89 protein-coding genes, 1 riboswitch and 1 other annotated feature (2 of these 91 running past the window's edge) are annotated in these 115,343 nt (G+C 48.9%); of the genes, 80 read left to right on the top strand and 9 right to left on the bottom strand.

The genetic code is table 11. From position 1 onward, the window contains the following. The 20 genes from clpB to MUB35_RS15765 all read left to right on the top strand — a co-directional run. Positions 1 to 1,053: the end of an ATP-dependent chaperone ClpB gene (clpB, locus tag MUB35_RS15860; protein ID WP_033141394.1), read on the top strand. 1,530 nt of this gene lie to the left of the window's left edge; the window shows 1,053 of its 2,583 coding nt (coding positions 1,531-2,583); the start codon falls outside the window, past its left edge; the stop codon is at positions 1,051 to 1,053. Between the two features lie 15 nt (positions 1,054 to 1,068). Next, positions 1,069 to 1,242: a DUF4250 domain-containing protein gene (locus MUB35_RS15855; protein WP_081960325.1), complete on the top strand. Its 174-nt coding sequence runs from the start codon at positions 1,069 to 1,071 to the stop codon at positions 1,240 to 1,242. A gap of 366 nt (positions 1,243 to 1,608) precedes the next feature. After that, positions 1,609 to 3,114 (top strand): ABC transporter substrate-binding protein, encoded by a 1,506-nt coding sequence (locus MUB35_RS15850; RefSeq protein ID WP_103732423.1) that lies wholly within the window; start codon positions 1,609 to 1,611, stop codon positions 3,112 to 3,114. 144 nt (positions 3,115 to 3,258) lie between these two features. Then, the gene (locus MUB35_RS15845) at positions 3,259 to 4,182 is read left to right on the top strand and encodes an ABC transporter permease (protein ID WP_033139190.1); all 924 of its coding nucleotides are present in this window, start codon (positions 3,259 to 3,261) and stop codon (positions 4,180 to 4,182) included. A 10-nt stretch (positions 4,183 to 4,192) separates the two neighbouring features. Beyond that, the gene (locus tag MUB35_RS15840) at positions 4,193 to 5,095 is read left to right on the top strand and encodes a carbohydrate ABC transporter permease (protein WP_033139191.1); all 903 of its coding nucleotides are present in this window, start codon (positions 4,193 to 4,195) and stop codon (positions 5,093 to 5,095) included. Between the two features lie 7 nt (positions 5,096 to 5,102). After that, complete coding sequence (locus MUB35_RS15835; protein ID WP_103732422.1) at positions 5,103 to 6,890, top strand: sensor histidine kinase; 1,788 nt, start codon at positions 5,103 to 5,105, stop codon at positions 6,888 to 6,890. Further along, complete coding sequence (locus MUB35_RS15830) at positions 6,865 to 8,463, top strand: response regulator transcription factor (RefSeq protein WP_158587224.1); 1,599 nt, start codon at positions 6,865 to 6,867, stop codon at positions 8,461 to 8,463. The genes MUB35_RS15835 and MUB35_RS15830 overlap by 26 nt, the downstream gene beginning before the upstream one ends. 17 nt (positions 8,464 to 8,480) lie before the next feature. Further along, entirely contained in the window at positions 8,481 to 10,688 is a 2,208-nt protein-coding gene (bglX, locus tag MUB35_RS15825; protein WP_244806478.1) for a beta-glucosidase BglX, read from the top strand. A gap of 397 nt (positions 10,689 to 11,085) precedes the next feature. After that, positions 11,086 to 11,847: a class I SAM-dependent DNA methyltransferase gene (locus MUB35_RS15820; protein WP_244806477.1), complete on the top strand. Its 762-nt coding sequence runs from the start codon at positions 11,086 to 11,088 to the stop codon at positions 11,845 to 11,847. A gap of 66 nt (positions 11,848 to 11,913) precedes the next feature. Continuing rightward, positions 11,914 to 12,798 (top strand): Hsp33 family molecular chaperone HslO, encoded by an 885-nt coding sequence (hslO, locus tag MUB35_RS15815; protein ID WP_244806476.1) that lies wholly within the window; start codon positions 11,914 to 11,916, stop codon positions 12,796 to 12,798. 18 nt (positions 12,799 to 12,816) lie between these two features. After that, positions 12,817 to 14,730 carry an NAD(+) synthase gene (locus MUB35_RS15810; protein WP_244806475.1) on the top strand — a complete coding sequence of 638 codons (1,914 nt, stop codon included), beginning with the start codon at positions 12,817 to 12,819 and terminating at the stop codon, positions 14,728 to 14,730. A gap of 52 nt (positions 14,731 to 14,782) precedes the next feature. Further along, entirely contained in the window at positions 14,783 to 15,877 is a 1,095-nt protein-coding gene (locus MUB35_RS15805; RefSeq protein ID WP_033139198.1) for an alcohol dehydrogenase, read from the top strand. Between the two features lie 37 nt (positions 15,878 to 15,914). Then, positions 15,915 to 16,895, top strand: a complete 981-nt coding sequence (locus tag MUB35_RS15800; RefSeq protein WP_148392846.1) for a Gfo/Idh/MocA family protein — start codon at positions 15,915 to 15,917, stop codon at positions 16,893 to 16,895. Between the two features lie 83 nt (positions 16,896 to 16,978). Beyond that, complete coding sequence (locus MUB35_RS15795) at positions 16,979 to 18,058, top strand: hypothetical protein (protein WP_033139200.1); 1,080 nt, start codon at positions 16,979 to 16,981, stop codon at positions 18,056 to 18,058. Between the two features lie 283 nt (positions 18,059 to 18,341). Further along, complete coding sequence (locus MUB35_RS15790) at positions 18,342 to 20,405, top strand: glycoside hydrolase family 31 protein (RefSeq protein ID WP_244806474.1); 2,064 nt, start codon at positions 18,342 to 18,344, stop codon at positions 20,403 to 20,405. Between the two features lie 19 nt (positions 20,406 to 20,424). After that, complete coding sequence (locus MUB35_RS15785; RefSeq protein WP_033139255.1) at positions 20,425 to 21,441, top strand: LacI family DNA-binding transcriptional regulator; 1,017 nt, start codon at positions 20,425 to 20,427, stop codon at positions 21,439 to 21,441. Between the two features lie 525 nt (positions 21,442 to 21,966). Continuing rightward, on the top strand, positions 21,967 to 23,301 hold the full coding sequence (locus MUB35_RS15780) for an ABC transporter substrate-binding protein (RefSeq protein WP_033139203.1): 1,335 nt from the start codon (positions 21,967 to 21,969) through the stop codon (positions 23,299 to 23,301). Positions 23,302 to 23,365: 64 nt separating this feature from the next. Beyond that, positions 23,366 to 24,406 carry a carbohydrate ABC transporter permease gene (locus MUB35_RS15775; RefSeq protein ID WP_033139204.1) on the top strand — a complete coding sequence of 347 codons (1,041 nt, stop codon included), beginning with the start codon at positions 23,366 to 23,368 and terminating at the stop codon, positions 24,404 to 24,406. After that, complete coding sequence (locus MUB35_RS15770; RefSeq protein WP_033139205.1) at positions 24,406 to 25,263, top strand: carbohydrate ABC transporter permease; 858 nt, start codon at positions 24,406 to 24,408, stop codon at positions 25,261 to 25,263. Before MUB35_RS15775 ends, MUB35_RS15770 begins: the two co-directional genes overlap by 1 nt. A 324-nt stretch (positions 25,264 to 25,587) precedes the next feature. Next, positions 25,588 to 26,679 (top strand): LysM peptidoglycan-binding domain-containing protein, encoded by a 1,092-nt coding sequence (locus MUB35_RS15765; protein WP_244806502.1) that lies wholly within the window; start codon positions 25,588 to 25,590, stop codon positions 26,677 to 26,679. 125 nt (positions 26,680 to 26,804) lie between these two features. Here MUB35_RS15765 and MUB35_RS15760 read toward each other — a convergent pair whose 3' ends face one another. Continuing rightward, the gene (locus tag MUB35_RS15760; protein WP_018597792.1) at positions 26,805 to 27,242 is read right to left on the bottom strand and encodes a hypothetical protein; all 438 of its coding nucleotides are present in this window, start codon (positions 27,240 to 27,242) and stop codon (positions 26,805 to 26,807) included. A gap of 80 nt (positions 27,243 to 27,322) precedes the next feature. Further along, on the bottom strand, positions 27,323 to 27,865 hold the full coding sequence (locus MUB35_RS15755) for a type III toxin-antitoxin system ToxN/AbiQ family toxin (protein WP_244806473.1): 543 nt from the start codon (positions 27,863 to 27,865) through the stop codon (positions 27,323 to 27,325). 323 nt (positions 27,866 to 28,188) lie between these two features. On the opposite strand from MUB35_RS15755, the gene MUB35_RS15750 reads away from it, so the two are divergent. The 17 genes from MUB35_RS15750 (at position 28,189) to MUB35_RS15670 (ending at position 52,812) form a co-directional block, all read left to right on the top strand. Next, positions 28,189 to 29,004, top strand: coding sequence for a Cof-type HAD-IIB family hydrolase (locus tag MUB35_RS15750; RefSeq protein WP_033139207.1), 816 nt, complete (start codon positions 28,189 to 28,191; stop codon positions 29,002 to 29,004). Between the two features lie 14 nt (positions 29,005 to 29,018). Then, the gene (gene addB, locus MUB35_RS15745; RefSeq protein ID WP_244806472.1) at positions 29,019 to 32,450 is read left to right on the top strand and encodes a helicase-exonuclease AddAB subunit AddB; all 3,432 of its coding nucleotides are present in this window, start codon (positions 29,019 to 29,021) and stop codon (positions 32,448 to 32,450) included. A gap of 3 nt (positions 32,451 to 32,453) precedes the next feature. Next, the gene (gene addA, locus MUB35_RS15740; protein WP_244806471.1) at positions 32,454 to 36,236 is read left to right on the top strand and encodes a helicase-exonuclease AddAB subunit AddA; all 3,783 of its coding nucleotides are present in this window, start codon (positions 32,454 to 32,456) and stop codon (positions 36,234 to 36,236) included. Between the two features lie 140 nt (positions 36,237 to 36,376). Then, positions 36,377 to 37,768, top strand: coding sequence for an alanine/glycine:cation symporter family protein (locus MUB35_RS15735; RefSeq protein WP_244806470.1), 1,392 nt, complete (start codon positions 36,377 to 36,379; stop codon positions 37,766 to 37,768). 258 nt (positions 37,769 to 38,026) lie between these two features. Then, positions 38,027 to 38,566 (top strand): response regulator, encoded by a 540-nt coding sequence (locus MUB35_RS15730; RefSeq protein WP_244806469.1) that lies wholly within the window; start codon positions 38,027 to 38,029, stop codon positions 38,564 to 38,566. A 9-nt stretch (positions 38,567 to 38,575) separates the two neighbouring features. Further along, entirely contained in the window at positions 38,576 to 39,535 is a 960-nt protein-coding gene (locus MUB35_RS15725; RefSeq protein ID WP_244806468.1) for a helix-turn-helix transcriptional regulator, read from the top strand. Between the two features lie 163 nt (positions 39,536 to 39,698). After that, positions 39,699 to 41,633, top strand: a complete 1,935-nt coding sequence (locus MUB35_RS15720) for an ABC transporter substrate-binding protein (RefSeq protein ID WP_244806467.1) — start codon at positions 39,699 to 39,701, stop codon at positions 41,631 to 41,633. Positions 41,634 to 41,666: 33 nt separating this feature from the next. Continuing rightward, positions 41,667 to 42,665, top strand: a complete 999-nt coding sequence (locus tag MUB35_RS15715; RefSeq protein WP_103733112.1) for an ABC transporter permease — start codon at positions 41,667 to 41,669, stop codon at positions 42,663 to 42,665. Between the two features lie 11 nt (positions 42,666 to 42,676). Then, complete coding sequence (locus tag MUB35_RS15710) at positions 42,677 to 43,531, top strand: ABC transporter permease (RefSeq protein ID WP_118593788.1); 855 nt, start codon at positions 42,677 to 42,679, stop codon at positions 43,529 to 43,531. Beyond that, a complete protein-coding gene (locus tag MUB35_RS15705) occupies positions 43,524 to 44,489 on the top strand; it encodes an ABC transporter ATP-binding protein (protein WP_244806466.1) in 966 nt (321 codons plus the stop codon). The genes MUB35_RS15710 and MUB35_RS15705 overlap by 8 nt, the downstream gene beginning before the upstream one ends. Positions 44,490 to 44,491: 2 nt before the next feature. Beyond that, a complete protein-coding gene (locus MUB35_RS15700; RefSeq protein ID WP_103732321.1) occupies positions 44,492 to 45,457 on the top strand; it encodes an ABC transporter ATP-binding protein in 966 nt (321 codons plus the stop codon). Next, a complete protein-coding gene (locus tag MUB35_RS15695) occupies positions 45,447 to 45,644 on the top strand; it encodes a hypothetical protein (protein ID WP_054352021.1) in 198 nt (65 codons plus the stop codon). The genes MUB35_RS15700 and MUB35_RS15695 overlap by 11 nt, the downstream gene beginning before the upstream one ends. Next, positions 45,616 to 46,680 (top strand): glycoside hydrolase family 172 protein, encoded by a 1,065-nt coding sequence (locus tag MUB35_RS15690; protein ID WP_244806465.1) that lies wholly within the window; start codon positions 45,616 to 45,618, stop codon positions 46,678 to 46,680. Before MUB35_RS15695 ends, MUB35_RS15690 begins: the two co-directional genes overlap by 29 nt. Before the next feature lie 17 nt (positions 46,681 to 46,697). Continuing rightward, positions 46,698 to 47,492: a glutaredoxin family protein gene (locus MUB35_RS15685; protein WP_244806464.1), complete on the top strand. Its 795-nt coding sequence runs from the start codon at positions 46,698 to 46,700 to the stop codon at positions 47,490 to 47,492. Then, positions 47,485 to 49,179 (top strand): sensor histidine kinase, encoded by a 1,695-nt coding sequence (locus MUB35_RS15680; protein ID WP_187370613.1) that lies wholly within the window; start codon positions 47,485 to 47,487, stop codon positions 49,177 to 49,179. Before MUB35_RS15685 ends, MUB35_RS15680 begins: the two co-directional genes overlap by 8 nt. A gap of 92 nt (positions 49,180 to 49,271) precedes the next feature. Next, a complete protein-coding gene (locus MUB35_RS15675; RefSeq protein WP_244806463.1) occupies positions 49,272 to 51,008 on the top strand; it encodes an ABC transporter ATP-binding protein in 1,737 nt (578 codons plus the stop codon). A gap of 1 nt (position 51,009) precedes the next feature. After that, positions 51,010 to 52,812 (top strand): ABC transporter ATP-binding protein, encoded by a 1,803-nt coding sequence (locus MUB35_RS15670; protein ID WP_244806462.1) that lies wholly within the window; start codon positions 51,010 to 51,012, stop codon positions 52,810 to 52,812. Positions 52,813 to 52,986: 174 nt separating this feature from the next. Here MUB35_RS15670 and MUB35_RS15665 read toward each other — a convergent pair whose 3' ends face one another. After that, positions 52,987 to 53,586 carry a DUF4230 domain-containing protein gene (locus tag MUB35_RS15665; protein ID WP_103732717.1) on the bottom strand — a complete coding sequence of 200 codons (600 nt, stop codon included), beginning with the start codon at positions 53,584 to 53,586 and terminating at the stop codon, positions 52,987 to 52,989. A gap of 1,004 nt (positions 53,587 to 54,590) precedes the next feature. Between MUB35_RS15665 and MUB35_RS15660 the strand changes: the two genes are divergently transcribed. The 4 genes from MUB35_RS15660 (at position 54,591) to MUB35_RS15645 (ending at position 56,806) form a co-directional block, all read left to right on the top strand. Further along, positions 54,591 to 54,914 carry a PadR family transcriptional regulator gene (locus MUB35_RS15660; RefSeq protein WP_033139211.1) on the top strand — a complete coding sequence of 108 codons (324 nt, stop codon included), beginning with the start codon at positions 54,591 to 54,593 and terminating at the stop codon, positions 54,912 to 54,914. Further along, the gene (locus MUB35_RS15655) at positions 54,911 to 55,687 is read left to right on the top strand and encodes a DUF1700 domain-containing protein (protein ID WP_244806461.1); all 777 of its coding nucleotides are present in this window, start codon (positions 54,911 to 54,913) and stop codon (positions 55,685 to 55,687) included. Before MUB35_RS15660 ends, MUB35_RS15655 begins: the two co-directional genes overlap by 4 nt. Then, positions 55,684 to 56,553: a DUF4097 family beta strand repeat-containing protein gene (locus MUB35_RS15650; protein ID WP_227212252.1), complete on the top strand. Its 870-nt coding sequence runs from the start codon at positions 55,684 to 55,686 to the stop codon at positions 56,551 to 56,553. The genes MUB35_RS15655 and MUB35_RS15650 overlap by 4 nt, the downstream gene beginning before the upstream one ends. 64 nt (positions 56,554 to 56,617) lie before the next feature. Then, on the top strand, positions 56,618 to 56,806 hold the full coding sequence (locus tag MUB35_RS15645) for a PspC domain-containing protein (RefSeq protein WP_033139214.1): 189 nt from the start codon (positions 56,618 to 56,620) through the stop codon (positions 56,804 to 56,806). Positions 56,807 to 56,910: 104 nt separating this feature from the next. Here the strand turns inward: MUB35_RS15645 and MUB35_RS15640 are convergent, their stop codons facing one another. Beyond that, positions 56,911 to 57,738, bottom strand: a complete 828-nt coding sequence (locus tag MUB35_RS15640; RefSeq protein ID WP_244806460.1) for a CAP domain-containing protein — start codon at positions 57,736 to 57,738, stop codon at positions 56,911 to 56,913. A gap of 199 nt (positions 57,739 to 57,937) precedes the next feature. On the opposite strand from MUB35_RS15640, the gene MUB35_RS15635 reads away from it, so the two are divergent. From MUB35_RS15635 to MUB35_RS15505, 27 genes are all read left to right on the top strand, one after another. Next, a complete protein-coding gene (locus MUB35_RS15635; RefSeq protein WP_033139216.1) occupies positions 57,938 to 58,165 on the top strand; it encodes a small, acid-soluble spore protein, alpha/beta type in 228 nt (75 codons plus the stop codon). A gap of 217 nt (positions 58,166 to 58,382) precedes the next feature. Next, entirely contained in the window at positions 58,383 to 59,402 is a 1,020-nt protein-coding gene (locus tag MUB35_RS15630; protein ID WP_033139217.1) for a LacI family DNA-binding transcriptional regulator, read from the top strand. Positions 59,403 to 59,546: 144 nt separating this feature from the next. Then, positions 59,547 to 61,052 carry a carboxylesterase/lipase family protein gene (locus MUB35_RS15625; protein ID WP_244806459.1) on the top strand — a complete coding sequence of 502 codons (1,506 nt, stop codon included), beginning with the start codon at positions 59,547 to 59,549 and terminating at the stop codon, positions 61,050 to 61,052. 20 nt (positions 61,053 to 61,072) lie between these two features. Beyond that, positions 61,073 to 62,017, top strand: a complete 945-nt coding sequence (locus MUB35_RS15620) for an ABC transporter permease (protein WP_033139219.1) — start codon at positions 61,073 to 61,075, stop codon at positions 62,015 to 62,017. A gap of 9 nt (positions 62,018 to 62,026) precedes the next feature. Continuing rightward, positions 62,027 to 62,878 (top strand): ABC transporter permease, encoded by an 852-nt coding sequence (locus MUB35_RS15615; protein WP_033139220.1) that lies wholly within the window; start codon positions 62,027 to 62,029, stop codon positions 62,876 to 62,878. Between the two features lie 9 nt (positions 62,879 to 62,887). Continuing rightward, positions 62,888 to 64,924: an ABC transporter ATP-binding protein gene (locus MUB35_RS15610; protein ID WP_054352038.1), complete on the top strand. Its 2,037-nt coding sequence runs from the start codon at positions 62,888 to 62,890 to the stop codon at positions 64,922 to 64,924. A 1-nt stretch (position 64,925) separates the two neighbouring features. After that, positions 64,926 to 66,500 (top strand): ABC transporter substrate-binding protein, encoded by a 1,575-nt coding sequence (locus MUB35_RS15605; protein ID WP_103731919.1) that lies wholly within the window; start codon positions 64,926 to 64,928, stop codon positions 66,498 to 66,500. 22 nt (positions 66,501 to 66,522) lie between these two features. Continuing rightward, positions 66,523 to 67,899 carry an alpha/beta hydrolase family esterase gene (locus tag MUB35_RS15600; RefSeq protein ID WP_244806458.1) on the top strand — a complete coding sequence of 459 codons (1,377 nt, stop codon included), beginning with the start codon at positions 66,523 to 66,525 and terminating at the stop codon, positions 67,897 to 67,899. 57 nt (positions 67,900 to 67,956) lie between these two features. Continuing rightward, entirely contained in the window at positions 67,957 to 69,339 is a 1,383-nt protein-coding gene (locus MUB35_RS15595) for an MATE family efflux transporter (RefSeq protein WP_225305188.1), read from the top strand. 35 nt (positions 69,340 to 69,374) lie between these two features. Continuing rightward, positions 69,375 to 69,566: riboswitch (cobalamin riboswitch) on the top strand. A gap of 315 nt (positions 69,567 to 69,881) precedes the next feature. Further along, positions 69,882 to 70,106: a binding site (T-box leader), on the top strand. A gap of 120 nt (positions 70,107 to 70,226) precedes the next feature. Beyond that, the gene (locus tag MUB35_RS15590; protein ID WP_227211630.1) at positions 70,227 to 72,875 is read left to right on the top strand and encodes a valine--tRNA ligase; all 2,649 of its coding nucleotides are present in this window, start codon (positions 70,227 to 70,229) and stop codon (positions 72,873 to 72,875) included. A gap of 28 nt (positions 72,876 to 72,903) precedes the next feature. Beyond that, on the top strand, positions 72,904 to 75,075 hold the full coding sequence (locus tag MUB35_RS15585; protein WP_033139225.1) for an LTA synthase family protein: 2,172 nt from the start codon (positions 72,904 to 72,906) through the stop codon (positions 75,073 to 75,075). 186 nt (positions 75,076 to 75,261) lie between these two features. After that, the gene (locus MUB35_RS15580) at positions 75,262 to 76,563 is read left to right on the top strand and encodes a bifunctional folylpolyglutamate synthase/dihydrofolate synthase (protein WP_148392864.1); all 1,302 of its coding nucleotides are present in this window, start codon (positions 75,262 to 75,264) and stop codon (positions 76,561 to 76,563) included. Further along, the gene (locus tag MUB35_RS15575) at positions 76,556 to 76,705 is read left to right on the top strand and encodes a hypothetical protein (RefSeq protein ID WP_244806457.1); all 150 of its coding nucleotides are present in this window, start codon (positions 76,556 to 76,558) and stop codon (positions 76,703 to 76,705) included. The genes MUB35_RS15580 and MUB35_RS15575 overlap by 8 nt, the downstream gene beginning before the upstream one ends. Positions 76,706 to 76,716: 11 nt before the next feature. Beyond that, positions 76,717 to 78,360, top strand: a complete 1,644-nt coding sequence (locus tag MUB35_RS15570; RefSeq protein WP_033139227.1) for a tetratricopeptide repeat protein — start codon at positions 76,717 to 76,719, stop codon at positions 78,358 to 78,360. 133 nt (positions 78,361 to 78,493) lie between these two features. Next, positions 78,494 to 78,829, top strand: coding sequence for an STAS domain-containing protein (locus tag MUB35_RS15565; RefSeq protein WP_033139228.1), 336 nt, complete (start codon positions 78,494 to 78,496; stop codon positions 78,827 to 78,829). Positions 78,830 to 78,843: 14 nt separating this feature from the next. Further along, entirely contained in the window at positions 78,844 to 79,287 is a 444-nt protein-coding gene (gene spoIIAB / locus MUB35_RS15560) for an anti-sigma F factor (protein ID WP_033139229.1), read from the top strand. 11 nt (positions 79,288 to 79,298) lie between these two features. Then, positions 79,299 to 80,012, top strand: a complete 714-nt coding sequence (locus MUB35_RS15555) for a SigF/SigG family RNA polymerase sporulation sigma factor (protein ID WP_033139230.1) — start codon at positions 79,299 to 79,301, stop codon at positions 80,010 to 80,012. A gap of 126 nt (positions 80,013 to 80,138) precedes the next feature. Continuing rightward, positions 80,139 to 80,753 carry a stage V sporulation protein AA gene (locus MUB35_RS15550; protein ID WP_033139261.1) on the top strand — a complete coding sequence of 205 codons (615 nt, stop codon included), beginning with the start codon at positions 80,139 to 80,141 and terminating at the stop codon, positions 80,751 to 80,753. A 1-nt stretch (position 80,754) separates the two neighbouring features. After that, positions 80,755 to 81,171, top strand: a complete 417-nt coding sequence (locus tag MUB35_RS15545) for a stage V sporulation protein AB (protein ID WP_033139231.1) — start codon at positions 80,755 to 80,757, stop codon at positions 81,169 to 81,171. 167 nt (positions 81,172 to 81,338) lie between these two features. Further along, the gene (locus tag MUB35_RS15540; protein WP_148392865.1) at positions 81,339 to 82,244 is read left to right on the top strand and encodes a helix-turn-helix transcriptional regulator; all 906 of its coding nucleotides are present in this window, start codon (positions 81,339 to 81,341) and stop codon (positions 82,242 to 82,244) included. Between the two features lie 56 nt (positions 82,245 to 82,300). Beyond that, on the top strand, positions 82,301 to 82,570 hold the full coding sequence (locus MUB35_RS15535) for a zinc ribbon domain-containing protein (RefSeq protein WP_244806456.1): 270 nt from the start codon (positions 82,301 to 82,303) through the stop codon (positions 82,568 to 82,570). 86 nt (positions 82,571 to 82,656) lie between these two features. Continuing rightward, complete coding sequence (locus MUB35_RS15530; RefSeq protein WP_103731952.1) at positions 82,657 to 83,481, top strand: DNA-formamidopyrimidine glycosylase family protein; 825 nt, start codon at positions 82,657 to 82,659, stop codon at positions 83,479 to 83,481. A gap of 157 nt (positions 83,482 to 83,638) precedes the next feature. Continuing rightward, entirely contained in the window at positions 83,639 to 84,922 is a 1,284-nt protein-coding gene (locus tag MUB35_RS15525) for a glycoside hydrolase family 125 protein (RefSeq protein ID WP_227245457.1), read from the top strand. Between the two features lie 159 nt (positions 84,923 to 85,081). Next, positions 85,082 to 88,204 (top strand): alpha-mannosidase, encoded by a 3,123-nt coding sequence (locus MUB35_RS15520; RefSeq protein ID WP_033139236.1) that lies wholly within the window; start codon positions 85,082 to 85,084, stop codon positions 88,202 to 88,204. Between the two features lie 96 nt (positions 88,205 to 88,300). Beyond that, on the top strand, positions 88,301 to 88,969 hold the full coding sequence (locus MUB35_RS15515; RefSeq protein WP_244806455.1) for a DUF624 domain-containing protein: 669 nt from the start codon (positions 88,301 to 88,303) through the stop codon (positions 88,967 to 88,969). Between the two features lie 240 nt (positions 88,970 to 89,209). Next, positions 89,210 to 90,943, top strand: coding sequence for a sensor histidine kinase (locus MUB35_RS15510; protein ID WP_148392868.1), 1,734 nt, complete (start codon positions 89,210 to 89,212; stop codon positions 90,941 to 90,943). Then, positions 90,915 to 92,465 carry a response regulator transcription factor gene (locus MUB35_RS15505; RefSeq protein WP_033139238.1) on the top strand — a complete coding sequence of 517 codons (1,551 nt, stop codon included), beginning with the start codon at positions 90,915 to 90,917 and terminating at the stop codon, positions 92,463 to 92,465. The genes MUB35_RS15510 and MUB35_RS15505 overlap by 29 nt, the downstream gene beginning before the upstream one ends. Here the strand turns inward: MUB35_RS15505 and MUB35_RS15500 are convergent. From MUB35_RS15500 to MUB35_RS15480, 5 genes are all read right to left on the bottom strand, one after another. Beyond that, a complete protein-coding gene (locus tag MUB35_RS15500; RefSeq protein ID WP_244806454.1) occupies positions 92,462 to 93,724 on the bottom strand; it encodes an MFS transporter in 1,263 nt (420 codons plus the stop codon). The genes MUB35_RS15505 and MUB35_RS15500 overlap by 4 nt on opposite strands. Positions 93,725 to 93,817: 93 nt before the next feature. Beyond that, the gene (locus MUB35_RS15495; protein WP_227211624.1) at positions 93,818 to 95,440 is read right to left on the bottom strand and encodes a helix-turn-helix domain-containing protein; all 1,623 of its coding nucleotides are present in this window, start codon (positions 95,438 to 95,440) and stop codon (positions 93,818 to 93,820) included. Beyond that, positions 95,412 to 97,190 carry a sensor histidine kinase gene (locus tag MUB35_RS15490; protein WP_244806453.1) on the bottom strand — a complete coding sequence of 593 codons (1,779 nt, stop codon included), beginning with the start codon at positions 97,188 to 97,190 and terminating at the stop codon, positions 95,412 to 95,414. Before MUB35_RS15490 ends, MUB35_RS15495 begins: the two co-directional genes overlap by 29 nt. 4 nt (positions 97,191 to 97,194) lie before the next feature. Next, on the bottom strand, positions 97,195 to 98,136 hold the full coding sequence (locus tag MUB35_RS15485; protein WP_158587221.1) for a CehA/McbA family metallohydrolase: 942 nt from the start codon (positions 98,134 to 98,136) through the stop codon (positions 97,195 to 97,197). A gap of 10 nt (positions 98,137 to 98,146) precedes the next feature. After that, positions 98,147 to 98,608, bottom strand: a complete 462-nt coding sequence (locus MUB35_RS15480) for a DUF6669 family protein (protein ID WP_244806452.1) — start codon at positions 98,606 to 98,608, stop codon at positions 98,147 to 98,149. 204 nt (positions 98,609 to 98,812) lie between these two features. On the opposite strand from MUB35_RS15480, the gene MUB35_RS15475 reads away from it, so the two are divergent. From MUB35_RS15475 to MUB35_RS15420, 12 genes are all read left to right on the top strand, one after another. Beyond that, positions 98,813 to 99,727: a CehA/McbA family metallohydrolase gene (locus MUB35_RS15475; protein ID WP_054352061.1), complete on the top strand. Its 915-nt coding sequence runs from the start codon at positions 98,813 to 98,815 to the stop codon at positions 99,725 to 99,727. 16 nt (positions 99,728 to 99,743) lie between these two features. Continuing rightward, entirely contained in the window at positions 99,744 to 100,523 is a 780-nt protein-coding gene (locus MUB35_RS15470) for an endonuclease/exonuclease/phosphatase family protein (protein ID WP_244806451.1), read from the top strand. Positions 100,524 to 100,611: 88 nt separating this feature from the next. After that, the gene (locus tag MUB35_RS15465) at positions 100,612 to 101,577 is read left to right on the top strand and encodes an ABC transporter permease (protein ID WP_033139244.1); all 966 of its coding nucleotides are present in this window, start codon (positions 100,612 to 100,614) and stop codon (positions 101,575 to 101,577) included. A 32-nt stretch (positions 101,578 to 101,609) separates the two neighbouring features. After that, positions 101,610 to 103,346: an extracellular solute-binding protein gene (locus tag MUB35_RS15460; RefSeq protein WP_103731822.1), complete on the top strand. Its 1,737-nt coding sequence runs from the start codon at positions 101,610 to 101,612 to the stop codon at positions 103,344 to 103,346. Between the two features lie 22 nt (positions 103,347 to 103,368). Then, positions 103,369 to 104,280: a carbohydrate ABC transporter permease gene (locus tag MUB35_RS15455; protein WP_033139246.1), complete on the top strand. Its 912-nt coding sequence runs from the start codon at positions 103,369 to 103,371 to the stop codon at positions 104,278 to 104,280. Between the two features lie 91 nt (positions 104,281 to 104,371). Further along, positions 104,372 to 105,313, top strand: coding sequence for a carbohydrate kinase family protein (locus MUB35_RS15450; RefSeq protein ID WP_054352066.1), 942 nt, complete (start codon positions 104,372 to 104,374; stop codon positions 105,311 to 105,313). 16 nt (positions 105,314 to 105,329) lie between these two features. Beyond that, a complete protein-coding gene (locus tag MUB35_RS15445) occupies positions 105,330 to 106,694 on the top strand; it encodes a family 4 glycosyl hydrolase (RefSeq protein ID WP_148392877.1) in 1,365 nt (454 codons plus the stop codon). A 3-nt stretch (positions 106,695 to 106,697) separates the two neighbouring features. Continuing rightward, positions 106,698 to 109,979 carry an alpha-mannosidase gene (locus MUB35_RS15440; RefSeq protein WP_244806450.1) on the top strand — a complete coding sequence of 1,094 codons (3,282 nt, stop codon included), beginning with the start codon at positions 106,698 to 106,700 and terminating at the stop codon, positions 109,977 to 109,979. Continuing rightward, positions 109,976 to 111,367 (top strand): M17 family metallopeptidase, encoded by a 1,392-nt coding sequence (locus MUB35_RS15435; protein ID WP_244806449.1) that lies wholly within the window; start codon positions 109,976 to 109,978, stop codon positions 111,365 to 111,367. Before MUB35_RS15440 ends, MUB35_RS15435 begins: the two co-directional genes overlap by 4 nt. Beyond that, entirely contained in the window at positions 111,348 to 112,928 is a 1,581-nt protein-coding gene (locus tag MUB35_RS15430) for a hypothetical protein (protein WP_244806448.1), read from the top strand. Before MUB35_RS15435 ends, MUB35_RS15430 begins: the two co-directional genes overlap by 20 nt. 223 nt (positions 112,929 to 113,151) lie before the next feature. Next, positions 113,152 to 114,870 (top strand): DUF4091 domain-containing protein, encoded by a 1,719-nt coding sequence (locus MUB35_RS15425; protein ID WP_227245431.1) that lies wholly within the window; start codon positions 113,152 to 113,154, stop codon positions 114,868 to 114,870. A gap of 105 nt (positions 114,871 to 114,975) precedes the next feature. Further along, positions 114,976 to 115,343: the beginning of an Rpn family recombination-promoting nuclease/putative transposase gene (locus MUB35_RS15420; protein WP_244806447.1), read on the top strand. It continues 424 nt past the right edge of the window; the window shows 368 of its 792 coding nt (coding positions 1-368); its start codon is at positions 114,976 to 114,978; its stop codon lies beyond the right edge, outside the window.

The following is a 115,343-nucleotide window of genomic DNA, read 5'->3' as shown; positions in this document are numbered from 1 at the left end:
CAATTAGAGGTGGAAGAGGAAAAAGTAAAGAGTCAGGATCTATCCCTGGTACACGAGAGTGTCACAGATGAGGAGATCGCCAGAATCATCTCCCGCTGGACAGGAATCCCTGTTGCCAAGCTGACAGAAGGGGAAAAGACAAAGATTCTGGGCCTGGAGGATGAACTGCACAAGCGTGTCATCGGTCAGGATGAGGGTGTCCAGAAAGTAACAGATGCCATTATCCGCTCCAAAGCCGGCATCAAGGACCCCACAAAACCAATCGGTTCCTTCCTCTTCCTGGGGCCAACAGGTGTCGGTAAGACAGAGCTTGCCAAGACACTGGCAGCTACCCTGTTTGATGACGAGCAGAATATGGTGCGTATTGATATGAGTGAGTACATGGAGAAATATTCCGTGTCACGTCTGATTGGAGCGCCTCCGGGATATGTGGGATACGAGGAGGGCGGACAGCTCACAGAGGCTGTCAGAAGGAAACCTTACTCCGTAGTTCTGTTTGATGAAATTGAAAAGGCACACCCGGATGTCTTCAACGTCCTGCTTCAGGTGCTGGATGACGGCCGTATCACAGATTCCCAGGGACGTACCGTTGACTTTAAGAATACCATCCTGATCATGACATCCAATCTGGGCTCCACCTATCTGCTGGACGGCATTGAGCCAAACGGGGAGATCAGCCAGGAAGCCAGAGATATGGTTGACAGGGATCTGCGGGCACACTTCCGTCCGGAATTCCTAAACCGTCTGGATGAGATCATCATGTTCAAGCCGCTTACCAAGGAGAACATCGGCGGTATTGTGGACCTGCTTGTGGAGGATCTGAACCGCAGGCTGAAAGACCAGGAGCTGTCTTTACGCTTGACAGATGCCGCAAAAGATTATATTATTGAGGGCGGATACGACCCCATCTATGGTGCGCGTCCTCTGAAACGTTACCTGCAGAAATACGTGGAGACACTGACTGCAAAACTCATTCTCTCCGGCAATGTGGGAACAGAGGACACCATTGTCATTGATGTGGAAAATGGTGAACTTACAGCCCGCAGGGCATAAGAGGTGAGAGAGATTATGATACCAAAAGATCCGGTGATGCTTTTAAGCTTTGCAAACATGAAGCTGAGGGATTTCTATTCCTCTCTGGATGACATGTGCGAAGATCTGCAGCTTGACAGAAAAGAACTGGAGAAAAAGCTGGGCGCCATTGATTACGCCTATGATGAAAATGTAAATCAGTTTATTTAGCAATATGTAACGATTCAGCCAGCTGAATCGTTACGGGTATTCGCCCATTAAAAATCGCTTCGCGATGGGGCGAATACCTGCCGCCACTACTCTTTTGCACGGTCAGCGCAGTAAATGCGCAGACCTGACTGAACAGTTACAGCAATATAAGCTATGCCGCACTCCGTGAAAGTACGGGTGTGGACTGAAACAGGAAAAAGCCTGTATACCATGTGACACAAATGGGGTATACAGGCTTTTTTATGTCCTCGGACGCGCGGAGGAGTCAAATGAGTGATATTTTTAAGTCAGACCAGTTATAGAAAAGAAACAGGGAAAAGAATAAGATAGACGTATCAAAGGAACAGAAATGAAGGAGGAAATCACATGAAGAAAAAGATAGCAGCTGCCATACTCACAGCAGCCATGGTATTGTCACTGGCAGCCTGCGGCGGAAGCGGCAGTGAGGGCAAGGAGACAGCATCAGGGGAAGGCGGAAAGGAACCTTATACCGTGACCATGGTACTGCAGGGAAGCCAGCCCGCCGACGAAGAGCGGATCGAGGAAAAGATCAATGAGATTCTGGAAAAGGAAGTGAATGCCAATCTGGACATCGTGGTGCTTCCCTGGGCCAGCGCCGCGCAGCAGCTCCAGCTCATGCTGGCAGGAGATGAAAAAATCGACTGCTTTTATACAAATGCCACAAATGCTATCCAGTACATGCACAGCGGACAGATCATGGATATGTCAGAACTGGTGGACAAATACGGTAAGAACCTGAAGGAAATTTACGGCGAAGATGTACTGAACAGCAATACAGTGGATGGTTTTCTGTACGGCGTACCAAACCAGATTGAAAGAGGAAGTATCCCTGCTGTCTTCATGAGAAAAGACCTGGTGGAGAAGTACGGTATAGATACATCTGCCATCAAAGAACCAAAAGATATGGAATCTGTTTTTGAGACAGTCAAAGCAGGGGAGCCGGACATGACCATGCTGTTTTCCATCAATGAGGGGGATACGCCGCTGACAAGGCTGTTCGGAGGGGACCCCTTGTCAGATGCCAATTTCCTGGGCGTACTCATGGATCAGGAAAATGACACCACCATCACCAATTTCTTCGCCAGTGATTGGTATAAGGATACCACCACGATGCTCTATGACTGGTATCAGAAGGGATATATCAGCAAGGACGCCGGAACAGATACAGAAAACTGGCGTACCGTCTGCAAGGCAGGCAATCTGTTTTCTCTGTTTTTTGCCTATCATCCGGGAACTCCTGTGGAATTCAAAAGCTCAACCGGATATGATTTTGAGATCGTTCCGTTCAGGGACTATCCGATCAAAAACTGCCAGACCTACAACGGTATTATCTATTCCATTGCACAGAACTCAGAGAATCCGGAAAAGACCATGGAAACTCTGGATTACATCTATGGAAGCCCTGAGATCATGAATCTGCTGAACTGGGGTGAGGAAGGTGTGGATTATGTCATAGAGGATGAGGAGAACGGCATCATCAACTACCCGGAGGGCATCACCGCTGACAATGTGGGATACAGCCTGAATCTGGGCTGGGAGCTGCCGAACCAGTTCATCGCACATAAGTGGACAGGCTCTGACCCGCAGCTTTGGGAGAAGATGGAGGAATTCAACGATTCCGCAAAAGAGTCAAAGGCAGTCGGCTTCTGCTTTGACAACACCCAGTATGAGAGTCAGGTAGCGGCGCTGGCCAATGTTGTAAAACAGTATACCGGTTCACTGAACAGCGGTTCTGCTGACCCTGAAACGTATCTGCCGGAGTTTTTGGATGCTCTTCAGGCAGCCGGAATTGACGAGATCATCCAGGCAAAACAGGAACAGTTTGACAAATGGCTGGAAGAGAATAAATAGTTACTGTTTATTCTCTGCCCGTCAACAATAAATAGACAGGATCATTTTTGACAGCAGGCTGTCGCTCTAGGAAACAGAAAAAGCTCTTAGCGCGGCAGCCTTTTTGCCGGAAAGAAACCATTCATAAGACAGAGGAGGAGAAATATGAAGAAAAAATCCAGGCTCAGTGTCTACAAGCAACACTGGCCCCTATACCTGATGATGCTGCCGGGACTTTTGTACCTGCTGATCAACAACTATATTCCCATGGGTGGAATTGTGATTGCCTTTAAAAAGCTGAATTTTGCAAAAGGCATATTTGCAAGTCCCTGGTGCGGACTGGATAACTTCAAGTTTTTATTCCAGTCAAAGGATGCCTGGATCATTACCAGAAATACACTGCTTTATAATGTGGCCTTCATTGCCGTAAATATGATAGTAGGTATTGCGGTAGCCATATTGATCTGTGAAGTGCGGAACAATAAAATGAAAAAGCTCTACCAGAGCGCCATTTTGCTGCCTTTCCTCATGTCCATGGTAATACTGAGCTACATTGTTTATGCACTGCTCAGTTCCGAGAACGGCTTGATAAACAACACCATTTTAAGCGCCCTGGGAAAAGAACCGGTGCAGTGGTATCAGCAGCCTAAATACTGGCCGTTTATCCTGGTATTTGCTAACTGCTGGAAGGGCGTTGGGTACGGATGCCTGATCTATATTGCCTCTATTATCGGCATTGACCCGTCCTACTATGAGGCAGCCAGCCTGGACGGCGCAACAAAATGGCAGCAGATCACAAAAATCACCCTGCCAAGTCTGGTACCCACCATTATCACTCTGCTTCTGTTAAATATCGGACGTATTTTCTATTCAGATTTCGGCCTGTTTTATCAGGTGCCTATGAATTCCGGGGTTCTCTTTCCGACGACCAATGTGATCGACACCTATGTGTACAGAGCGCTCATTGAGCGGGGAAATATCAGTATGTCATCCGCGGCAGGCGTGTACCAGTCCATTGTGGGATTTGCCATTGTTATGCTGAGCAATTGGGTCGTGAGAAAAGTAGATAAAGAACAGGCATTGTTTTAGGAGGAGAGAAATGAAAAATTCAGCAAAAGAAAAACGGTATCAGTTTTTCATCAATATAATTCTGATTCTTATGACATTGGTCATTATACTGCCTTTTGTACTGGTGTTCATTTCTTCCGTCACAGATGAAAATACACTGATTCGCAACGGCTACTCATTTTTTCCTGAGAAATTAAGTCTTTACGCTTACCAGTATATTATCAAGCAGGGAGAAAAAATACTGCGCGCGTATGGGATCACCATATTTGTGACGGTCGTGGGCACTATACTGAATATCAGTCTGTCAGCGCTGATGGCTTACCCGCTGACCATTAAGACCCTTCCCCACAGAAGGGCACTGACCTTTTTCGTATTTTTTACCATGCTTTTCAATGGCGGCCTGGTACCTACATATCTGATGTATGTGAATTACCTGCATATTAAAAATACGATTTTTGCGCTTCTTCTTCCCAACCTTCTTCTGAGCGCCAACAATGTGCTGATGATACGGAGTTATTTCATTACAAGCATACCGGATGCCCTGTTTGAAGCTGCCAAGATAGACGGGGCAGGGCATATGAAGATATTTACCAGTGTGGTGCTGCCTCTGGGCAAGCCGATCCTTGTGACCATGGGACTCTTTTCCGGACTTGCCTATTGGAACGACTGGACCAATGGTTTATACTATTTATCAGGAAACCAGGGACAGAAGCTGTTCGGCATACAGAACCTTCTGAACCAGATGATCACGGATATCCAATACCTGGCAAGCGGCAAAGTTGTGGGGAATATCGGCGCGGAGGTCGCCAAGCTTCCCACCACATCCATCCGAATGGCCATTGCGTTCATAGCCATGCTGCCGCTGTTTATTGTGTATCCATTCCTTCAAAAATATTTCTCGGAGGGAATCACTCTGGGGGCAGTGAAAGGGTAAAAAACGCATGAGGAAAGTTCCGAAATACAGAAAACAAAAAAATATGGCCCAGCAGATGAAGGCCATCCTTATTATTCTCATGGTGGTGCTGGCTGTGTACGCGGGCGTCAGCGCCATGCTGCTTGAAAGAACCAGAAAGCAGGCCATACAGGAGATGGACGAAATGTCAAAGCTCTATACCGATGAATTGGACAACCGTTTCCTGCGGATCAGCCGGAGCCTGTTTTCCAATATTATGGAGAAGAATCAGGGGTATTCTGTATTGGGGGACTATATTGAGACCATGGAGCATTCCGGAGACCCCGTAAAAATAAATAATGCAGTCAGTAACCTGCGGAGAATCTGTCTCTCCTATGCGTGGGAGTATGGCACAGAATACCACTTTTTCCTGTATTTGAAGAAAAATGATATGTTTACCATGCTCACCATGACAGGGGTGGGATATGATATTGATAAAGACCTGGAAGACGCAGTGAGAAACCAGCTGGGACTCATTGCAGACACTTCCTACTCGGTCAAGAAAAAGTGGAACCAAATGGACTGCGGCGAGGAAAACTATATCTGTAAAATAGCCCAGAACCAGGATGTTTACATGGGCTGTTTTGTGAATGTAAAAAGTATTCTGGAGCCTTTCACTGACACCATCGTAGGCGATGACGGATATGTGCGCCTGGTGGATGCCAGGAACCGGGTGGCGGGTCAGATCACCAGCAAAGGCATAGAACAGGAGCTGGATTTTAGGGAGGCAAACAGCGGATACTCACTCAGCAAAAATCTGAAACAGGCACCCTTTACCATTCAGATGAAGATATCAGGGGACAAGATACTGGGCGTCATGATGGGCAGTCTGGGATTCCTTTTAGTCCTGGCAGCAGCACTGGTCCTGGCCGGAGCCGCGATCCTTTTATACCTGAAAAAGTATCTGCTGGAGCCGGTGAGGGAATTTACGGATAATCTGACAAAATACGATGACGATGATTATACCTTCCACATCACGGAAAACAACCTGATGGAGCTGGAGCAGATTGACGGCAAGTTTAAAAGAATGATACATCAGATCCGACGCCTGAAGATCACCCTGTATGAGCAGGAATTAGAGAAGCAGAAGATAGAGATGGATTATCTGAAGCTGCAGATACGCCCTCATTTTTATCTGAACTGTCTGAATTTTATATACAGCATGATTGATTTCAAGCAGTACGGCAATGCGCAGAAGATGACAAAGACTACCTCAGATTATCTCCAGTATGTATTTCGCAGCACCAGTGGTCTGGTGCCTGTCAAGGCAGAGACAGCGCACTGCGAAGACTATCTGAAAATACTGCTTCTGCGCTATCCGGACAGCTTTGAATACTATATTGAGATCGATAAGGAGGTCGAAAACGGGGAGATATTTCCCTTCATGCTGCAGGTCTTTGTGGAGAACGCGGCGAAGCATGCACTGACACTGGAAGAGAAGATATTGATCTCAGTTACAGCATTTCCGGAGGACAGGGAAGATGGGAAATATATCAATCTGTATATCTCTGACACCGGAAAGGGATTTCCAAAGCATGTTTTGGAAAGGCTTAGGCAGGGGAAGGGAATCAGCGAGAACGGCAGACATGTGGGGATTGAAAACTGCCTGAAGCGTTTTCATTACTACTACGGCGGACAGGGGGAGATCAATTTTGACAACAGTCCCCTGCAGGGTGCCATAGTGGATATCCATATCCCGTTCCGGGAGCATGGGAAGAAGGAGGCAGACAAAACCGTTCAGGGAGGTACTTATGAATCTGTTATTGGTGGACGATGAGGAATATGTGATAGAGAGTATCAAGAAAAATGTAGATTGGGAACTGCTGGATATAGGGCAGATTTATACGGCATCCTCCATGCAGCAGGCACAGACGGTCATGGGACTTATGCCTATCCATGTGATCGTGAGTGATATTGTCATGCCGAAAGGCAGCGGCTTTGATTTTATGGAATGGGTGCGCAAAGAAGCGTATGAGGTACAGGCTATATTTCTTACCAGCTATGCAGAGTTTGATTTTGCGCGCCGTGCCATTGCCCTGGACAGTGTGGATTATCTGCTGAAGCCCATAGACTTTGAAAAACTCACCGCTGCCATTCAGAAAGCGTCTGACAGGGTAAAGGCTGCGCTAAATTACGAGGCTTATCGTCAGGAGAGCAGAATCTGGGAGCAGAACAGGGAAATCCTTCTGAAAAACTTCTGGTCTGAACTGCTCACCGGCAGGATAAAACAATCCGCCATAGAGGAGGAAATCAGCAAAAGACATCTGGATCATAAACCGGAGGACAGATTTCTGGCTGTGCTCCTGCACCTGTCCGGCAGAGGGGGAAGAGAAAAAAGAGAGCACTGGGATGAAAATATTCTTTTATTTATCATAAAAAATATTCTGGGGGAATTGGCTGAGGAATATCAGGTGGCTGTGGAAACTGTCCTGCCCTGCCGGAAAGACAGCTATACGGTCATATGCCGGGGCACTGCAGGGAACCTGGAGCGGCTCAGTGAGGAAGGTGTATTTTCCTCCTTCCGGAATCTGCTGAGGGAGCGCATGCAGATGGATATCTGGTGCGGAGCCGGCAGCAGCGCCGGGATCGGTGATCTGGCGGACTGCCTTGCCCAACTGCAGGAGATGCGGGACAACAGTCTGACCGTGTGGGATAAAGTCCTGTATCTGTCCGATTTCCGACAGCCCTGCATTGCCTATCAGAATAAACAGCGCACGGTGTGGGAGACCCTTCTCGGCGAGCAGAAACCGGAAGCTCTGATCAACAGCATGCGGCAGTATCTCACAGAGCTTGCGGAGCGTGAACTGATCACGCGTGACATTTTGAAAAGCTTCCGCATGGACATTACCCAGATAACGTATTCCTGGCTTGCCGCAAGGGAGATCAAGGCCCATCTGCTGTTTGCCGGAAGTGAGAACGAACAGTATTACCAGGAGGCCCTGGAGAGTGTGGATGGCGCCATGCAGTTTGCCTCCCATCTGGTGACTGCTGCCGTGGAATATACGAAATATATCAACAAAAGTGAATCTGTGGCAGACCAGCTAAAAGAATACATCGACACACATTACCAGCAGGACATCAGAAGGGAGACTCTGGCAGAGCTTGTATATCTGAATGTAGATTATATGTCCAGAATCTTCAAAAAAGAGGCCGGTATTTCCATCAGTGCCTATCTGATGCAGAAACGGGTGGAGGAGGCAAAAAATATGCTGACCCGGAGCAGTCTGCCCATCAATACCGTATCCATTTATGTGGGTTACAGCAATTTCTCCTATTTCACAAAAATGTTCCGGGAGAACACAGGATTCTCGCCCCTGGAATACCGCAGAAAATTCAAAATAAACCAGTAAAACAGAGAGGAAAGATCATGACAAAACAACAGTTAACAGAACTTTTAAAAGACATGTCCCTGCAGGAAAAGGTTAACCAGATGCTCCAGGTGGCCGGCAATTTTTACATGGACGACACAGTTATCACAGGCCCTATGAAGGAAAACGGCTTCACAGAGGAGAATATATCCCAGGCCGGTTCTGTTTTAGGTGCCCTTGGCGCGTCAAAAATAAAAGAGATCCAGAAAAACTATATGGAAAAACATCCTCACAAGATTCCGCTGCTCTTTATGCTTGACATCATCAACGGCTTCCGCACCATATTCCCCATTCCCCTGGGGCAGGGCGCCACTTTTGAGCCGGAGCTGTCTGAAAAGTTAGCTGCCGCAGCAGCCAAAGAAGCTGCTGTCAGCGGCCTTCACGTGACATTTGCGCCTATGGTGGACCTGGTCCGTGATGCCCGCTGGGGCAGAGTCATGGAATCCACCGGGGAGGATACCTATCTGAACTGCCTCTTCTCCGAGGCCATGGTCCGGGGCTTTCAGGGGGAGGACCTGAAAGAGCCTTACAACATAGCTGCCTGTGTAAAACATTTTGCGGGATACGGCGCCCCCACAGCAGGCCGTGACTATAATACCGTGGAGCTTTCAGAACATACCCTGCGCGAATTTTACCTTCCCTCCTACAAAGCCGGCATTGACGCGGGTGCAGCCCTGGTCATGACCTCCTTCAACACCATAAACGGAGTTCCTGCAACCGGCAATAAATGGCTCATGCGCCATATCCTGAGAGAGGAGATGGGTTTTGACGGAGTCCTCATATCCGACTGGGCCGCTATCGAGGAGATCATCTACCACGGATACTGTGAAGACAGAAAAGAAGCAGCCGTCAGAGCCGCCGAAGCCGGTGTTGACATTGATATGATGACCGGCATCTACTCCGAACATCTGACAGCACTCATAGAGGAGGGTATCCTCGATGAACAACTGGTGGATGAAGCAGTTCTCCGCATTCTGGAGCTGAAAAACAAACTGGGCCTCTTTGAGAACCCATACAAAGACGCGGACGAGTCCAAAGAAAAAGAAATCATCCTGTGTAAGGAACACAAAGCTCTTGCCAGAGAGGCCGCCTGCAAGTCCTTCGTCCTCCTGAAAAACGAGTCTGTCCTTCCCCTGAAAAAAGGACAGCACATTGCATTCATAGGCCCCTACACAGATAACCGCAGCATGTCAGGCTCCTGGTCCTTCATCGGCCGCCCGGAAGACACCCTGACCCTCCGGGAAGCCGCCCTGGAATCCCTTGACAGCACAGAAGTATCCTTCCATCCCGGCAGTCCGCTCCTTGGAAATGACATCCGTCTGGAAGGCTTCACAGAGCAGACGGAGGAATCCATTTCCCCGGAGCAGCAGCAGAAAATGCTCGCAGAAGCCATAGAAGCCGCAAAAAAAGCAGACCTGGTCATCATGCCTTTAGGCGAGCACTACGTCCAGTCCGGCGAGGCCACCAGCAATGCAAACATACAGATCCCCGAGATCCAGCAGACCCTCTTCAACAAAATTTACGAGGTCAACCAGAACATTGCCGTCATCCTCTTCTCCGGAAGACCCCTGGACATCCGAGAACTTTCCGGTAAAGCCAAGGCCATCCTTCAGGTATGGATGCCGGGCACAGAAGGTGCCCACGCGGTCATGGATGTTCTCACAGGCGCCTTTAACCCCAGCGGCAAACTCCCCATGAGTTTCCCCTACAGCGTCGGCCAGGTCCCGGTCCATTACAACGAATACTCCACCGGCCGCCCCTATACCGGAGCAGACAAAGACCGCTTCCGCTCCAAATACCTGGACATCCCCAATGCCCCCTTATATCCTTTCGGCTACGGCCTGAGCTACACCACCTTCTCCATCTCCCCCATAGAGCTGGACAAGCCCGCAATGACCAAAACCGAAACCATCCAGGCATCCGTAACCATTAAAAACGAAGGTCCCCTTTCCGGAACCGAGGTCATCCAGCTCTACATCCACGACAGAGCCGCCACCGTCGTCCGCCCAGTCAAAGAGCTGAAACACTTCCGCAAGATCCACCTCCACCCCGGTGAATCCCAAAAAGTAACCTTCCATATCACCGACCGGGACCTCCGCTTCCTCACCGAACACTCCCTCCTGGAAAGCGAACCCGGCACCTTCGACCTCTACATAGGCACCGACAGCACCACCACCAACCAAACCCAATTCACCCTCTTACCATAACAAAAAACTAAATACAAATACAAACCCTCTCCCGCTTATCCCTATAACAAGCAGGAGAGGGATTTTTTCTTTTCCTTTCCACAACCCTGCGGCCATCCAATACCCAGGGGAATCCGGTGCGGCGTCGGCGAGGGAGGGCTGTATCCCGGGGGCGATGTCTTAGTGGAGCGTTCGGAAGATCCACCTGCCCCAGACACTTAATGAGGAGGCCATTGCCGACGAATTTAGTGACTGGGAGCAGGTTAGCTTCCGGACAGCGGAACGCTTCGCCCCCGGGATACAGCCCTCCCTCGCCGACGCCGCACCGGATTCCCCGTCCCCATTGCATCCCACCCCCCTCTTGCACCACCCCCCTTTTCGTGATAGTATAAAAAAGAAAAACCCCACGGAGGCCCCCATGAGTTCCTACGAAAACTTCGCCCGCGTATACGACCTCTTCATGGACAACATCCCCTATGAAGAATGGTGCGCATATCTCACCGGGCTTTTGAAAGAATATAACATAGAAGACGGCCTGATCCTGGAATTAGGCTGCGGCACCGGCAATGCCACCAGGATCCTGTCATCTTCCGGCTACGACATGATAGCCATTGACAACTCCCCGGACATGCTGGAGATCGCCATGGAGAAAAAAACGGAGGACGGCCAGGACATCCTCTACCTTCTGCAGGACATGCGCGAATTCGAGCTCTACGGCACTGTGCGGGCAGTAGTCTCCATCTGCGACAGCATGAACTACATCACAGAAAAGGAAGACCTCCTGGAGGTATTCCGTCTGGTCAACAACTACCTGGACCCTAAGGGCATTTTCATATTTGACCTGAACACTTTCTACAAATACAGAGAGATACTGGGCGAACAGACCATAGCGGAGGACCGGGAGGACGCCAGTTTTATCTGGGACAACTATTTTGACGAGGAGGAGAACATCAACGAATACGACCTCTCTCTCTTCATTCCGGAAGAACACGGCGGGGAGATCCTCTACCGCAAATACGAGGAAGTCCACTACCAGAAAGCCTACATCCTGGAGGAGATCAGACAGCTCATAGAGGCATCCGGCATGAAATTCCTCGCCGCTTACGACGCATTCACCCATGACCCGGTAAAGGAAGACAGTGAGCGCGTCTACATCCTTGCACAGGAAAACGGAAAATAAAAGCGATTACTACAGGCAGTACCGGCAAAGATTCGCCTGAGTTATTATAATAAAAGGAGAAAAAACATGGCAGACTATATAGTAAGAGCAACCGCAGCAAACAGCCAGATCCGCGCTTTTGCTGCAACCACAAGAGATTTGACAGAGCACGCCCGGGCAGCGCACAATACAAGCCCGGTGGCAACAGCAGCCCTGGGACGCCTCCTCACCGCAGGAAGCATGATGGGCGTCATGATGAAGGGCGAAAAAGATTTACTGACCCTGCAGGTCAAGGCAGGAGGTCCTCTGGAGGGCATCACCGTGACCGCAGATTCCAAAGGCAATGTGAAAGGCTATGTGGGCAATCCAAATGTCATCCTCCATGCAAATGACAAGGGAAAGCTGGACGTGGCAGGAGCCGTAGGTGTGGGCTTCATGAATGTGATCAAAGATATGGGTCTGAAGGAGCCGTATGTAGGCCAGACCGTGCTGCAGACCAGTGAGATCGCCGAGGATCTGACCTATTATTTCGCTACCAGCGAACAGGTTCCCTCATCCGTAGGCCTTGGTGTCCTCATGGAAAAGGATAATACGGTAAAACAGGCCGGGGGCTTTATCATCCAGCTTATGCCCTTTACAGAGGAAAAGGTTATCAGTCAGCTGGAAGAAAATCTGAAAGATGTAACCTCTGTCACAACCATGCTGGAGGAAGGCCATACACCGGAATCCCTGCTGAATACCCTGCTGAAAGGCTTTGATATAGAGATCAATGAGACGATTCCCACACAATTTTACTGCAACTGCGATAAAGACCGGGTGGAAAAAGCATTGATCAGCGTAGGCAGAAAAGAGCTGCAGGAAATGATCGATGAGGGGAAAGAGATAGAGATGAACTGTCACTTCTGCAACAGAAATTACACATTCTCTGTGGAAGAGCTGAAAAATATATTAAAACGCTGCAAAAGAGGGTAAAGAAAGGTCAGGTACAATATGAGAGATGGTTTTATCAAAGTGGCGGCCGCAACACCGGATATACTGGTAGCAGACTGTGCACACAACAGACAGGAAATTGTGGAGAAGGCCAGGGAAATGGCCGGGAACGGGGCAAAGATCCTGGTGTTCCCGGAGCTTTGTCTGACAGGATATACCTGCCAGGACCTGTTTTGGCAGGGAGCTCTTTTACACAGGGCAGAGGAGGAGCTGAAGACAATCCAGAGAGAGCTTCAGGATGTGGACGGTCTTATCTTCATCGGACTTCCCCTGAGGCATAAAGGCAAGCTCTACAATGCGGCGGCAGTGCTGAACCAGGGCAGGATACTGGGATTTGTCCCCAAGCACCATCTGCCCAATTACGGTGAATTTTACGAGGCCAGATACTTTGTTCCTGGCCAGGCATTTGACGGATATGTGGACTGGCAGGGGGAGAAAGTTCCCTTTGGACAGAATCTGCTGTTCCACTGTGCGGAAGTACCGGGACTCTGTGTGGCAGCAGAAATCTGTGAAGACCTGTGGGCACCGAATCCGCCCAGTATTTTCCATGCCATGGCAGGAGCCACTTTGATCGTCAATCTCTCAGCCAGCGACGAGACCACAGGAAAGGATGCCTACCGAAGAGAACTGGTAGGCGGACAGTCCGCCCGCCTCATCTGCGGATATGTATATGCAACCGCAGGCAACGGGGAGTCCACCCAGGATCTGGTATTCGGAGGACAGAATCTGATCGCGGAGAACGGAACCATTCTGCGGGAGGCAAAACGCTTTGCCAATGAGATCATTTACGGTGAAATTGATGTGGAGCGCCTGGAAAGCGAGAGAAGAAGGATCTCTACCTGGCAGCCGGAATCCAAGGAGGAATATACACAGATTTCCTTCCATGTGAAACAGGAGCAGACAGCCCTGTCCCGTTTCTTTGACCCCAGCCCCTTTGTGCCGGATGATAAAAAAGACAGAGAGAGAAGATGTGATGAGATCCTCACCATGCAGGCCATGGGGCTTAAAAAACGTCTGGACCATACAGGATGCAAAGCTGCAGTTCTGGGCATTTCCGGCGGTCTGGATTCCACCCTTGCCCTTCTGGTGACTGCAAGAGCCTTTGATCTGTGCGGTCTTGCCAGAAGCCAGATCACAGCGGTGACCATGCCCTGCTTCGGCACCACGGACAGGACATATACCAATGCCTGTGAACTCACAAGAAGACTGGGAGCCACGCTTCGTGAGGTTGACATAAAAAAGGCAGTGCTGCAGCATTTTGAGGACATCGGTCATGACTATCAGGACCACAGTGTGACCTTTGAAAACGCACAGGCCAGGGAGAGGACCCAGGTTATTATGGACATTGCCAACAGCTGCGGCGGCCTTGTGATCGGAACAGGGGATTTGTCGGAGCTGGCTCTCGGATGGGCAACTTACAACGGGGACCATATGTCCATGTACGGGGTAAACGGCTCTGTGCCGAAGACTCTCGTCCGCCATCTGGTGCGCTATTACGCGGATACCTGCGGGGAACCGGAACTGGCAGCCATTCTGGAGGATGTGCTGGATACACCGGTGAGCCCTGAGTTGCTTCCGCCCACGGACGGTGTCATTTCCCAGAAGACAGAGGATCTGGTGGGCCCCTACGAGCTGCATGATTTCTTCCTGTATTATATGATGCGTTTCCAGTTCGGTCCTGCTAAGATCTACCGCATAGCCAGAATCGCCTTCGCGGGCATGTATCATGACGAAGTGATACTGAAATGGCTGAAGAAATTTTACTGGAGATTTTTCTCCCAGCAGTTTAAGCGTTCCTGCCTGCCGGACGGACCAAAAGTGGGCAGTGTGGCAGTGTCACCCAGAGGAGATCTGCGGATGCCCAGTGACGCATCTGTGAGAATCTGGATGGATGAGTTGGAGACTCTGGGATAAGCGGATAAGGGCAGAGGATAGAAAGGGGGCGCAGGATTTGCGGACGAATAAAATGCGTGCTGTAGTATATCAGGGGAAAGGCGCGGTATCTCTGGAGGAGCGTGATATCCCTGTGATCCGGGACCCGGGGGATGCTATTGTGAAAGTGACACTTACCACCATATGCTCCAGCGATATTCATATAAAACACGGTGCAGTGCCGAAAGCCATACCGGGAACCATCCTGGGGCACGAGTTTGTCGGACAGGTGGTGGAAACAGGAAGCGCGGTGAAGAAGGTGAAGCCCGGAGACAGAGTGGCTGTCAATGTGGAGACTTTCTGCGGGGAGTGCTTTTTCTGCAGGCGCGGGTTTGTGAACAACTGTGAGCATGAAAACGGAGGCTGGGCTCTCGGATGCCGCATAGACGGAGGACAGGCGGAATACTGCCGCATTCCCTGTGCGGACAATGGACTGACTAAGATACCGGACCATGTGACCGACGAGGAGGCCCTCTTTACCGGGGATATACTCTCCACCGGCTACTGGGCTGCCAGACTGGGTGAGGTAAAGCCGGCAGATACAGTTGTGGTTATAGGAGCCGGTCCCACCGGACTCTGTACCATGATGTGTGCCCGGCTGTACAGTCCTGCCAAGATCATCGCCATAGACGTGGATGAAAGCAGACTGGAACTGGCGAAAAGACAGGGGCTTGCCGATGTGACGGTATGTCCCGCGGAAGAGCCCTGCCGCTATGGGGCAGAGGATTATGCCGATGTTGCGGGGAAGGTACAGGAGACTGTTGTGCAGCGTGTCCTTGCAGAGAGCCACGGAAGAGGGGCAGATGTGGTATTTGAGGCCGCAGGCGGAACGGATACCTTTGAGCTGGCCTGGAAGACAGCCAGGCCCAACGCGGTTGTGGTGATCGCTGCCATGTATGAAAGAGATCAGACTCTGCCCCTGCCGCAGATGTACGGCAGGAATCTGACTTTTAAAACAGGCGGAGTGGACGGCTGCTATTGTGAGGAGATCATGGAGCTTCTGGCGGCAAAGAAGCTGGATACAGGATGCCTGATCACCCACAGGACCCGTCTGGAAGATATTATGAAGGCATATGAGATATTTGAACAGAAAAAGGACGGCGTGATAAAATACGCGGTAAAACCATAAGAATGCGGACAAAATAAGACCGCAGAAGGAGAACGATATGGAAAAATTAAGAGTGGGTGTATTGAGCACAGGAAATATTGCAGCCACTATGGCGGAGACACTCCGCTGTATGGAGGATGTGGAGCTGTATGCAGTGGCATCCAGATGTCAGGAGAAGGCAGACGCGTTTGCAGAAAAATACGGATTTGAAAAGGCATTCAGTACATATGAAGAGATGGCAGCAGATGAGAAGGTAGACCTGGTCTATGTGGCAACCCCAATCTCAGAACACTGTTCCCATGTGAAAATGCTGCTTGAAAACGGCAGGAACGTCCTGTGCGAGAAGGCATTTGCCGTAAATGCCCGGGAGGCCGAAGAGATGACTGCGCTCTCAAAAGAAAAGGGACTGCTTCTGGCAGAGGCCATGTGGGTCAGATATATGCCCATGGCAAGGACACTGCAGGAGGTACTTGCCTCCGGTGCCATCGGCACACCGTATACCCTGACCGCTAACCTGGGATATCTGCTGGAGTCAGTACCCAGGATGATGAAGCCTGAACTGGCAGGCGGCGCCCTTTTGGATGTAGGTGTCTACACTCTGACATTTGCATCTATTGCGTTCGGGGATGACATCTCCTCCATTGACACTTCCGTCATTATGACAGACACGGGAGTGGACGCACAGAGCAGCATAACCATTAGCTATCCGGATGGGAAGATGTCGGTGCTGAACAGTTCCCTCCGCGCCCTTTCCGACAGACAGGGAATCATTTACGGGACAAAGGGCTTTCTGGTTGTGGAAAACATCAATAATTTCGAGTCCATCACAGTCTATAATGAAAAACGGGAAGTGACAGCCAGATATGACCAGCCAAAACAGATCAGCGGCTATGAATACGAGGTAAGGGCCTGCAAAAAGGCCATAGAAGAGGGGATGTGCGAATGCCCGGATATGCCCCACAGCGAAACGATCCGCATTATGGAGCAGATGGATGCTGTCCGTGAGAAATGGGGCTTTCGTTATCCAATGGAAAAATAAGAAAATACCGGTTGACTTTTCCTTACTGCAAATGTAGTATATAGATAGATACTACATTTGTAGAAAAAGGGAGGAGTACAAGAATGATTAAAAAAAGAGGGATTGTCCTTGCTGCATCCATGGCTGTGCTTCTGTTTGCAGTCACCGGTCTTATGGGATGTTCTTCAAAAGAGAACGACAAGTCTGACAAGAAAACAGAGACCCGGGAGGAAACCGGAAAAGAAGAAAAAACAGATGCAAAAGGGGATACCGCGGAGAAGGCAGCCATAGAGACCGGGAAGCTGGAGAAAATGCTGCCGATCTTTGACTCCGTGATACGCTTTCAGGCACAAAGCCGGGAGCCGCTTGAATACAGCGCTTCTGACAGTAAATATGTATGGGGAGTCCTGAACCGCATTATCACAGATTACGCCAGAGTCGGCGATAACGGAGTGGATTACACAGAGGATTCCTCCATGAAACGTGTCCCGTCCGGAGTGGTAAAAGAATATGCCCAGGGACTGTTTGCAGGTATTGAAACACTGCCTGAACTTACGGCGGACTTAGAGCAGGAGATGGGTATAGAATCCGTGGAAAATGAATATCTCTTTGCGCTTGGTGACCAGGTAGAAATGACTGTCTCCATACAGGACTATAAAGAAGGCACAGACGGGGGCTGGATCGTAAATGTGAGTTCACATTATCCATATCCGGCATCCTCCGATACACCGTCAGCCGTGAGTTCCTTTCGCATTGTGGAGAACCCTTACGGCGGACTGTTTCCCTATGCGGTGAAGGAGGTCATATCTGCAGCGGTGCCCGAAAATGCTGTTTCTGGTGAGGAGCAGGGAGAAGTTTCCGGGGAACAGGAGAATCCTTCCGATACACCGGAAACACCGGACTCTGAGAATCAGGAATCCAACAGCGGAGAACAGGAACAGCCGGAACAAAACGGGCAGGATTCAGACCCTGCGGATACCGATTCTGACGATGATATGTCCATTGATGAGTATGTGGAAAAATACGGGGAAGAGAAAGCTCTGGAAAAGTACGGGGAAGTTCCGTTTAATAAGTATTATTTAAGACCAAAGGAAGCCAGAGAGAAGATGGAAGAAGAGGAAAGGGAAAAAGGGACAGAGGAGGATTCAGGATCTGCAGAACAGAATACAGATGAAACACAGTGAGTGCCGGAACTGAGATTTAAAGCAGGCAGCGGGGAACGTATATGGGTACGTTCCCCTTTTTGCTGTATAAAAAAATCCGGGATTTTCATTATGTTATTTTGACTGAATTTATCAAATGTGTTTTGTGCATAAAAACGAAGAAAAAGAAATAAACAAGTGAAATATGCAATGATACATTCGATATATATTGTGCGTTGTATCAATTATGCGCAAAAGGTATTGCGGCTAAAATACGCATATGCTATGATGTCAAAATAAATATGGAGAACCAGGAGGAACAGACATGATACGGAAATATACATACGGAAATCCTTTTTGTACGGACGCGGTTGTAAAGGATATGGCAGCAGAGACCCAGACTCTTCCATATCTGCAAAAGGCAGAGCAGGACGGCAGGCTTATATTTTCCTGCAGCCTTGGGGAAAAGGACCTGGTGTACGGACTGGGTGAAAATGTAAGAGGGATCAACAAGCGGGGATGGCTTTACCGAAGCTGCTGTGCAGATGAGCCAAACCATCTGGAGGACAGGCATTCTCTGTACGCATCCCACAACTTTTTAGTGATTGCCGGTGAGACGACCTTTGGCGTCTTTTTTGATTATCCGGGCATTATCAGCTTTGACGTGGGCTATACCCACATGGATGAGCTGGTGGTCACACTGGAGGAACCGGATGCGGATGTCTATATTCTGGAGGGCAGCGATATCCGGCAGATCGTAAAGGAGTTCAGGGGTCTGATCGGCAGAAGTTATATTCCGCCCAGATGGGCATTCGGATACCAGCAGAGCCGCTGGGGTTATAAATGTGAGGCGGACATCAGGGAGGTGGCAGAGGGCCACAGGAAGAATCATCTGCCTCTTGACAGCATTTACCTTGATATTGATTACATGGAGCGGTATAAGGACTTCACCATTGACGAGGAGCGTTTTCCGGATTTTGAAGGTCTGGTGAGGGATATGAAGGCGCAGAATATCCGTCTGGTGCCTATCATTGATGCCGGTGTGAAAGTGGAAAAAGGCTATTCCGTCTATGAGGAAGGTTTGGAGAAGGGATATTTCTGCAAAGACGAAGACGGAAAAGAATTTATCGCCGGTGTGTGGCCGGGACAAGTGCATTTTCCGGATGTGCTGAACAAAGACGCCAGGGAGTGGTTTGGAAACCAATATAAGTTTTTGCTGGATAAGGGGATTGAAGGCTTCTGGAATGATATGAACGAGCCCAGCATCTTCTTTGCCCAGGACCGCATGGATGACACCATTGACGCCATTGTAGAGCTGAAAGGAAAGAATCTGGACCTGGATACCTTCCAGAAATTTACCGGTCTGGTAGATGGACTGGCAAATAATACAGAGGACTTTAAAAAGTTCTATCACAAGACGGATGCAGGACAGATGCGCCACGACAAGGTTCATAACCTGTTCGGCTATAATATGACCAGAGCGGCAGGGGAAGCCTTTGAGCGTCTGTGCCCTGACAAGAGGATACTCATGTTCTCCCGCTCCTCTTACGTGGGAATGCACCGCTACGGCGGTATCTGGACAGGGGACAACAAGTCCTGGTGGCAGCACCTGCTTCTCAACCTGAAGATGATGCCGAGCCTTAACATGGTGGGGATTCTCTACACAGGCGCCGATATCGGAGGATTCGGTTCTGACACCACGGAAGACCTGGTAATGCGCTGGATCCAGCTTGCCATGTTCTCACCGCTTATGAGAAATCACACGGCACTGGGAACCAGAATGCAGGAGGTCTATCAGTTTGACCATATGGACCGGTTCAGGGATATTCTGGGACTGCGCTACGGCATGCTGCCCTATATTTACAGCGAATACATGAAGGCGGCCCTGCGCGGTGAGATGTATTTTACACCGCTGTCCTTTGTCTACACGGAAGATGAATTTGCACCCCAGGTGGAGGACCAGCTTCTTGTGGGAGACAGCCTTATGATAGCTCCTGTGTACAGCCAGAACGCGGAGGGAAGATATGTGTATCTGCCGGAGGAGATGGCGCTTCTGCGTTTCCGGAGCCTGACGGACTTTGACAAGGAAATCCTGCCGGCAGGCCACCATTATGTGAAAGCAGGTCTGTATGAGATGCTGGTATTTGTGCGCCCGGATAAGATTCTTCTGCTGTCTGAAGGCGGAGAATCCACGGAAGATGTGGATACGGATTCCGTAAAAGCCCTGGCATTCGTAAAAGAGAAGGCTGTTTACGAGTGGTATGAGGATGACGGAAAAGGGAAAGACTTTGAAAACCCGGCGAATTATGGTATGATTGAAATCGACAAGGCAGGAACCTGTGTGTATACAGGCTGCCGGAAGAAAGAGATTCAAGCTGAAATACTGTAAACAGATTGGGGATTTAAGAATGATTACAATAAAAGAGATAGCCAATATGCTGAATGTGAGCACCACCACGGTGTCAAATGTTATCCACGGCAAGACAAAAGAGGTATCACCTGCCAATGTGGAGCGTATCCGGAAGGTTCTGGATGAGTATGACTATATGCCCAACATCAATGCCCGCAACCTGGCAAGCAACCGTTCTAAGATCATCGGTATGGTGGTAAAGGTCAATGGAAAGGAAAATCCGTTTAAAGACCAGTTTTTTGGGGAGCTGCTGGGTGCAGTGGAGGACCGTGTGAGAAGCAGAGGCTATAATCTGATGGTCTATGCACTGAATGATGTCCGGCAGGTCCAGAAATTTATCCTGTCATGGAATATGGATGGACTGGTGACCTGCGGTTTTGTGGAAGGGGAAATCTCATACCTGCAGGAACGTTACAAAAAGCCGATTGTGATCATTGACGATTATGATACAAATGACCTGGAGCGCTGCATCAATATCCGGCTGGAGGATAAAAAAGCCGCCTATGAGATGACAAAATATGTCATCGGATGCGGTCATAAAAAAGTCGCGTTTCTTGCCGATAATAATGTGAACCTGGATCATCAGCGGTTCCTGGGATACTGCCAGGCCATGGATGAGGCCGGACTTTTTGGCAGCGAGGAAAATTTTCTGAAAATATGTCCCGGAAACAGGGGAGAGAAGAACAATCTGGATGAGCTGTATGAGAAATCCTTTGCCTATACGGCGATCATATGTTCTTCGGATTACTATGCCGCAATGCTCCTCAATACTTTTCAAGACAGAGGGAGAAAGATTCCGGATGACATATCCATCACCGGCTTTGATGACGTGGAGTACGCCTCCCTGGTAAGGCCGGCACTCACCACTGTGCGCCAGGATATCCAGGAAAAAGGACTGGTGGCGGTTGATATGCTTGTAAAAATGTTGGAGGAAAACCCCAAGGACATGGAGACACTGGTTGTCCTTCCCACACAGATGGTCATTCGTGATTCTGTAAAAAGGATCAACGGGTAAGAAAGTAAAATAATAGTAACTGTTCTGTCAGGTCTGCGCATTTACTGCGCTGACCGTGCAAAAGAGTAGTGGCGGCAAGTATTCGCCCCATCGCGAAGCGATTTTTAATGGGCGAATACCCGTAACGATTCAGCTGGCTGAATCGTTACAAATAATATACCGTATGGCTGCAGAGATACTGCCGCCATACGGTATTTTTTTGCTTTTTTTATGGATTGTGTACAATGTGAATGACATAAGAAAAGGGCAGCAGCAGAGAATACAGAATATAAGCTTATGCGCAAAAGTGTTAAAGCATCGAATGAACAGAAAAAGGTTTTGCGAAAAACCTTTTGTAAAAATTATACAAAAATATAGGCTGAATACCAGGAAAATGGGAAGTGTTTCTGTGAAAAATAGAGAAATGAATATAAGAGGTTATAAAAAACATTGATTTTACGCGGAAGTGGTGGTAAGATACAAAGCATCAAAACCTTATGCGCAAAAGGTATAAAAAGATAATCCTCAGAAAGGTTGGTAAGAGAGATGAAAAAGAAGGTTTTAGCGGCACTGCTTGCCGGAGCAATGACAGTTACACTGGGAGCATGCGGAGGAAATACAGGCAGTGGAAATGACACCAGCAAGGCAGACGACAACACACAGGGGACAACGGACACAGCGGATGTGAGCAAGGATGCCATTCGCTTTATGAACACAAAGATCGAGATTGACGGAGCTTTGAAAGAGTTTGCAAAGCAGTACCAGGAAGAGACAGGACAGGAAGTTGTGATCGAATCCCTGGGCGGCGGCGTGGATGTAAACGGACAGCTCAAAAATTATTATGCAGCAGGCAACATGCCGGACATCTTTGCATTTGCTGCAGACTCTTACAAATCTTCTTTTAAAGACTGGCTGGAACCACTGGACGGAGAGTCCTGGATCGACGATACGGATTATGCGTTTAAGGGAGAGGACGGAAAAGTATACGGAATGCCTTTTGCACTGGAAGGAATCGGTCTGGCATACAACAAAGATATTCTGGATAAAGCGGGGGTTGACCCGTCAGCGCTGACAAATATCAATGCTTACAAAGAGGCATTTGAGAAGATAGATTCCATGAAGGACGAGCTGGGAATTACATCTGTGTGTGCTGTAGCGGCAGAGTCAGGACAGATGTACTGGTCAACGGGCAACCATATGATGGCAGCTTACATTTCTCAGGGAAAAGACAGAACGGACAAAGATATTATTGATAAGCTGAACAAAGGGGAGATTGATAAAGACAGAATGGGACAGTTCGGTGACTGGCTTCAGTTATTGTTTGATTATTCAGATCAGAACGTATTGATCTCCGGTACATATGATGACCAGCTTGCACTGTGGGCTACAGGAAAAGCAGCATTCATCACCCAGGGTAACTGGATCGACCCGTCACTTCCCACCTATGAAGCAGAGTTTGCATGCGGACTGGCACCGGCGGCATTTATGGAAGAAGATACAGACGGCATCATAGTGGACGCACCGGCTGTATGGGGTATCTATAATGAGAGTGATAAGATTGACGCCTGCAAGGAATTTTTAAAGGCACTGGCAGAGAGCGAAGAGGGACAGAAAGCCCTGGTTGAGGACTGCGGAATGGTTTCTCCGTATAAATCCTGCACACTGGAGCCGAGCACACCGCTGGCAAAAAGCATGCTTCCTTACATCAAAGACGGAAAAACCTATGCATGGGATTGGCTGACACAGCCGGAAGGTATTGCACAGAATGCCACAGGAGCTGTATTTGAGCTGTACGCAAAAGGACAGCTGGATAAACAGGGATTTGTAGACACCATGGAATCAGTAATCAAAGATTATGTAGCATCTAACGGAAGCAATTAACCAGTTTACCGGCGGTTTTCCCCGAGGGGAGGACAGCCGGTAAATTTTCAAAAGGGGAAAAGGCATGAATGTTCAATTGAAAAAAACGATATCAATCGCTGCCATGGCTGCGGGCATTATAGGTATGGCAGCAGCACTCTATATGGATTTTTCGGGCAGCGCCTCCACGATCAGGGGACCGCTTCTTATTGCAGGGGCTTTGCTTGTGATAGCCGGCGTCTACTTGCTTCCGACCAGAAAGCACCGCTCCATTATCAATGTGCTGTTTCTGTTTCCGCTGATCTTTGCGTTTGCGGTGACAGTATTGATTCCGTTTGCCTGCGGTATCTTTTACTCCATGACAGACTGGAATGGAATCAAATTTGAGAAGTTTGTGGGACTTGGCAACTACATCAGTATGTTCAAATCAAATGATTATATTTATTCATTTGTGGTAACCTTTATCTTCACGGTGATCAATATGCTGGCTGTGAACCTGGTGGCTTTCGGACTGGCTCTTCTTTGTACATCAAAAGTTAAGGGAAGAAACTTCTACCGTGCGGCTTACTTTATCCCGAACCTGATCGGCGGTATTGTACTTGGTTATGTATGGCAGTTTATTTTCAACAAGGTAATGACAACTGTGATCGAAGGCAGCACGTCCATGCTGACAGATCCCAATCTGGCAATCGCCGCTATTTTGATCGTAAGTACCTGGCAGTACGCGGGGTATATTATGATGATCTATGTGACAGGTCTGCAGAGTGTGCCAAAGGATATTCTGGAGGCATCCAATGTGGATGGGGCTAACCAGATCACAACCCTGCTGAAGATCAAGGTTCCCATGATCGCAAATACATTTACTGTATGTATTTTCCTGACACTGGTCAACTCATTCAAACAGTTTGACCTGAACCTGGCTATCACCAATGGTGCGCCCAGCCGTATTCTGGCGGGTAAACCGGTGCAGGCAACCGAGTTTTTGGCATTGAATATTTATAACACGGCTATCAGTAAAAACCAGTACGCATTGGGACAGACAAAGGCAGTGGTATTCTTTATCATCCTGGCGATCGTGTCTTTGACACAGGTATCCATCAGTAAGAAGAAGGAGGTTGAAATGTAATGAAGGCACAGAAAATAAGAACCGGAATCGCAGAAATTATTGGTGTGATTCTTACCATTATCATCCTGGCTCCTTTCCTGCTGGTGGTTGTGAACTCCGCAAAGAGCAGCGCGGATATTATCACAAGCCCTATTTCCCTGCCGGAGCATTGGGGACAGATTTTTACAAATCTGAGCAATGTAATACATAACCAGAACTTTAACTACTGGAATTCTTTCTTCAGCTCTCTGCTGATCACAGCGGTTTCCCTTTTGCTGCTGACCGTATTTTCCAGTATGGCTGCATGGGTTCTGGTGAGAAACAAAACAAAATGGTCCAGTTTCATTTTTATGCTGTTTGTGTCAGCTATGGTTATTCCTTTCCAGGTCGTTATGCTGCCGCTGCTTTCCACATTCCGGGAAACCTCCAACTTCTTCGGGATTCAGATGCTGCAGAGTTATAAGGGGATTATCTTTGCTTATCTGGGATTCGGCGGGTCTATGTCCGTGTTTATTCTGCATGGGTTTGTGAAAGGGATTCCTTATGAGCTGGAGGAGGCTGCCTGGATTGATGGGTGCAGTCCGGAAGGGACATTCTTCCGTATTATTTTCCCGCTTTTGAAACCTGTACAGGTGACGGTTCTGATACTGAACGGTATCTGGATCTGGAATGATTACCTGCTTCCCTCTCTGATGCTGGGGCTGAATGGGAAGATCAAGACGCTGCCTGTGGCGGTCAGCAGTTTTGTGGGGTCTTATGTGAAGCAGTGGGATTTGATCTTGTCGGCGGCGCTGCTGGCTATGATTCCTATTATTATTTTGTTCCTGTTTGCGCAGAAGCAGATCATTCAGGGTATGGTGGATGGAGCGATTAAGTAAGAAGTGAAAAAGGTTTTGAAGTTGAGCACCGGATATGGGGAGAATGTATCCGGTGCTTTTTTGGTACATGGACGTGGAAAGCAAAGGGTCCGGATGCCTTTGCCTCCCGGCCCCGGGCCCTTTGCTTTCCCCTGGTAGTGGAGGGCGGCAGGTGACCGATTGGAAACGAGGGTCATATGATAGAAAAAAAGGATTTTTATGAATATGATCAGGAGAGTATCTTCATATATATTATTTTTTTGTGTTTTCATGCTGTTGGGGTGTACATCGGTTTTCGCGCTGCCGCCTGAAGATGGGAATCAGCGGCAGGGGATTGACGTGAGTATGTGGCAGGGGGATATTGATTTTGAGGAGGTGGCAGGTACCGGAGTGGATACAGTCTATATCCGGTCCAGTCTGGGAAGTGATTATACAGACCCATATTTTGAACAGAATTATGAGAGAGCCAGGGCAGCAGGGCTGAATGTGGGATTTTATCATTATGTGACCGCCAGGACAGTTTCCCAGGCGGTGTATGAGGCACATTTTTATGTGAACGTGATTCAGGGCAAGGAGTTTCAGTGCCGGCTGGCTATGGATTTTGAGGATTTGACCCGTCTGAGTGCCGGGGAGGCGAATGAGATTGGGCTGGCGTTTATCAGGACCGTGGAAAACCTGAGCGGTAAAGGGACAGTGGTGTATAGTGATGCCTACAATGCCGGGAACGTATTTGGGGGAGAGCTGACAGAATACCCCCTTTGGATCGCGGAATATGATGTGTCAGAGCCTTCGTCACAGGTGAACTGGGACTCATGGGCAGGATGGCAGTATTCGGATACGGGGAATGTGGCCGGGATTTCCGGGTATGTGGATTTGGACCGTTATACAGATGCTATGTTTTTAGAGGAAGCGGGAAGCGTGCCGGGGCCTGTGCCTATGCCTGAGCCGTCTTCGTCTACGGTGGAGTATACGGTTAAGAGCGGGGATACGCTGTGGGGGATTGCCCGGATGTACAGAACCAGTGTATCTGCTATTGTTTCTGAAAATGGGATAGCAAATCCCAACCTGATTTACCCCGGGGAAGTGCTGAGGATCACACTTGCGGATCAGGTATCGTCTTCTCAGGTGGATAACACGTATATGGTGCGAAGAGGAGATACCCTCTGGGGGATAGCGCGGATGTACAGGATTTCTGTGGCAAGGCTTGCGGCTATAAATCATATCTCTGATCCGAACCTGATCTATCCCGGGGAGGTTCTGCAGATTTCAGTCTCCGGAAGTACGGGGGATGTGGGAAGGACCTATATTGTGCGTTACGGGGATACGCTGTCAGGGATCGCGGCCAGGTTTGGGACTACGGTTTCACAGCTTGCGGCAGTTAACGGGATAGCGGACCCGAATCTGATCTACGCCGGGGAAGTTCTTACAGTCAGTTGAGCAGGCAGGAAGAGAGGATATGAAATGCAGACAAAAGAACAGATAGAAGAACAGACAGAAAAAACGGGGATGTTCCGGAGCATCCCCGTTTTTGTATGAGCCGGCCATGATAAGAGCCGCAGCGTTCAGTCAGCTTTTGCTTTGTCAAGTGCCTCATTGATGGCGTCCAGCAGAAGCATTGAGGTGTATTTGTTTTCGTCTGTATAGGTGATGTTTTCCGTGGTCTGCGATGCGTATATCTGGCTGGAGAGCGCATCCAGTGCGGGCTCCATCAGCGGATACATGGCAGTGGTGGTCTCGCTTAAATTTACCAGAGATATGGCATTTATGTGGTTTTCGTCCACGGTAACCTCAACGTCAAATGTGTTGCCATTTAGTGTGATGGGGCTTTTATACACGCCAGCGTGGTAGACAGCGGCTGAAGTGGCGGCTGAGTCGGCTTTCCGGTCTTTTCCGAACATCATAAAGAGAAGAACCGCCAGAAGAATGGCAAGTACCACGAAAATAATGGTATAAATGACTTCTTTCATATGTAATACGACAATCTTGGTCTTTGAGCTCATGGCTGCACCTCCTGCATTCCTTTTTATAACTTATTATGGAAGTGGAGAAAATATGCAAGGATTCTTTTGGGGAGGACAAATTACCTGCGAATGAACTCGTCATGTTTTTGTTCGAGAAGTCGGAAATCGACTGTGCTTTTCAGGTAGCCGATGGAAGAATTGTTTTCGGATTTTTGCTTATATAGAAGTTTGGCATTCTGTTTTATTTTCTTTTGATTCTTACGGATAAAGATTAATTCTTTATGTATCAATGCTTTATAACGACGGTCTGACTCATTGTCGATATCGTACAAAGTAAGTTCAGATGCTGGAACTGGTATCATGTTGCTCAGTTTTAAGGTTCCTTTCAACTCCGGCTCTCCTTTTGAGGAAACCGCAGTAATTCTTATGATTGGGATAATACTTTTTCGTATTCGCCGCTCACCGTTTATTATTTGGTAATCTGTGTTTTTGGGAGAGGAAAGAGGAATATAGTAATGATAATTATTAATAATATATACAATACCCAGATATTTTCTGGTATGTTTTCGGTCAATTTCTTTTGCTGAGAATACATTTCTATCAGCGGCTCTTAGAAAAGCGATGTATTCTTCTGAAATTTCATATAATCGTAGAGTATCCATATCTGTCTCCTTTGATGAAAAGAGGCAGTCCTAAGACTGCCCCTTAATATTAAAGTTTCCCACTGTCCGGCAGGGAATCTCCTGATGTTAAAGTTTTCCACTATCTGGCAGGAACTCTCCTGATGTTAAAGTTTTCCACTTCTGGTAGGAACTCACCTGATGATGATTGCTCATCTATATCATTATTATACGTTTCGACTAAAAATATGTCAAGAAAATTAGAGCTCAGAATATTCCCCAACAGAAAAACAAGGTTGGTTCCGCCCCCGTTTTGTGATACACTGTTTGCAGACAATTTTTGTCGCTAAGGAGGCAGGAGAAATATGAAGTACCGATTGCTTGTGCTGGACATTGACGGCACAGTTACCAATACAGAGAAAAAAGTGACGCCGAGGACAAAAGCAGCTATAAAGAAACTGCAGGAGCAGGGTACCCTGGTAGCCATTGCTTCCGGGCGGCCCACAAGGGGGATCGCGCCGGTGGCAGATGAACTGGAGTTTGATAAATACGGCAGTTATGTGCTGGCCTTTAACGGCGCCAGGATCGTGAACTGGAAGACAAAGGAGTGCATTTATTCCAAGACCCTTCCCCTGGGAATGCCCAGAAAGCTCTACCGCAGCGCCGTACGCCATGAGGTGGGGATCATCACATATGAGGAGGAGCAGATCATTGCCGGGACAACGCCGGATATTTATATGGAGACAGAGTCAAGAATCACAGGACTGCCCATCTGTTACAGACAGGATTTCCCTAATTATGTAAACTTCCCGGTGAATAAATGTCTTCTCACAGGAGAGCCGGATGAGTTGGAGAGAATTGAGCCGCTTCTGGCTGAGGAGTATCTCCATGAGGCCCAGATATTCCGTTCAGAGCCGTTTTTCCTGGAGGCAACGCCTAAAAATGTGGACAAGGCCTATTGTCTGGAAAAGCTGCTGAAGCTTCTGGGCATATCCAGGGAGGAGATGGTGTGCTGCGGGGACGGATATAACGACATTTCCATGATACAGTTTGCAGGCCTTGGGGCAGCTATGGCAAATGCCCAGGAAAAGGTAAAAGATGTGGCTGACTATATCACAGTCCGCAGCAATGATGAGGACGGAGTCGAAGAAGTGATAGAGAAATTTTTCTTGAAAGAATAATAAGGAGGGAATCCATGCCGCTGCATTTTATATTCGGCGCTTCAGGGGCCGGGAAATCGCACTATATTTATCAGAAGATCATACAGGAATCCATGGAGCATCCCGGACGGCAGTATCTGGTGCTGGTTCCGGAGCAGTTTACCATGCAGACGCAGAAAGAGCTTGTAATGATGCACCCCAAAAAGGGGATTCTGAATATAGATGTCCTGAGTTTTGAGCGCCTTGCCTACCGCGTTCTGGAGGAGACAGGGGAATCCTGCGCGCAGGTCCTGGAAGAGACGGGTAAAAGCCTGGTGCTTCGCAAGGTGTCCCAGGAGAAGAAAAAGGAACTGAAGATCCTGGGAGAGAAAATGAAAAAGCAGGGCTATATTTCCCAGATGAAATCCATGGTGTCAGAGCTGAAGCAGTATGAGGTCACAAAAGAGGATATGGACCTTATGCTGGACTATGCGAAAGACAAGCCGGAGCTGTATTATAAGCTGAAAGATATCTCTGTGCTGTACCGGGGATTTTTTGATTACCTGGAAGGGAATTTTATCACCCAGGAGGAAGTGCTGGAGGTGCTGGGAAGGGTGGCAGGGAAGTCCGGAAAGCTGGCCGGGAGTGTGATGGTCCTGGACGGCTATACGGGTTTTACCCCTATTCAGTTACAGCTTTTGGAGCGGATTCTCCCTCTGTGTGAGACCATGTACGTGACCGTCACCATGGATGACCGTCTGGACCCCTATCGCCCGGGCAGCCCCCACCATCTCTTTCATCTGAGCAGGGAAACCGTGTCTAAGTTATGTAAACTTGCGGGGGCGGCGGGCAGTCAGATTGAGGAGACATGGGTAAAAGAAAACGGAAGATTTTCCGATAATAAGCCCATGGCATTTCTGGAACGGAATCTGTTCCGGTTCAGAAAGGAAGTCTATACAGAAGAACAGCAGGCAGTCCATATTCGGGAGAGCAGAAACCCGGCCCGGGAGATGGAGGAGACAGCTCTTATGATACGCCGCCTGATGCGGGAGGAAGGATACAGATGCCGGGATTTCGCAGTGATCACAGGAGATATGGAGACCTATGCGGACCATGCGGCAAGGGCCTTTGATAAGTTTGATATCCCCTGTTTCATAGACCAGAAAAAGTCTGTATTCATGAATCCTTTTGTGGAATTTCTCCGCTCGGCTGTGGATATGCTTCTGGAAAATTACAGTTATGAGAGTGTTTTTCGGCTGCTGCGCTGCGGACTGCTGGATCTGCCCTGCAGGGATATGGACCGGCTGGAAAATTATGTGCTTGGCATGGGAATCCGTGGGTTCCGCAAATGGCAGGAGGAGTGGGTGCTCCACTACCGCGGGGAAAAGCCGGAGGAGGTTCCTGAGATTGACAGGATACGGCAGCAACTCATGGACACCCTGGCCCCGTTCACGGAACAGATGAAGACCAGAAAAGGGACTGTTCGGGAACGCGTCCTGGCCTTCTATGAATTTATCACTGCCTGTGGTATCCAGGAAAAATTGGACAGAAGCAGAAAAGAGTTCGCAAAAGAAAACGCCATGGACAGGGCAAAAGAATATGAGCAGATCTACCCCATGGTCATGGACCTTTTTGACAAGATGACAGAGGTTCTGGGGGAGGAGAAAGTAAGCCTCCGGGAGTTCAAGGAGCTTTTGGAGGCAGGCCTTTCCGAAGTGAAGATTGGCATCATTCCGCCCAGTTCCGACCAGGTGCTTGTGGGCGATATGGAGAGGACCAGGCTTAAGGATATCCGGGTGCTTTTCTTTGTGGGTGTAAATGACGGGAAAATTCCAAGAGAGGACGCTGCAGGCAAGATCCTGTCAGATTTGAATCGGGAGGATTTAAAGGCTTCCTCTGTTGCCCTGGCGCCCACCTACCGGGAGAATCTGTACACTCAGAGGTTCTATCTGTACCTGAATATGACAAAGCCATCCGATAAACTGTATCTCTCCTACAGCAGAGCCGACGACGGAGGGGAACCCATGACCCAGTCCTTTTTGATCGGTGCAGTCAGGAAGCTGTTTCCGGCGCTTGTTTTGGAGCGGCCGTCCGAGGATGCTGTCTGGGAAGTGGAAAATCCCAAAAGCGCACTTGCGTATCTGGCATGGGGATTTAAGGAAATTCTGGAACGTGAGCCTTCTTTGCTCTGGAAGGAGCTTTTTACCTGGTACCAGAAGCAGGATGCCTGGAAACAGACCATGGAGAATATGGTGGAAGGAGCTTTCCGCATCAATCCTGAGGATGAGATCGGAAGAAGTGTGGCAAGAGCGCTCTATGGCACCACCCTGGAGAACAGCGCCACCCGTCTGGAATTGTTTGCCCAGTGTGCCTGTGCCCATTTTATGGCGTACGGCCTGGAATTAAAAGAGCGGGCCAGATATGAATTCAGCCCCATGGATATGGGAAATGTACTGCACAGCGGCCTTGAGAGTTTTGCAAAAAAAATGCACCAGCGCGGTCTTTCGTGGACTGCTCTTGATGAGGTTCAGATGGATGAGATGGCAGAAGACTGTGTGGAGGAGGTAGTTTCTTACTACGGAAATACCGTGCTGAAAAGCAGTGCCAGAAATGAATACATGGTCAGCCGGGTAAAAAGGATGATGAAGCGCACCATCTGGGCTTTGACAAAGCAGATGGAGCAGGGAGCGTTCACGCCCAGCCGTTTCGAGGTCTCTTTTGCCATGGCAGATTCTCTGGAGAGTATCAACATTGCCCTGTCAAAGGAGGAGAAAATGAAACTCCTGGGTAGGATTGACCGGGTGGATACCTGCGAGGAGGAGGACAAGGTTCTGGTGAAGGTCATTGACTATAAGTCAGGAAACACCTCCTTTGACCTGCTGGCTCTGTATCACGGCCTGCAGCTTCAGCTTGTGCTGTATATGAACGCAGCTATGGAGCTGGAGCAGAGGAATCATCCGGATAAGCAGGTGGTGCCTGCAGGTATTTTTTACTATAATATCAAAGACCCTGTGGTTGAGAAAGTGGAGGAGGAGGATCCGGAGGCGCTGAACCGCCGCATTTTGAAGGAGCTGCGCATGAACGGCCTGGCCTCCTCAGACAGAGGTGTGCTGGAAAAGCTGGATGAAAACCTGAGCGCAAACGGTACCTCATCCCTCTGTGTTCCGGTGACCATCAACAAGGACGGAAGCCTGTCACGGAATTCCAGTGCGGTCAGCCCGGAGCAGTTCCGTCTGATATCGAATTATGTAAATCAGAAGATGAAGGAGATCGGCCGCAGGATTTTAGCAGGGGAGGCTGAGACTCAGCCTTATGAGATGGGAAAACGAAATGCGTGTCAGTATTGTCCTTATAAAGGTGCCTGCGGGTTTGACGAAAAAACCGCGGGATACCACTACCGCAGACTGAATCCTCTGAAGCCGGAGGAGATATGGGGCAGAATGAAAGACGGGGAAAAGTCTGAGGACCCTGTGGATAAGGAGGTGTAAAAAATGGGAGTGATGTGGACAACAGAGCAGCAGAAGGTGATCGATTCCAGAGACTGCAACATACTGGTCAGTGCAGCGGCGGGAAGCGGCAAGACGGCTGTGCTCGTGGAGCGTATTATTTCCATGGTCACAGATCCGGTGCATCCGGTGGATATTGACAGGCTGCTGATCGTGACTTTTACCCGGGCGGCTGCGGGGGAGATGCGGGAACGTATCCGGCTGGCGATTGAAAAAAAGCTTGCGGAGGATGAGGACAATGAGCATCTGCAGAGGCAGAGCACACTGCTTCATCACGCGCAGATCACCACCATTGACAGCTTCTGTTCCTATGTGGTGAAAAATTATTTTCATCTCATTGATCTGGACCCTTCTTATCGTATGGCGGAGGAGGGGGAGCTTCGCCTGATGCAGGGTGATGTAGCTGCCCAGGTGCTTGATGATGCATACAGCAGGAAAGAGCCGGAATTTCTGCAGTTTGTGGAGTGTTTTTCCACCGGGAAGACGGATGAGGGGATCGAGGATATGATAAAGCGCCTCTATGCCTTTTCGGTCAGCTATCCGTATCCTGAGGAATGGCTTTTGTCCTGTAAGGAGGCATACAGCATTTCTTCCGCGGAGGAACTGGAACAGGCCGGATGGATGCAGATGATCAAAGAGGATATCAGAAAAAGCCTGCAGGAGGCCATGAATCTGGCAGACGCGGCGCTGGAGACAGCCAGAGGAGAGGGCGGACCTTATTATTATGAAAATGCCCTGGAATCTGACAGGACGTTTGTGCAGAAACTGCTGCAGACGGATTCCTTTGAGGAATGGCAGAGACTTTTTTCCGGTCTTTCCTTTGCCAGGCTTGCGGCAAAAAAGGATTCCCAGGTCTCAGAGGAGGCAAAGGAGCTAACAAAGAATCTGCGGCAGCAGGTAAAAGACCTGTTGGGTGAACTGAAGGAACAGTATTTTGCCCTCTCTCTGGAGGACGCGGCGGAGTATGTGCGTATGGCGGGAGGTCCGGTTGGGGTGCTTATTGATCTGACGCTTGCGTTTGCCCGGGCGTTTGCAGAGAAGAAGAGGGAGAAAAATATACTGGACTTTTCGGATCTGGAACATTTTGCCCTGAAGATCCTGGTGGACCATTCCGGGGAGAAGGATAAGCGGACTCAGGCGGCAAAGGAACTGGCGGACAGATTTGCTGAGGTCATGATAGATGAATACCAGGACAGCAACTTTGTACAGGAAAAGCTTTTAAACGCTGTGTCTAAGATGGAGGAAGGAAACAACAATATTTTCATGGTAGGGGACGTGAAACAGAGTATCTACCGTTTCCGTCTTGCAAGACCGGATCTGTTTATGGAAAAATTCAAAACTTATTCCACAGCCGGAGGGAAATGCCTTAGAATCGACCTGCACAAAAATTTCCGAAGCCGGAAGGAAGTGCTGGACGGGGTGAATTTCCTTTTCTATCAGATCATGGGAGAAGCGCTTGGAAAAGTGGAGTACGATGATGCAGCGGCGCTGTATCCGGGTGCATCTTTTCCACCGTATCCGTCGGGACAGGATGGGGAACCGGATGCGTCAGAGAACCAGCAGGATGGTGGATCGGATGCGGCAGAGAAGCGACAGAACTCCGCGGCGGATACGGAACTGATCCTGGTGGAGACAGATGAGGAAGAGTGGAAGGTCATGGAGTCTGGTGAAAATGTACAGGAGCTGGAGGCCAGAGCCGCTGCCGCAAGGATTCAGGAGCTGGTGGGTTCCTATCCTGTTCTTGACAAAACCACGGGACAGTACCGCCCGGCCAGGTTTGGAGACTGTGTGGTACTGCTCAGAACCCTTTCCGGCTGGTCGGAGACTTTTAAACGCGTTTTGAATGCCCAGGGGATTCCGGCCAGTGTGACGACAAAGACGGGATATTTTTCCGCCTCAGAGGTTATGACCGTTTTGAATTATCTGCGCATTCTGGACAATCCGCTGCAGGATATTCCTTTTGCCGGGGCGCTTCACAACCTGCCGGGCGGATTTTCCATGGAGGAGCTGGCCCGTGTAAAATGCGTGGGCAGGGAGATGGAGAAATCCGGCATTTATCAGTCACTTCTGGCGGCGGAAAGTCTGTGTGAATCGGATAATGCCCAGGACAGGCAGACCGGGGAGAAGGCAGGCCGTTTCCTGGAGCTGTATGAGAGTATCCGGAAGAAAGTTCCCTACACACCCATGCATGAACTGCTGTGGGAGATCTATGACAGGACAGGACTCTTTGACTATATACAGGCAGGAGCTTCCGGGGAACAACAGAAGGCCAACCTGCTGATGCTTCTTCAGAAGGCCAGGGATTATGAGAGCACCAGCTACCGGGGTCTCTTTAACTTTGTCAGGTATATAGAGAATCTGCAGAAATACCAGGTGGATTTCGGGGAGGCGAACATTCTTTCCGAAAATGAAGATACAGTGAAGATTATGAGTATCCACAAGAGCAAGGGTCTGGAATTTCCGGTGGTCTTTGTCTCCGGCATGGGAAAACAGTTCAACCAGCAGGATGCCAGGGCATCCCTTGCCATGCACCCTGATCTGGGAGTGGGCGCCGACTGGGTGGATGCAGAGCTGCGCACCAAAACGCCGACTCTTCTGAAAAAAGCAGTACAGCGCCAGATACAGATTGAGAATCTGGGAGAGGAACTGCGTATTCTCTATGTGGCACTGACCCGCGCCAAGGAAAAACTGATCCTCACCGGAAGTACCTCCAGGCTGGAAAAGCGGCTGACTGCCTTAGAACCCCTGAAAAAACAGGAGGAGCGCAGGATATCCTACGGCAGGCTGGCAAAAGCCCGCTGTTATCTGGACTGGATTTTCCCTGCCCTTGCAAGGCACCGCTGTATGGATGAGGTGTACCTCTCCTATGAGAAACGCCCCTATGTTTTAAATCCGCTCCACGATGACGAGGCCGGTTTCCATATACAGGTGATCTCACCCACAAAGCTTACACTGGAGGAAGCGGAGACCAGAATGATACAGAAGATGAAAAAGCAGGAAATTCTGGAATTTGATACAGCCGCAGTCTGGGATGAAAAGGTCAGGGAACAGATCGAGGAGCGTTTTACCTATTCTTATCCTTATCCGGACCGGGACAAGATTCCTGCAAAGGTCACGGTATCCGAGGTGAAGCGGCTGCACATGGAAGACGAGGAGAGTACTTCCTGGTATGAAGAGGAGGAGGAGATGATACCCTATATCCCGTCCTTTATTGAAAAACGCGAGGAAGGACTGACAGGAGCCGGAAGAGGTACCGCATACCACAGGGTATTCGAGTGCCTTGACTTTTCAAAAGCCGGGTCTGCAGAAGAGGCGGAGGAGCAGCTTTTGGCTCTGGAGTCTGAACACAGGATTGACAGTGAGATCCGCCGCACGGTTTCTCCCCGTGATGTGTATCAGTTTGCCGCTTCCTCCATTGGCAGACGCATGGCAGAAGCCCAGACCCGTGGATCGCTGTATCGGGAACAGCCCTTTGTCATGGAGATCGCAGCGGACAGGCTGAAGGAGGAATACCCGGAGGAGGAGCGTGTTCTGGTACAGGGAATCATTGATGCCTTCTTCTACGAGGGGGACAGCATTGTACTTGTGGATTACAAAACAGACAGGGTGCGCCGCAGAGACGGAAGTGATCTGATCGAGAAGTACAGGGTCCAGCTTGATTACTATGCGGAGGCCTTGGAACGGGTGACGGGAAGGAAAGTGACGGAGAAGTATATTTACTCCGTGGAATTACAGAAGGGATTGGCTGTGCAGCAGGCTGCCTCGTAATTTCAGATTTACAAACCCCTTCCCCCATGTTATGATAGGAAGAAAGAATAAAACGTTGATGTAATAACGCGATGGAGCAAAGGGGCAGACGGTCGGTAGTCTGTCCCTTTCTGCGTTGTCGCATGTGAGGGAGGTAACGTATGGATTTTGCAGTAATACTGAAAGCAGTGAATGATTTTGTGTGGGGCCCTTTTATGCTGGTACTGCTGGTGGGTACAGGAGTTTTTCTTACCATTCGGCTGAATTTTCTGCCATGGCGCAATCTGGGATTTGCGCTGAAGTCTATTTTTAAAGATCCCGACAAGGAAGGCATGGGCAGCAGGGAAGGTGATATCACACCGTTCCAGTCTCTGATGACCGCTCTTGCGGCAACCATAGGTACCGGCAATATTGTGGGTGTTGCCACTGCCATGGTCATGGGCGGTCCCGGCGCGATTGTCTGGATGTGGATCTCTGCTCTCTTCGGGCTTTCCACCAAATACGCGGAGAGCGTTCTCGCTGTAAAATACAGGGAAATGAACGCAGACGGCGAGATGGTTGGCGGCCCTATGTATGCCATGAAAAACGGTTTTAAATACAAAAAACTGGGTACAGTGATGGCAACGCTTTTTGCTGTCTTCGCGGTCCTGGCATCTTTCGGAATCGGCAACATGACACAGGCCAATTCTATTGCGGACGCTTTGAACAGCACCTTCAAGATTCCGAACATTGTGACAGGCGTAGTGATCACAACACTGGCACTGGTGGTCTTGGTAGGTGGAATTAAAAGCATCGGTAAGGTCTGTGAGAAGGTGGTTCCTTTTATGGCAGTTCTGTATTTTGCATGCGGAATAGGCGTTATTATTATAAATGCAAAGCATATCCCCGATGGGCTTGCCCAGATATTCGGCATGGCATTTTCCGTAAAGGCGGTAGCCGGCGGTGTGGGCGGCAATATTATTGCCACAATGTTATCGGCTATGCGCTGGGGTGTTGCCAGAGGCGTCTTCTCCAATGAGGCAGGTCTCGGCTCCGCTCCCATTGCAGCGGCTGCAGCCAAGACGGATTATCCGTCCAGACAGGGATATATCAATATGACAGGAACCTTTTTTGACACACTGGTAGTCTGTTCCGTCACAGGTCTTGTCATTGCGTCCTCCGGTGTCCTCGGTATGAAGGATGCCTCCGGTGAACTGATCACGGGTGTGAACCTGACTATAAAAGCTTTTGAGAGTGCACTGGGTCCTATGGGAAGCTATCTGGTATCCATTGGCATCATGCTTTTTGCCTTTTCCACGATTCTGGGATGGGAATACTACGGGGAGAAATCCCTGGAATTCTTAGTCCGCTCTACAAAGATGAATAGGATATACAGGGTGCTGTTTTCCTTTATCACATTTGTGGGCGCTACAAGAACGCTGCAGATCGTATGGGATTTTTCAGATACAATGAACGGTCTTATGGCGATACCAAACCTGATCTGTCTTCTGATGCTCAGTAATGTGGTGGCGGAAGAATGTTTTGATTTCCAGAAAGAAGTAAAGAAAAAATAAACCTGCTGTAAGAGGTATAGAGAGAACCTGCGCTGACTGCCGCAGGTTCTTTTGCGTCTGCCTGATGTGAAATAGAGGAAATAAAGTGATTACCCATTGTCTATAATTCGACAATATATTATAATAATCTACATATTCTGTATATCTGCAGTTTGCAGAGGATTTTTAGCTGCGGCATATGGGGGACAGATACAGAAAAGGAACTGTGTTAAAAAGAGCTGTCAACAGAAAATTGATCAGAATTGCGGGTGGAAAACTATGCTGAAGATTGTATTGATTGATGATGAACAAGTAGTGCTGCAGGGGATGAGCCACTTGCTGGCGGAGGAGTTTCCGGATCACGAGATAACGGGAAGCTTTACAGATCCGGAGCCTGCCATCCGTTTTATTGAGGAAAATCCGGGTCAGGTGGACGTGGTGGTGACAGATATTAAAATGCCCCACATATCAGGGGTCACTCTGATAGAGAAGATCCGGGACATACGTCCTGAGATCGTCATGATTGCCATGAGTGCCTATACGGACTATGAATATATCCGTCAGGCCATGAAAAACGGAGCGGTGGATTATCTTCTGAAACCCTGCAGACGCAAGGAAATCCTGGGAATATTCGAGAAAGTGGAGAGGCAGAAAAAAGAGCGGGCTCAGGAGACGGAGGAAAAACAGAGGGAGCGTCGTTTTTTAAAACTGCTGAAAGGGAATGAAGACTGGCAGAATAAGGATTTCCGTATATTTCCGGAGGGGAAAGCGTGTGTGTGCACTATGTGGTCAGACAGGGACAGAGGCCGTGAGGAGTGAGAGGCAGTTATGTACCGGTCAAGGGAAGAGCTGAGAAAGAGAAACGCTGTAGGGACCGCGGAAGAACACAGACTGTGGATCGTAACGCCTATATCAGGAACGGAGGGGGAAGGCTTTCCGGAAATCTGTGCGAATGACGGGGATCTTGTTGTTCATCTGAAGAAAAATTTTAAGTGGGGACAGCGGGAACTGCAGGAGACGGTACATACACTTTTGGAGCGGGAATTTTATATGGATTTTAACGGCAGGCTGTACGCCTGGGATGAGGAAATATGGCAGAAGAAAACCAGTCAGGCAGAGGAAATCAAAATGGAGGAGTTTCTTCCGTTTTCAAAAATTGAGATGATCCTCATGCGGGGCAGAGAAGATCAGCTCCAGCTGACACTGCGCGAAGGCAGACGGCGGCTGATTGGCAGAACAGATGGTTTTGAACCGGTGCAGTTAAAAAAGGGTATGATCCATTTCTGTTACTTGCTGGAGGAGCGGATAAAGACTGAGGAGGCGGGTAAAATTCCGGAGAGTCTTTCTGAACAGGAGAAGATTCTTTCAGACCTGAGAAACAGCCGAACTTTAATGCAGGCATGGGCCAATCTGGAAGCATATCTGCAGCAGATCCTCAGCTTTTTTCAGGAAAAGGCCAAGGTGCCCTCTTATATCCGGCTGGCATCTGCATATATAGAAGCGAATTATATGCAGGAGTTGTCTCTGCAGAAGGTTGCGGAGTATGTTTCACTGAACCCCTGGTATTTCAGCTCTCAATTTAAAAAATATATGGGAATTTCCATGGGGGAATATCTGAACCAGATTAGGATAAAGGCAGCGGTCAGCCTGATGGAGGAGAGAGATTTAAAGATAGGAGAGATAGCGGAACTGGTGGGATTTAAAGATTCCGCCTATTTCGGAAGTGTGTTCAAGAAGTTTAAGAAAATGTCTCCCAAAGAGTATCGAATGAAAATAATGAATAAATAAACATGATGTATAAGAGGCAGGAATCGTCAAAATACTGATGATTTCTGTTTTTTTCTGTGAAACATAAAATATATTTACAAGAAATCTAATGAAATCAACAGTTTTTTTTACAGAAAAAGATATACTTGAAACCATCAAAACAAGAAACAAAGGAGGAAAAAAGATGCGTAGAAAAGGGAAACAAATTTTAGCGGCTGCCACAGCAGCAGCCCTGTTGTTATCCGGCTGCGGAGGCGGTGCAGGTGAATCCAAAGAGGGAACATCAGAACAGACTGCAACGTCGGGGGATAAGATGACGGATGTGGGAACACCCAGAAAGGATACACTGATCGTAGACATGCTGAGCGGTACACAGACAGACCCGGATAACTTCAACCCCTATATGACAGGCTGTGTAGCTATGGACTGCGGCCTTCACCAGCTCCTGTATCCGTGCCTGTGGGAAGCGGACACCATGAATGGGGAACAGACCTGTGACCTGGCAGCGGATTTTCCGGAAGCCATGGATGACACCAACACAAAATACCGGTTCCACCTGCGGGAGGGTATCACCTGGTCGGACGGCGTGGAGTTCACTGCAGAGGATGTGGAGTTTACATCCGATATACTCAGCAGCACAGAGGAATTCAGTTGGGGAAGCTGGTACAAGTCCTTTGTAAAGAGCATGAAGGCTGTGGACAAATACACAGTGGAGATGGAGCTTGTGGAGCCAAATGTGAAGCCCCAGCAGAAACTTGGCGTTATTGTGTTTGGCAACAACTTTAAAGTGCTTCCGAAACACATCTGGGAAAAAGAGGACCCGGCCACTTTTAAATACACAGACCCTCTGTCCCTCGGGCCATATACTTTGTCAAAACGTGATGCTCAGGGAAACTGGTTCCTGTATGAAAAGAGAGAGGACTGGGATAAATCAGACGTAGGCGTCATTGACGGCGAGCCGAAACCACAGTATGTACTGTTCAAATATTTCGGGAGTGAAGAGAAACGTGTCATGGCAGCCGTGAACAATGAGATTGACATTCTGCAGGATATTTCCCCGGAGAGCTGGGATATCCTGAAAGAGAAAAATCCCAATGCAAAATGCTGGACCGAGGAATTTCCGTATGCAATCCCGGATGACCCCTGCGAGCGCGGTATTTCTTTCAACTGCTCCAACGAATATTACAGCAACAGGGATGTGCGCTGGGCGCTGACACTGAGTATGGATATCAAGCAGGTGAGCATGGCGACCTTCGGCGGAAAACTGAAGTTTTCCCCTCTGGCTGTGCCGCCCACAACAGCACTCACAGATGTATATCAGAAACCAATGGCAGAATGGCTGAAAACGTATGCCTTTGAGGACGGATACAAACCCTTCAATGAGAATACAGCAAAAGAGATGGTAGAACTTCTTAAGACGGAAGGCGTGGAAAATCTTCCGACCACAGATGAGGAGATTACGGATATCTTCGGTATCGGCTGGTGGAAATATGATACAGACAAGGCAGCAGAACTGCTCCAGAAAAACGGCTTTACACAAAAAGACGGTCAGTGGATGACACCGGAGGGAGAACCCTGGGAGATCATTATTCTGGCACCGGCGGATTTTGAGATCGAATCCATGCGGCTTGCATTTGCCGTTGCGGATGCCTGGAGTAAATTCGGAGTGAAGGCCGAGGTAAAACAGCAGGATTCCTCCACATTCTGGACATCCTATGCCACAGGAAATTACGATACAGGCGCATACTGGCCGTTCTGCGGACTGATTCCCGACCTGACAGAAAATATCCAGACCTGGCACGAAAAATATATTCTTCCCAATGGGGAAAACGCAGCAGGCAACAAAGAGCGTTACGCCAACGAAGAGCTGAGCGCTGCCATTGATAAACTGCAGACACTGGAGCCGGATGATCCGGAGGTAAACAAAACGGTGGAAGAGATGCTGAAGATCTTCGTGGACGAAATGCCTGCGATCCCCATGTTCGGAACAGCAAAATTTGTTCCCGTTGTGGAGACATACTGGACCGGTTTCCAGGATTCAGAGAATCCCTTTGAGGGACCCTGGTGGTGGTGGTCACAATTCAGATTCTATACTACGAAAATCGAAGCTGCAAAATAATTTGTCACAACACCAAACATAAGGAGGCAACGAATGAAATTTGGAAAATTTCTTCTCTCCAGGATCGCGACATTTCTACTCGTGATTTTTATTGGTGTGACAACCGTCTTCTTTGTTCCGAGGCTCATGCCGAATGACCCGGTGGAAGCAATGATTGGACAGATGACGTCCAATGCCGGTTCCATGAGCCCGGAGGCAGTCGAGCAGATGAGGGAATCCATGAATTCCCTCTTCGGCCTGGACGGTTCTGTCATGCACCAATATCTGGATTTTTTTAAACGTGTGGTTATTTCTCATGACTTTGGCCCGTCCCTGTCCGCATATCCCACACCGGTTATGCAGATGATCGCCAGGGCGCTGCCGTGGACACTGGGGCTGATGCTGACCACCACGGTCCTGTCCTGGCTGATCGGAAACCTGATCGGACTTCTGGCAGGTTTCCGTAAGGACAAGCCCCTGTCAAAGTTTTTGGAAGGGATCGCGATCCTCATGTATCCTATTCCATATTACATTTTCGCACTGCTGCTGATCATGTTCTTCTGTTATCTGCTTCCCGTATTTCCGCTGTCTTTTGTTGTGCAGGGGGAAGGATTTAACTGGGTACATATCAAAAGTATACTTTGGAACTGCTTTCTGCCGGCACTGTCTCTGATACTGGTAGGTTTCGGATGGTGGGTCATCAGCATGAAGACCATGGTAAGCAATGCCAATGAAGAGGAATATGTTAAATTTGCAAGGCTGAAAGGTCTGCACGAGGGACGTATCATGAGGCGTTATGTGATGCCGAATGTCATGCTGCCCCAGGTCACCAATCTGGCGCTGCAGATTGGCGGTATCTTCAACGGCGCGCTGGTGACAGAGATTCTGTTTGGATTTCCGGGGCTGGGCAGTTTGATCTATCAGGGAATCCTGCAGAGTGACTACAATCTGATCATGGGTACGATCACCATTTCAGTCATCAGTGTTGCCCTGACAACCTTTGTCATAGACCTGCTGTATCCATTCCTGGACCCGCGAATCCGCTATAGTTAGGGGGAGAGAAAATGGCAGGAAAAAAGAACAAAACAAATAAATACTGGAATTTCCGGCTGAAGATGGGAGCAGTGCTGCTCTGTGTCTTCCTCGTCATCGGATTTATCATGCCGGTTTTCTGTAAAGTCAGTCCTGTGGAGTGGCAGTCTTATTCCAGAAATATGGATCCCACAGCAGAGCACTGGCTGGGAACCACAGGCCTTGGCCAGGATGTCTTCTGGCTGCTGGCCTATTCTGTCAGAAACTCATTTCTGGTAGGCATCGGTGTTGCATTCTTTGCTACGGCTATCGGTGTTTTCATGGGATTGCTGGCAGGTTTCAAGGGCGGATGGGCAGACCGCATCATTACCCTTCTGACAGATTCCTTTATTGTGATCCCATCGCTTCCCATACTGATCCTCATATCCAGTATGATGAAGGGGACCGCGCCGCTTTTTTACGTGGCAGTGGTTCTGGTGATCTTCAACTGGCCCTGGCCGGCCAGACAGGTGCGTTCCATGGCGCTGACTCTGAAGGAACGTGATTTTATCAACACGGCCCTGTTTTCCGGGGAGAGCACCGGAAAGATTATATTAAAAGAGATTTTTCCGTTTGTCATGAACTGGTCTCTGGCAAACTTTATTAATACAATCCTGGTGGCCATCGCTGCGGAATCCAGTCTTGCCGTAATCGGAATGTCCAGCAATACCACGGCCACACTGGGGACCATGATCTACTGGGCCAATGAACATCAGGCCATGCTGGCAGGCCGCTGGGTATGGATCGGAGCACCGGTGGTATCCACGGCACTTATCTTCATCGGTCTGTTCCTCACCATGACAGGAGCACAGCAGATGTGGGCGAAAAGGAGGGGGACCAATGCTTAAAATGGAACAGGTGAGTGCCCGCTATGAGACAGTCAGCGGATACGTGAATTCTGTGGATAATGTAAGTTTTGAGGTTCGGAAAAATGAGATCATGGGTATTGCAGGGGAGTCAGGCTGCGGCAAATCCACACTTCTGAAAACCATGTATGACCTGGTGGGTTTTCCGCTGGAGATCTGCGGGGGAAAGGTATCTCTGGTCACAGAATCCTCAAAAGAAAAGAGAGTGCTGACAACAGGAGAGATCAGAGATGAGTGGTGGAAGGAAATCTCTTATGTGCCGCAGGGGGCCATGCACGTTATGAACCCGGTAAAAAGGGTCAGGGAGCAGTTCTTTGATGTGATTCCGAAAGAGAAGAGACAGAAAAAAGCAGAACAGGAAAAGAGCATCACAGCGTATCTGAAAGAACTGGAGCTGCCGCCCGAAGTCCTGGATGCCTATCCCCATCAGCTGAGCGGCGGCATGCGGCAGAGGGTCATCATTGCCCTTGCCACCTTTCTGGGGCCGGATCTGGTGCTTGCAGATGAACCCACTACTGCTCTGGATGTGGTGGTACAGCGGGGAATTCTGACCATGTTGTCAAGGGTTCAGAAGAAACTGCAGAATTCCATGGTCATAGTGTCTCACGACATGGGCGTCCATTATCAAATCACGGACAGACTGGGAATCATGTATGCAGGGCAGATGATCGAGGACGGACCCACAGAGGAAATATTCGGAAATCCAAAGCATCCCTATACACAGATGCTGATCAAAGCCCTGCCAAGGCTGGGGGATGATACACAGAAGGAAGGGATACCGGGTCTGCCTCCGAGTCTCAGAAATCCGCCAAAGGGATGCAGGTTCGCCGCCCGCTGTCCATATGCGGCGGACAGGTGCCGCAGAGAACAGCCTGCATCCGTATCGGTAGGGGAACGGCATCAGGCAAGCTGTCATCTGCTGGCAGACAAAAGGAGGTAGCCATGGAAAACTATAATTTATCCATTCAGGATCTGACGAAATCTTTTAAAATAGGCGGAATGATTTTCGGCACCAACATTGTTGCTGTGGACCATGTGAACCTGGATATCCATTCAGACAAACCCTGGATCATGGCTATTGTGGGGGAATCGGGAAGCGGGAAAAGTACCCTGGCAAAAATGGTTTTAAAGCTTTTGGAGGCAGGGAGCGGGAATATTTCCCTGGGAGGTGAAAATCTTTCTGTATACGACAAGAGAAAAAAGGAATTCAGAAGGATGGTGCAGCCTATTTTCCAGAATCCGTTTACCGCTTTCAGCGCCAGGAGAACCGTGGACAGCTATTTGTACGAGACAGCCTGTAATCTGGGAGGAATCAGGTCAAAAGAAGAGGCTGCCAAAAAAATCCGGGAAACCCTTGCAGAGGTGGGGCTTAATATGGAACATGTCCAGGGGAAATTCCCAAATCAGTTTTCAGGGGGAGAGCTGCAGCGTATTTCCATTGCCAGGGCATTGATCACGAGGCCGAAGCTGATTGTGGCGGATGAGCCGGTGGCTATGATCGATGCCTCCCTGAGAATGAACATTGTAAACCTTTTTAAGAAGCTGAAAAATGACTACCATGTAAATTTTATTTACATTACACACGACCTTTCCACAGCTTACTATGTGAGTGACTATATAGCCACCATGTACAGGGGGAATCTTATTGAATTCGGAAAAGCAAAATCTATTTTAGAGAATCCGGGCCATCCCTACACAGAGCTTCTGCAGGAGTCTATTCCTGTTGTGGGAAGAAAGTGGGATCAGGATATGGTGCTGCCTGACCTGGAAACGAAGGAGTTTGCTGCCACTGCCTGTAAATTTGCTTCCCGGTGCAGATATGCCACAGAGAAATGCAGGCAGAAAAGTCCGTCTATGTATCCCATGGAAGACGGGCATACGGTTTTATGTTACCGCTATGAAAAATAAGAAAGGAAGTAACGATTCAGCAGGTCTGCACATTTACTGCGATGACCGTAAGAAAACGTTCCGCAGTCAGGCAAAAATCCCATCGCCACAGGCGATTCTGCATGGATTTTTGCTCGTGATTGTGAGGGCACTGAACAGTTACGAAGGAAGAGAAAAACATGATTGGAGATATGAGCAGTTTAAGTAAAATGCGAAATATCAGGACACGTTCTGTCAGTCCTGAAAACTTTACGGGAGAGAAGGGGGCCGGAGGGCAGGCAGTGGAAGGGACCGGCGCTTCCTGCGCAAGGGATTTGGGCAGGGGGTGGAAAGTTTCGCCGTCTGTTCAGATTGAGCCGGGAAAGACATTTACCCTGGCAGATATCAGCGGGCAGGGGATGGTAAAGCACATCTGGGTGACCACCAGCAGTATGCGGAACAGGACTCTGGTTCTGAGAATCTACTGGGATAAGCAGGAGTTCCCGTCTGTGGAGGCTCCGCTTGGGGATTTTTTTGCAAGCGCGGATGAACAGCAGTATGAGCAGCTCACCTCCCTTGCGGTTTGTGTAAATCCGCGCAGAGGCCTGAACTGCTATTGGGACATGCCGTTTTACGAAGGCTGCCGCATGACATTGGAAAATCTGGCAGAGGAACCTGTGATCGTGTATTACCAGATCGATTACCAGCTTCGGGAACTGGAAGAAGGATACGGCTATTTTCATGCACAGTACCGCCGTACCAATCCTCTTCCGTATAAAGAAGACTACACCATCCTGGATGGAGTGAAGGGAAAAGGACAATATGTGGGAACATATATGTTCTGGGGTGTCAATAACAACGGATGGTGGGGAGAGGGCGAGATCAAGTTCTTCATGGACGGCGACCGGGAATATCCGACCATCTGCGGAACAGGGACAGAAGATTATTTCTGCGGAGCTTATGACTTTGAGGTGGACGGGGTTTACCGGCCGTACTGTACCCCGTATGCAGGGCTGTCCAAAATAACCAATACGGACGGTGCTTACAAAACACAGCAGAGGTTCAGTATGTACCGCTGGCATATTACAGATCCGGTATATTTTGATACGGATCTGAAGGTTACAATTCAGGCACTGGGCTGGCGTTCGGGCGGCAGGTATCTGCCGCTGCAGGATGATATCTCATCTGTGGCCTACTGGTATCAGGACAAACCGGTGTCCAGTGGTTCCGTGCTTGGGAACAGGGACGATCTGGAGATCATTTAAGACAGGAGGAACCGGTATTGAAGAGAAAAATGGTTTTTGGAGCTGTACTTTTGCTGCTGCTTGCAGGAGGGGCATGTGCTGTGAGGAAAATAAGCAGGATACCGGTTCCTGTATCGTGCTACATATATGACCAGTGCGGGGGATGTTCTGTGACGGACCATCCCTGCAATGCGTGTACCGGTGAACGGCAGTACAGGATCAAGATGGAATCTGTGCTGGAGGAAGGTGGAGTGAGAGATCAGGTTGAGCTGAAGATTTATAATGTTCTCTATTCGTTTTACAGGAGTAACCTTACAAAAGCCATGCAGACTGCCAGTGAACCCTCTGAGATGACCTACCCCGTGGTTTTTGTGGGCAGCACCATGCTGCTGGGGGAAGATGAGGTGGAGGCTAAGCTGTTATCCGCCATTGCGGAGGAAGGGGCCTGGCAGAAGAAACTGGGATACCTGCTGGGAATCCACAGGGAAACGCATATGGGAAGCCGTGAGATCCCCCGGATCGTATTCTTTACCATGGACGGATGCCCGGACTGCCAGGAGGCAAAAGAATGGCTGGACGGCAGAAATGAGGAGCTGGACAAAAAGCTGTATGAAAAATTCGATTTTTACCCTGTGGGCAGTGGGGAACCGGGAAGCTGGGAGATGCTGAAAAAGTTTTATATTCTCTACGGCAGGGAACAGGAATCTCTGTGGGTGCCCACCATTGTGGTAAATGGTGAATGTCTCATCGGCATGGAAGAGATCAGGAACTATTTTGAGCATTATGACACAGACGGGGAGATCAGGACAGAGGTGCCGAAAGACTATGAGTAAATTAAAGCTGAACAGACCCAGAACCTTGTGGATCAAGACAATTTTGATCTTCCTGACAGGCGGTATCTTTATCTGCATTCTTTTCAGCATCCTGTATTACCGGACAGTGAAGATCATGACAGAGAAGACGAACCTGCTCTTTGAAAATACCGTGTACCAGGTCTCTGAGAGATGCAGCCAGGAGGCCGGACAGATGGAGGATCTGATACTGGGAATCTCAGAGAACCAGTGGGTGAAAAATTATCTGTCCGGGCTTATGTCCGGCAGAGATAATTTTTCCATGACAGAGGTGCGTATTGTGCGGGAGGCTCTGCGGGAGAGAAATCTCAATATGGCGGAAAATGTCTATGTCTATACAGAGGATTATGAGCCGATCAACTGTTTTTACAGAAACGCGGTATTTGAGACAGAAGAGCCATACAGGACATATCTGGAAAAATACCAGGAGTTTCCCCACGGAAATATCCTGTGGCGGTATCCCCAGGGGGAGCCGCGTATGATGGAGGCCGTAAGCTATATTCATGACGGGGATGTGGTTTACGGGCTTTTAGTCGTCCAGTTTACGCAGGAGAGTTTCGAGACACTTTTTACAGCTAAAAATAAAAGCCGCCAGGAGAAAATGCTGCTGACAGATGCTGACGGACGCATTCTGTTTACAGAGGACAAAAGCCTGATCGGTAAATATGTGAAGGCACCAGCGCAGGAGGCAGAGGAACATCATGTAGCCTACCCTCTGGGAAGCTTTGGATGGAACCTGTGCGGGATTCTGGAAAGTACAGCCGTCACACAGGAACTGAATAAGATCATCCCGATACTGATCATTGTCTTTGTGTGTATAGCTCTTCTGGTTGGAATCATAGCCCTCACCATTTTCAAGTCTTTTCTAAGGCCGGTAAAACAGCTCCTGTACGGCATGGAGCGGATACAGAACGGAGAGCTGGATTTTACTATGGAGCGCAAGAAGCAGGATGAATTCGGCATGATCATCGACAGTTTCAATTATATGCTTGTGCGCATCAAGGAACTGCTCCATACGGTGCAGAGACAGCGCAACAACTACTATAAGCTGGAAATGCTGGCACTCAAATCAAAACTGAATCCTCATTTTCTCTATAACGCCTTTGATATGATCTACTGGAAGATGGTTCTGAAAAATGAGTATGAGATTGCCGATGTGGTGGCAACCCTTGCGGACATTCTGCGGTATTGTGTCAACCACAAAAAGGAATTTGTTACAGTGCAGGAGGATATGAGATACCTGTCTTCCTATTTGTCATTCCAGAGGCTGCTTCTTAACGAAAAGCTGCAGTATGAGATCGACATTCCCAAGGAGCTTTCAGAATGTGAGATGCCCAAACTGCTGATTCAGCCACTGGTGGAAAATGCTATTAAGTACGGTATGGATGAACAGGAAGGGCAGCTTCGTGTGAGCCTCAGACAGGAGGGGGATTACCTGGTTTTTGAAGTCTGGGACAATGGAAAAGGGATGCCGCAGGAGACCACCCGCCGCCTGCTTCAGGACGATACAGGAGATAACGGCGGATTTGGGGTACGTCTTGTGAAGGCTATGGTAAAGAGCACCTACGGGGAGGACTGCGGTGTTTCCATCTACAGCAGAGAAGGGTGGGGAACAAAAGTCACTGTCAGAATACTCAAGGATGTGCCTGTGCCGGAATATATCAGATAGCAGCAGGTTATTTTTATTGGAGGAAAGGTTTGTCATTCCACGAAAGAGGTGATAAGATAAGAAAGAAAATAAATTACCGGTAGGAGAACATCATGAGAAAACTGCTGATTTATATGAAAGACTATAAAAAAGAGTCTGTCCTGGCACCCCTGTTCAAACTTCTGGAAGCATCCTTTGAACTGCTGGTGCCTCTTGTTATGGCCAGGATCATTGACCGGGGCATCGGAAACGGAGACAAGTATTATGTGACCATCATGTGCCTGCTCATGGTAAGCCTGGGTATTATCGGACTTGTGTGCTCCGCCACGGCACAGTATTTTGCCGCAAAGGCGGCAGTGGGATTTTCCACAAAGCTGCGGCACGCGTTATTTTCCCATATCCAGGGGCTTTCTTTTACAGAAATGGATACCATGGGTACCTCCACTCTGATCACCAGGATGACAAGTGATATCAACCAGGTGCAGAATGGAGTCAATATGGTTCTGCGTCTGTTCCTCCGCTCGCCGTGCATTGTGTTCGGCGCTATGATCATGGCGTTTACCATTGACGTAAAGGCGGCGCTTATCTTTGTGGTGACGATTCCCCTGCTCTCTGTGGTAGTATTTGGTATCATGCTGATCACCATTCCTCTGTATAAGAAGACACAGGCCGCCCTGGACCGGGTACTGGGAATTACCAGGGAGAATCTGACCGGCGTAAGGGTTATCCGTGCATTTAATAAGGAAGAGGAAGAGAAGGAACGCTTTGAAGCCAGCAATGATACACTCACTGCAATGCAGAAGCACGTGGGGAAAATATCAGGTCTGATGAATCCCATGACATACGTGATCATCAACGGTGCCCTGGTGGTTCTGCTGTGGACAGGCGCCATCCGCGTGGATACAGGGTATATCACTCAGGGCCAGCTTATCGCCCTGGTAAATTATATGTCCCAGATCCTGGTGGAGCTGATCAAGCTGGCAAACCTGATCATTACCATCACCAAAGCACTTGCCTGTGCAAACCGCGTGGAGAGTGTCCTGGAAATACAGTCCAGTATGCAGGACGCAGACAGAAAATCCCCGGAAAGGGAAGAGACGGGAAGCCCGTCTGTAGAATTTCGCCATGTGGGACTTACGTATAAGAATGCCGGGGAGGAATCCCTGACAGACATTGATTTTAAGGCAGAAAAGGGGCAGACTATCGGTATCATTGGCGGTACCGGTTCCGGAAAATCATCTCTCGTACACCTGATCCCCAGGTTCTATGACGTCACGGCAGGTGAAGTACGGGTAAACGGCGTGGATGTGAGGAACTATCCCATCCATGAGCTCAGACAGAAGGTGGGGATGGTCCTGCAGAAGGCAACCCTTTTTAAAGGGACTATCCGGGAAAATCTCCTCTGGGGAAACCGGGGGGCATCCGACGAAGAGCTGTGGCGCGCGCTGGAAATCTCCCAGGCAAAGGAATTTGTGGATAAGAAGGAGGACGGCCTGGACACAGAGGTGGTGCAGGGTGGTAAGAATCTCTCCGGCGGACAGAAACAGCGCCTCACCATTGCCAGAGCCCTGGTCAAAAATCCGGAGATCCTGATTCTGGATGACAGTGCCTCAGCCCTTGACTTTGCCACAGACGCCAGGCTGCGTCAGGCCATAGGAAATCTGAAGGACAGGATGACAGTATTCATTGTATCCCAGAGGGCTTCCTCTGTCATGTATGCGGATTTGATCCTTGTTATGGAGGACGGCCGTCTGGCAGGGGCCGGCAGTCACGGAGAACTTCTGGAGACCTGCAGCGTGTACAGGGAAATCTATGAATCACAGTTTGAGAGCAGACAGGAGGAGGCATAATATGGACAAGAAAAAATCAGCGCAGAAGGAAACACTTCTGAAGGTATTAAAATATGTCCGCCATTACTGGCCGTTTCTGATTCTGTCCATCGCGGCAGCAGCGGTGACTGTGGTTCTGACTCTGTATGTGCCTATTCTCACAGGAGAGGCCATTGACTACATTATCGACAAGGGAAAAGTTGACTTTGTCCATGTGTTCGGCACTCTGCAGAAAATCGGGATCGTCATTCTGCTCACAGCCCTGGCGCAGTGGATCATGAATGTGAGCAACAATAAAATCGCCTACCACACAGTACAGGATGTGAGGAACCGGGCATTTCAGAAAATACAGATCCTGCCGCTTAAATACATGGATGACCACTCCTACGGTGAGGTGGTAAGCCGTGTCATAGCGGATGTGGACCAGTTCTCAGACGGACTTTTAATGGGATTTACCCAGCTATTTACCGGTGTGATCACGATTCTGGGTACCCTGCTTTTTATGCTCACCAGAGATATGGGCATTACATTGGTGGTGGTTCTGATCACACCGCTGTCCCTTTTTGTGGCAAATTTCATTGCAAAGAGGACTTTCGTTATGTTCAAGCAGCAGTCAGAGGCCCGCGGAGAGCAGACTGCGCTTGTGGAGGAAATGATAGGCGGACAGAAGGTGGTGCAGGCATTCAATTATGAGGAGGAAGCTCTGGAACATTTTGATGAGATCAATGAAAAGCTGGCAGACTGTTCCTTGAAAGCTATTTTCTTTTCGTCTTTGACAAATCCCTGTACACGGTTTGTTAACAGTCTTGTTTATGCCGGAGTCGGGCTGGTAGGGGCACTGTCGGTTATAAACGGCGGGATAACTGTGGGGCAGCTTTCCTGTTTTTTAAGCTATGCCAACCAGTATACAAAACCTTTCAACGAGATTTCAGGCGTGGTGACAGAGCTTCAGAATGCGCTGGCATGTGCTTCCCGCATATTTGCGCTCATAGAGGAGGAGCCTCAGACACCGGAACCGGATCATGCTGAGAATCTGGAACATACAGATGGGAAGGTGGATCTGGAGCATGTATATTTTTCCTATTCACCGGAAATAAAGCTGGTGCAGGATTTTAATCTCCATGTGCAGCCGGGGCAGAGAGTGGCAATTGTGGGACCCACCGGCTGCGGAAAGACTACTATCATCAATCTGCTGATGCGTTTTTATGATGTGGACAGCGGCAGTATCCGTGTCAGCAGCCGGGATATCCGCAGTATTACCAGAAAAAGCCTGCGGGGGTCCTATGGAATGGTGCTCCAGGATACCTGGCTCAGAACAGGCACCATCCGGGATAATATCACAATGGGCAAACCGGACGCCACGGAGGAAGAGATCAAAGCCGCAGCCAAAGCCTCCCATGCGCACAGTTTTATCAAACGTCTTCCCAAGGGCTATGACACAGAGATCACAGAGGACGGCGGCGGGCTGTCCCAGGGGCAGAAGCAGCTTCTGTGTATTACCAGGGTTATGCTCTGCCTGCCGCCCATGCTGATTCTGGATGAGGCTACATCCTCCATTGATACCAGAACAGAGATGCACATTCAGGAGGCATTTGCAAAGATGATGCAGGGCAGGACCAGCTTTATTGTGGCACACCGCCTGTCCACCATCCGGGAGGCGGATGTGATCCTGGTAATGAATAACGGAAATATTGTGGAGCAGGGAGATCACAGATCACTGCTTGAGAAAAACGGTTTCTATGCCAGACTGTATAACAGCCAGTTTCTGTCCGGACAGGACATGGCGGATAACGGTTCAGGCAGGTCTGCACATTCACAGTGCTGAACCGGTGCCGGCAGCCATCCGGCCCAGTGCGAAGCGGTTTTTAATGGGCAGGCACGCAGCCGTTCGTCTTCCGGGAACTACAGCGGCTGCAGGCATAGAATACAAAGGCGGGCCGGGAGAATTGTCAGATTCTCCCGGCCCGTTTTTACATTTTTATGTATTTTTGATATTAGCTCAGTTCTCGGACGGTTCGTTGAATACAATGGTGTATTCCTTTTCACTGTCCTTTGTTACAGGTGCGAGCAATTCCTGGATCAGACGCTGGGCCTGTTCATTTGCCGTTGTCAGCAGTTCGCTGTCAGCGGCATTTTTTTCTGCGTCCTCCTTGGCTGCCTGCAGTGCGGTTACGGTGTCTTCCTTGTTCTGAGGATTGAATAGCGCTATTTTCTCATCGTAGAACTCCAGGCTGTCAGGGTCAATGGTGATATCCTGAATCTCTGCCTTTGGAAGTGTCACAGTGATGGTTTCGCCGGATACGTCCACCTTTGCTTTGGAGAGGTCAATGCCTGCCTTGATATGGGCATTGTAGATCATGGTGAAGCCTTTCTGGGTGATAAAACGGATTTCTCCGGCTTCATAGCGGATAAGTCCCCTGTATTCCAGGCGCGCTGTGGCTAAGTCGCTGGCCTGGGTCAAACGGGCAGTGATAGCGGAAACAGAGATATCTGCCTTTTGATATTTGCGCCCCTCCCAGTATCGTCCCAGGAAAATACCGAAGATTACCAGTATCAGGACACAGATTACGCCGATTACCCTTGCTATTTTATTTTTCATTCTTACCTCCGTATTTTTTGATATTCAGTATTGCTGTTGAGCAGCTTGTATACAGTGCTGTTTTCTACATTATACGTCTTTTTCCGACGTTTGAAAAGGAAAAGTAACAGGTTCGGGTAAATGATGTTCTGGGAAAGTCGCTGCTCACGCTCACTGTTTGACGAGCTGTTTTCAGGCCGAAGGCATGAAAATCCCGGGACAGCCAGTATGGTATGGAGCAGAATGTTCCATACCTTTGCATTGCGAAGTATGTTGCTGGGTGCGGAGTGAAATGTAACCTGAGAAATGATTGCCGGTTGGAAAACGTGAGTATGGAAAAAGCAATGGTAAAATCAGGAGATGTTTGAATTAGGACATTAGGAATATATATAAGAGTGATTATTTTATGAGAATATTTCCTGAACAGGAGAGGAGCCAGGAGAATTTGCAGGAATGCAGATTGCATGTGACATGATGTAGGGATTTATAGGTAAAATGGAAGAAAAGTGTGTTTGGACCTTTAGGAATACAGATAGAGTGTAACATGGTGTGGGGATTTATAGGTAAAAAAGGAAGAAAAGCAGGATTGGGCCTTTAGGAATACAGATAGAGTGTAACGAAGTGTGGGGATTTATAGGTAAAAAAGGAAGAAAAGCGGACTTATGCCTTTAGGATTACAGATAGAATAGAACGTAGTGAGAGAAATTAGTGGTAAATTGAGAAAAAAACCAATTTTCATATGTCCATAATACATATAAGGCCGAAATATCGAATGAGAATTACAGGTAAAATCATTGCTGCGATACAATCTTCCATATCCCAACAGCTGGAATAAATATTTTTCATATAATACTATTGACAAAACTATATTATATAGCGTATAGTATTAAATATAAAATAGTATTGTAAAAAATATAATATTATACAAATCCTAAATATCCCGAAGCATTACAGTATCATATCGGGAGTCGGCCGTCGGCCGTTGGCAGTGCAGACGGCTTATATATAGAAAAGGAAGTGAGCATATGGTTTTTAATACAGGCGCCGCGCTGCTGGATGCAATTGTACTGGCGGTTGTCTCCAAGGAGGCGGACGGCACATACGGGTATAAGATCACCCAGGATGTACGGCAGGTTTTGGAGGTATCCGAATCCACACTGTATCCGGTACTCAGAAGGCTTCAGAAGGATGAATGCCTGGAGACTTACGATCAGGAGTACGGGGGCAGGAACCGAAGATACTATAAGCTGACAGAGAGAGGTATGGCACAGCTGAATCTTTATAAGACAGAGTGGAAAAACTATTCCACAAAAATTTCCAGATTGTTCGAGGGAGGGATACCAAAATGAGTCGAAGGGAATTTTTAGCGCAGCTGGAACGGCTGCTTTGGGATATTCCGGTGCAGGAGAGAGAGGAAGCACTGGAATTCTACAATAATTATTTTGATGATGCAGGGGCTGAAAACGAATCCTCTGTCATTCAGGAATTGGGAAGTCCCGGCAAGGTGGCTGCCATTATCAAGGCCGACCTGGGAGGGAGCCGCAAGGAGTATGGAGAATACACGGAGACCGGATACAGCGACGGGATATTTGATGACAGGGATATGCCGGAACGCACAGGTGCAGATACGAAAAAGGAAAACACAGACAAAGAGGAACAGAGACAGCAGGAGGGGAACGGATATAACGGCCCCTACAGCAGACACGGCTACGGTTCGGCAAAGCACCAGAGAAACAGAAGCGGGCTTATGTGGGGCATCATTATCATATGTGTCATCATTGCTGTCCCGGTGGTGGGAGGAATCGGTATTGGAATTCTCGGCGTACCTTTCGGACTGCTGCTTGGTTTGCTCGGAATCTTTGCAGGAATCCTGGGATGCGGCGTAGGGCTGCTGGGCGGCGGTATTGCCATGGTGGTTTATGCACTGATTCATATGTTGGGGAATCCTGCGGCGGCATTGGCTTTTTCCGGTGCGGGAATTATGTTGTCAGCCATTGGGATTCTGCTGATATTGGTATTTGTCCTGGTTGTGGTTAAGGTGGTACCGGCTGTGTTCCGCTGGGTCATAGATTTGATCCAGAGGATTGTGCACAGAGGAATAAGGGGAGGTGACCATTCATGAAAAAGTTTACGAAATTCTGTCTGATCACAGCATTAGTGCTGGCGGTTGTGGGAGGTGCCCTGTTTTTATCGGGCCTCGTTATGGGGGCTACCTGGGAAGGGGTGGCAACGGCTGCAGAGAATGGAATTAACTGGATTCCTTTTAAAAGCTGGATGCGTTATGACAATGATTATGAATTTACAGAATCTCTCGACAATATTAAAGATACGCTGAAAGGAAAAGCGGATAAGGAGTTTGAATTTGACGCAGACCAGGTAAGGGAACTGGATGTGGATACAAAATATGCTTATGTTTCCGTGATCCGTTCTTCAGACAAGAATAAGATACGCGTCAGAGTCTATTCCAATAAGGATAAGGTGAATTTTGACGAAGATGACGGCCGGCTCTCCGTAGAAAGATCCTACCGCAGACGTTCTATAGAAAAATATCCGATTCAGATTGAGATTCCGAAAGACAAAAAGTTTGAGGAAGCAGAACTCCATATCGGGGCAGGAGCGTTGGAGGTTCAGGATTTAGAGGCAGAAAAGCTTACTATGTATGTAGGGGCAGGCAGTGCGGAGACTACCGGAATCATCAGGGCCGATGAAGCAGAACTGGGAGCAGGTATGGGAACAATGGATATTGCCTTTATAGAATTCAATACAGGTTCCCTGGACTGCGGAATGGGCACGGTAAACGCCAGATTAGCGGGAAAACGCCAGGATTACAGCACAGATATAGACTGTGGCTTAGGGTCCGTCAATGTGGGCAGCGAATCTCACAGCGGCGTCAGTTCCCTGAGGACTGGTGACAGCAATGCTCCGAAATATTTGGAGATAGAGTGCGGAATGGGCAGTGTGGATATACTATTTGAAAACGGGGACTGATTTGCGGGAACCGGTGACAGGAATAGATAAATAGAAAATGTTTTCAGATGAAAGGAGAATGGTTATGTCTGATAAGAGATTGTATAGGTCATCTACAAATTATATGCTGACAGGAGTATGCGGAGGGATTGCGGAGTATTTCAATATTGATCCTACGCTGGTGAGGCTTGCATGGGTAATCCTTTCCTGCTTTGGAATGGTATGGACCGGAATTGTGGCGTACATTATTGCCTCAATTATAATTCCAAAATAAAGAAAAGCGATAAGAGACAAATATAAAGATACAGAGGCTGCAGTGGGGGAACACTGCAGCCTCTGTATTTTTATGTGTGGTGTGTACTTATGATTGTGTGTGTTTTAGTAAGTGAATAACTGGGTCCAGTAATTGGTACCGGAGGCGTTCTGGTGGTAGCCTACGCCTATTTTTGTGAAGTTTTTGTTGAGGATGTTGGCTCTGTGGCCATCGCTGTTCATCCAGCCGTTCATAACCTGTTCCGGGGTTTTCTGACCCCATGCAATGTTTTCGCCTGAGCCGCGGTAAGTGACACCCTGCTGGGTCAGAGCAGTGCTGAAGGAACTTCCGTCAGGACGGGTGTGTGAGAAGGACTTCTCAATCTCTTTTGCTCTGACCTGAGCGGCAGCCTGGATGGAAGTGTCAGCTGTTACAGGTGACAGGCCAGCTTTGGCACGCTCCTGGTTGACAAGATTTACTACCTGCCGGACAAAACTGGCGTTTTCTGTGTCAGTATCCGGGACACTTGGATTTTCTGGCTGGTTGTTGTCCGGAGTACCCGGATTTTCCGGTTGGCTGCCGTCCGGAGTGCTCGGGTTTTCTGGCTGGTTATTGTCCGGAGTGCCCGGATTTTCTGGCTGGTTGTCATCCGGGACACTTGGATTTTCTGGCTGGTTGTTGTCCGGAGTATCCGGGTCTCCCGGCTGTCCGATTCCCGGGAGTTCCGGGCAGAGGGATTCCAGCCAGCCGGGGATAGAACAGTCAATTCCCATGCTTTCCAACTTTTGCTTTAATTCGTCCAGATTGGAGACATTTCCGGCTACAATGATACCCTTGCCCTGCAGATTTTGCTTTACATCTTCAATGCCGGCAGCCTGCACAGTGGCCGGAGCCATTCCCATGGCGCTGACAACAGCCAGCGCAAGAAAACCTGGTAATATTTTATGTTTCATAGAGACCTCCTTAATTGTTACGGAAATGTTATGTAATTGTTACGAAAAGAATGGTAACACGTTTTCACCGGGAAAGAAACAGGGAACATCTGGAATATCACGGAGCAGATAAACATTTTTGGTCAAATTTGTTTAAAAAGAAAAGAACAGGTCATACTTGAAAGAGACTTTAATTATTTATAAAGGAGTGTGACTTTTCATGAATAAGAAAAATGATGAGAAGATTGATCTGAATAAGATTCCCCGTGATGAGATGCTGAAATATGAAATAGCAGAGGAGCTGGGCCTTCTTGACCAGGTTTTGGAGTCAGGATGGAAGAGTCTTTCTGCCAAAGAGACAGGCCGGATCGGCGGCATTATGACAAGAAGAAAACGTGAGAGCAAAAATGCAGAGGATACATCAAATGGGGGTATCAAGCATTTTTAAAATGCCCCCAAATAAGTGAAACATTAGCCCAAGCGGTTAGCTGGGGCTTTTTGAACTTTCAGGCACCACTCTGGTCAGGCAGGGAAAGAAGCAAGCCTCCTTCCTGACCAATAAGATAGTGGCCCCTTATTATGATTATATGCTGGAGATACTTGTTATTATTTCCAATTTCCCTTATACTTTATGAGTAGGCAGAAAAATGAATGGAGGGAATGCGATGGTCAAAATAAAAGATGTGGCAGCTAAGGCCGGAGTATCGGTGAGTACGGTTTCCTATGTGATAAACGGTAAAGCAGAGCAGATCAGAATCTCAGAAGTGACTCAGAAAAAAGTATGGGAAGCAGTTGAAGAGCTTAATTACAGGCCAAACATGCAGGCGAAGAAACTGAAGACTGGTCAGGCATTCAGTCCGACGTATGCGGTGCTGTGGAATGAGAGAGCAAATTCTAATCTGTTGGAACGCTTTATGAGCGGGGTTCAGGAGGCCAGAGAGAAAGAAAAATTATCCTTTGAGATTGTCATTTATCCTTATAATCATCATACGTTGGCAGATGCGTGCAATTATCTGAAAAAATCTTATTGCAGCGGAGCCATTTGGCTTGGCGTCAATATGAAGGATGTGGAATATGCGGAAAAGCAGGATTTTAGTATTCCTATGGTTGTTTTTGTAAAATCGGAGAAGTTTAACTCTGTGATTATTGATGATGAAAAAATCGGAATAATAGCTGCAGAACATATGGCTGACTGTGGATGTAAAGAAATAGTTGTCATTCAGCGGGTTAAGTTCATGGATGATGCGGAAGGGAGAGTTACTAACTTTCAGCAGCGGTGTATGGATTTGGGGGTGAATGTTTACATTCAGGATAAAGAATATGAGTATTCCATAGAGGGCGGAATGAAGGCTGCCATGGAGGCTGTCCGGGATTATCCGAAGGTGGATGGTCTGTATTATCTTATGGATATTATGGCGGCAGGCGGTGTTAATTGGCTGAGCTTTCACAGAGGTGAAATCGGACGGCAGGTGAAGGTGATGTCTCATGGAAATGCCATATTTTCCAAATGCACTTATCCGCAAATCACTGTAACAAATATGCCTATTGAAGAGATGGCAGCGGAGGGGATACGAATATTGTCCGGAAAGAATAATAGCAATGTATTGGAACAGACATGTGTAAAGTTACCGACAACACTAATTGAAAGGGAAAGTTGCACAAAAAAGAGATGGGAAAAATATTAATTTTGGCGAAAATGCAAAGGCTCATTGACAACTCAGGTAAAAGTATGGTATTTTTTATTTAGTAGCTGAAACGTTTCAGTAAGGCTTTTTTATTTTTTTAATTTTGCTGAAACGTTTGTGCTGAAAGGAGTAGGTGAAAAAAACATGTATGATACCAGGGTAGTGAAGTCAGCGGACGGCACATGGGAAGGAAGAGCAGATGAAAAAGGGATTATTAGTTTTTTGGGGATTCCTTTTGCAAAACCTCCGGTTGGACATCTCCGCTGGAGAGCGCCGCAAAAGCCAGATAAAATGAAAGGTGTCTATAAAGCCTATCAAAACGGCCCGATACCGATCCAGATTATTTCCACAGAGAACAGCAAAACAGCGCCGCTTGCTATGAGTGAAGACTGTCTGTATTTGAATATTTGGCTAAGCAATAAAGAAACAGGGAAAAAAGCAGTGTTATTCTGGATATATGGCGGTTCTTATGTTGCCGGGCATAATCACATAAGTGAGTATTCACCAGAAGAACTGGTCAGGAAAAATCCGGACATTCTGGTGGTAGTGCCAAATTATCGATTGGGTATTTTGGCTTCGCTAAATCTGTCATCCGTTGATTCTTTAGGAGAATATGGTGAAAGCTGTAATCTTGCCTTGTTAGATCAGAGAATGGCAATGAAATGGGTACATGATAATATCGAGTCTTTTGGCGGAGATCCGGAAAATGTAACATTGTTCGGCCATTCAGCAGGTTCAAATGCCATAACGCATCATTTGCTTTTGGATGAATCCAGAAAATATTTTAATAAAGCCATATGTGAAAGTTCTTTTTTTCCTGATTTGGGATTTACAACCAGAGAAAGAAGTCTTGCAGCAGCAGAAACTTTTTTTCAGATCAGTCAAACAAAACAATTGAAACAATTGTTGGAACTATCACCGCAGGAGATTTTAGAGGCCCAGAAACAACTGTATATGGCGAAATTGCCTGGAAAAGAAGGAAAATTGTTTTCGCCGGTGGCGGATGGTATGGTAGTCAGTGAAGATCCGTTTGCAGATGCAATAAAAAGGAAATTTCCTGAAATACCTGTCATGCTGGGGACAAGCCAGGGCGAGTATGACCAGATGTTTATTGGGCTGAGCAGTGATGAGACAAGGCAGAAGGTTACCTTGCTGAATCAGGGAAAACTTATGGGGCATCCTGAAATAATCGAAAAATATTTAAATCTGGCAGTTAACATGCCCGAAAAAGAAGTTTATATGGATTTGCAGTCAGACTTATATCTCAGAGTCCCTGGTCTGATATTAGCGGAGGCATTTTGCGTACATACAGATGTATATGTATTTTACTTCAGCAAATATGATCACAAAAAGCATTGTCGGGCTGGTCATGGCGCCATGAATCCATATATATTTGGAAATATTGAAGAGGATGAAGAAGAGATTTCTTTGTCGGAGAAGTTAATGGGGGCCTGGGCAGCCTTTATCAGAAATGGGAATCCATGGCATGAGAGAATACCAAAATGGCCGGCATACGACAGAAGATGCAGGAAAATCATGGTCATTGACAGGGAATGGGAAATAAGACAGGATTATCTTTGGGAACAGTATGAATTGCTTGCGCCTTTTTTGGAAGAAGGCAGGCGTCTCATGGAACTGGAGAATGAATAAAGAAAAGAGAGGAAGGGAAAATGGGGAAATATTTTTTAAAGCGTTTTGGACAGATGCTGGTTGTCCTTTTTCTGGTGACATTTTTTGTTTATCTTCTTCTGGATCTGATTCCGGGGGACCCGGTTTACGCTATACTCGGAAATAAGATCAGACCGGAACAGTATGAACGGGTATATAAGGAATTGGGACTGGATAAGCCTTTTCTGGTGCGGTATGGTGAATGGCTTTCAGGATTGGTTCAGGGGGATTTTGGCAGGTCTATTTATTATAAAGTACCTGTGGTAGAATTGCTGGCAAAACGACTGCCGATTACTTTTTTTATAAATGTAATCGTGATGACGATCAGCACTTCTCTGGGAATCTGGATGGGAATCATTTCAGCTGTGCGAAGAGGAAGCAAAGTGGACAATTTTATTACTGTTTTTTCTAATATTTTTGCCTGTGTTCCTGGATTCTGGATTGGCATTATTCTGGTTTATTTTCTGGCAGTTAAGCTGCAGATACTGCCGACTATGGGATTTACATGGCCGTGGGAAGACTTTGCGCTCAGTATCAGACAGTTGATCATGCCGATTTTAGTAGGAGTGCTGACTTCGCTCAGTGTCATGACAAGACAGACCAGGTCCTCTATGCTGGAGGTTGTGAACCAGGATTATATCAGAACAGCCAGAGCGAAAGGGATGAAAGAAAAAGATATTATAAGAAAACACGCAATCAGAAATGCCTTGATACCTGTTATCACATTGATGGGAATTGGTATTGGATTTATCTTCGGCGGTTCTCCAATTATCGAAACAGTGTTTTCCATACCGGGGATGGGAAATTTGCTGGTATCCGCCATTGGCAACAGGGATATTCCGGTAGTGCAGGCCTGCGTATTCATTATGGCGGCAGTCATCTGTATGGCAAATATGGCTGTTGATATTGTTTATGGATTGGTTGACCCGAGAATTCGCGTGAAATGAGGTGGTGGTGTGAGAAAGAGTAAGTTTAGAAGATTTATGGATACCCTGTTTTCCAGAAAGATAGTGATGGTCAGTTTTGTGGTAGTTCTTGTATTTCTTGTGATGGCAGTTTTGGCTCCGCTGCTGGCACCTTATGACCCTTATGAACAGGATCTGATGCATACCTTACAGGGAATCAGCAGTGAACATCTATTCGGCACAGATAAATATGGCCGGGATATCTTATCCCGTATCATATATGGTTCCAGAATTTCTTTAATAGTTGGAGTGGGGTCAGTTCTGATCGCATTTGTGATTGGAAGTACAATCGGGATGATAATAGGTTATTTTGGCGGCTGGCTGGATACGGTAGTGATGAGGATAACAGATATGATGTTTGCCATTCCTCAGGTGGTATTGGCGTTGGCGCTGGCAGCCGTTTTAGGCAATGGTTTATGGAATCTGACTTTTCTGATGTCAGTAGGAGCGATACCGGGTTATATACGAATGCTGAGAGGTCAGGTAATGGCTATTAAAGAACAGGACTTTATTACAGCAGGCAGAGTAATAGGGGCCTCTCCGGGAAGACTGATGTTTTTTCATATGCTTCCCAATGGCTTTTCACCTATTCTGGTGTTTATGACACAAAGTGTTGGCGGCACGATCTTGGGAGAAGCGGGACTCAGCTTCCTGGGATTGGGAATTGACCCGCCAACAGCAACCTGGGGCGGACTGATAAATGAGGGAAGACAATATTTGCTGACAAATCCAGTATATTCCATTGCACCGGGAATTTTCATTGTTTTACTGGTAATGGCGTTAAATATTCTGGGGGATGGTATCCGGGACGCTATGGACCCGCGTTTGCGGGGACAGCATTAGGAGGCGAAAATGGAAGAGAGAATTTTAGAAGTAAAAAATCTCTGTACAGGTTTTGAGGTTGACGGACAGACTGTACGGGCCGTGGATGGGGTTTCCTTTCATGTAGACAGAGGTGAGATTATCAGTATCGTCGGTGAAAGCGGGAGCGGTAAATCTGTTACACAGATGAGTATCTTACAGCTGATTAGAAAACCTGGCAGAATCATGGCCGGAGAAGTCCTTTTAGATGGACAGGACATTCTCAAATACCCCGCAGACAGTGAAGAGATGCGAAAAATCAGAGGCGGACGTATCAGCATGATTTTTCAGGAACCCATGACCAGTCTCAATCCTGTGCTCCGGGTGGGAGAGCAGATAAAGGAATGTATTCTGTTACATCATAAAATGACGAATCAGGAGGCAGAAGAGAGGACACTTCAATTGCTGCGGGATGTAGGGATTAAAAATGAGAAGATTAGAAAAGATGAATACCCGCATCAGTTCAGCGGAGGAATGAGACAAAGGATTATGATTGCAATTGCTCTTGCTGCAGGAGCGGATATCCTGATTGCAGATGAAGCGACTACAGCCCTGGACGTAACCACTCAGGCTCAGCTCTTAGAGATGATGAAAGAGCTGGTGAAGCGTTATCACTCTTCGCTTATAATAGTGACTCATAACCTGGGAATCGTAGCAAGGTATGCACAGCGAATTTATGTAATGTATGCCGGTGAGATACTGGAATCGGGGGATACACAGCAGATATTTGCTCACCCGTCTCACCCTTATACCCGGGGACTGCTAAAAGCTATTCCGCGCCTTGACGACGATAAAGAGCGGGTGTTAGAGCCTATTGACGGGCTTCCTCCGGATCTGGCTGATAAATCGGCATATTGCGCATTTGAGCCGCGGTGCAAATATGCAGGGAGAGACTGCAGAGAGAAAAACAAACCGGTATTACATGAGACAGACAAAGGACATTTTGCGGCATGTCACCTGGAAGCAGAGGAACTTGATGAGGCTGAGAAAAATTTTGAAAAGCGTACTTTGAAAAGACATCACCACGGCATCATAAAGGAAGAAAAGCTGTTGGAATTACAGCATGTCACAAAATCTTTTAAAAAATCCGGAGGTTTTTTAAAAGGGGGCGGTGAGGTATTTAAGGCTGTGGATGATGTTTCACTTACTATAAAAAAAGGTGAGATTCTTGGGCTGGTAGGAGAAAGCGGATGCGGAAAGTCTACTCTGGCCAAGTGTATACTTAAGATTTATCAGGCAAATGAGGGTAAAATCTTATTTCGGGGAAAAGATATCATTCCTCTGAAGGAGAGGGAGATGAAGGGGCTCCGCGCTCAGATCTCCTGCATTTTTCAGGATCCTTTCAGTTCACTTGACCCCAGGCAGACAGCCGGAAGCATTGTGGGGGAGCCCCTGAAAATACATAAGCTTGTATCTACTCCGGAGGCGTATGCAAATCGGGTGGATGAGCTTTTTCGGATGGTGAATTTAGATCCGGCATTAAAAGACCGTGTGGCACATGAGTTTTCCGGGGGACAGAGACAGCGGCTGGGTATTGCCAGGGCTTTGGCTTCCAACCCTGAGTTTATTCTCTGTGATGAACCTATATCAGCTTTGGATGTTTCCATTCAGGCACAGATCATTAATCTGTTGGAGGAACTGGCTGATAAATTGCAGTTGACCTACATATTTATTGCTCACGACCTCTCTGTGGTAAAGCATATCAGTGACAGGATCGCAGTTATGTATCTGGGAAAAATCGTGGAAATTGCGCCATGTGAAGAGTTATATAGAAACCCGCTGCACCCATACACGCAGGCCCTTCTTTCAGCAATTCCCATCCCTGATCCAGTTGTGGAAAAAGAGCGGAAAACAATCAGGATACAAGGCGAGGTATCAGACGGAGCATTAGAAATACGGGGATGCGGTTTCAGGCCACGGTGTCCGAAAGCCACAAAGGAATGTGAACACAGTATGCAGATGAAAGAGTATACGGAAGGTCATTTCGTGCTGTGTAATCAGATAAAAAAATTAAAGGAGGAAATATGAGATGAGGAAAGGCAAAAAAGGTATTACATGGTTAACAGTAATTGCTTTGGCGGCATCACTGATGGCAGGATGCGGAGCAAAGGAAAAGGTGCCGGAAGAAACCCAAGATAAAAGCAGTGCGGGCGATGAAAGCACTGTGAAGGAAGAGGAAACAGGCGGTATTCTGAGAATGTCTATGAGTATGGAGCCAACAGGATTCTTGTCTACGGACATATCCTTCCTGGATAGTTATATTTTGGCGTCTTTTGTTATGGAGCGCTTGGGACGTCTGGATAAAGCAGGACAAATGGAACCGTTTCTGGCTGAAGAATTTATAGAAAATCCGGAAGATATGACGCTGACGGTCCGTTTGAAAGATGGTATTAAGTACAGCGACGGTTCCACCTTAGATGCGGAGAATGTGAAGTGGAATATTGAATATGTTCAGGAGGTTAAGGCAAGTCTTGGGGCAATAGAATCAGTGGAAGCGGTTGATCCCAAGACAGTGGTGATTACTTATTCTGAATGGAACAGCAGCGGTGTCAACCAGATTGGCGGTTTGTTTATGATGTCATCTCAGGCGTTTGAAGAATTGGGAGAGGACGGATTCCAGAAAAAACCAGTAGGTACAGGTCCGTTTTTGTTTGACAGTTGGGATGCCGGAGAGAAGATCAGTCTGGTAAGACAGGACAATTATTGGGGCGAAGGGCCTTATATCGATGGTGTGGAGTTTAAGTTGATCGAAGATGCACAGGCGCGTCTGTCAGCCTTTATGGCAGGTGAGCTTGATGTGATATCACCGGGTATAAATGAAGCAGAGACTCTTGACGCGGCCGGTTATCCGTGTGTTTCGGAAAATCCTGTTGTAGGAGGAATGCTGCGGGGATTAATATTCAATACATTGGATGAAGGTCCGCTTCAGGATGTAAAGGTCAGAGAAGCCGTTTGCCATGCAGTAAACAGGGAAGAAGTTATACAGGCAGTATCGGGAGGAAAATATCCCATGGCTGACCAGTTTAGCGCCAAGGGTTTTTGGTCCTATAATGATAATTTGGAGACCTATCAGTATGATATTGAGAAATGTAAAGAATTACTGGCAGAAGCAGGATATGAGGATGGAATCACATTGCCGCTTACCTATCCGGCATCAGATGTGGAACTGGCAACAATTATGCAGGGAGTTCTGGAAAAAGCCGGATTTACTATTGAGATGAACAGTGTGGAACAATCTGTATTTGACCAGGCTGTTGTCGGCGGCGGAGGCTGGGACGGAATTGCTATGTGGACATCTGGTTCAGGACAGGAGATCAATGGATTTAATGATACATTTGGAGAGCATCCATTTTTCTTCTGCAGCTCATTGGAGCCGGTTCCGGAAATAGTTGAATTAATAAATGAAGGAAAAGCGGCTACCAGTCAGGAAGACATTAAAGTCTGCACAGACAAACTGCAGGAGTTGATTTGTGTGAAGCATTGTCTGGTATGTCCGGTCTTTATGCCGTCTACATTTTTCTATACACAAAAAAATATATCGGATATGAATATCGGAATAGAATCGGTAAATCAATTGACACCGCAGTTAATTAAGATTAAATAACAGTTGAGGAAGAGGGTATATTATGATATTTAAAGAAATGATTCCGGAGCCGGCACGAAGCAGAGTGATGGAAAGTGAGATAAGAATACCAGGACCGGATAATCTGATAGAATGCAAAGAATCGTTGATAGAAGGCATGATGAATTGCTGGTATGAATATATACCTTCTTCCTACAATGGTTCCAAAAAGCTGCCGTTGGTAATCGAAATACACGGCGGTTTGCTTGACGGGAGAAGAACAGCAGCTAAGACGGGATGGCATTTCGTCGCGGAAAAAGAAGAGTTTATAGTTGTTTACCCCAATTCCCTGCTGTTTGAACACTGGCTTTGTGATGAGAGAGACATATTGTATCTCGAGAGATTAATTTACCGGATATGCGAAAAGTACGCCATTGACACAGAAAGAATATATATGCAGGGGTTTAGTAATGGTGATGTGATGACGCAGGCCTTTGCACAGAGTAAAGGTGAACTGCTTGCAGCGGCAGGTTTTATATCGGGTCCGTCGGGAAAAGAATTTTTAAAGGATACATCTGTTGTACTGCCTGTTATTCAGATGCGCGGAGAAAAGGATGTTTTAAACGGCGGAGAAAACTGGGAAGAAAATCCTTATGAAGTGAGAGATGAATTAAATGAACTGAACCGTTCTTTTTGGCTAAAGGCTAACCGGACATGTACAATTCCGGAAGTATATATCTGGGGAAAGCATAACATGGCAAGATATACAGGCTGTGCGGATGTGATATTTTATGAGGTAAAGGACGTTCCTCATAAGGAGACAGTGGAATTGCCACAGATATTCTGGGATTACTGTTATTCACGTTATTGCCGGAAAGAGAAAGAAATTGTAGAGCTTAAACCATTTTCTGAACCAATGTGCCATAAGGCGTTTGTTCTGGCGGTGGGCTCAGAAAAAGTATGGTGCCAGGAAGGATGTATTTCAATGGCAGAAGAGAGTAATGCCCGGGTAATGTATATACAGCCCCAGACAAACTCTCCGGTCCATATGGCCCTTGAAAGTGACTGTAATCATCAGCGGGCAGTGTATGCTCCGATTACTCTGTTAGATAAAGTATTTCCAGTGGAGGTGCAGATATCAGGGGGCGGTGAAAGGGCAGAAGTCATCTGGAAAGATGGAAATAAGTTGATATTCGGAAATGGTATGGAAGCTGTCTTTAAAAATAACAATCTGGAGGGAATGAATAAACCAGCCCTATATTACTGTGGCATCTTTTATATTCCCATTGAGGAGGTTCTGGAGACATGGTTTTCTATGCGCATTTCAAAGTTGGATGATGTTCTGTACTGCAGCAGTAATTATGCCAGACTGGCTCATGGAACTGCAGAAATATTGAGGAAACAGCTTGGAGGAGTCAGATTATGTCAACCGGAAAAGTAAACATCAGCGTCTGTCGAAGTTTGTTTGAAAGGCTGTGTTGATGTTAGGAGGTTATCGTTGAAACTGTTTGTGAACGATAAAACATTTTATCGAAAAGTAGTAAATTTGGCTGTGCCTGTGGTATTACAGGGAATGCTGACTATAGGCGTAAACATGATCGATACCATTATGCTGGGAGCATATGGTGAGTATCAACTGGCTGGCTCATCCCTGGCCAATGAGTTTATTAATATCTTTCAGATTATGTCTATGGGAATGGGATATGGGGCAGCAGTTCTGACAGCACAATATTGGGGCGGACAGAATATTGAGAAACTGAAAAAAACAGTCACGGTTATGCTGCGTCTATGCCTGGCGGTTTCTGCCATATTCAGTATGATCACTTTCCTGTTCCCGGCACAGCTTATGGAAATATTTACAGACGATTATCAGATAGTGGATAAAGGAATTTTGTATTTCCGTGTCAGTGCATTTGCTTACATACCTACAGGTATTTCTTTGACATTGACTGCCGTTTTGCGTTCGGTACAGGAAGTAAGGCTGCCGTTTATAACCTCTGTCATAGTGTTTTTTGTTAATATATTCCTGAACTGGGTATTTATATTCGGTAACCTCGGAGCGCCGGAACTTCAGATCACAGGGGCTGCTTTAGGAACTCTGCTTTCCAGAATAGTTGAGGTTGGAATTATCGGCGGTTTCTTCTTCTTTAAGGATTCAAAGATCGGTTATCGTATGCGCGACCTGAAGATGAGATGTCAGGATATATTACATCTCTATATTTCATACTGTGTGCCTGTTCTTATTTCAGATACTTTGTTGGGACTAGGAAATAGTGTTGTTTCAATTGTAATGGGGCATATCGGTGCATCATTCGTGGCAGCCAATGCAATCGTATCTCAGGTTACCAGAATGTCCACAATCCTAACTCAGGGAGTATCCAGTTCTTCCGGCGTGATTACAGGAAATTCATTGGGTGCAGGAGAAAAAAAGAAAGCCTATGAACAGGGAAAAACCTTCTGGGCTCTCAGTATCGGATTAGGAATATTTGCGGGCATTACGATTATATTGTTATGTCCGGTTATAATCAATAGTTTTCAGTTGGAAGAGGAGACTGTAAAGATCGCCAGAGAATTGATGTATGCTGTTGCAATCATGGTAGTATTCCAGTCAGTACAGTCAGTATTAACAAAAGGAGTATTGCGCGGCGGCGGCGATACCAGATTCCTGATGTACGCAGACATTCTGTTTTTATGGCTGGTCTCGATACCTTTGGGAATCCTTCTGGGACTTGTTTGGCATGCACCGGCATTTTTGATTTATGTTGCCCTGAAAGCAGACTGGATGATCAAATCAGTCTGGTGCTCCCTGCGAATGATAAAAGGTAAATGGATTGATCACTGCGTGTACGCGGACGGGGCGGTTAAATCAAATGGGGGTTGACTGAACCTTTGCAGAATGGTAACATAAATATGTATAATTCCATAAAACGATCAAGTGCATCCGCACTGGCCGCACAGTGCTGGTGAAAAGGGAATCAGGTGCAAATCCTGAGCGATGCGGTCACTGTAAATGGGAAGCGAAGCCAAAATGCCATTGCATGAAAGTGTGAGAAGGCGGCTGAGCGATGAACCATGAGCCAGGAAACCTGCTTGATGGCAGTAGGGTGAGAACTTCCGTGCAAAGTTTAGAACCTGAATCTTCCATGTGAGATTCTTATTATGGAATGCCGAAAGGCCGAAACCTGAATTTATAGAATTATGCAGCAGATTAAACGGCTGGGATTCCTCTGATTTTTATTCCCGGTGTAACCGCACCCTTTTATATAGAAGGAACCGGGATGAAATCAGAGGGATAATATCCCGCATAGGATAGCGTGTATTACGAACAAATGAGGAATAAGTCCGCAGATACGGGCTTATTTTTATTTCTTCACAATTTATTCACTTGACAAAAGAGAACAATGTGATTATGATGGGACGTATGAAAAGGTGATGAGAAAGAGGAGTACATCCCGGAAACTGGCAGAGAGAACGACCCACCGGCTGCAAGGTCGTTTCAGAAGAACGGATGGAAGGTAGCTTTTGAACCGGAGGGCTGAACAGAGTGGTTTGTAAAGGATGAATCAGGAGTAGGCCTTCACGCGTAGTCTGCGTTAACGGACATGAGTGAGAAAAAAAGGTGGTACCGCGGAAGATTTCGCCCTTTACAGTTTATTCTGTAGAGGGCTTTTTTATTGTAACACAAAACGTCTGCCGGGCAGGATACTCTATGCATACAAAAGGAAGATGGCTGCACGCGGGATTCCATTTCATTTTAAGGAGGAGATTATGAGCAAGGAACTTGCCAAAACTTATGACCCCAAGGGACTGGAAGACAGAATTTACCAGAAATGGCTGGACAACAAATATTTCCACGCCGAAGTAAACAGAGATAAAAAACCATTTACCATTGTGATGCCCCCGCCCAATGTAACAGGACAGCTTCATATGGGACACGCACTGGATGAGACCATGCAGGATATCCTCATCCGATTCAAGAGAATGCAGGGATACGAAGCACTGTGGCAGCCGGGCACGGACCATGCAGCCATTGCCACAGAGGTCAAAGTTATTGAGAAGCTGAAAGAACAGGGCATTGACAAGAACGAGATTGGAAGGGAAGCATTCCTGAAACACGCCTGGGAGTGGAAAGAGGAATACGGCGGCAAGATCATCAACCAGTTGAAAAAGCTGGGCGCCTCCGCTGACTGGGACAGAGAACGTTTCACCATGGATGAGGGCTGTTCCGAGGCTGTACAGGAAGTTTTCATTAAATTATACGAAAAAGGTTATATCTACAAAGGATCCCGTATTATCAACTGGTGTCCGGTATGCCAGACATCCATCTCCGACGCAGAGGTAGAGCATGAGGACCAGGACGGATTTTTCTGGCACATCAATTACCCCATCGCAGGCGAAGAGGGCCGTTATGTGGAAATTGCGACTACACGTCCTGAGACGCTCCTGGGTGATACGGCTGTTGCTGTCAATCCGGAGGATGAGAGATACAAAGACCTGGTTGGAAAAATGCTGAAGCTGCCGCTCACTGACAGGGAAATTCCGGTTGTGGCAGATGAATATGTAGACAAGGAGTTTGGTACCGGATGCGTGAAGATCACACCGGCACACGACCCCAATGACTTTGAAGTGGGAAAACGCCATAACCTGCCGGAAATCAATATCATGAACGACGATGCCACCATCAATGAGCTGGGCGGCAAATATGCAGGAATGGACCGCTATGAGGCCAGAAAAGCCATGGTCAGAGACCTGGAGGAGCAGGGGCTGCTGGTAAAGGTAGTGCCTCATTCCCACAGTGTGGGAACCCATGACCGCTGCGGCACTACAGTGGAGCCAATGATCAAGCCCCAGTGGTTTGTCAGAATGAAAGAGATGGGAGAGGCTGCCATCAAGACACTGGAAGACGGAAGTCTGCAGTTCGTACCGGACCGTTTTGATAAAATCTATATGCACTGGCTGGAGAATATCCGTGACTGGTGTATTTCCCGCCAGCTCTGGTGGGGACACAGGATCCCTGCTTATTACTGCGACAAATGCGGTGAGGTAGTGGTAACCCGTGACATGCCGGAAGTTTGTCCAAAATGCGGATGTGAGCATCTGACACAGGATGAGGATACCTTAGATACCTGGTTCTCCTCCGCCCTCTGGCCCTTCTCCACACTGGGATGGCCGAAGAAAACGGAAGAGATGGAGTATTTCTATCCCACAGATGTGCTGGTAACAGGCTATGATATTATTTTCTTCTGGGTTATCCGTATGGTATTCTCAGGTCTGGAGCAGACAGGCAGGACACCGTTCCACCATGTTCTCATCCACGGTCTGGTGCGTGATTCCCAGGGCCGCAAGATGAGCAAATCCCTGGGGAACGGCATTGATCCCCTGGAGGTTATTGATAAATATGGCGCTGATGCCCTGCGCCTCACCCTCATGACAGGAAACGCGCCGGGCAATGATATGCGTTTCTACTGGGAGAGAGTGGAAGCCAGCCGCAACTTTGCCAACAAGGTATGGAACGCGTCACGTTTCATAATGATGAACCTGGAAAAAGCGGAGGTTCCCGCTGAGATTGACCTGAATACCCTGACCGGAGCGGATAAGTGGATCCTCTCCAAAGTGAATACACTGGCAGAGGAAGTTACAGAGAATCTGGACAAATACGAGCTGGGCATTGCGGTTCAGAAGGTATACGATTTTATCTGGGAAGAATTCTGTGATTGGTATATTGAGATGGTAAAACCAAGGCTGTATAATGACGAGGACAACACCAAGGCAGCAGCCCTCTGGACGCTGAAGACCGTTCTGGGCAATGCGCTGAAGCTTCTGCATCCTTACATGCCCTTTATCACAGAGGAGATCTTCTGCACCCTTCACCCTGAGGAAGAGTCCATCATGATCGCTTCCTGGCCTGTGAAGACAGAAGCATGGAACTTCACAGAGGATGAGCGCGCGGTTGAGATCATCAAGGAAGCTGTAAGAAGCATCCGGAATGTTCGTACCGATATGAATGTACCACCAAGTAAAAAGGCGAAAGTATACGTGGTATCAGAGGAGGAGGAGATCCGTCAGGTCTTTGAGAACGGAAAAGTCTTCTTCGCAGCTCTGGGATATGCCAGCGAAGTGACCATCCAGGCCGACAAGACGGGAATTGCGGATGACGCTGTCTCTGCGGTAACTTCAAAGGCAGTCATCTACATGCCTTTTGCGGAGCTGGTGGATATCGAGAAGGAAATTGAGCGTCTGAACAAAGAGGCCGAACGCCTGAACAAAGAGCTTGCCCGTGTAAACGGAATGCTGAGCAATGAACGGTTCCTGAGCAAAGCTCCCGAGAGCAAGGTGGCTGAGGAGAAGGCCAAACTTGAAAAATACACAAATATGATGGAACAGGTAAAGGAAAGGCTTGCACAGCTTGGCAGATAACTGCGCAGGCTATAGGAGAGTTAAATATATGAATGAGAAGTGGTTAAAATATCTGAACCGGCTTTCTCTGCCGATTCAGATGGTAGTGGTTATGATGGGGTATTTTGTGATAGAAGCAATCTCCAGACATTCCGTCCGCGAAGCATACACGTATATGACGGAAAGGCCTCTGGTGTTTCTCTACAATTCCTTTCTGATTTTCACTACCACACTGTTAGTTTATCTGGTGCGCCGGAGGGTTTTTATGAGAACCCTTCTGGCTATCTTCTGGCTGGTACTGGGAATTATCAACGGCGTGCTTCTGGCAAACCGTGTCACTCCCTTCACCGGGCCGGATCTGCACCTGATCACAGATGCGTTTAAGATCGCCAATAAGTATCTGTCACCTGTCTTTTTTGTGATCGTGATCATATTGGCAGCAGCGGCGCTCATTGGACTGGTATTTCTGTTTTTGAAGGGACCGAAGTATCAGGGAAAAATGACATACAAACTCAATATCCCTCTGGTGCTGGCCGGGGTGCTGGCATTTGCCGGAACAACCAAGCTGGCACTGGAGAAGAGGGTATTGTCCAACTATTTCGGAAATATTGCGTTTGCCTATGAAGACTATGGATATCCTTACTGTCTGGCAACCACCATATTTAACACAGGCATCAGTTGTCCCAGGGATTACTCTGAGGCATCCATCAAAAGAATCGAGAAGAGCGAGAGCGGCCTTGCCGAGACGGGAGAAAAACGTCCCAATATTATTTTCCTGCAGCTTGAGTCCTTCTTTGATCCTACGCTGGTGAACTTCCTGAAGATTTCTGAGGACCCGATTCCAACCTTCAGGAAACTGATGAAGGAATATTCCTCAGGCTACTACAAGGTGCCCAGTGTAGGCGCGGGAACAGCCAATACGGAGTTTGAATCCATCACGGGCATGAGCCTGCGCTATTTCGGACCAGGGGAATACCCCTACAAGAGTATCTTAAAAGAGACCACCTGTGAGAGCGCGCCCTATGTGTTAAAGAATCTGGGATACAGCACCCATGCCATACACAACAATGAGGCAAACTTTTACGGCAGAAGGAATGTATTCGCCAATCTGGGATTTGACAGTTTTACCTCAGAGGAATACATGTCAGAGCAGGATGACACTAATCCAAATGACTGGATGCGCGACAGGAACCTGACAAAATATATTATGGAAGCACTGGAATCATCCGACGATCCGGATTACATTTACACCATATCCGTACAGGGCCATGGGGATTATCCGGAGGAGCCTATGATCGATGACCCCAAGATTACCGTCACCGGCGGAGAGTCCGACGCTGTCAATAATAAATGGGAGTATTACTGCAACCAGATTTATGAGATGGACCAGTTTGTCAAGCAGCTTACGGAAACCCTGGCCGAATATGATGAGGACGTTGTGCTTGTCATGTACGGTGACCACCTTCCGACCATGGGTCTGAAGGTCAAGGATGTGAAGAACCGCTATCTGTTCCAGACAGAGTATGTGATCTGGGACAATATGGGGCTTGAGAAGAAGGATGCCAATGTGGCAGCCTACCAGATGGCAGCAGAGGTGATGGACCGTGTGGGAATCCATGAGGGAAATATTTTCCGCTTCCATCAGGCCAGAAGGCAGACGAAAAATTACCAAGTGGATCTGGAAACCCTCCAGTATGATATCCTGTATGGAAAACAGTATGTCTACGACGGTGAGAATCCTTTTGAACGGACAGAGATGCATCTGGGAGTAAAAGACGCTGTGCTTGATAAGATTGAGAAGATCTCAGACGGCAGGTATTATATCACCGGTGAGAACTTCACCCAGTCCGCGTATGTGGAGGTGAACGGTGAACTTTTGGAAACCACCTATATCAGCCCAACCACACTTCTGCTGAATGATGTGGAGTTAAAAGACGGGGATGAGGTGGATGTAGCGATCCGAAGCAACAGTTCCACCCGCAAGGTACTCACCAGAACCGACAGTATTATCTACAAAGTGCCTGTGGAGCCGCTGACTCCGGAGGTACCGCCTCTGGACGATGAGAACAAAGAAGGCGGGGCGGACACCATTGACCCGAATGCGGCGAACAAAGAAGGCGGCGCCGCCGGGAATCCCATAGGGGAAGAAAATAACACCGGGACAGCCGCCGGAGAAGGGCCGATAGAGGTACCTGATGTGGAAAACCCGGTCCAGAATTAAAAACTTTTAAAAGAACCGACATAATTTGCTTGCATATTGTCACCACTTCATTATAATGATAAGTGACCTGTTACAATCCGGCGGCTACTGTCCGGACTGCAGCAGACGGTCTTGTCCTTATAAGGGGAAGTGGTGACTTTCCTATATAGATAAGGCTTACCAAAGACGGAAAGAAGGAAAACGCTTTTGTTTACTTATGAAAAAGCAGCAGCATACATTGAAGAAATTCCAAAATTTACAACGAAAAATAAACTGGAACACACCAGGAAATGCCTGGACATGCTGGGCAGTCCCGATAAAAATAGAAAGATAATCCATGTGGCAGGAACCAACGGAAAGGGAAGCGTCTGCGCTTTTCTGTCCACCATGCTGGAGGAAGGCGGTTACAGATGCGGACTTTTTACATCCCCGCACCTGATGAAGATCAATGAGAGATTCCAGATCAATGAACAGATGGTTTCAGATGAAAAATTTCTGGAGGCTTTTCTGAAGGTGAAGGAGCTTTCCGACCGCCTTGTGGAGCAGGGGGATTACCATCCCACATATTTTGAGTTCCTGTTTCTCATGGGAATGCTGATTTTTGAAGATGAGGATGTGGATATTGTTGTACTTGAGACAGGCCTTGGGGGAAGACTTGACGCTACCAACTCCATTTTGAATCCATTAGCCTGTGTCATCACATCCATCAGTCTGGACCATGTGGAATATCTGGGAGATACCATCGACAAGATAGCCGGGGAGAAGGCTGGCATAATCAAGAAGGGTGTGCCGGTCATCTTTGACGCGAACAACGAGACAGCAGCCGCTGTGATCCGCAGCCGGGCGGAGGAGCTTGGATGTCCCGCCCATGAGGTGAGGGCAGAAAGCCAGAAGCTTTTATCCTACACGCCAAAAGGAATCGGTTTTACTTTTGATTCCGCTGTTTACGGGACGACAGAGCTGTTTGTTCCGTTTATTGCAAAATACCAGATGATGAATGCCTCACTGGCAGTGGAGACAATGGGTGTCCTCAGGGAAAACCACGGGATAGGAAAGGAAACTTTGAAAAAGGGCCTTGAACATACCAAATGGCAGGGCAGAATGGAGACCATACTTCCGGGAGTGATCGTGGACGGTGCCCACAATGAGGACGGGGTTGCCCAGTTTGTGGAGACAGTCCGGCATTTTCAGGAGGAGTTTTCCATAACGCTTTTGTTTGCCACTGTTTCGGATAAGGACTATGAGGATATGATTCGCAGAGTCTGCAGCGGACTCAGATTTGCCAATGTGGTGACAACAGAGATATGGGGCAGCAGGAAGCAGTCATCAGAAGAGCTGGCAGAGCTGTTCCGGGCAAACGGATGCAGCAGTGTAATGGCAGTGCCGGATTCGGGAGAGGCATTTGAGAAGGCATACGCCCTGAAGGGGGACGGCCTGATGTTCGTTGTGGGTTCCTTGTATCTTGCCGGGGAGATAAAGGATTACGTTAGGAGGAGAATGAATGATTAATTACGAGGAAGAACTGAAGAAATTCCAGCCGTGCCTGGATGTGGATGAGGCGGAAGGCAACATCTACAAACAGGATCTGACGGATGTGATCGATATTTTGAAGGAAATGCTGAAAGAAACCAATGGAACGGCTAAGAATTAGGGAGAAGACAGATGAATTGTATGATATGCCAAGCACAGCTCAACACTTCACCTTACTGCCCAAAGTGCGGGTGTAATGTGACCGCCCAGAAAAAGGCAGTGGCACTGTCCAATCTCTACTACAATCAGGGGCTGGAGAAGGCACAGATCCGTGACCTGTCCGGAGCCATCACCTGCCTGAAACGAAGCCTGAAGATGAACAAATGCAATATCCAGGCCAGAAACCTTCTGGGTCTGGTGTATTTTGAGACCGGAGAGGTAGTGGCAGCTCTAAGTGAATGGGTCATCAGCAAGAACATTATGCCGGACGGCAATGTGGCTTCAGATTACATCAACAAGCTGCAGAGCAATGCCAACCGGCTGGACACCATCAATACCAGCATCAAGAAATATAACCAGTGTCTCGCATACTGCCGTACCGGAAATCTGGATATGGCTAAGATGCAGCTTAAGAAGGTGCTGACCAGCAATCCAAAGCTGATCAAGGGTTATCATCTGCTCTCTCTGATCTATATAAAGGAAGAAGCATATGAGAAGGCCAGAAAACAGCTTAAAATTGCGGCGAAGATAGACAAGACCAACACCACCACTCTGCGTTTTCTGCGGGAGGTGGATGACCAGACCGGTAGAATGACCAGTCTGGAGCCAAGATTCAGGGCAAAGGAAAAGAATCGTGAGGAAAAAGACGGGCGTGTGATCTACAACTCAGGCAATGACACCATCATTCAGCCCCCGGAATACAGGGAGAGGACCGTGACCAATACGCTGATCAATCTGATCATCGGCCTGCTGGTGGGGGCCTCTGCGCTCTGGTTCCTCATCGTTCCGGCCAAGACGCAGAAGATCAACAATGAGGCCAACAAGAAGATCGTGGAATACAGTGACAAGGTAGCCACCCAGGCAGCGGAGATAGACAGGATGCAGCAGGAGATTGACGCTTCCTCCCAGTCGGTGAACACGGCCAATGAGCAGATCGCCCAGGCCAACACCAAATCGGAGAGCTATGATAACCTGATCAAAGCCTGGCAGGCATACAACAGCGGTAACTACCAGAATGCAGCCAACGCTCTGGAGAGTGTGGATGCATCCCAGTTGTCTGTGGATGCCAAGGCCATGTATGATACCATCATGAACGAGATTGGTGAAACCGTTAAAGCGGGATATAAGAGCACAGGCATCACGGCGTATGAAGGACAGGATTATGCCGCTGCCATTGACAATCTGCTGAAGGCACAGGAGATAGGAGATCCGGATTATGACTCCATGTTCTATCTGGCCCAGTCTTACCAGAAGAGCGGGGACAACGCCAATGCCATTGTCTGGTATCAGAAGATCATAGACGCATTTCCGGGTACCAGCTATGCCAGCGACGCAAAGGATTATATGACTGCCATCGGCGGAACACCCACAGGGCAGGACGGCGGCGGGGATGGTTCCCAGGCACCGGCTGACCAGGGGGAGCCTCAGGATGACACCGGAGGAGAGACAGATGAGGGCCAGGATAACGGCGGCGGTGAGGACGGATTGGATTCCGGAAATACAGATGGAAACCAGGACGACAATAATGGTGACAACAATGGCGATGACAACAGCGGCGATGACAACAACGGTGAAGGTGACGGCCAGGATAACTTGGATGACACCGGAGAAGAATAACCTAAGAGAAACCTTGAAGGAAAGGGTGTGCATAAGCGTATGCACATCCTTTTGTTGTCCGCAGAAAAATATGGGATTTCTGCAGGCAGCAGCAGCCGAATGGGATGCATTGGAATAGTAAGGGGAAATGAGTATGGAAGATGTGTTAAAAAAGAGGGGCAACTGCCTGATGGTATATGTACCACAGGAGCTGGACCATCATTTTGCCAGCCAGATCACCGATGAAGTGGACAGGGAGCTGAAGAAGGGGAATGTCCGTCAGCTTGTCTTTGATTTTTCCGGCACTACATTTATGGACAGTTCCGGAATCGGTATGCTTATGGGAAGATACCGCCTTCTGCATTACAGCGGAGGCAGGGTCTCGGCAATCCATGTAAATGACAGGGTAAACCGGATCATGCGCCTGTCAGGAATCTACAAATATATTGAAATCAGCCAGGAAGCTGTCTGGCACCAGAAAAGAAGGTAAGGGGGAAGGTAGATATGGAGAATACCAATGAAATGACATTGGAGATGGACAGCCGTTCCTGCAACGAAGGGCTGGCACGGATCACGGTGGCAGCATTTGCCACCCAGTTAAATCCCACACTTGAGGAGGTGGCGGATATTAAGACTGCTGTCTCCGAGGCGATCACAAACTGTATTGTACATGCTTACGAGAAGGAGACAGAGAAGATCAGAATAGACTGTACCATCTGCGGCAGAGAGCTGACCGTGGCGGTAACAGACCACGGGCGGGGGATTGAGAATGTGGAGAAAGCCATGGAACCCATGTTCACCACAAAGCCGGAACAGGACCGCTCAGGTATGGGTTTTGCCTTTATGGAGGCTTTCATGGATATGCTGGAAGTGGAATCTGAGCCGGGAAAGGGCACTGTCGTCCGGATGAAGAAAAAAATCGGAACCGGAAGTCAGGTATTTGAGTAAAAGGAGGCTGTATGGAGGATATCCTTGCCCTTATCGGGCGTGCGCACCAGGGAGATAAGGAAGCAAGAGATACGTTGGTAGAGAAAAATATTGGTCTGGTACACAGCATTGTCAGGCGCTTTTTAAACCGCGGCGTGGAGGCAGAGGATCTGTTCCAGATAGGGAGCATTGGCCTGTTGAAAGCCATTGACAAATTCGATACTTCCTATGATGTGAAATTCTCCACCTATGCGGTCCCCATGATCACAGGGGAGATCAAACGCTTTTTAAGGGATGACGGCATGATGAAGGTGAGTCGTTCCTTAAAGGAGATATGCTGCAGAGCCTACACAGCCAGAGAGGAACTGATGATGGAGAACGGGAAAGAGCCGGAGATGGATGAGATTGCGGAGCGTATTGCAGTGACCAGAGAGGAACTGGTGCTGGCAATGGAGTCCGGGGCACAAATCGAGTCCCTGCAGAAGACCATATACCAGGGCGACGGCACGGATATTTCTCTAGAAGACAAGATTGAGGAGCAGCGCAATGACCAGGAACATCTGTTAAACCGTATGATGCTGGAGCAGATGCTGGGAACGCTGGACCCTGAGGAGAGAAAACTGATCTACATGCGTTTCTTCCAGGAGAAGACCCAGACCCAGATTGCGGGAGAGCTGGGAATATCCCAGGTACAGGTGTCCAGGCTGGAGAAAAAAATATTGAGCCGCCTGCGGGAAAAGCTTTGATTTATGGCACGGCAAGTGTGCTGTTTTAAGAATAGTTTGCACAGGAAAATGTCATACTATCCCTGTAATCGTAATTGCAGTCAGGAGGATTTCGTCCGGCTGTCTATGTTCAAAGGAGATATTTACATGAGTGATGTTTTATATGTGCAGACAGAGAAAAATGTGGAGGTACATCAGCCGGAGGTCTACCTGCAGGATGTGGCAAAGCTTTCCTCCAGCAGTACCAGTGTACTGAACAGGAACCGGGTGAGAAAGGTATTCACCGTTCCGGACGGTAAGCCGGGGCGCTATGTGGTATCTGCCCTGGAGCTGGTGGAGGCGATCCAGGATAAGGAACAGAGTGTGGATGTGACGCATATCGGTGAGGCGAATTTTGTCATTACCTATGAGACGCAGAAGCATGGGCATGTGCTGTGGAGCTGGATGAAGACGGCTCTGGTGTGCTTTCTTACATTTTTCGGAGGGGCTTTTTCCATTATGACGTTTAATATGGATGTGGATACATCCGGACTGTTTTTTCAGCTTTACAAGCAGCTCACAGGCAATATTTCCACGGGGCACACCATTTTGGAATTTACCTATTCCCTGGGAATCGGCCTTGGCGTTATATTTTTCTTCAATCATTTCGGACATGGAAAGATCACGCAGGACCCTACTCCTATGGAAGTACAGATGCGTGTCTATGAGGATGATGTAGATAAGACTCTGATCGAGAAGAAGAACAGGAAGGAGAAGAGTTAAGATGTGGGTGAATGAAGTGATCGCTGCCATTGTAGGCTTAAGCGGCGGTATGGTTGTAGCCACCGCGCTGGCTGCTTTTATCATCGGGCTGGGTATCATTCCCCGGTATGCGGGTGTTACCCATACGGGCCATAATCTGCTCCTCTATGAGGACGCTCTGATCCTGGGGACCTTTCTGGGAAATATTTTATACCTGTATCAGTTCCATGTGCCTTTCGGACACTGGGGACTGGCTGTCATCGGCATATTCTTCGGCATGTTCCTGGGAAGCTGGATCATTGCTTTGGGTGAAGTGGTGAATGTATTCGCTATTATGGCAAGGCGGATCGGCCTTACAAAGGGTGTGGGGCTTGTGGTGCTGTCCATTGCCATCGGTAAGACACTGGGAAGCCTGATCCAGTTTTTCCTTATGACGTGACAAGTGCTCCTTGTGGGCAGAATCAGGGCTGTGTTATACTGTTAACATGAAAACAGACAGCCTTTGGGCAGGTTACACAGCCCGGGGATATTTTCTTCCCGGGCAGGCTGTATTCCTTTTGCGGGAAGAGGCAGCAGGACGGCTGTAGTGACAGACGGGATGGGAAGATGAAGAACAGCAGATTATTTGAGATATTATACATACTGATGGAGCACCGCGGGATCACTGCCGGGGAATTGTCTGCAAGGCTTGAAGTATCGGTACGCACCATATACCGGGACCTGGACACGCTCTCCGCAGCGGGAATACCGGTTTATACAGAGAGAGGGCACGGCGGGGGAATCCGGCTGATGGAGCATTTCCAGCTTGACAGGACGCTGCTGGGTGAGGAGGAGCAGGAGCACATTATGACGGCTCTTCAAAGTCTGGATGCTGTGGGAGCGGCGGACTCGGGAAGTCTGCTCTCCCAGCTTGCCGGACTGTTCGGAAGACAGACGGTGGACTGGCTGGAGGTGGATTTTGAGACATGGGGCGCGGGAAAGCTGGAGAAGAAGTATTTTGAACTCTGTAAATATGCAATTCTGCACCGCCGCCTTCTGACCTTCCGGTATTATAATTCCTCCGGTATTAAGAGCAGAAGAACGGTGGAGCCGCTGCGCCTATGCTTTAAGGGCGGCCACTGGTATCTGTCCGGTTACTGCAGGAATAAGCAGGCATTCCGCCTGTTCCGCCTGAACCGGATCCGGGAGCTGGAGATGGAGGAGGAACAGTTCCAGGCAAGACAGGCGCCCGGGGAAAAGGATGCGGGCGGGGACATGTCAGAGGATATGACAGCAGTCAGACTCAGGTTTACGGAGGCAGCGGGCTATCAGGTGCTGGACTTTTTCGCTGAGGAGGATATTGTCCGCCAAAAGGACGGTGGCTTTGAGGTGAAGACTGCTTTTTCACCTGGCAGGTGGCTGACCGGCTTTATTTTATCCTTCGGCGCGGATGCCAGGGTCCTGGAGCCGGAATGGCTGAGAGTGCAGATCGAAAAGGAGGCGGAAAAGATTCGGGAACTTTACCGTATATGACATAAGGTGTCATATTAGATATCGTATCCTGTAAGAAAAACAGGAGGACAGATATCATGGAAGATAAAAAATTCTGCCAGAGCTGCGGAATGCCTATGGAGAAGGAAGAAGATTTCGGAACGGAAAGGGACGGCAGCAGAAATGAGGATTATTGCTGTTACTGCTATAAGGACAGCAGCTTTACCGGTGATATGACAATGGAGGATATGATTCGGTTTAACCTGAAGTTTAATGAGGAAAACGGAAATCCTTTCGGTACGCAGGAGGAAGCAGAAAAAATGATGAAATCCTGGTTCCCCACACTGAAGAGGTGGAAACAGTCTTAGAAGATGCCTGAAAGTTCATTTCGGCAAACTGTGACGCACAGCCTGCCGAATGCAGTTTGAAACACATGCCGGAGGAGGAATATGATATGCTGGAACTGCCGGAGAGCCGAACCATAGCAAAGCAGATAACAGATAACCTGAAAGGAAAGACTATTGACTATGTCACAGCAGGCCATACGCCCCATAAGTTTGCGTTCTTTCACGGAGACAAAGAAAATTATGATGAGATGCTCCAGGGGCAGTCCATTGTAAAGGCTGTGAACCGGGGCGGCATGATTGAGATTGATACGGAAGACTGTATGATCCTGCTTTTCGACGGCGCCTATCCGAAATACTGTGAAAAGAAGGCAGAGTTCCCGAAAAGGCATCAGTTTTTTGCGGCCTTTGACGACGATACGGCCCTGTCCGTGTCGGTGCAGATGTATGCGTTTATCGGAGTATATCCACTGGGAAAATGCAGTGATGAATATTATATTTCGTCTGTCAGCAAGTGTACGCCTTTGGAGGAGGGATTTACTTACGAGTATTTCCGGAGTCTGTACCCGGATACCCAAAAAAAGGTGACAGCCAAAGCATTTCTGGCAACCGAGCAGCGCATACCCGGCCTTGGAAACGGTGTGCTGCAGGACATTCTGTGGAATGCAGGCATTGACCCCAGGTTTGACATGCGGGAGGCGGAGGAAGAAGATTTTGTGAATCTCTACAAATCTGTTACCGAAACACTGAAAAAGATGTGTGATGAGGGGGGCAGAGATACAGAGCGGGATTTATTCGGAAACAAAGGCGGGTACATAACCCAGCTCTCCAAAAACTCTCTGCACCAGCCGTGCATGCGGTGCGGTGGGGAAATAAAAAGGGCGGCGTATATGGGCGGGAATGTATATTTCTGCGAGAAATGCCAGAAGAGATAGAAAAGGCTCCACGGTTAGTCCGTGGGGCCTTTTCTGCATATGCGGCCAGAAGCCCGGAGTAGAAAAGTTTACAAATTTCAAGAGATATTTCACTATACAGCCCCATCTGTTTTTGATAGGATGGACACATAAGAAAAATTACAGGAGGACTTTAAAAATGGAGAACCCGGGAATCATAGAAGAACTGATAAAGGAAGCAGAACTCAAGTGCAGGGAGGAACCGTACCTGGCAGAGGTGTTTCGCAATTGCTTTACCAACACCCTGAACACAACGGTGAGGGAGATGGAGGACGGCACCACCCATGTTATCACAGGCGACATTCCGGCTATGTGGCTGCGGGATTCCACTGCGCAGCTCCGCCCGTATCTGTTGGCTGCCGGGAAGGATGAGAAGCTGACACAGGTGATCGCAGGGCTTGTTAAGCGGCAGTTTCGCTGCATATTGACAGAGCCTTACGCCAATGCGTTTAATGAGACAGACAACGGGAACTGCTGGGAGAAGGATTTCCCGGATCAGAACCCATGGGTATGGGAAATGAAATTCGAGGTGGATTCCCTGTGTTATCCCGTCCAGCTTGCCTACCTGCTCTGGAAGAATACGGGATATACCGCGCATTTTGATGATACCTTTCTGACAGGGATAAAAACTATCATGGATGTGTTTGAATGGGAACAGTATCATGAGTCCAGGTCACAGTACCGTTTCCAGCGGAAAAATGCCATTCACACAGATACACTGTCAAGGGATGGAAAGGGCGCTCTGGTAAAAGAGGGCTGCGGTCTGATCTGGTCAGGATTCCGCCCAAGTGACGATGCATGTACCTATGGTTATCTGATACCGTCCAACATGTTTGCCTGTGTTATTTTAGGATACATGTCTGAAATCTGCCGGGAAATCCTTCATGAGGAGGCAGCAGCACAGCGGGCAGAACGCCTTCGGGAGGAGATAACAGCGGGAATCGAGACATACGGAATTGCCAGGACAGCGGAATTCGGTGAGATCTATGCCTATGAGACGGACGGCTTCGGGCAGTATAATCTCATGGATGATGCCAATGTGCCCAGCCTTTTATCCATGGAATATCTGGGCTACATACCGAGACGCCGTGACGTGGCGGAAAACACAAGGAGATTTCTGCTGAGTGAGGCCAATCCTTACTATTATAAAGGGGACAGGCTGTCCGGCATCGGAAGTCCCCATACACCATCCAGATATGTATGGCACATTGCTGCAGCCATGGAGGGGCTGACTGCGGAAAAAGAGGAGGAGAAACTTCAGGTACTCAGACGCCTTGCGGGGACAGACGGTGGAAAAGGTATGATGCACGAGGGTGTCTTTGTGGATAACCCTGAGATTTTCACAAGAGAATGGTTTTCCTGGGCCAATGCCATGTACAGTGAACTGATGCTGGACTTTCTGGGATACCGGGTAAAGCGGTAAGCGCGCACCGGAATACCGCACTAGAATTTGTACAGTTAACCTAGAAAAAGGGAAATTGTTATTTCCTGTAAAACATGTAAAATAAAAATAACGAAGCGTGCTGCTGGCTGCAGAGCTGCTTAAGGCGGTGGGAAAGGCGGCATCAAACAGGAGGGTATTATGTTTTTGACAGACAGGAAATTACAGAGACGAATGGATGAAGTGAAGAAATACAGATACCGTGGTGTGACTCCTATAGGAGAATTCCTAATGTGCGAGGATGAACAGAAGCTGGTAAATCCCAGGGTTCCCGTAAACTTTGACGGCTGGGGAAGGATTGCCGGGGGTGAGTGCTGGGCCGGCAGGGACCGCTATCTGTGGATGCACAGGGATATCCGGATCCCGGCAGAGTGGGCCGGCAGACGGGCAGTGGGTATCTTTGATTTCGGAAATACAGGTGCGGGAAACAACAGTGGTTTTGAGTCCATGTGCTATCTGGATGGGGAACCCTTCCAGGGTGTTGACGTGAACCATCAGGAGGTATTTTTCCCGGAGGAATGTTATGGAAAGGACACAAGCCTGACCTTCCGCCTCTGGTCAGGGCTGGAGGGCGGCGGTGTGCCCGCGGTGCAGGAGCATCAGATCAAAAGGGCAGATCTGGCCTGGCTGGATGAAGAGGCAGACGACTTTTACTATCTGGGAACCATGGTGCTTGAGACCATTGAGAACCTGGAGGAAAACAATCCCATCCGCTATGATCTGAGAAACGCACTGGATGAAGCGTGTCACTGCATTGACTGGGCATATCCGGGAAGTGATGAATTCTATGAATCCCTTCATCAGGCGGATCAGGTGCTGAATGAGAAGATTGACAAGATGGATAAGCATTCCTTGGTAAATGTCTACTGTGTAGGCCATACCCACATTGACATGGCATGGCTGTGGCGGCTGAAGCACACTCATGAGAAAGCATCCCGTTCCTTCTCCACAGTGCTCCGCATGATGGAAATGTTTCCGGAATACATTTTCCTGCAGACGCAGCCCCAGATTTATGAGTATATCAAAGAGGATTTCCCTGAAATCTATGAGAAGATCAAGGAGCGCGTCAGAGAGGGACGCTGGGAAGCGGACGGCGCCATGTGGGTGGAGGCAGACTGCAACCTGACAAGCGGAGAATCCCTGACACGCCAGATATTGATCGGGAGCAAATTCATCAAGGATGAGTTCGGAAAAGATGTGGAATACCTTTGGCTGCCGGATGTGTTCGGCTACTCCTGGGCACTTCCCCAGATCCTGAAAAAATCTGGCATTGATATGTTCATGACCACAAAGATAAGCTGGAACCAGTTTAACCGTATGCCTCACGACACCTTCAAATGGAAGGGCATTGACGGCAGCGAAGTGCTGACCCATTTCATTACCACACCGGAACCCTGGAATGAACCGGGCTCCTGGTTCTACACCTACAACGGCAAGCTTATGCCAAAGACTGTAAAAGGCGTGTGGGATGCCTACAGTGAGAAGGAGATGAACAAAGACCTGCTCATCGCTTATGGATTCGGAGACGGCGGCGGGGGTGTGAACCGTGACATGCTGGAACAGAGACGGAGACTGGACAGGATTCCGGGACTGCCTCATGTGAAAACATCCACAGCAGGGGAGTATTTCAGAAAACTGAAGGAGACAGTAAAGGACACAGACCAGTATGTAAATACCTGGGACGGGGAACTGTATCTGGAATACCACAGGGGAACTTACACCAGCCAGGGCTACAACAAACGCATGAACAGGAAAATGGAGCTTTTATACCGCAGAGCTGAGTGGATGACCGTTATGCAGGGCCTCATGGCAGGAAGCCTGGAAAAAGCAGAACAGGAAAGCCTCACAAAGGGCTGGAAGCTGATCCTGACCAACCAGTTCCATGACATCATACCCGGCTCCTCCATCCATGAGGTATATGAGGACTGCCATAAAGATTACGCTGCCATTGAAGAAATCGCAGTTCAGGTGGAGGAGGATTTCACGGAGAACACAGCCCTGCCGGAGGAGAACACCTGGACCGTATGGAATGCTTCTGCCTGGACGAAGGATGAGCTGATATCCATCCCCTGCACAGAGAACGGATACTTTACAGATGATAAGGGGTGTGTGCTTCCTGTACAGAAAGGGGAAAATGCCGTGTATGTAAAGGCAGAGCAGGTGCCGGCCATGGGGCATAAGGTCATCTTCTTCCATCCCCAGGCACAGGGAAAAGAGGAGCAGAACAGCTTCGTCATCCGGGGAAGGGAGATTGAGACACCTTATTATCTGGTTTCCCTGAATGATTACGGCCAGATAACACGGCTCTATGACAAGACCTTCGGCCGTGAGGTCCTGGCAGAAGGGGAGCGGGGTAATGTGTTGCAGATGTTCGAGGATAAGCCTCTTGACAACGACGCGTGGGACATTGATATTTACTACCAGCAGAAAATGAGGGAGATCACAGAGCTGACGGCCTTTGAAGTGACGGAGTGCGGTCCGCTGAAACTGACCATCCACATGGAATGGAAATATATGAGATCCTTCATTTCCCAGGATATGAGCCTGTACCGGGATTCCCGAAGGATCGACTTTCGGACAGATGTGGATTTCCATGAAAGACAGCAGTTATTAAAGGCTGCTTTCCCGGTGGATATCCGCTCCACCTATGCAACCTATGATGTACAGTACGGCAATGTGAGGCGCCCAAACCACTGGAACACAAGCTGGGATCAGGCCAGATTTGAGAGCGTTGCCCATCGTTTTGCTGACCTCTCCGAGAGAAATTACGGCGTCAGCCTTTTGAATGACTGCAAATACGGACATGACATCAAGGATAATGTGATCCGCATTTCCCTTCTGCGCTCCGGTCTGCAGCCGGACCATCTGCAGGACCAGGGTATGCACACCTTTACCTATGCCCTTCTGCCACACGGCGGGGATTTTGTGGAGGGACGTACCGTGCAGGAGGCATGTACGCTCAATGACCCCATGAAGGCGGCTGCCGGAAGGACGAAGGCAGACTTTGAGAGTTTTGTCACCTTTGACAATGAACAGGTGGAAGTGGACGCAGTGAAAAAGTCCGAGGACGGAAAGTATATTGTTCTGCGCTTCCATGAGTTTGCGGGAAGTTCCCAGAACGTGACGGTGACACCGGGATTTGGTTATTCCTGCTGGATGGAGGGGGATTTGAGGGAACGCCCGCTCACAAAGGCAAGGCCGGCAGGGGAGATGAAGCTTCATCTGCATCCCTATGAGATCAAGACGATCCTGATCGAGCTGTAAGAATAATGGTAATAATCCGGTCAGGCCAGTGCATTTATGGCGCAGACCGTACCTGAGAGCGGCTGCAGACCGGCAGCTTGGGAAGAGGAGGAGAAAATGTTTAGTGAAGTGTTCCAGATGGATAAGATATTGGGATTTTGTGAAAAGCTGTGGTATGTGATTGGAGCGAACCTTTTGTTTCTGCTCTCCAACCTTCCGGCGATCCTGTTTTTCCTCTTTGTGGGAGCCTCCCAGGTGCGCACCTGCCTGCCATTCTTCCTGCTGTGCATGGTTCCTGCGGGGCCGGCGCTCTCCGCCCTGTTTTACACCATGAACCGCCTGCTCTCCAAAACGGAGACCGGGGTATGGAGAGACTACAGGAAGGCATACAGGGATGACTGGGGACAGAAATATCTGCTGGCGGCAGGCCATATGTTCCTGATCCTGGTATTTGAGATAAATATAGAGTTTTTTGCGGTACAGATTCCGGTCTTTCCTCTTATGATCCTTTTTGTGATATTATTCGCAGCCGCCCTGGCGGTGACACCAAATCTGTACCTGCTGGCCTCCCGGTACCGGATGAAAAACCGGGATATTGTTAAGACCTCCCTGATCCTTCTTGTCACCAGGCCTGTCAGCACTCTGGGGAGCATTGTCTCCCTGGGAGTCATCCTGATGCTGTTTGAGTTGAAAGCAGGGACAGCAGTATTATTTATGGGAAGCCTGTACGGATTCCTCATAGCATTTATGAACCGGAAGGTTCTGCATTCACTGGAAGAGAGTTAACCACAGGACGTTACTGTTCACTCCGTGCCCAATAACACGCTTCACGATGCACAGATATGGAGCATTCCGCTCCATATCGCGCTGGCTGCCTCGGGATTTTCATGCCTTTGGCCTGAAAACACCTCGCGGGACAGTGGAGTGTGAACAGTAACCACAGGACTCTCTTTTTGTGCTGTCAGCATATCCTCAGCATGCACAGACAGGCGGAGATATGGTATACTTACAGGCAGGAGGGGATATATGGAAAACAAAAGCCCGGGACATTTATTTCAGAAATTATTTTTCAGTTATTCCGCAGTTCTGATACTGATCGTAGGAGTGCTGATCTTATATTCGGTTTCCTCCAGCAGAACCCGCATGCTGGAGACAAATCAGGATTATGCAGGCAAGCTGTGCGGGGAGGCGGTTCTGGAGGTGAGCCGTGTAAGCTCGGACGCGGATTATCTGCACAGAGCGATTTACCAGAACAGTTCTGAGCTGGAGGACCTGCTCAATTACTTCCGGTATGACACGGAGGAATATCTCAAACGTCATCTGGACACGTACGCGTCCTCCAACACACTGGACAACAAGGATATTTACAGTTATGTGGAAAATGCGTATTCCGCGTATCCGGATATCAAAGAGATAGAATTCATCAGCTATACCAATAACAAGACAACGGTTTTTTACTCCGAAAATGATATCCGTGTAAATCATGAAGGCAGGGAACGGAGAAAGGAGATTCTGGACGGCGGGCTTGCCATGCCCGGTTCCTACTCCTTTCAGAAAGAAATCAGGGACCCTCTCAGCATGAGGATGGAGGGGTGTATTGTCTTTACATTTGATACAGGGTCCATGAAAAAGATTCAGGAAAAGTATCCCATGGCAGAGGTGTATCTCTATCACAAGAACGGAAACCAGGTATTTCCGGGGGCGGACTCTCTGCTTCTGGAGGATTTCCAGCAAAAGGACGCAGATAAAAAACTCGGGTCCTACATACAGCTTCAAAGTGTGGAAGATTATATTGTGGCAGCCAGGCTTGACAAGCACACTGCAGCCTCCGTTCCGGCAGTCCATATTTTTGCCATACTGGGAATCGGGGCTGTCCTTGTCATTACAGGTGAGATCTTGATCAGCAGTTATCTGAAACGCCTTACAAAACGGCTTGACGGTATTCTGCAGGGCATGGACCAGGTGCAGACGGGAAACTTAAAGGTACAGCTTCCGGAACATGAGCACGGGGATGAGCTGGACATGATCGCCCACCATTTTAACCGCATGTGCCGGGAACTGGAATCCTACATCCAGAAAAGCTATCTGGCAGAGATTGAACAGCAGAATGCGGAGATGCAGGCACTGCAGAGTCAGATCAACCCTCATTTTCTGTACAATACACTGGAAGCCATCCGCATGAAGGCCATCTGCAACGGGGACCGGGAAGTGGGGAAAATGCTCTACAGCCTGGCCGTCACTTTCCGCAGTCAGCTAAAGGAGGCGGATGTGATAACTCTTATGCAGGAGCTGCACTACTGTAAGAAATATCTGGAATTGTTTGAATACCGGTACCAGGGAAAATTCCGTTCCAGTGTGGAGTGCGGACCGGAACTGTCCAACATTCCGGTTATCAAGTTTATCCTGCAGCCCATTATTGAGAATTATTTTATCCATGGAATCCGGATGGAGGAGAGCGACAATGAGATTCGGATCTATGCCAGGTGCGTGGAGGAGGACCTCTATATCCATGTAGAAGACAATGGAAGGGGAATGCCCGGAAAAGACATGGAGAGTAAGAACCGTGAACTCAGAAACAATGAGATGGATACAAGAAAATCCATTGGCGTGACGAATGTGAACCGCAGGCTGCGGGCTGCTTATGGGGATACATGCGGTGTGTTTTTAGAGGCCGGCAGGCCCCGGGGCATGCATGTGATATTGAAATTGAAGGTCAGGGAGAGGGAAACAGATGAAGAAAGTAATGCTGGTGGAGGATGAGGAGCTGATTCTCCAGGGGATAAGGAACATCATAGACTGGGAGGCGCTGGGACTTGAGGTGGTGCATATGGCCCACAATGGTAAGGAGGCACTGTCCCTCTGGGAGAAGGAGCCTGTGGATCTGGTGGTGACAGATGTGGAGATGCCCGTGATGAACGGCCTGAACCTGTTAAGGGAGATCAGGGGCAGGGATGAGAGGGTGCGGTTTGTCATTCTCACCGGATACGATGAATTTGAATATGCCAGAAAAGCCATTCCCCTTGACGTGGAGGATTACATATTAAAGCCCATTGACGAGGAACAGCTTGAGGCAGTGGCAAAAAAGGCGCTTCTGAAACTCCGGGAGATGGACCGGGACAATGCAAAGGACATGGAGGACCGTATCGGATGGCAGAAGTTTCTGGAGGGAGGAAGCAGTGAGGAGGAGCAGAAAACATTTCTCTCCCTGTTTCCAAGGGTAAAGAAGGCGGAGCTGCTGTCAGCGGCAGTTATGAAGATTGACAGCAGAAGCATGCGGAAGGGGGATATGTCGGAACTGCTTTCCATTCTGCAGGAGGAAGCGTGCAGAGTGATCCATCTGGGCACAGATACCCTGCTTTTGATAGACAGTTTTCAGACAGATTATACCTGGAACGGAGGGGAAGGGGAGACTGCCGGGAAGATACGTGGTGAGATCCACAGCCGTTTCTCCTGTCTGCAGAACCGCCTGGAAAGTGAGCTGGGGATTTTTACATTTATCAGTATCGGCCCTTCCTTTACGAATTATGAAAAGCTTCCGGATGCATACCGGGAGGCCATGCGGATGCAGAAGTACAGGATGCTGGACGGATACGGAAGCTGTGTGGATGACAACCATATCAGGAACCGGGAATCAAAGGATGTGGCCATTGATGAGACGCAGCTCCGCAAAATGATACTGCAGAAGGACAGGGACGGGGCGATCAATTACATCGAGGATCTGTTCATCAACAATATCCGCAAGGACACGGATGTGAATAACCTGTACCAGACTGCCCTGAAGATCGCCATGCTGCTGTGGGATATCAAGGGGGAATATAAGCTGGAAGAGAAGAATATGCAGGATCTGTCCGATATGGTGGAGGGGATTTACGGCGCTGAGGATATTTTCGGACTGAAGGCTATGTTCATCTCGGAGATTTCTGAGATCATCACATATCTGCACACAGAGAATTCCGCATACACGCCTGTGGTAAAGCAGATCATGGCAGAGGTGCAGAAGAATTACAGGGAGGAGCTGAGTCTGAAGACACTGGCGTATAAATACCACATGAACGCCTCGTATCTGGGCCAGATCTTCCAGAAGGAAGTGGGGTGCTCTTTCACCCAGTATCTGAGCAATATCAAGAACGGGATCGCCAAAGACCTGATACTGAATACGAACCGCAGGATCAATGATATCGCCCAGGAGGTAGGATATACGGATACCAGCTACTTTTACCGGAAGTTCAAGCAGTGCTACGGGGTGTCCCCGGCTTCCTTACGAGAGATGAAAAAATATTAGGGACCTGTAACGTTTTCGCGCAGAGATTTTACAATGCAGACTATAAGGGCAGCGGCTGTGACCAGTATCCAGCTTGTAACAGTGGCGCCCCACCCCAGATGGTCCACCATGACCCCAATGGAAAAGGTGGAAACCGCGGTGCCGAGATAGGCCACAGAGTTCAGAAAGCCGGATACTGTGGAGACCCGGCCCTGCTTTTCGTAGTTCAGGGGCAGCAGATTGACAAATAAGGTGTTGACTGCCATCATGGAGGCGGTGATGAGCGCGAACAGGATCACGGTCAGGACGATGGACAGGCTGCCTGCCAGACGGATTCCGGCCAGCGCGGCAGAGGCCAGCAGGAAAAAGGGAACGGCAGCCTTCATGGCCCGTCTGCCTGTGCGGCGGTATACATACTGTGCGGCATAGGCACCGGTGAGATTTACAATGGGCAGAACGGTGGTCACCAGCACAGAGAGAGACGGAGAGGTCAGAAAGGTTTTGCTGATAAAGGTCGGCACCCAGGTGGCTACTCCGTCTTTCAGCATTCCGTGGATCAGTACCGGAAATACTACGGCCAGCAGGCCGGAGCTGAAGAGAAGAGAGGAGAAAGGTACAGCCTTTGATGTGTCTTGCGGTTTAAAGCCCGAGACATCCGGGGCCGCGGTATCTTCCTTCCCGCAGCTCTGGCTGTAACGCTCAATACGGCCGAAACCCAGGGACCAGACAGCAGCCATGACGCCCAGGCAGAGGGCTGCCGCACCGAACACGGCTTTCCAGCCTGCCAGCCACATGACGGCCGCTGCCAGGAGATAGGCGCCCAGAGTCCCGGCCACCTGTGAGGACACAATGTGGATACAGTAGCGTACCTTCTGCATTTCCTGCAGCATTTCCGCAAAAATACGGATGATGGGAGGCCAGATCATGGACTGGGCGTATCCGTTGATGCCCCAGACCAGGGACATGAGGAAGAAGGAATCCACAAATCCCATGATGAGATTAGCGGCAGCGGCAGCGGCGAGACCGGTAAATATCATATGTCCGGGATGGAACCGGTCTCCCAACAGGCCGTTGCACATCTGCCCAATGCCGTAGGCAAAGAAATATACCATGCTGATAAACCCTGCCTGGGACCCGGCAAGCACCTGCTCCTCGATCATGGCTGTCATGGCGGAAGAAAAATTCAGCCGTCCGATATAGGAGGTAAAGTAGGCCAGCCAGCACAGGAGGAACAGATAGAATGCCATTTTACTGCTTTCAAGCTTGTGAAATCTTTTCATGAGAGATACCCCTTTTTTCTTTTTTCGTTCTTCAATATACACCAGAACGGAAAAAGGAGAAATGGATATATCACCATTTTAAAGTAGATATTTCTACATGGGTTTACCGGATCGGCATTGCTGCCGGTACTGAAGGGGTGTGACCCCGGTTGTCTTTTTAAAGACCCGGAAAAAATACTGGCTGTCCTCATAGCCCACGCTTTCCGCGATCTCGATCACGCTCAGGCCGGTATCTTTCAGATACTCCCTGGCTTTTTCCATGCGAACCTCTGTGATATAGTTTACCGCGGAACGGTTCAGCTCCTTTTTGAAGACAGAGGAGAAGTAGTTTGGACTCATGTTGTAGAGTTCCGCCAGGCCGTTTATGGACAGATTTTCGTTGTAATGCTTTTTTATATACTGAGTGGCAAGCTGTATCTTGTCCTTGGAACTGGCATCCTGCATTCCACGTTTGCTGATGCAGTCCGTGATAATATCCGAGATATAGCGGTGGATCCTTTCCGGGAGGCAGAGTTCATCCAGAATCCGGAAATTGTGGAGAAGGTCCTCCACACCGATGTACTTGCGTATCTCCGGTTCATAGTATTTCAGGAGGAGATTCAGGATGCGCACCCAGAGGATGCGGATGTAGGAGACGCCGCAGCTCTGGAGCATTTCCTCTGAGAATAACTGGGACAGAAGCTTGAGGATACCGTTGACATTGCCCTGGATCAGGTACTGTTCCAGAAAGTACAGCTCTGAGGCGGGAAAGGACTTACCGGAGAAGACGGTGTTGTCCTCATAAAAATAGAGATTGCCGTCACCATAGATGGTCCGCTGGCGAAGGGCGGATTCCGCCTCCCCCAGGATTCCCGCAAAGAGTCTGCCGGTCTGGCTGCTGGTGCCCATAGTCAGGTAAATGCCCATCTTCTTCTCCAGAACAGCCCGCATCTCCAGGAAGAACTGTTCCACCTCCCGGCGGAGCACGGATTCCTCACTGCCGCTGCTCTCAAAGACGGCATACATCTGACGTCGGTGGATGATACTGTTCACCAGAAGGACCTTGCTGGGTGAGCTGATCTCGTCAAATACATTCTTGACGGCAAAGCGGATCAGCTCCGTGTCATCTTTACAGAAGTTGTTCTCACAGCTTTTCTCCTCAATGTTGACAATGCCCAGGAGAAGGCGGTTTCCGGGAGCGGAGGAGATCTTATGGTAGAATGCGGGATATTTGCCTTTTCCGAATTTCTCGTCTTCAGGCTCATGGAGGAGAGCATTGACCTCCTTTTCCAGGGTGTACGCAGTGTTCTCCTCCTCCAGCTTCTTCCTGGAGGTGATGTCCCGGCGTATTCTCGTATCCAGTTCTACCTGTGTGAGCAGTTTGTCCATACCCTCTTTCAGGTCCTGGTTTGACAGAGGTTTCAGCAGATAAGCACTGGCGCCCAGAGTTAAGGCGGTTTTGGCATATTCAAATTCGGCGTAACCGCTTAACACCATGAAGCGTAGATGAGGGGAGAGTTTCTTGGCCTCCCGGATGAAGACCAGACCGTCCATATCAGGCATCCGGATGTCTGTGATGACAATGGATATGGAATTTTCTCTCACTGCCTCCAGTGCCTCTGTTCCCGTCTCCGCTTCCAGAATCTCACCAAATGCAAACCCCAGATAATTAAGACGTGCGATCAGGCCTTTTCTTATAAGCTCCTCGTCATCTGCTATCAGCAGGTTCCTTTTCATCTGTTTTTTCTCCTTTCCGAATGAGCGGCAGGCGCAGATCAAACTGACTGCCGTAGTGAAGGGTACTCTTTATGGTGATTCCGTACTGGTCTCCGCAGGCGAGCTTGATCCTCTGGTTGACATTGCGGATACCAATGCTGAGTCCGGTATGGGTAAGATCGTCAGCCACATTTATGGAGCGGTTCAGCTCCTCCACTTTCTGGATATCCATGCCGATGCCGTCATCCTCCACACGTATCATCAGACTGTCCTTCTCCTCCCAGGCGGAGAGTTCCAGGGTGCCCGTGGTGGTCTGTTTTACCAGGCCGTGAAGAATGGCATTTTCAACGATGGGCTGCAGGATGAAGCGGAGCGTCATGGCATTGTCTGTATCCACGGAGATGTTGTAGAACACTTCAAAACGGTTTCCGTACCGTTTTTTTATGATAAAGATATAATTCTGCACGTGGCCCAGCTCCTGTGCCACTGTTACAAATTCCCCGTAATTCTTCCCAAGGTTGTAGCGGAAGATCTCCCCCAGCCTCTGGCAGATATCGCAGATGTCAAATACCTGTTTTACAGCAGCCATGGAGCTGATGGTCTCCAGAGTGTTGTAGAGAAAGTGGGGGTTGATCTGGAGCTGCAGATTTTTCAGCTGTGCCTCCTTGTTTTCCAGTTCGTGGATATAGTTTTTCTGGATCAGGGCATCCAGTTTGCCCAGCATATGGGAAAACTGGCGGTCCAGCTCTGCCACCTCATCGTTGCCGGATATAGGTCCGTAGATGTTCAGATCACCGGTCTCCGCTTTGTGGAATTTTTGTACCAGACACCCGATCCTGACTGAAAAGTTACGGCTGTAGAGCCAGGACCAGAACAGGATGAGCAGGATAACGCAGAGCATGATGGGCAGGATCATCTGTCTGACTGCCTGCTGTTTGACCGTGAGCTGATGATTGTCGAACAGAAGCAGGACATGCAGGGCGCATTTTTCCAGATTCTCGTGCTTGATGGTAAAGCCGTCAACCGGTTCTGAGGATTCCCCGGCCGCAAGCCATGCGTCCAGCAGGAAATTCTTTTGGGGCGCTGAGGAATAGAGGATTTTGCTGTCATCGCCGTAGACAATGACCTCATAGGAGGAATCCCCCTCATTGGCTGTGTCTGCGGGCTTGAAGACCAGATCCATGTACAGGTCCAGTTTCAGAAAGCCGAGCTGTTCTTTTTCATAATTGTGGATATTGACATTTTCAATGTTTTTGACAAAGGAGAGAACAGGAACATTGCCGGCGCTGGAGATATAGCTGAAGCTGTTTTCCCTGATCGCGCGCTCCTGCAGAAACCATTCCTCGTGTCCGGCCTCCTTGACCATGGAAGCCCGTTTTCCGTATACGGGATACTCATCAATATCAGAGTAGAGCATACAGTTGCGGATCTCTCTTTGACGGTCCAGCAGCAGGGATTTTGTCACCTCACTGCTGATCTGTTCCCCTTTGATGTAAGGACTTTCTGTCTTGTCCACCAGGGTTTCCAGAATCACGGTGTTGTCGGCAATGACATCCAGGCTGTATTGGTACTGGGTCAGCTTTTCGTCAATGTTTTTTATATATTGTGAGGTCATCTGCCGGTAGGATTCGGAAAGCTCTGTCTTGACCATATTCTCCAGCTTATAGAACAGAAAAAAGGTGATGGACAGGGTGGGGATCAGGCTGATCAAAAGTGTAAAGACGACAAGCTGCGTAAAAATGCGGTGCGAATAGATACCCTTCCATTTCATAACATCACATCCATGGCTGACGGCTCTGTCCTGTAAGATGCAGAACAGGCGCCACACAGACCAGGTTTTCTATCTCCGCAGTTTTATCATATAATTTCGGAATGACAGATTCCGCGCCCTTCAGTCTTTCTATGGGGAAAGCCTGGTCCGGGGCAGCCGTGTATGTATCTGAGGATGTTTTGAGTGTGATCAGAAACTGTGAGGAATCCTGCCGGGAAAAGCCGGGTTTCTTCGTGTCAGCCAGATGAAACGTAAGGGAGCGGCTGTCAGGGGCCACGGAGACTTCCAGGATGGGCCCTTTGGAAATGCAGGTCTTCTGGCTGCGGATGGCCTGTTCCAGTTCTGCTGCGGTATCTCCCCCGGGTTCCCCTTTCACAAAGGTGGCGAACTGGTTTCCCATCTCCCAGCGTCCGTGCAGATCCATACCGCAGGTCATGGCAATGGGCCAGCCCTTCAGCACCAGATCTTCCCAGAGCAGCAGCCCCTTTTCATTGACCTGGCGGAGTGGTTCGGGATTATTGAAGATTTCAATAAAATCCACGCAGCTATAGTCAGTAAGCTCCATCTCAAAACGGCATCCCCGGGCAAAGGGGTAGCCATAGGAATACGGATGGGCAATGCCTGCCAGAGCGTTTTTATCCCGGATGGCCTGAAACAAAAGTTCAGGGCGGCGGCGGTCAATGGTTTCCCAGGGAACATACTCCTTTAAGTTCAGACAGAGGATATGTCCGTAGTAGGTGGTGTATTCCATGCCGTAAATACACTGTATGCCGGAACTGTTCTCCAAGAGCAGCTTCTGCATCTTGGGATGGCCGGAGATGGTATTATGGTCTGTAAGGCCGAAGGCATCTACCTGATCTGCCTCCATCCATCGAAGCAGGTCCTCACACGTGAGGGAAGCGTCGGATTCTGTGGTGTGATTGTGTAATTCCAGTCGTTTGTACATGAAAACCTCCTTATCGGGCAGAGACCTGCAGTGTGTAGTGTGTGTCATCCATGAGGACATTGAAGACGAGTACGGTTACTTTCAGAACTCCTTCAAGATCCGTCTGAGGGATACAGCCCTCAGTGGCCGAGGAGGAGCAAAAGTGCATATGTCTGTTGGTGAGCTGGCGGTGGATGCAGCCTATGAAGCGGTCATTGAGCATTGCCAGTGTGTGTATCTCGGTCTTGGCACTGTCCATGATCTCCTTTACCGGGTCTGCGCCGGGAGGCAGTTCCAGGCCGTAATTGCTGCGGCAGTAGTCTGTCAGCTCACGGATCACGTCCTCTGTCACATCCTCGGCTGTGTACTTTTGCTTATCAAAAGAAAACTCGATATCCAGTTCTTCGTATTTCCGGTCCAGGCATACGGTATAGGATATCTGCCCGATAAAATCTTTGGACAGGGTCCCTCCAACTTTATAAAGTACTTTCATAGATGTCTCTCCTCCTGAAAAAAGTGTTAATAGAATTTGGGTAAATGATACTACATATAAAATGGGGATTCAATAGATTTGAGATTATCGTAGAATTGTCCATTATTTTTCTGAGAAATCTTCATTCTTTTTCCGAAAGAAAGTGCTTTATAATATGCCCATGCCGATTTTCGGAGGCAGAATTTTGAGAAAAGAGGATAGAAGATGCAGAAGAGAACATTGTATCAGTCCGGAAAATTTTACAAGGGAAATCTCCACACACATACCACCCGCTCAGACGGCAGCAGCGAACCGGAGGAGACTGCAAAGCGGTACAGACAGGAGGGGTATTCCTTTCTGGCTATCACGGACCACTGGGTCTACGGAGTGCATGAGGAGCTGAACCGGGAGGATTTTCTCATATTTCCCGGTACAGAGCTGGATTTGGAGCTTCCGGAGCGCAAGGACCATCATCTTGTGAGCATAGGTCTGCCAGAGACGAACCGGATTCCCGATCATTACCGTTTTGAAAGGGAGAGAACAGGCAATACCCTGTGTACGCCACAGAGGATCATTGAATATATGGCCCAGCGGGGCAATGTCACTATCTATGCCCATCCTTACTGGTCCAAGGTGGATTCCACGGATATCAAGAATCTTCACGGGCTGCTGGGAATGGAAATCTACAACCATGTGGCAGAGTTTGAGGACAGCAACGGAAACTCCGAGACATATTACGATCATTTTCTGTATGTGAGGAACAGGACGTATTGCTTTGCGGCGGATGATACCCATGAACTGGGACCGTACAGCATGGGCGGGTTCATTATGGCAAAGGCCCGGGAGCTTACCCACAGAGGTATCTTCGAGGCGCTGAGAGACGGAAGCTTTTATGCCTCTTCAGGCCCTCTGATCCATGATTTTTATGTGGAGGACAATACGGCCTGTGCCTCCTGCAGTGGTTGCACGGATATTTATTTCAAGACACCGCACAGAAGCGGACATCTTCACAATGAGGAAGGCAAGTTAAAGGGAGGAACCTTTGTGCTGAATGGGGATGAGGAATATGTACGGCTTGTGGTGAAGAACGCAGCCGGGGAAAAAGCATGGTCCCAGCCAATCTGGCTGTGGCTATTATGATCTGGGAGGAAGAGGTATGAAACTGGTTACTTTTAATATCCGCTGTGATTTCGGACAGGATGGAGAAAATTGCTTCTGCCGCCGCAGGGATCTGATCACTGCGAAGATTCGGAGGGAACAGCCGGATATCATCTGTTTTCAGGAGGTGCTGCCCCATGTGGCAGTGTGGCTGAAGGAGAACCTTAAGGGGTATTATGTGATCGGATGCGGCAGGGACGAGAACCTGGAGGATGAGCAGGTGTCCGTGGCATACCGCAGGGACAGGGTGAATCTGATCTCCATGGATACGTTCTGGCTGTCGGATGAGCCTTATGTGCCGGGAAGCCGCTACGCGTGCCAGAGCATCTGCCCGAGAGTCTGTACCGGGGCTGTGTTTTCGTATAGCGGGGGGCCGGGAAAGGCATATCTGTTCCGGCTGTATAATATCCATCTGGACCATATGGGCGGGGAGGCCAGAAGGCTGGGGCTGGAGCTTATCTTAAAAAGAGCGGACCGGGAACCGGCCTTTCAAAACATTCCCGTGATCCTGGCAGGGGATTTCAACGCGGAACCGGACAGCCCGGAGCTTGCAGTCCTGAAAAGCCGCAGGGAATTTACAAACGTCACGGAGGGAATCGGTGTCACTTATCACGGATTCGAGCCGGAGGATATGCCGGAGCGGATTGACTACATCTATGCCGGTGCGCCGTTTGTCTGCCAAAGCGTTGAAAAATGGGAAGACAGGGAAGGGAATGTCTGGCTGTCTGACCATTACCCCATCTGCGCGGTACTGGAACCCGGGGACTGCGGGGAATAGAAATGTCCATGAAATAATTAATTTTTATCCATTGTGGAAAATCGCCCGGAAAAAATATAATAGAGACCAGAAGGAAGGAGGAAACCAAATGCAAACGGCAAAAAGTTTGGGAAAGAAAAAGAAAGAAAAGCAGCCAAAACAGCCAAAGCAGCCCATTGGAAAACGGCTTATCCGTTACTGGCCCCTGTACGTGATGCTGCTGCCGGCAATTATCTATTACGCGCTGATCTGCTATGTGCCCATGGCCGGTTCTGTGCTGGCTTTTAAGGATTACTCTTTTAACAAGGGTATCTGGGGAAGTCCCTGGGTGGGGCTTAAATATTTCAAGACCTTTTTTGAAAGCTATGATGCCCCCAGGCTGATCCTGAACACATTCAGGATCGGGTTTATCAAATGTGTGCTGGAGTTTCCGTTCGCCATTATTCTGGCACTGATGCTCAATGAGATCAGGAACATGAAATTTAAGAAGGTGACGCAGACCATTACATATCTGCCGCATTTCCTGTCATCGGTCATCATTGTCACAATGCTTCAGAGAATCCTCGCACCGGATACCGGTATTCTGAACCAGCTTATAGCCGGCATGGGAGGAGACGGGGGCACATTTTTTATGATGGATGCCAAGTATTTCTTAAAAATCCTGTTTTCCATGGATCTGTGGAGGAATATCGGATGGGATTCCATTATCTATCTGGCTGCCATCAGCAGTGTGGATACAGCTCTGTACGAGGCAGCGGAGATGGACGGATGCGGAAAATTGAAAAAAATGTGGCATATTACACTGCCGGGAATCCGGGGAACCATCGGCCTGCTGTTCATTATGGGTATCGGAGGTCTGCTCTCCTCGGGCGTGGACCAGATCTGGCTTCTGCGTACACCGGGCAATATGACCCTGGCGGATACGCTGGATGTATATGTAGTCCGGGTGGGACTGCAGGGCGGACAGTTTGGATATGCAACCGCCATTGGGCTCATACAGGGCGTCGTGGGACTGATCCTGGTTGTGATCAGCAATAAGATATGCAAGAAAGTCACAGAAGTCGGGCTTTGGTAGCGTGACCGGTGAAGATAAAGGAGGAAAGAGGTATGAGACAAAAAGCAGCAAAAACAATTCTGGCGCTGGCTCTGTGCGGTGCCATGACAGCAGGTGCTCTTGCAGGGTGCGGAGGTGACAGTAAGGAGACAGCCAAAAATGTAAGTACAGAGAGCAAAGAAGGAAAACCGGATACCTGGATCGCGGACCGCACGATCACAGTCCAGGCGTATGTGGATGACATCGGCAATTCCCTTCCCAAGGATTTGAACAATACCCCCACAATGAAGAAAATCACGGAGCTGACAGGGATCAAGCTGGATGTAAAATACACACCCGGAGACAGCGATGCGAAAGTGCTGGCCTCCCAGCTTGCGTCCGGCACCATTCCGGATGTGATCGTTTCTTATCTGGACAACTCTACAAGACCGGAGTTCCCGCTGCTGTCAAAGGCGGCAAAAGAGGGAATGTTTGCCGATGTATCCGAGTATATGAAAAATGCAGAGGTGTATTCCAGATATTATGAGGACGGTTATCTTCCCTGGGATTCCTATAAGAACGTTACCTTCCGTGAAGACCTGGACGGCGTGTATTTGTGGCAGATGAATGTGGATGCCACGGACAAGTCTTTGGAATATAATCCGGAGGAGGATTACCGCGGAGGCATGTACATACAGAAATCCATTGTGGACCAGCTTGGCATCAACGTGAATGATATCAGGACCCAGGACGATTTTTATGATCTGCTCGTGAAGATCAAAGAGGGCGGCTTTAAAGATAAGAACGGAAACGCAGTCTATCCGCTGGGACCGAAATACTGGGGCGGTTCTGTGGACACCCTGGAGTATATCTGTCCGGGATACCGCTGGGGCGTGAGCAAAAACTATAATATCGATACAGATGGAAAAGTAAAGCATGAGGCAGAGCGGGATTCCATCTATGATGAGATCAATTATATCCGCAGGCTCATAGACGAAGGGCTTATGAATCCTGAATTCTTCACCATGGATTCCACCCGTGCCCAGGAGGCCTGCAAGAGTTATAACTCCGCCATCATCGCTGATGTGAACAATTATACGGATATCATTTACCAGACAGATGACTGGATTCCGCTGGGACCTCTCAATGACATTCAGGGCGACAACAAAAAGGTGACACACGGCAAGGGTGCCAGAGGATGTATGGCAATCTCCTCGGATGCGGAAAATCCGGAGGAAATCTTCCGGTTCTTTGACTGGCTCTCCACAAAAGAGGGACAGATGATCGCCCAGTACGGGGTTGAAGGTGTAAGCTACGATATGGTTGACGGAAAACCGGTCCTCAAAGAAGAGGTACAGCAGGCCCTGAGTGATGGCAATATGGACTATCTGCTCAATGAGGTGGGTGCAGGCTTCGGCGGAAGCGGAAACTATTTCTTTGAATTCGTACTTACCAATAAAGACAACATCAATAATTTCGGAGAGGCAAGACCGGGGGCATCCTCCAACGATACCTTTGCCAGAAGTGTTGAAGTTGCAGCGGATTATCCCTATGTGAAGAAACTGATCCCGGGACTGGACGCGCCGGCGTATCTGTCCGCAGAGGGAATGGAGGACGTGAAGACACAGATGGACCTGCTCAACTGGGACGAAGTGTTTGTGCAGGCATGTTTTGCAAAGTCTGACGACGAGGTGAAGAGTATCATAGAGTCCTTCCGTGGCCAGTTAAAAGCAGCAGGTGTAGAGAAATTTGAAGATTATGTGGCTGATGTCTATAACAAAGATAAAGATGCTGTCAACTTTTATCAGTGACAGGTGAGAGAGGGTGTTAAGGATGAGGAAAGGCCAAAAAAGCAGGATCAGGGCCAGCCGGACAGATATTGCGGTGCAGGTTATTGTATATATGATCGTCATTGCTGTCTGCCTGATTATTATACTGCCCTGTCTGAATGTACTGGTTCTGGCGTTCAATGACGGAAAGGATGCCGCTCGGGGCGGTATCTGGTTCTGGCCTAGAGTGCCCACGTTTGACAATATTAAGGAAGTGTTCAAGGACGGCAGTATTGTCCGGGCTTACGGGTATACCATTGCCAGAACTGTCATCGGTACCGTATTAAGCCTGACTGTGACTACGCTTGCGGCATTTTCCCTGAAACAGAAAGATTTGCCGGGAAATAAGTTGATTACCATGCTGATTACCTTCACCATGTTATTCAGCGGAGGTATGATCCCCACTTATATCCAGTATAAGAACCTGCATCTGCTCAACAGTTTTTGGGTGTATGTGGTTCCGTCGCTGGTGAGTGTGACATATCTTCTGATGGCAAGAACCTTCTTTGAAGGGATTCCGGACAGTCTGGAGGAGTCGGCAAAGCTGGATGGCTGCAGCTATTTTCAGATCTATACGCGTATTATGCTTCCGCTGAGCAAACCTGTGATCGCGGTAGTGGGACTTTACACGGCAGTCAATCACTGGAATGACTGGTTTGCCGGGGCATTCTACATGAGTGATACCTCAAAGTGGCCGGTACAGACCGTACTTCAGCAGATGCTGAGCAAGGCCATGAGTTCCCAGCAGGAGATCACTTCTGTGGCCCAGGCACTGGCGCAGAATGCAACGGCTGTCACATCGGATTCTCTGAAGATGGCGGCAGTGGTGATCACCACAGTTCCGATTCTGTGTGTGTATCCCTTTGTGCAGAAATATTTTGCCCAGGGTGCCATGATCGGGGCAGTAAAGGGTTGACAAAAAAACCGGCTTTTAGTTCGCGCTGAAAGCCGGTTTTTTACCTGCCGGGCAGTATTTATTTGCAGATGAAGACAAAAGGAGTAGAAAAATGAGTGAAAAGAAATGGGATGTCTATGTCTACGGAGATGTAAACGTGGATATTATCATTCCCGGAGTGGAGACGTTTCCGGCACCGGGACAGGAGGAGCTGGTTTCCTCCATGGAGACTTATGTGGGAGGCGGGGCGGCCCTGTTAACTTTAGGGATTGGTAAACTGGGACTGCGCCCTGTCTTCCAGGGGACAGTGGGGGATGATTGTTACGGTCATATGATACGGGAGACCTTTGAGCGTTTTGGTGTGGATACGGAGCTGCTTGTGACCGCAAAGGGTGCGCGGACCGGGATCTCCCTGAGCTTTACCAATGCCCGGGACCGGTCCTTTCTTACTTACCGGGGAACGAACCGGGATATCAGCATGGACAGGGTGGAGATCGAAAAGGCGGGCCGGGCACGCCATGTTCACGTGACAGGGTATGAGGGGGAGATTTCCCACGCTGCCTATGCGCGGCTGCTGCGCCGGGTAAAGGAGGAGACAGATGCCACAGTCTCTTTTGATGTGGGATGGGATCCCACCGGGAACTGGAGCAGCAGGATCTGTGAGCTGTTTCCATGGATCGATGTCCTTTTTATGAACGAGACAGAGGCGGAGCACTACGGAAAGACAGATACAGCAGAGGAGGCAGCCCTTCAGTTTGCCCGGGAGTGCGGGCAGGCGGTGATTAAGCTGGGAGGGAAAGGCTCTCTTGCAGTGAAAGATGGTATGGTGTACCGCAGGTCCTCCTACCGGGCAGAAGCTGTGGATACCACCGGGGCCGGGGATTCCTTCAATGCCGGGTATATCTATGGATTTTTGAAGGGGGAACCGGTTGAAAAATGTCTGCAGTACGGAAACGCCTGTGGTGCCTTCTCAGTGTCTGCCCATGGGGGTAATACCGGTTTTCCGGAAGAAAAGGAACTGCTGCGTTTTACAGAGAGATACGAAAATAAATAAGCGGGAGGAGATTAGTATGAAGATAGCAGTCATCGGCGGTGCTGGTGTAAGGACCGTCATATTTATCAACGGACTTTTAAAGAGATATAAAAAGCTGCATATTGATGAGGTGGTGCTTTACGATATCCAGGAAGAAAAGCAGAGGATCATCGAGCGGCTGTGCCGTCATGTAGTGGAAAGGAAGCAGGAAAGCCTGAAGGTCCGGGCAGCGGGAACGCCCCGGGAAGCCCTGGAAGGCGCGGACTATGTGGTGACTACCCTTCGAGTGGGCGGAGACCATTCCCGTGTGACGGATGAGAAGATTGCGCTGGAACACGGTGTCATCGGTCAGGAGACCACAGGCGTGGGGGGATTTTCCATGGCAGTGCGGACGATTCCCGTTCTTCTGGAATACTGCAGGATGATAGAAAAGTATGCGCCGGATGCGTGGATCTTTAATTTTACCAACCCGTCCGGGCTTGTGACTCAGGCACTCCGGTCGGCAGGCTATGACCGGGTCATCGGAATCTGTGATGCGCCGAGCAGTACAAAGTACCGTATGGCCGACTGGCTGGGAGTGAAGGAGGATGACCTGTATGTGGAGTTTTTCGGACTGAATCATCTCTCCTGGATACGGAGTGTGAAAAGAAAGGGGGAGGAGATTCTTCCGAAGCTTCTGGCAGATGACAGCTTCCTTGCCGGAATCCAGGAATTTGCCATGTTCGATCCGAAGCTTCTGCGGCTCATGGGACTTCTGCCAAATGAATATCTGTATTATTACTATCACAGAGAGAAAGCGCTTGCCAATATACAGAAAGCAGGTGCGGCCAGAGGGGAAACCATAGAAACGATTAACAGACACATGATGGAAGAACTGAAAACCATGGACATGGATGCCGACCCGGAGGGAGCGCTGCAGGTATTTCTGTATTACATGCAGTTGAGAGAGAACTCTTACATGAGCATTGAATCTGGGGCAGCCAAACGTCCGATGGCAGAGAAGGGCAGCCTGGAGGTCCCCGACGGTATGGGCTATGCGGGTGTGATGCTGGACTGTATTGAGGGGATGCAGAGCAGAGAGGGAAAATACCTGGTGCTCTCTGTGGAGAACCAAGGCTGTATTCCGGGACTGGCGGATAACGATGTGGTGGAAGTGACCTGCCATGTATCCGCAGAGGGCATTCGTCCCGTTCCTGTGGCTGTCGTCCCTCCGCAGTGTGATATCCTGATGCGGCTGCTCAAAAATTATGAGCGTCTCACAGTGGAGGCTGTAAAGAAAGGTTCTTATGCATGTGCAGCCCAGGCGCTGATGCTTCATCCGCTGGTCAATTCCTGGTCTCTTGCCGGGGAACTGCTGGAAGCTTATGACAAGGCATATGGAGGTCTGTTTGGAAAGGAGTAAAAAATGCCGTTTGATTTTCATGATTTTGACAGGATAAAGAATCTGGCAGAGGAACTGCGGGAGCTTCGGTACCGGAATCTTCGGAACATTCCCTCCTTCCGGTTCTGGGAGGACAGTGACAGAGAGAGCAGAGTGTGCGCCAGGGAGGTGGGACCGGGATTTTCTTTCCGGGGCTGGGACAAATACTACTGGCTGACAGCGGAAGCGGAAATCCCGGAGGCATTCTGCGGGGAGGAAGTGCTGGGCCTTTTTGACTTCGGCGCCCCTTCGGGAACCGGAAATAACGGGAACTTTGAAAGCCTGCTCTATATAAATGATGTACCGTATCAGGCTGTGGACGGAAACCACAGGGAAGTGTTCTTCGGCCCCGGGGTATGCGGAAAGAAACTGCAGCTTAAATTCAGGCTGTGGACAGGACTCAGCGGCGGAGGAATCCCCAAAGACAATGTGATGGAGATATGCAGGGCGCAGATCGGTGTGCTGGACCGGAGTGCGGATGACCTTTACTATCTGACCACAGCGGCCCTTGAGACCTATGAGGCCCTGAGCGCAGAGAATGAATATCGGGAATGGATCTTAAATGTGCTTGTAAAGGCGTTCTGTCTGGTGGATTTTACGGAACCGGGCAGCAGGGAATTTTATGAGAGTGTGTCGGATGCAGCCGGATACCTGGACGAGTGTCTGGACGGCCGCGGAAAACCGGATGTCCATGTGACCATGGCGGGCCATACCCATATAGATGTGGCCTGGCTGTGGCGGCTGTGCCATACCAGGGAGAAGGCTGCCCGCTCATTTTCCACGGTGAACCGTTTGATGGAAAAGTATCCGGAGTATCATTTTCTGCAGTCCCAGCCTCAGCTCTATGAATTTATCAAAGAGGACCACCCGGATATTTATGAGAATATCAAAAAGAGGGTGGCTGAGGGAATATGGGAGCCTTCCGGGGCCATGTGGGTGGAGTGTGACTGCAACATCGCCTCAGGGGAATCCATCATCCGGCAGATTCTGGTGGGCAAAAATTTCTTTCGGAAAGAATTCGGCTATGAGAGTGAATTTCTCTGGCTGCCGGATGTGTTCGGGTATTCCTGGGCGCTTCCTCAGATCTTAAAGAAATCCGGTGTGGACACGTTCATGACCACCAAGATAAGCTGGAACGATACCAACCGGCTGCCCTATGATACCTTTACATGGAAGGGTATTGACGGAACCGGGGTGACAGCCCATTTTGTGACTACCTCCGATCCGGGCGAGGATTATTATACATACAATGGAAATTCCGGCCCCAGGGCAGTGAAAAGCGTCTGGGACAATTATAAGAACAAGGATTCCAACAGGGAACTGCTGATTTCTTACGGATATGGGGACGGCGGCGGAGGCCCGAACCGGGATATGATCCGCCAGATAGAGATGGTGGAGAAAATGCCTGGAATCCCCCATGTGAGGAAACAGTCCGTGACGGAGTATTTCCGCAGTCTCAATGAGACGCTGAAAGAGAATCCCATGGAAGGATATCTTCCGGTGTGGGACGGGGAACTCTATCTGGAATTCCACAGAGGGACTTACACCTCCCAGGCGTATAATAAACGGATGAACCGCAGGATGGAATATGCGCTGAGAGATACGGAGATCCGGTCTGTCTTATCCCGAGTGTTTGGAAGTGAGCCATATGACTCCCAGCGTATCCTGCGTGCGTGGAAAATCGTGCTCTGCCAGCAGTTCCACGATATACTGCCGGGGTCTTCCATAAGGGAGGTCTACCTTGACAGCCATACGGAATATGAAAAAGCCGCGGCTCTTTTAAGAGAAGTGAACGAGACCTCCCGCGCCGGCCTTATTCGGGAATGCAGGGAGGAACGGGTGTTTTCCGTATTCAACAGCGGCAACTGGCAGCGAACCTCCGTTGTCCGGATTCCCCGCAGGGAGGCAGAATCCGTGTGCGCCGGGGAATACGGGAAAGGCGGGTTCTATCAGAAACGGGAAGATGGCAGTGAGGAGAAGATATCTCTTCCCTGTGTATGGAAAGAGGATGGGGCTTATGTGCTTGTTCGGGATATGGAACCCTTCTCTTATACGGAAATCGTATGGGGGCCTGCGAAGAAGAGTGTCTCCGGGCCCCATGAGGAACCTGCCTGGGGGTCTGGGGAGGAGAGGTCTTTGCAGACCGAAAAGGCGGCTGACCAGCGGCTTACAGAGAATACTGCCTGCAGCCGGCAGCAGGAGTCAAACGGGGGAATTCATGAGGTATCTACTCTGTTTTACAAAATCTGCTGGAATGAACAAGGACAGCTCACAAAAATCTATGACAGGGAGGCTGAAAGAGAGATGCTGCCCCACGGTGCATGCGCCAATGTGCTGCAGATTTTTGAAGACAAACCGCGCTGTTTTGATGCCTGGGAACTGGAACCCACGATTGACAGAAAGATGGAGGAGATCACCCAATGTACGGACATCCGTGTTTGGAGACATGCGCTGGGCATTGAGGTGTCATTTACATGGCAATACCATAAGAGCACAATCTGCCAGACCATGTGCCTCTACAACAGCAGGAAACGAATTGATTTTAAGACCTCTGTGGACTGGCAGGAGCGGCAGAAGCTGTTGAAAGCGGCATTTCCGGTGGATATCCGGGCAGTGGATGCCAGATTTGATATCCAGGACGGCAATATCCGGCGTCCCATTACGAGAAATACAAGCTGGGAGGCTGCGAAATTCGAGGTGGCGGCCCACAAATGGGCGGATATCTGGGAGACAGGATACGGGGCGGCACTGCTTAATGACTGCAAATACGGCTATGACCTGAAAGAAAATACAATCCGTCTGACACTTTTAAAGTCTGCAACAGACCCGGACTACAGCGCGGATCTGGGCAGCCATACCTTTACCTACTCGCTGCTGCCTCATTGTGAGGAGTGGTATGACGCAGGAATAGAGCAGGAGGCTTTTGATCTGAACGCACCCCTCCGTGCAGAAGCAGGAGCTGCGGCTTTGCATGGAAGCCTTTTGTCGTTCGACAGGGAGAACCTGGTGGCAGATGCGCTGAAACAGGCGGAAAACGGGGAGGAAATTGTGCTCAGATTCCATGAATTCCAGGGAAGAAGGGGAGAAGTTAAAGTATGCCCCGGTTTTGAAGTGAAGGAATGGTGCGAATGTAATCTTATGGAAGAACCGGAGAGTCCCTGGCGCTCATCCGGGATTCGGGTATTCCTGAAGCCTTATGAGATCAAGACACTGCTTCTGCGTGTGGAGAATGGGCAGAGGATGAAAGGCGGGGGGATTGCTTTATGAAGATAATATTAAAACATCCATCCGAAACAGTGCCTGGAAATCACGATTCCTCTGTCTTTACGGAGGTGATTCCTGAGAGTATGGATGCCCGGCGGCTGGCAGAACAGTTCTGCCGTCTGGGAAGACAGCGGAAAGGCTGTTTTCTGATACGGCTGGATATAGACAGCGCTGCTTTTTACCGCCTAAAGGCGGAAGAGCAGAGAAAAATGGTGCGTGTCCTTGTGCGGTCTATGTATCAGGGGGCGTATCGTTTCCGAAAAGAAGGGCTGAAAGAACTGCAAAAAGGGGACGTATTTGGAATGCGTGAAAGTCTGGCGGATTTCGGCAGTGCGGTATTTTACCTGGAAAGCAGTGCGGCGGAGGACAGCGGATTTAAACGTGCAGTCCGGTACGGAGAATTGGAGGGGAGATGTATTGCTTATGCCAGAAGCCTTGGCAATCTTCCGGCCAATTACCTGGGAGCGGAGGAATTTTCTGCTTATACGGAAAAGCTTGCCGCAAAACTGGGAGCAACGTGCAGAATATTAGATGGCATGGAATTAAAAAGACAGGGATTCGGCGGAATCCTGGCAGTGAACCAGGGCAGTGCCCGTGAAGCGAAACTGGCAGTTCTCACCCGGGAATGTGTTCCCGAACAGCCTTTTACAGCGCTGGTCGGAAAGGGGGTTCTCTTTGACAGCGGCGGATATCACTTAAAGTCCGCAGAGGCCATGGAGGGAATGAAGTTTGATATGTGCGGTGCAGCCAATGTGATGGAAGCTTTTGAGATTCTTGTACGGGAGGAGACAAAAGAAAATATCATGGCAGTGCTGCCTCTGGCGGAGAATGCCATCGGCCCAAAGGCCTGCCGGATGGGGGATGTGATCACCATGCTGGACGGGACTACAGTGGAAGTCTGCAACACGGATGCTGAGGGACGCCTCATTTTGGCGGATGCTCTGGTATATGCCCAGCGGCAGGGTGCGCGGCGGATCGTGGATCTGGCTACACTGACATACTCCTGCCATAATGCGCTTGGAGACCGGATGACAGGGATGTTCTCCAATGATGATTTTATGAGCAGCAGTTTTATATGCGCAGCGCGCGAAGCCGGAGAACTGGTCTGGAGACTGCCCCTGGACAGCCATTACCGGGAACTGCTTGCCCGGAGCAGCACAGCAGATCTGGCTAACTATGCGCCCGGCAAAGGAGCGGGAGCCAGTGTGGCTGCCTGTTTTCTGGAATCTTTTATCCGGGAAGGGGTAAAATGGGTGCACCTGGATGCTGTAGGCCCAAGCGTGATGCGCGGGAAGGACGAAAGGCTGGCAGAGGGAGCAACAGGGGCAAATGTTGCCTCAATCGTTACATTTTTAGAGAAGGGAAACCGGGATGATGGATTATCAATTTGACGGCAGGATTTCAAAGGAAGTCCTGGAAAATTATCTGTCGCGGGCAGTGACCGCGGCGGGGCTTTATGAGAGTGAGACACTTTCGGATGACCTGCGGGTGATACGGGAACTGGGAGTAAAATTCCTGGGGCGTGCTTCGGGGATCTGGTATATGACGGAAGACGATGATGTGCATTTTGCAAAATCCAGGGAACTGGCAGAAAAGGTGCACGAAGCAGACCCGGAGATCATTCTGCAGGCTTGTATTTTTGAGTGTGTGACCCAGAGGATGGAGTCAGTGAAGATACCGGAATTTGTGTTCCGTGACTTTGGGATGGAGCCAAAAGACAGGTACTTTTGTCTGGCAGATACCCTGTTTCCCGGAGAACCGGCGGGATTTGTAAGCCGCAGAGAGGAGCCGGAGAAGAATGGGGGAATCCCGGATCTGAACCGACAGGAGGCCAGAATGTGGTTTTATTACCGGGCAGCGCGCTATATTGACTGTGGTTATGAGGCACTCCACATGGGACAGGTACATCTGTACACGGCAAATGACCGGGGGATGGTGAAGACACAGGAGCTTTTTGAGATGATACGCAGGTATGCCGCTGTCCATGGCAGGCGGCATAAGGTATTGCTGGATGCCCACACCCATGGGGTGAACCGGAGGGGAAAGCTGTTGTTTGACTATCATGCCATGCCATTTACCAGGGTGCCCCTTTTGGAACGGGAAGGTACCGATCTGGTGCTGGTCCGGGAGGGCTACAGTGAGGGAGGCCTGAACCCCAACGGCTGGTCAGCACAGGCGATGCCCTATCTGATGGAATACGACAACTGGGGTGGTCTGGCGGTGGATGACCCGGCCCGGTATTCCAGAGAAGAACTGGCCTTAAAGGATTGGTGGGGGTATGACCAGATTGCATGGTTTGCACATCAGAGCTTTGAAAAGCGGAATCATTTTCTGGAATATACTTACCGCTGGCTGGAAGTGAATAACGTGTGCGGTTTTTTTGAGATTCCCTTCCGGCGTATGCTGGGTGACGCACCGGTAACTATGGAGCGCGGGGACAGCGGAGCAAAAGATATCCAGACATTTTATCAAATCAACAAAAAGAGTTCTTCCTGCCCTATGGGCTTCGGCCAGGAGGATACAGTAAAGCGGCTGTGGCAGGAGGGGCACCGTCTGAGAGAACTGGCGGCCAATCCGGAGCAGCAGATTGCATATGGGGCGGAGGAGGTTTATGATCCGGAAACGGGAATCAAGCTTCCTGAAAAGGTGGTAGTTTACGGAAGTTTTCAGCCTTATGTGGGAGCTGTAAAAAATGATTCCAACAGCGAAGTGACCAGGATGTATTATATAGGAAATAATACATATACACTGAGTGTGGTGATTCCTTATGCGGGGACATACGATTTTGCCGTATCTACCTACGGGACACTGTCGGCAACCTACTGCGGGGACGGATATCCCAGAAGCGGAAGTTCCAATAAGGGGACTTTCACGGTGGAGAAAGACAACGCCGCAGTGCGTTTCCGCTTTGATTTTACCGACTGCGCAGTGGAGGTGGAGATTTTTGAATGACGCAGTGGAGGCGGAGATTTTTAAATGACGCAGTGGAGGCGAAGATTTTTGAATGACGCAGCGGAGGCGGAGATTTTTGAATGACGCAGTGAAAGATTGGATTTTTTTAAAATTGCGCGGTGCGGAAGGAAATTTTTTAAATACTGCAGTATAGGCAGACAGATTATGTATGGCTGCGAGAAGCAGGATTTGACAGTGTATCATTTTATGAGGAGGAAGACAGATGCATCAGTATCATTTTTGCCTGGGGGACAGCCTGGATAAGATTTTTCCGGGCAGGCCGCCAAAAGACCGGGAAAATCCCTTTCGTGCGGGATGCTTTGCGGGAGAGCGGACTGCATTTCAGATTGCTTATACAATAGATTACCATGATTCCCATATGCTGGAGGAGGACATACAGTTTGAAATAAAAACGCCTCCGGGAATGGAGGTTAAAGTATTCCGGGCAGCCCTGGTGCCCAGTGCCTACCCATGCAGCGGTCTGTCCGATGATGACTATCTGACAAAGGAACCGGGCATGTTTCCCGATGTGCTGGTACCGCTGCCTGCCAGTACCGTGCGGGCAGTGCCGGGACAGTGGAGAGCACTTTGGGTGCAGATATGTATTGACCGGGATATGAGACCCGGAAACTATGCGGTGACTGTCTCCGTATCGATAAAAGATGGGGAAATCCTGTGGAAAAGAGAAGCTGAAATCATGGTACATAGTGGAAAACTGCCGGTACAGCGGCTGATCCATACGGAGTGGCTCCATGCGGACTGTCTGGCGGATTATTATGGAGTCCCTGTCTTTTCCGAACAACATTGGCAGATTCTGAAGAAATTCGTCACTCTTGCAGCAGAGAGCGGAATCAATATGATTTTGACACCATTGTTTACACCACCCATGGATACTGCTGTGGGCGGAGAGCGGACTACCGTTCAGCTCGTAGATGCAGAGCTGACAGAAGAGGGGTGGAAATTCGGCTTTTCCAGGCTGGGAAGATGGATTTCTATGTGCCGGGAATGCGGCATTGTCTGGTTGGAAATGGCACCTTTATTTACCCAGTGGGGTGCCGCCGCGGCTCCGAAGATCATGGCTTTGAAGGAGGGCAGGCAGCAGCAGGTTTTTGGCTGGGATACGGATGCGGCAGGGGAGGAATACCGGGTTTTTCTGATGGAATTTCTGCCCCGGTTAAAGGCGTATCTGCAGAAAAAAGATGTGCTGGAGCATACTTGGTTTCATGTGTCCGACGAGCCGGGCATGAAAGATCTGGACAGCTACCGCAGCGCAGTACAGTGTATGAACAGTGGACTGGGAGACTGCAGGTTTTTGGATGCTTTGAGTGATTTTGAATTTTATCGTCTGGGACTGGTGGAGCACCCTGTGGTTGCCTCTGACCATTTGGAGCCATTTCTGGAAGCGGAAATTCCTGATTTGTGGACATATTACTGCTGTGTCCAGGGAGTGGATGTGAGCAACCGCTTTTTTGCCATGCCTTCAGAGAGAAATAGGATTTTGGGTATCCAGCTCTATCTGTACCGGATGCAGGGATTCCTTCAGTGGGGGTACAATTTTTACAATACCAGATTTTCGCTGCAGCACATTGATCCCTTTGCTGTGACAGACAGTGGTGAAAGTTTTCCGTCAGGAGACGCATTCCTTGTCTACCCCGGACCGGACGGGCATCCCTTTTCCTCAATCCGGCTGGAAGTTTTAAGAGATGCCATGGAGGACCTTCGGGCACTTGAGGCGCTGGAACAGTATACGTCACGGGATTCTGTGGAAGCGCTTATTCGTGAAACAGCGGGAATGGATATTACCTTTAAGAGGTATCCAAAGGAACATGATTTTTTGCTCCGGCTGAGGGGGAGAGTGAACCGGGAGATTTCCTTAAACGCAGAGAGGACGGCAGCCGGTTACTGCTCACACGTCACTGTCCCGCAAGGCAGCCCCCGGTAATGGAATCGTGTTTTGCAAAGAAACAGGTTGCTTATCCGGAGGCTTTCAGCTATAATCATATTACAGACAGGTAACTTCCATGTCATATTCCGCAGGAGGAAACATATGGCAAGGAAGAAATTTGAGGAACTGGATTTATGTGACCCGTTTTTATTTGCGGCAGCGCTGGAAGATGAGGTGATATGCCGTCTGATACTGGAGATGATACTCGGACGACCGATCGCGAAAATAAGAGTCCATGCAGAGCATACGATTTTGTACAGTTCTGATTTCAGAAGCGTACGGCTGGATATTTACGCAAGCGATGAAGTGCAGGTAGAATATGATATCGAAATGCAGAATGAGGACGAGCATAATCTGCCAAAGCGAAGCCGCTATTATCAGGGAGAGATGGACATCACATCCCTGAAACCGGGAGAAGATTTCAAAAGTCTGAGACCCTGCTTTATTATCTTTATCTGCACCTTTGACCC

Source organism: Blautia sp. NSJ-175, assembly GCF_022867815.1.
Lineage (GTDB): Bacteria > Bacillota > Clostridia > Lachnospirales > Lachnospiraceae > Blautia > Blautia celeris.
Note: the sequence above shows the minus strand (reverse complement) of the source record. Positions and strands in the feature narration are given on the sequence as shown.

Excerpts from the sequence above, each read along its gene's own strand:
- MUB35_RS15855 (WP_081960325.1), top strand. The coding sequence starts at position 1,069 with ATGATACCAAAAGATCCGGTGATGCTTTTAAGCTTTGCAAACATGAAG.
- MUB35_RS15850 (WP_103732423.1), top strand. The coding sequence starts at position 1,609 with ATGAAGAAAAAGATAGCAGCTGCCATACTCACAGCAGCCATGGTATTG.
- MUB35_RS15845 (WP_033139190.1), top strand. The coding sequence starts at position 3,259 with ATGAAGAAAAAATCCAGGCTCAGTGTCTACAAGCAACACTGGCCCCTA.
- MUB35_RS15840 (WP_033139191.1), top strand. The coding sequence starts at position 4,193 with ATGAAAAATTCAGCAAAAGAAAAACGGTATCAGTTTTTCATCAATATA.
- MUB35_RS15835 (WP_103732422.1), top strand. The coding sequence starts at position 5,103 with ATGAGGAAAGTTCCGAAATACAGAAAACAAAAAAATATGGCCCAGCAG.
- MUB35_RS15830 (WP_158587224.1), top strand. The coding sequence starts at position 6,865 with ATGAATCTGTTATTGGTGGACGATGAGGAATATGTGATAGAGAGTATC.
- bglX (WP_244806478.1), top strand. The coding sequence starts at position 8,481 with ATGACAAAACAACAGTTAACAGAACTTTTAAAAGACATGTCCCTGCAG.
- MUB35_RS15820 (WP_244806477.1), top strand. The coding sequence starts at position 11,086 with ATGAGTTCCTACGAAAACTTCGCCCGCGTATACGACCTCTTCATGGAC.
- hslO (WP_244806476.1), top strand. The coding sequence starts at position 11,914 with ATGGCAGACTATATAGTAAGAGCAACCGCAGCAAACAGCCAGATCCGC.
- MUB35_RS15810 (WP_244806475.1), top strand. The coding sequence starts at position 12,817 with ATGAGAGATGGTTTTATCAAAGTGGCGGCCGCAACACCGGATATACTG.
- MUB35_RS15805 (WP_033139198.1), top strand. The coding sequence starts at position 14,783 with ATGCGTGCTGTAGTATATCAGGGGAAAGGCGCGGTATCTCTGGAGGAG.
- MUB35_RS15800 (WP_148392846.1), top strand. The coding sequence starts at position 15,915 with ATGGAAAAATTAAGAGTGGGTGTATTGAGCACAGGAAATATTGCAGCC.
- MUB35_RS15795 (WP_033139200.1), top strand. The coding sequence starts at position 16,979 with ATGATTAAAAAAAGAGGGATTGTCCTTGCTGCATCCATGGCTGTGCTT.
- MUB35_RS15790 (WP_244806474.1), top strand. The coding sequence starts at position 18,342 with ATGATACGGAAATATACATACGGAAATCCTTTTTGTACGGACGCGGTT.
- MUB35_RS15785 (WP_033139255.1), top strand. The coding sequence starts at position 20,425 with ATGATTACAATAAAAGAGATAGCCAATATGCTGAATGTGAGCACCACC.
- MUB35_RS15780 (WP_033139203.1), top strand. The coding sequence starts at position 21,967 with ATGAAAAAGAAGGTTTTAGCGGCACTGCTTGCCGGAGCAATGACAGTT.
- MUB35_RS15775 (WP_033139204.1), top strand. The coding sequence starts at position 23,366 with ATGAATGTTCAATTGAAAAAAACGATATCAATCGCTGCCATGGCTGCG.
- MUB35_RS15770 (WP_033139205.1), top strand. The coding sequence starts at position 24,406 with ATGAAGGCACAGAAAATAAGAACCGGAATCGCAGAAATTATTGGTGTG.
- MUB35_RS15765 (WP_244806502.1), top strand. The coding sequence starts at position 25,588 with ATGTGGCAGGGGGATATTGATTTTGAGGAGGTGGCAGGTACCGGAGTG.
- MUB35_RS15760 (WP_018597792.1), bottom strand. The coding sequence starts at position 27,242 with ATGAGCTCAAAGACCAAGATTGTCGTATTACATATGAAAGAAGTCATT.
- MUB35_RS15755 (WP_244806473.1), bottom strand. The coding sequence starts at position 27,865 with ATGGATACTCTACGATTATATGAAATTTCAGAAGAATACATCGCTTTT.
- MUB35_RS15750 (WP_033139207.1), top strand. The coding sequence starts at position 28,189 with ATGAAGTACCGATTGCTTGTGCTGGACATTGACGGCACAGTTACCAAT.
- addB (WP_244806472.1), top strand. The coding sequence starts at position 29,019 with ATGCCGCTGCATTTTATATTCGGCGCTTCAGGGGCCGGGAAATCGCAC.
- addA (WP_244806471.1), top strand. The coding sequence starts at position 32,454 with ATGGGAGTGATGTGGACAACAGAGCAGCAGAAGGTGATCGATTCCAGA.
- MUB35_RS15735 (WP_244806470.1), top strand. The coding sequence starts at position 36,377 with ATGGATTTTGCAGTAATACTGAAAGCAGTGAATGATTTTGTGTGGGGC.
- MUB35_RS15730 (WP_244806469.1), top strand. The coding sequence starts at position 38,027 with ATGCTGAAGATTGTATTGATTGATGATGAACAAGTAGTGCTGCAGGGG.
- MUB35_RS15725 (WP_244806468.1), top strand. The coding sequence starts at position 38,576 with ATGTACCGGTCAAGGGAAGAGCTGAGAAAGAGAAACGCTGTAGGGACC.
- MUB35_RS15720 (WP_244806467.1), top strand. The coding sequence starts at position 39,699 with ATGCGTAGAAAAGGGAAACAAATTTTAGCGGCTGCCACAGCAGCAGCC.
- MUB35_RS15715 (WP_103733112.1), top strand. The coding sequence starts at position 41,667 with ATGAAATTTGGAAAATTTCTTCTCTCCAGGATCGCGACATTTCTACTC.
- MUB35_RS15710 (WP_118593788.1), top strand. The coding sequence starts at position 42,677 with ATGGCAGGAAAAAAGAACAAAACAAATAAATACTGGAATTTCCGGCTG.
- MUB35_RS15705 (WP_244806466.1), top strand. The coding sequence starts at position 43,524 with ATGCTTAAAATGGAACAGGTGAGTGCCCGCTATGAGACAGTCAGCGGA.
- MUB35_RS15700 (WP_103732321.1), top strand. The coding sequence starts at position 44,492 with ATGGAAAACTATAATTTATCCATTCAGGATCTGACGAAATCTTTTAAA.
- MUB35_RS15695 (WP_054352021.1), top strand. The coding sequence starts at position 45,447 with ATGAAAAATAAGAAAGGAAGTAACGATTCAGCAGGTCTGCACATTTAC.
- MUB35_RS15690 (WP_244806465.1), top strand. The coding sequence starts at position 45,616 with ATGATTGGAGATATGAGCAGTTTAAGTAAAATGCGAAATATCAGGACA.
- MUB35_RS15680 (WP_187370613.1), top strand. The coding sequence starts at position 47,485 with ATGAGTAAATTAAAGCTGAACAGACCCAGAACCTTGTGGATCAAGACA.
- MUB35_RS15675 (WP_244806463.1), top strand. The coding sequence starts at position 49,272 with ATGAGAAAACTGCTGATTTATATGAAAGACTATAAAAAAGAGTCTGTC.
- MUB35_RS15670 (WP_244806462.1), top strand. The coding sequence starts at position 51,010 with ATGGACAAGAAAAAATCAGCGCAGAAGGAAACACTTCTGAAGGTATTA.
- MUB35_RS15665 (WP_103732717.1), bottom strand. The coding sequence starts at position 53,586 with ATGAAAAATAAAATAGCAAGGGTAATCGGCGTAATCTGTGTCCTGATA.
- MUB35_RS15660 (WP_033139211.1), top strand. The coding sequence starts at position 54,591 with ATGGTTTTTAATACAGGCGCCGCGCTGCTGGATGCAATTGTACTGGCG.
- MUB35_RS15655 (WP_244806461.1), top strand. The coding sequence starts at position 54,911 with ATGAGTCGAAGGGAATTTTTAGCGCAGCTGGAACGGCTGCTTTGGGAT.
- MUB35_RS15650 (WP_227212252.1), top strand. The coding sequence starts at position 55,684 with ATGAAAAAGTTTACGAAATTCTGTCTGATCACAGCATTAGTGCTGGCG.
- MUB35_RS15645 (WP_033139214.1), top strand. The coding sequence starts at position 56,618 with ATGTCTGATAAGAGATTGTATAGGTCATCTACAAATTATATGCTGACA.
- MUB35_RS15640 (WP_244806460.1), bottom strand. The coding sequence starts at position 57,738 with ATGAAACATAAAATATTACCAGGTTTTCTTGCGCTGGCTGTTGTCAGC.
- MUB35_RS15635 (WP_033139216.1), top strand. The coding sequence starts at position 57,938 with ATGAATAAGAAAAATGATGAGAAGATTGATCTGAATAAGATTCCCCGT.
- MUB35_RS15630 (WP_033139217.1), top strand. The coding sequence starts at position 58,383 with ATGGTCAAAATAAAAGATGTGGCAGCTAAGGCCGGAGTATCGGTGAGT.
- MUB35_RS15625 (WP_244806459.1), top strand. The coding sequence starts at position 59,547 with ATGTATGATACCAGGGTAGTGAAGTCAGCGGACGGCACATGGGAAGGA.
- MUB35_RS15620 (WP_033139219.1), top strand. The coding sequence starts at position 61,073 with ATGGGGAAATATTTTTTAAAGCGTTTTGGACAGATGCTGGTTGTCCTT.
- MUB35_RS15610 (WP_054352038.1), top strand. The coding sequence starts at position 62,888 with ATGGAAGAGAGAATTTTAGAAGTAAAAAATCTCTGTACAGGTTTTGAG.
- MUB35_RS15605 (WP_103731919.1), top strand. The coding sequence starts at position 64,926 with ATGAGGAAAGGCAAAAAAGGTATTACATGGTTAACAGTAATTGCTTTG.
- MUB35_RS15600 (WP_244806458.1), top strand. The coding sequence starts at position 66,523 with ATGATATTTAAAGAAATGATTCCGGAGCCGGCACGAAGCAGAGTGATG.
- MUB35_RS15590 (WP_227211630.1), top strand. The coding sequence starts at position 70,227 with ATGAGCAAGGAACTTGCCAAAACTTATGACCCCAAGGGACTGGAAGAC.
- MUB35_RS15585 (WP_033139225.1), top strand. The coding sequence starts at position 72,904 with ATGAATGAGAAGTGGTTAAAATATCTGAACCGGCTTTCTCTGCCGATT.
- MUB35_RS15575 (WP_244806457.1), top strand. The coding sequence starts at position 76,556 with ATGATTAATTACGAGGAAGAACTGAAGAAATTCCAGCCGTGCCTGGAT.
- MUB35_RS15570 (WP_033139227.1), top strand. The coding sequence starts at position 76,717 with ATGAATTGTATGATATGCCAAGCACAGCTCAACACTTCACCTTACTGC.
- MUB35_RS15565 (WP_033139228.1), top strand. The coding sequence starts at position 78,494 with ATGGAAGATGTGTTAAAAAAGAGGGGCAACTGCCTGATGGTATATGTA.
- spoIIAB (WP_033139229.1), top strand. The coding sequence starts at position 78,844 with ATGGAGAATACCAATGAAATGACATTGGAGATGGACAGCCGTTCCTGC.
- MUB35_RS15555 (WP_033139230.1), top strand. The coding sequence starts at position 79,299 with ATGGAGGATATCCTTGCCCTTATCGGGCGTGCGCACCAGGGAGATAAG.
- MUB35_RS15550 (WP_033139261.1), top strand. The coding sequence starts at position 80,139 with ATGAGTGATGTTTTATATGTGCAGACAGAGAAAAATGTGGAGGTACAT.
- MUB35_RS15545 (WP_033139231.1), top strand. The coding sequence starts at position 80,755 with ATGTGGGTGAATGAAGTGATCGCTGCCATTGTAGGCTTAAGCGGCGGT.
- MUB35_RS15540 (WP_148392865.1), top strand. The coding sequence starts at position 81,339 with ATGAAGAACAGCAGATTATTTGAGATATTATACATACTGATGGAGCAC.
- MUB35_RS15535 (WP_244806456.1), top strand. The coding sequence starts at position 82,301 with ATGGAAGATAAAAAATTCTGCCAGAGCTGCGGAATGCCTATGGAGAAG.
- MUB35_RS15530 (WP_103731952.1), top strand. The coding sequence starts at position 82,657 with ATGCTGGAACTGCCGGAGAGCCGAACCATAGCAAAGCAGATAACAGAT.
- MUB35_RS15525 (WP_227245457.1), top strand. The coding sequence starts at position 83,639 with ATGGAGAACCCGGGAATCATAGAAGAACTGATAAAGGAAGCAGAACTC.
- MUB35_RS15520 (WP_033139236.1), top strand. The coding sequence starts at position 85,082 with ATGTTTTTGACAGACAGGAAATTACAGAGACGAATGGATGAAGTGAAG.
- MUB35_RS15515 (WP_244806455.1), top strand. The coding sequence starts at position 88,301 with ATGTTTAGTGAAGTGTTCCAGATGGATAAGATATTGGGATTTTGTGAA.
- MUB35_RS15510 (WP_148392868.1), top strand. The coding sequence starts at position 89,210 with ATGGAAAACAAAAGCCCGGGACATTTATTTCAGAAATTATTTTTCAGT.
- MUB35_RS15505 (WP_033139238.1), top strand. The coding sequence starts at position 90,915 with ATGAAGAAAGTAATGCTGGTGGAGGATGAGGAGCTGATTCTCCAGGGG.
- MUB35_RS15500 (WP_244806454.1), bottom strand. The coding sequence starts at position 93,724 with ATGAAAAGATTTCACAAGCTTGAAAGCAGTAAAATGGCATTCTATCTG.
- MUB35_RS15495 (WP_227211624.1), bottom strand. The coding sequence starts at position 95,440 with ATGAAAAGGAACCTGCTGATAGCAGATGACGAGGAGCTTATAAGAAAA.
- MUB35_RS15490 (WP_244806453.1), bottom strand. The coding sequence starts at position 97,190 with ATGAAATGGAAGGGTATCTATTCGCACCGCATTTTTACGCAGCTTGTC.
- MUB35_RS15485 (WP_158587221.1), bottom strand. The coding sequence starts at position 98,136 with ATGTACAAACGACTGGAATTACACAATCACACCACAGAATCCGACGCT.
- MUB35_RS15480 (WP_244806452.1), bottom strand. The coding sequence starts at position 98,608 with ATGAAAGTACTTTATAAAGTTGGAGGGACCCTGTCCAAAGATTTTATC.
- MUB35_RS15475 (WP_054352061.1), top strand. The coding sequence starts at position 98,813 with ATGCAGAAGAGAACATTGTATCAGTCCGGAAAATTTTACAAGGGAAAT.
- MUB35_RS15470 (WP_244806451.1), top strand. The coding sequence starts at position 99,744 with ATGAAACTGGTTACTTTTAATATCCGCTGTGATTTCGGACAGGATGGA.
- MUB35_RS15465 (WP_033139244.1), top strand. The coding sequence starts at position 100,612 with ATGCAAACGGCAAAAAGTTTGGGAAAGAAAAAGAAAGAAAAGCAGCCA.
- MUB35_RS15460 (WP_103731822.1), top strand. The coding sequence starts at position 101,610 with ATGAGACAAAAAGCAGCAAAAACAATTCTGGCGCTGGCTCTGTGCGGT.
- MUB35_RS15455 (WP_033139246.1), top strand. The coding sequence starts at position 103,369 with ATGAGGAAAGGCCAAAAAAGCAGGATCAGGGCCAGCCGGACAGATATT.
- MUB35_RS15450 (WP_054352066.1), top strand. The coding sequence starts at position 104,372 with ATGAGTGAAAAGAAATGGGATGTCTATGTCTACGGAGATGTAAACGTG.
- MUB35_RS15445 (WP_148392877.1), top strand. The coding sequence starts at position 105,330 with ATGAAGATAGCAGTCATCGGCGGTGCTGGTGTAAGGACCGTCATATTT.
- MUB35_RS15440 (WP_244806450.1), top strand. The coding sequence starts at position 106,698 with ATGCCGTTTGATTTTCATGATTTTGACAGGATAAAGAATCTGGCAGAG.
- MUB35_RS15435 (WP_244806449.1), top strand. The coding sequence starts at position 109,976 with ATGAAGATAATATTAAAACATCCATCCGAAACAGTGCCTGGAAATCAC.
- MUB35_RS15430 (WP_244806448.1), top strand. The coding sequence starts at position 111,348 with ATGATGGATTATCAATTTGACGGCAGGATTTCAAAGGAAGTCCTGGAA.
- MUB35_RS15425 (WP_227245431.1), top strand. The coding sequence starts at position 113,152 with ATGCATCAGTATCATTTTTGCCTGGGGGACAGCCTGGATAAGATTTTT.